This window comes from Sorangium sp. So ce367, from assembly GCF_051520455.1.
Taxonomy (GTDB): domain Bacteria; phylum Myxococcota_A; class Polyangia; order Polyangiales; family Polyangiaceae; genus Sorangium; species Sorangium cellulosum_B.
Map to the genome: position 1 here is coordinate 9,861,073 of NZ_CP150334.1, position 115,343 is coordinate 9,976,415.

The following is a 115,343-nucleotide window of genomic DNA, read 5'->3' on the forward strand; positions in this document are numbered from 1 at the left end:
CGCCGAGCAGCATCCGGTTCAGGGCGCGCAGCGCGTCGTGCGCGCTGCGACCGGGCCGAAACCCGTACGAGACGTCTCGGAAGACCGGCTCGTAGACGACCTCCAGTACCTCCCGCACCGCGGCCTGGACGATCTTGTCCTCGGTGCACGAGATGCCGATCGGTCGCGTCTTGCCCCGTTCCTTCGGGATGTGCACCCGTCGGATGGGCTGGTGCCGGTAACGCATCGACTTCATCCGCGCGTGCAGATCGCCAACGTTGCGCTCCAGGTCCTGCCCGTACTGCTCCTTCGTGATGCCATCCACGCCCACCGCTGCCTCGTTGCGGAGGCTGCGGTACGCTCGCTGCAGCGCTTCCTCGTCGATGAGGTGCGCCAGCGCGAGGAGGACCCCTTCCGGGTCTCGCTCCGCTCTCTCCCTTACCTTCAACAGTCCCGGTGACATGATGTTCGCCGTCGTGGCAGCGCTCATGGTTCCCTCCTGAAGTTCCTCTCGACACGGGTCCCCTTTGCTCGACAGGCTCCGATGCCCTCCGTTCGCCCGCGTCGTCGCTCGTATGGGACCCTCCGACTCCCTCGTCTCCTTCGGCTTCGGCTCCGGTTCCCCTTGCTGTGGGCCTACCGCGAGGCGGATGCGCATTTCCTTGCGGAGCCCGCTGGGCTCGGCTGCGAGACACGGGCATCCGCGGCGTGTCTCGCCCCGGGGACGGATCACCGGCTCCCCGTCGTACCGGCGTTTCTCGTGGAGAGACGAGGGCCTCCCAGGTGCCTGGACCGTCCTCTTGCTGCGCGCCGCAGCCAACTACCCCGCCGGGTGCGTCCCCCTCCCGCCCTTGCGAGGTAGGACGCTGTTGCCTTCAGGCGAGAGAACACCCTGGGCACCCGGAAAGTGGAGGATTTCGTGGCTGGCATGCTGCGGCTCGCTCACTCACCTGCCTACGCATCGCCGAGCCCCTCACGGGGTCCGTCGCAAGGCTGGCTTCCGGCTGGCCGGGCGTGACCTTGGCCGGGCGGGATTCGCACCCGCTGGACAGCGAAACCCGATTTCAGAAGCTACCGCTCACTCCTTTCCCTCGGGACCAGCCTTGCCTGGTCGCACCCTCCCCGCCTCCCTGTGAAAATTCCTGCTTTTTCTCGTGGTTTCAACCCGTTTGTCGCTCTAGGTAGTGCTCAAAATTGAACATGAAGGCGGGAAGGCGGGAAGAAAAGATCAATGTTCTTCCCGCCTTCATGTGAACTCTCTCCGGGCAAATTTGAGCACTGCCCGGAAGGTCGTCTCTCATGGCGTGAGCGGCGTCCACCTGACGTGGAGCAGAGCCCCCCACCCTGCGAGTCTTCGCCTCCAGCTGACCACAGGAGGCGCCGGCGCCAGCGCCCGGCACGGGACCGCTGCGATTCCGCCCCGATTCCCACGAGGCAGCGCTCCGGCTACGCTCCGCGCTCCGAGGTGCACCCGATGAAGGTTTGGCGAATCGAACGCATGCTCATGATTCCAACAGCGTTCTGCGCTGCGGCGTGCGCCGCTCCAGGCCCCGACGAAGGACGGCTCGCGGCCGCGCGCGCGGCGCTCACCGTCACCGAGGACCAGAAGCTGACCGAGGAGACTCCGGCCCTCCAGCGCGTGTTCGGGTTCGCGGTCGCGGGCAGCGGCGACACGGCGCTGATCGGAGCGCCGGACGAGAACAGCCTGACCCGCGGCGCTGCGCACATCTACACCGTGAGCGGCGGGGCCGCGACGCTCGACGCCACGCTCGTGCCCAGCGACGGCGAGAACGGCATGGTGTTCGGCCGTCAGGTGGCCCTCGACGGCGATACCGCTGCCGTCATGGCCAGCGCCAACTATGAGGTGCGGCCGTACGAAGAGCGCGTCTATGTGTTTGTCCGGAGCGACGGCGCCTGGTCGGAGCAAGCGAAGCTGACCGTCCCCGAGGATCCGGCGTTGAGCTTCTCGAGGATGGCGGTCGACGTCGGTGGGGACACGCTCGTCGCGAGCACGGTGGGAGAGGACATCGACATCGTGCTGGGCAAGGCGTTTGCGTTCACGAGGACGGGCGACGCGTGGTCGCCGCGGGTGGAGCTCGTGCCTCAGGACAGCCCTCGGGGATTCGGCTGGTCGGTCGCTGTTTCGGGCGACACGGCGATCGTGGGCGCGGCGGCGGATTCGCCGGAAGGCAGCGAGTTCGCCGGCTCGGCCTACGTGTTCGTGCGTGATGGGGGCAGCTGGACGCAACAGGCGAAGCTCCTGCCGCATGACATGAGCGCCCGCGCGTCCTTCGGCTTCTCGGTCGATCTCGCCGGGGACACCGCGGCCATCGGAGCCAAGAGCGCGGTGTACGTCTATACGCGGAGCGGCGGCGCCTGGACCGAGCAGGCGAAGCTCGTGCCCGCCTTGAGAGGGAGCGAGGCGACAGGGGTACAGCTCCTGGGCAACGCCGTGGTCGCCGGGTTCGTCGGCGTGGCTGACAACAAGGGGATCGTGTCCGTGTTTCACGGAGGAGAAGGAACATGGACGGAGGCGCGAACGCTCGCGCCGTCGGATGGGCAAACGCTGGACTTTTTCGGGTGGAGCACGGGATACGCCGGCGGGAGCGTGATCGTCGGAGCGCCGTACCACAGCGCCCCTCTGAACCGAAGCGGCGCGGCCTATGTGTACGCGCTGCCGTCCCTGGACGGCGCGGCGTGCGTGGCTGACGCGGATTGCCTGAGCGGCTCCTGCGAGGCCGGCCAGTGCGCGCCCGGGGGCAGCAGCGGCGCGGGCGGCGGCGGCGCTGGCGGTGAGGCCGGCGGCGGTGGCGCGAGCAGCACTGTTGCGGGCGGCGGCGGCTCTGGCGGTGAGGCCGGCGGCGGCGGCGCGAGCAGCACTGTTGCGGGCGGCGGAGGCTCTGGCGGTGAGGCGGGCAGCGGCGGCTCTGACGGTGAGGCCGGCGGCGGCGGCGCGAGCAGCACTGTTGCGGGCGGCGGAGGCTCTGGCGGTGAGGCGGGCAGCGGCGGCTCTGGCGGTGAGGCCGGCGGCGGCGGCGCGAGCAGCACGGTGGCGGGCGGCGGCGGCTCTGGCGGTGAGGCCGGCGGCGGCGGCTCTGGCGGTGATGCCGGCGGCGACGCGAGCAGCACGGTGGCGGGCGGCGGCGGCTCTGGCGGTGAGGCCGGCGGCGACGCGAGCAGCAGTGTTGCGGGCAGCGGCGGCTCTGGCGGTGATGCCGGCGGCGATGCGAGCAGCAGTGTTGCGGGCGGCGGCGGGAACGCGGGCAGTAGCACGGCGTCGGCCGGTACGGGCAGTCCTGGGACCGACGTCGGCGGGGGTGGCGGCTGCCGCATTGGCGGTCCAGGTCAGCCGACGCGCAGCGCTTCCACCCTCATGGCCTTCGCGCTCGCGCTGGCCGTCCTGCCGGCAAGGCGCCTCCGCGATGCGCGCCGCCGGCGGCTGGCGGTCCGGGATACGGCCCTCCCGACCTGACACCGCAGCTCGCCCGCTGCGGGCCCTTGCCGGTGGGGATCACCTCGCCCATGTTCCCGGCCACAGGGCCGCGTCGCGCCGCCGAGCCCGGGCGGTCGTGCCTGTCCCTCCGCGTCGCCACCTCGTCGAGAGACCATGGACGCATCCATCCCTGGAGTCCCAGCACCGGGCGAGATCCTCGCAGAGAGGTATCGGGTCGAGCGCGTGCTCGGGCGCGGCGGGATGGGGGTGGTCCTCGCCGCGGAGCACGTGGCGCTGAGACAGCCGGTCGCGCTGAAGCTGCTGCTCCCCGGCTGCATGCGCACGGCCGACGCCGTGGAGCGCTTCCTGCGCGAGGCCCGGGCCGCCGCGTCGCTCCAGGACAGGCACGTGGTGCGCGTGCTCGACGCCGGCCTGCTCGACGCGGGCACGCCGTACCTGGTCATGGAGCGCCTGACGGGGCTCGACCTTCGGGAGGTGCTCGGCGCGCGCGATCACCTCCCCATCACCGAAGCGGTCGACCTCGTCTTGCAGGCGTGCGAGGCGATCGCCGAGGCCCACGCGCACGGGATCGTCCACCGCGATCTGAAGCCGGCCAATCTGTTCCTGGCGAGAGATGAGCACGGGTCGGCGCTCATCAAGGTGCTCGATTTCGGCCTCTCGAAGTCCACCGTCGATGACGGGACCGGGAGCCTCACGACCTCGAACGTGATCGCGGGCTCCATGCCGTACATGGCGCCCGAGCAGGCGCTCAGCTTGAAGTGGGCAGACGAGCGCGCCGACATCTGGGCGCTCGGCGTGATCCTTTATGAGCTCATCACCGGGCACCGCCCCTTCGAGGTCGGGTGGACGCCGGAGAGCCTGCTCGCGGGCGTCGAGGCCCCGCCCGCGGCCATCCGCGCATGGGGAGTCGACGTGCCGGCGGCGCTCGAGAGCGCGATCCTGCGCTGCCTGGAGAAGGATCGACGCCTGCGCCCACAGACGATCGTCGAGCTGGCCCAGGCGATCGAGCCGTTCGGGACGCCGGCAGCCAGCGCCTCTGTCGAGCACATCCACAGCTACCGCGCGCCGGGTGACGCCTGCGAGCAGCCTGACCGCAGCGATCCATCCCTCGCGGCCACCGAGCAGCTCTCACCCGCGCGAGGAGACAGCGGCAGCGCCGGCGAGAGATCGCCGCGTGGCGCCAGCAGCTCGCAGCGGCCATCGGCCGACGCACAGCCGCGCTCGCACCGGTCCGTGAGCCCGCTCGTCACATCCACCCTCCCCGAGGGAGCGGCGGACCTACAGCACAACGCGGCTGCCAGCTCGGCCGCACCGGCGCGGCCCCGGCGGGGCTTCACCGTGATCCTGGGCGGCGCCGTCGCGGCCGCCGCGCTGCTCGCCTTCGGGCTCTCCCGCATGGCGCCGACGGCGCCCTCGGCGATCGCGCCGGAGCGGCTGGCGAGCTTCGCGCCCCTGCCCGCCGGCCCGGCGAAGCCGCCGGACCCGACCGCCGCGGCGCAGATCAGGCTGGGCCGGATGCTCTTCCACGATCCGCGCCTGTCCAGGAACCACGACCTCGCCTGCGCCTCGTGCCACCCGCTCGAGGCCTGGGGCGTGGATCACAGGAAGTTATCGCGCGGGAGCGAGGGTCTCGAGCCCCCGCGGAACACGCTGAGCGTCTACAACGTCGCCGGCTACTCCACGCTGCTGTGGGATGGCCGGCAGAACAACCTCGTGGATCAGGCCAAGGAAGAGCTCCAGTCCCGGAGCGCCATGGCGTCGGCGCCCGAGAGCATCGAGGCGGCGCTGCGCTCGTCCAGAGGGTACAGGCAGGCGTTCGCGCTGGCGTTTCCCGGGCAGCCGCAGGCCGTGACGTTCGACAACGTCGCGCGGGCGCTCGCGGCGTTCGAGGCCACGCTGTTCACGCGGAGCCGCTGGGACGTGTTCCTCGAGGGGGACAAGACCGCGCTGAGCGCCGAGGAGAGGGCGGGCTTCAACGTGTTCGTCGAGTTCGGCTGCGTCTCCTGCCACTTCGGGCCCGACCTCGGCGCGACGATGTACCAGAAGACCGGGCTGGTGAAGCCGTGGCCCGACACGAAGGACAGGGGCCGCTACGAGATCACGCGGCGGGACGTCGACTGGATGGTCTTCCGGGTGCCCAGCCTGCGCAACGTCGCCAAGACAGGCCCCTACTTCCATGACGGCTCGGTCTCCTCGCTGGAGGAGGCCGTGAGGATGATGGCGAGACACCAGCTCGGGAAGGAGCTGGCCGACAAGGAGGTGCACCTGATCACCCGCTGGCTCGACAGCCTGACGGGCGAGATCCCCCGCGCCGACATCGCGCTCGACGAAGCGTCGCGCGCGATCGTGCTAGAACCAGGATACCCAGGAAAATTGTGATCCACCTCAGCCCGGGGCTGGGATACCATCGCCCTGGAAGGGTGATGGACGCGCAGAAGACCGTGGCGCTCGAGGCGGAGCTGGACGCATTGCAGAAGGAAGTGCAGCGCCTGCGCTCCCGCGTCGCCGAGCTGGAGGCGGCCGGCCGCGGCCTCCCGGAGCGCTTGCTCGAGGCGCTGCCCAGCCTCGTTTACGTGCTCGATCTCGATGAGGGGCGGTACGTCTACTGGAACCGGGAGCTCGCCGATCTCCTCGGGGAGGGCGGCGGAGCCGCGGCGGGCTCGCCCCGCGGCGACGGCCTGTCCCCGAGTGTCCATCCGGACGATATCGGTCGCATCGAGGAGTACCGGGCTCGCGTGGCCGCCTCGGAGAGCGGGGAGCAGGCGACGGTGGAGTACCGCGTGCGCGGTCGCGACGGCGGCTGGCGATGGTTCGTCGAGCGAGGCGTCGCGCTCGGCCGCGATCCGGAGGGACCGGGGCGGCGGATGCTGGGGTCGGCGCACGACATCACCGCGCGCAAGCATACCGAGCAGATGCTCGAGCGGAGTGAGAGCCTGCTCCATGGGTTCCTCGAATACACGCCGTCCATGATGGTCGCGGTGGACGCCGTGGGCCGGCTCCTCCTCGTGAACCGCGAAATCGAGTCGTTCTACAAGATGAGCCGCGAGGAATTGCTGGGGCGGGTCGTCTACGACCTTCTCCCGCCGCCGGCCGCCGCCTCGATACGAAAGGCCAATGAAGAGGTGGCGGTCGCCGGACGCCCGGCCGCCTCCGAGCATGTGCTCGTCTTCCCGAACGGTCCGCGCACCTACCTGTCGACCAAGTTCCCCATCCGCGACGCCGAGGGGGAGATCTACGCGGTCGGGACGATCTCGGTGGACATCAGCCGAGCCAAGCAGGCCGAGGCCGAGCGCGCGGAGATGCAACGGCAGCTCATCGAGATGCAGCAGGCGACGATCCAGGAGCTCATCACGCCGCTCCTGCCGCTGGCGCCCGGCGTCGTCGCGATGCCGATCGTCGGGAGCGTCGACCCCGCGCGCGCCGAGCAGATCCTGACGACGTTGCTTGAAGGGATCGCCGCCCAGCAGGCCAGGATCGCCATCCTCGACATCACCGGGGTGAAGGTCGTCGACGAGCGGGTGGCGCAATCCTTCGTCGACGCGGCCCGGGCCGCGGGATTGCTCGGCACCCGGGTCGTGCTCACCGGGATCAAGCCGCAGATCGCGCAGACCCTCACGACGATGGGCGCCGATCTGAGCGGCATCGTCACCAAAGGGACCCTGGAGAGCGGCATCGCCTACGCGCTCGGGCGCCGGCTCCGCTGGTGACCGAGCGCGCTCCCACCGAGCGACCGGGTGTACGCGGATACGCACAAGGCCTTCACAGCATTGGCGAAGCCCGCGATAACCTCAGGAGAGCAGGTTCCTGGCGCCCCTGACGGTGTACTCTATGGGTGACATGCGCCCGCGCCCATGACGGAGCGCGGGGCGCTGTCGGTACAACGTGCGATGTGACCCAGGAGGTTGCCTATGAAGCCTGGAGTGATGCCGTTGCGTGGCGCGATCGTGGTGACCATGGCCGTCAGCCTGGTCGCGGGGGCAGCGCTGGCCCGCGGCGTGCCGATGCTGGAGAGTTACGATCCAATGCCCGGTCCCTCGCCGTGGGGCCCTGACGACGAGGCGGGCGCCTCCAACACGCAGACGCCGGACAAGGTCCTCGAGGGCAAGCGCCTGATCAAGGAGGGCAAGGTCTATCGTCTGGGTCACGTCTACGAGCCCGGTATGCCGACGTTCCCGGGCAACCAGGGGCTCTCCCTGGAGGCCGGGCCGACCGCGGTCATCCAGCAGCAGGTCACGAACTCCGAGGTGATGCACGGGGAGTTCGGCCAGATGGGGACGGAGTTCGACGCGCTGGGCCATTTCGGCTACATCCCGCCCGGGAGCACGGACCCCGCCGACGCGCTCTTCTACAATCAGTTCACTGGCGCCGAGATCCTCACGGAGGACGGGCTCGCGCACCTCGGCGTCGAGCACGTGAAGCCGCTCGTCACGCGCGGCGTGCTCCTCGACGTCAAGCGCTACGCGAACGGCGGGGAGACGCTCGCGTTCGGCCAGGAGATCACCCTGGCCATGGTGAAGAAGACGCTGCGCGCGCAGAAAATGGACGAGCGCGACATCGGCGTCGGCGACGTCGTGCTGATCTTCACGGGCTGGGAGGAGAACTGGGAGCTCGGCACCGAGGGGTATTACACGCAGCCAGGCGTGGGGCTGGCCCAGCCGGGGATCGGGCTCGAGGTCGCGAAGTGGCTCGCATCGAAGGGCATCGCCTGCGTCGGGTCGGACAACTTCGGCATCGAGGTCACCCCGCCGAAGCCTCCGGTGGCGCCGGGGGTGGTCTTCCCGGTGCACCATCACCTGCTGGTGAAGAGCGGAATCTTCATGCACGAGGTGATGGTGCTCTCGGAGCTGGCCGCGGATCTGGCCGCGGAGCTCCAGGAGCGGCCCCACGGCCACAAGAGCCCCTACGAGTTCTTCTACGTCTACAGCCCGCTGCCCCTCCGGGGCGCGTCCGGATCACCGGGCATCCCGCTCGCGATCCGGTGACCGGGCAGCCGTCAGCCCAGGCGCTTTCTCATGCTCAGGCTCGTGATCCGGTAGCCGAGCGACTCGTAGAGCCGCCGCGCCCGCGTGTTCTGCGCGAAGACGTGGAGCTCCATATACCGCGCGCCCAGGCCGCGGGCGGCCTCCTCGGCGAGCGCCATGACCCGGCGCCCGAGGCCCCGGCCGCGGGCGTCCTCACGCAGGTGAATATCGTAGATGAACGCGCTTCGAAACCCGTCCACGCTGGTCATCCCGATCCAGAGGTGCCCGACCACGGCATTCCCTTCCAGCACCGAATAGAGGTGGTGGTCGGGGGTGGCGAGCCCCTGCGGCAGCAGCGCCTCCACCTGGGAGCGCGCGTTGCGCAGCGCGTCCGCGGTCCGGGCGTCCACGGCGCTCGCGCGCTCGCCCGCGTACGAAGAGATCGCGAGCTCGACGAACGCATCGAGCTCGCTGACATCGAGCGGCCGCAGGGCGACGGGCAGGTCGGTCATCGGTAGATCCTACTCTCTCCTGCCCGGCCGTGTAACCCGGCTCGCTCGCTCGCTCGGCTGCTCTGGGTCTGATAGAATGGTCGTTGGCCATGCTCGAGCTCCTCCGCAACGCGCACCACACGGTGACGATCGACCCGGTTTCGCAGATCGCCCGGGTCACGAGGAGCTCGCTGCCGTCCGAGTCTGTCGCGCAGTTCGAGGAGCTGTGGATGGAGGTGAGCCGCGCGCTCGACCGGGTCGACCGCCATCGGCTGTGTCTGCTCATCGATCTGCGCGCCGCGGTGGGGCGGAACGACCCGCAGTTCGAGGCGGCGATGCAGCGGATTCGGCCGCCCGTGATGGGCCGCTTCCGGCGCGTCGCCATCCTCGTGCGGACGACCGCGGGGGCGCTGCAGATCCAGCGCCATTTCCGCGAGGACGGCATCGATCGGATGATCGGCAGCGACGAGGCCCGGCTGCTCGACTACCTCCGAGAAGCGCCGGCGCGCATCCGTTGATGCGGGTCGCGATCGGCGCAGCCCCCCCCAGACGCGCGCAGCTGCGCCGTCCGCGATCCGCATCGAGGTGTCCTCCGTCCGGCGATATCCATCGCGGTATCCCATGTTCCGTGAGGAGACGATGATCGGAAGTCACCCGCGGCGCCGCCGCAGGGCGAACGGCTGCCAACCACGCTCCATCCCAGACCGACCCCCGGCCCGCCCTCTACAGTGCTCGGACGAGCCAGACGCGGCTCACCTTTCGTGAGCGGCCGGCGACGATTCTTGTAACCTGGCGAAAATAAACGGATTTTCTGGCCATCGACCGCGCCGCCACGCGGGCTCTCGGTGAGCACCTGGGCCGGCGAGAGCCCGCGAGGGACGTGGCCAGTCGAGGACTGGGACGGATCACCACTCCTGGGCCGCTGCCCATGTCCTTATTGAGCTTTGCGGCCCCCTTACTCCGGTCTTCTCGTTTGTTGTGCGATGTGCTTGTCAGTTCGCGAATTCGCCGTATAGTGGATGCGAGTCGCGCCCCTGCCGTCCGCAATTTGTTCATGCGGCGTGTTGCAGCGCTCGTGTCGATCTGCCAGGTCGAGGCCCCATCCGTCCCGGTTTCGCTCTGGCGATGCCCTGGACGATGTGTTCCGTACCGGAGAAACACGGCGCGACGGGAGGACGGCGAGGCATGCCTGGCGCTCGATGAGCGGTCGAGTCGAGAGATCGACAGTCTACTCGATGGGGGGAGAGGGGTATGGTGGTACGGACCGATTGCGGTATCGAGGCTCGTGATCTCAAGGATTCACGGGCCTCCCGGCGGCTCGCCATCGCGCACGTGGTGAGCAGCTTCCAGACCGGCGGCGCCGAGCAGGTGGTCGTCGATCTCGCCGCGTCCCAGCGCGCCGCGGGTCATGACGTGCTGGCGGTCGCGATCGCCGAGGATCCGGACGGCCCGCGCGCCGAGCAGCTCCGGCGGCGCGGGGTCGAGGTGCACCTCGCGCCGAAATGCCCGGGGTTCGACGCGACGCTCACCGCCCGCCTCGCCGCGCTGTTCGCGACGAAGGGCGTCACGCTCGTCCACGCGCACAACCACCTTTCGCTCATCTACGCGGCGCCCGCCGGATGGCTGCACCGGGTCCCCGTCATCCACACGAAGCACGGCGTATCTCAGGACATGCAAGGACGGAGCTGGCTGCGCCGCGCCGCGTCCGCGTTCGTCGATGCCCATGTCGCGGTGTCGCAGCCGACCGCGGCGGTCGTCCTCGGCCGGCGCGAGGTCGACCCGCCGAAGCTGCATGTCGTCGTGAACGGCATCGATCTATCGCGGTTCGCGCCGGATCCGGCGGCGAGGGTGCGGGTGCGGGCCGAGCTCGCGATTCCACGAGACGCCTGGGTCGTCGGGAGCGTGGGGCGCCTCTCTCCCGTGAAGAACCACGCGTTGCTCGTGCGCGCCGCCGCGACGTCGCTGCCCCGGAACGGAAGGGTGCTCCTCGTCGGCGAGGGCGCCGAGCGAGGGCGGCTCGACGCCCTCGCGCGCGAGCTCGGGGTGTCCGAGCGCGTGCTGTTCGCCGGGGAGCGCCACGACGTGCCGGCGCTCCTCGCCGCGCTCGACGTGTTCGCGCTGCCGTCCCTCTCCGAGGGCCTGCCGCTCGCGCTCCTCGAGGCGATGGCCGCTGGGCTTCCGGTCGTTGCGACCGACGTGGGCGGCGTGTCCACCGTGCTCGTCCACGGGGAGACAGGCTTCCTCGTGCCGTCCGACGAGGCAGCGCCGCTCGCCGCGAGGCTCTCGGAGCTCCACGCCAATCCCGCCCGCGCCGCGCAGATGGGCCGGAGCGGCCGGATGCTCGCGCTCCGGCGCTACTCCGCCATCCGGATGGCCGAGCGCTACATGGAGCTGTACGCGCTGCTGCTCCTGCGGCATTCGCGGCGCGCCGCCGCTGTCCGCCCGAGCGCCCTGCTCGCCCGGATCTGGGGCGCGGACCCGGCGCCGCGCGCAACCACCGCCGCCCCGCACCGCGACGGCGGGCGAGCTCTCGGCGATCACCCGTCGTCGCGCTCGCCAGCGCCGCTCGCGAGCTGATCGGGCGGCGGAGCGCCGCCGTCGCCGAACGCTGCTGCTTTCAAACGCTCTCGAGGGGGGACGACTCATGTCGAACGCAATGCGATGGCTCTCCGATCTCCTGGCCTCGCCCTGGGCGACCCGGCCATTCACACCGATGATGCACGGCCATTCGACCATCATCGTGATGCATCGGCTCGCCGACCCAGATCGCGGGATCGAGGGCCTCGATCCGCGCGCCCTCCGGCGCGCGCTGCAGTTCCTGCGACGCGAGCGGTATCCGCTCGTGTCGCTCGAGCGGGTGTTCCGGGGCCTCGCGGGCGAGGAGCCGCCCATCGACCGGGCCGTCGCGTTCACGATGGATGACGGCACGATCGACCAGGCGACGGTCGCCGCGCCGATCTTCGCGGAGTTCGATTGCCCGGCCACCATCTTCGTGGTGAGCGGCTATCTGGACGGCCATCTGTGGTGCTGGTGGCACCGCGTGGAGCACGTGTTCGAGACGACGCGGCGCCGCGAGCTCAGCGTGATGGTGGGCGGCATCCACCACGTCATCCGCCTGCACGACGGCGTCCCGCGGGCGCAGCTCGCGCGGCGCTTCATGGAGCGCTGCAAGCGCGTGCCCGAGACCGAGAAGCTCCGCGCCATCCAGCGGCTCGCCGACGCGGCCGAGGTCGATCTCCCGGCGCGCCCTCCCGCGCGGTACGCGCCCATGTCATGGGATGACGTCCGCGCGTGCGAGGCGCGCGGCATCACGTTCGGTCCGCACACGGTCACCCATCCGGTGCTCTCCAGGACGAGCGACGCGCAATCAAAGCACGAGATCCACGTGTCCTGGGCGCGCCTGCGCGCGGAGGCCAGGCGCCCGGTCCCCATCTTCGGTTATCCGAACGGGCACGTGGGGACGGACTTCGGTCCTCGCGAGTGCGCGACGCTTCGCCGGCTCGGCTTCCTGGGAGCCGTGACCAACTGGCCTGGCGACCATGCGACGGTCAGCGGATTCCGTAGCTCCGCGGACGCGCCGTTCTCGGTGCCGCGGATCGACTTCGGCGCGGATCACCGGAGCCTCATCCGCTCGGTGTCGGGCGTCCTGCGGACCAAGCAGCTGCTGCAGCGGCAGCTCGCCCTGCGAAGCCCGGTGGCGCCGGTCGATCCGGGCCTGACGCCCGATGGATCCCAGGAAGAAGCCGAGGGCCCGCCGGCCCCGCTGGTCCAGTGATCGCGGAGCCCGCGCGCGGCCGCTCATGCAGATCGCCGACGGCGCGGCCCCCCGGCGCGCGCCGGAGCGCCAGGCCCTGCTCGGCGCGAAGGGATCGCCTGCGCCCAGGAAGCCTGACCGGGCGCTCACTTCTTCCGATAGGCGCCCGGCGTCGTCCCCGTGCGGCGCTTGAACGCCGTCGTGAGGTGCCCCTGATTGGAGAAGCCACACTCCAGCGCGATCTCCGCGATGGACAGCCGCTCGTCCTGGAGCATGGTCATCGCCTTCTCGATGCGGCGCGAAATGACGTACTGGTGGGGAGTCTGGTGAAAGGCGCTCTTGAACAGGCGCGAGAAATGGTCGGGCGAGTAGCCCACCAGCCCCGCCAGGTCGACGAGCCCGAAGTTCGAGGAGAGCTCGCTGTCCACGAATTTTTCGATCTGGGTTCGCTGGCTCCTCGAGAGGCTCGCGTTGCGCAGCGAGATCTCCGCCCCGGATCCCGCTCCGTACCGCGCCGATAGGTAGGAAGCCAGCGCCAGGCAGAGCGACTGCACGTAGACGGCCCCGAAGTACTCCTGCCCCTCGGCCTGCGCCTGCAGGCGACGGACCAGGTCGACGACATGGGCGTCGACCAGACCGAACCGCGGCTCCCGCTCCGGGACCAGCACGCCGGACGGAGACGCGCAGAGCGCCAACATGGATGCTTCGGGGAAGTTCACCGACGTGCATACGGAGGGCCGCCCCAGCCACTCGACGCTGTACAGCCTGGTCCTCCGCGGCAGGAGGTCCATCATTCCCGAGAGCCGCTCGAAGGAATGCTCCCGGACCTCGCCCGAGGTCGGCTCCGCGAAGCGAATGTCGACCTGCGAGGGGCCTCCCGTCCACACCAGGACCGCGTCGCTCTGCGCCTCGAGCCCCTCGAGCCGGCCGCTCTCGGGCACATACCCGATCCGGAGGGGCAGCCCCACCCAGTCCGATCCGGTGAGCGCCGCGCCGTACTTTGCTGAATACTCCGCGGTCATGCCTGGGGTCGCCCCGGAGCATCGTCGGCGTCGAGGAACAGGGGGGTCAAGCCCCTCGTGCGCTGGGCATGTGAGCGCACACACATCTCTGCTCGCTGGCGCCGGGTGGATCGGGTCCCGCGCGTCGGGATCCTGAAAACCTTCGCCGGGAATTTGAACGACCTCTCTGCGAGCGCCACGTACCCTTCCCTTCACTTCCTCGCAGAGGCTGTGCGGGTGGTGTGGCATTGCGCCGAGCGCCCGCCCCCCTCTGCTTACAACACAATTTTCTTCGGTCGCTGACCGAGAGCGGGGCTCACATGTCTACCTCGACCTCTTCGCTGCTCGTCCGCCGTGGCGCATTCGGCACCTTTGCCCGCGGGATTCCGCTCGTGGGCCTTCTCCTGGTCAGTTCCATGGCCTGCTCCAGCGCTTCCGATGGGTCGTCCGACGGCTCGGGCGGCTCCGGAGGAGGGGCTTCTTCCTCCGGCGACGCCCAGACGACGAGCGCGGGTGAGGGCTCGGGAGTCTCCTCGACCACGAGCGGAGCGAGCAGCACGACGGCCACCAGCGGCTCGGGCGGTGGCGCTTCTTCCAGCAGCTCGAGCAGCGCCGGAGGGGATGGGGGCGCGAGCAGCAGCAGCAGCTCAGCGGAAGCATCGAGCGGCAGTGGCGGCTCTCCCGACACAGGGTTCCAGCCTTGCCCTGCGACGGGCGCCTGCAAGATCCTGCCCCTCGGGGACTCGATCACCTTCGGTCTCGGCTTCGACGGCGGGTACCGGGTCGAGCTCTTCCACCTTGCCACGCAAGACGGCCACGAGGTCACCTTCACGGGCACGCAGCAGATGAACGGCCCCGCGATGGTCGATGGCAAGCCGTTCCCCCGCAATCACGAGGGCATCAGCGGAGAGACCATCCAGCAGATCGCCAATCGTATACCGACCCCGGGGCTCCGGGAGATGCCGCACATCGTGCTGCTCCACGCCGGCACCAACGACATGTATCGAGAGCCGAACGGCGCCGACACCCGCCTGGGCGCCCTCATCGACGAGCTGATCGCCGAGGCGCCCGACGCGCTGATCGTCGTGAGCAACATCATTCCTCTCCCGAACGGCGCGAACGCGGTGAGCACGTACAACGCGAAGATCCCCGCGCTGGTCGAGGCGCGCGCCAGCAAGGGCGCGCACGTCGTCTTCGTCGATCAGTTCAAGGACTTCCCCACGTCCGAGCTCGGCGACGGGGTCCATCCCAACAAGGCTGGTTACGCCCGGATGGCGGGCCGCTGGTACGACGCGATCTCCGACTACCTGAGGTGATCCGGGCGCCAGCCCGATCGAGAGACCGCCGACCCGCTCGGGGCGCGCGGGGCGCGATTGCCCGACACCACGAGCGTTCCGTCCCGCGCGCGGAGCACGGCGCGGCAGCGGCCGATTGACGACCACGCTTGCGTGCGCCGGCGCGCGATGTGTACGCTCGCCCGGTGCGCGCCTCGGTCGGTGAGATGCAGGAGCACGGCGGGGCCGGCCATCTCGGCGCGTCCGTGCGCGTGTTCTTTCGCGAATTCCTGACGGATACGGGCGCGCAGCGCGCCACGCGCCAGCGGATCCGGACCGCCGCTGGCGTGAAGTTCCTCGTCGCTGCACCCATCCTGGTGCCGGCGGGACTGGCGTTATCGACATTCGCGGAGCGCGCGCCTCACCCTGTGCACGCACGCTTCGTGGTGGCCGCCTGGCTCGCCATGCTGGCGGTCTCCATCGTCGCGAACGGGGCCTTGTTGGCGGTCACGCGGGGCGGAGGGCGGGACACCTCGATCATCGCTCGCGCGCTGACGTATGTCACGCTGACCGCCGAGCTCGCGTCGAACCAGCTGGCCATGCATGCCACCGGAACGCTGGTGTCACCGTCGGCCCTGTACATCGTCATGTTCGTCGCGCTGTACCGGATCTTCCTCGACTTTCGGTTCGGCCTCTTCGCTGCGGTCCTCGGCTCCTGTCTGTACTGTGGCGTGGGCACCCTCGAGCTCACCGGCGTGATCCGGCCGCATCCATTGTTCAGCCCATCTTCTCCACACCTCTTCTATGCCGAGCCCGCGGCCGCGGCGACCGTGATGGCCAACATGGCTGCCGGCATCTTCCTGGTCTTCTTTGCGTCGAACTACGCAGTGAACCAAACGGCCAAGCTCCACCGCTACCTCACGGAGTCCGTCCTCCGACGCTACCTGCCGCCGTCGCTCGTCGAGCGCGCCGCGCACGGAGAGCTGCGGATGGACGCCGAGCCCGAGCGGCGGGTGGTGACCGTGATGTTCACCGACCTCGTGGGGTTCACATCGCTGTCGGAGAGGCTCGGCGCCGAGGCCGTCGGGCGGCTGCTTAACCGGTACCTGTCGACGGCGGCCGACGTGGCGCACGCGCACGGAGCCACGGTCGACAAGTTCGTCGGGGACGCCGTCATGATCGTGTTCGGAGCCCCCGATGCCCTCGACCCGGCCGAGCAGGCGCGTCGCTGCGTCGCGCTCGCGCGCGACCTTCAGGCCACGCTGCCGAGCGTGGGTGACGGTGTTCGCCTCGTCGCCCGCGCCGGCATCAACACGGGTGAGGCTGTCGTGGGCAATTTCGGGTCGCTGGCGCGCTCGGACTACACCGTCATCGGACCTGCCGTGAACATCGCCGCGCGGCTCGAGACGGCGAGTGAGCCGGGCCGTATCCTCATCGGCGAGAGCACGGCGAAGCTGCTGGACGGCGCCGTACCGCTGGAAGCCGCTGGCGAGCTCCGGCTGAAGGGCGTAGCTGCGCCGGTGCGAGCCTTCTATGTGAAGTGAGCGGTCGGCCGTCTGCGTGCCCGGTCCTCCGGTTCAATCGATCGTGAGCATCCTCGTCGGTCGACCTGGCTGGCGATGACCACCTACGTGAGGGCGGCGGGCTCGCCAGTGCGGCGCGCGGCGGACGACACCCGCCCGAGGGCATCTGCCGATGCGAACAAGACGAGCGATGACCGCACGGCAGAAAAAACCGCACGCGACCGGCGCCTCCCTCATCTGGGACCGCCCGGAGCCGGCGCTCCGTCCCGCTCCAGGGCCGCTGAGCAGAGACCGGATCGTGCGCGCGGCCATCGCGCTCGCCGACGCGGAAGGCCTCGCCGCCGTGTCCCTGCGCAAGATCGGGGCATCGCTCGACGCCTGCCCGATGCGCCTCTACGGCTACCTGGACACCAAGGAGGAGCTGCTCGAGCTCATGGTGGACGCGGTGTACGGGGAGATGGCGTCCGCGGGGCCGATCGGCGCGCCTCTCCTGCGGCGCGCCGTCGGGAAAAGGCCCCCGCGAGCGGCGGTAGCCGCAGCCTTTCTAGAGCACCCGCAGGAACGCCGTGAGATCGGCCTTCTCCTGCGCTGTCAGCTTCGTGCCGAGCACGAGGTTGAAGAACTCCACGGTGTCCTCCAGCGTGAGCAGGCGCCCGTCGTGCAGGTACGGTGGGCTGTCCTTGATGCCGCGCAGCGGGAAGGTCTTGATGGGGCCGTCCGCGGTGGCCATCCGGCCGTTGATGAGCACGGGCTTGAAGAAGCGCTCCGCCCTCAGGTTGTGCATCAGGTTGTCCGTGTAGTACGGCGCTGCATGGCACGTCGCGCACTGGCCCTTGCCGTTGAAGATCTGCTCTCCGCGGAGCTCCTCCGGCGTGGCCTTCGCGGGGTCGAGGCGCCCGTTCAACGCGAGCTTCGGCGCCGGGGGGAAGTCGAGGATCTCCTGGAACTCGGACATCGCGTGGACCTGGTGCCCGCGGTCCAGGATGTTGATCCCCTTCTTCACGGCGATGACGATGTCGCCGTCGAAGTACGCCCCTCGCTGCTCGAACTCGGTGAAGTCCTCGACGGTCTTGAGCGCGCGCTGCGAGCCGAAGAGGCGCTGGATGTTCACGCCGCGCAGGGTCGGGGTGTCGACCCGGTGGCGGAACTCCTGCGGGCGGGTGTCGCCCACGAGGTGGGTCGCGTTGTTCGTGTGCCCGTTCGCGTGGCAGTCGAAGCAGGCGACCCCGAGGCTCGCCCTCTCCGAGCGCCGGTCCGAGGTCGCGTTGAACTGCATCTGCGGGAACGGGGTGACGAGGAGCCGGAGCCCCTCGAGCTGCTTCGGCGTCAAGATGCCGTTGAAGAGCTCGTGGAAGTTGGCGATGGTGACGAGCTGCCCCCTGGAGACGTCACCCAGGTCAGGCCGCGTGGTGAGGTAGATCGGCGCCGGGAACTCGGAGATGAGGTGGTCCGGCAGGTCGAAGTCGAGATCGAAGCGCGTGAGGTCGCGCCCTTCCTGCCGCTTCAGCTCCTCGATCTGGAGCTTCGGGAAGAGCATCCCGCCTTCCGGCTGGTTCGGGTGGGGCAGCGGCAGGAAGCCCTGCGGCCAGAGGCCCTGGTCCCGGATGGCGTCGGGCGTGAGCGCGGCCAGCGATTCCCACGTCGTCCCCTTCTCGAGCTTCACACGGACACCGCCCTGGACGGGCTTTCCGCGCGACATGGTGACCCCGGGCGCGGGGCGGTTCGCCAGGTCGTACCGCGCGTCGAGCAGCGTCTGGTGGCGCTTCATCACCGCGGGTTTGTCGGCCTTCATCCGGGCGACCAGCGCGGCGAACGGCTCCTTGTCGTCGACCGGCAGGTAGCTCGTGCGGGGCGTGGCGGGGCCGGGCGGCGGATACGCGTTCATGGGCGCCCTCGGGCCCGTGGGCGCGACCGCCTCGGGCGTCCCCGGCGGCGTGCCGCGCGTGCTGTCAGGTGCCAGATGTACCGCCCCCGGCGTCGAGGCGCAGTTCACGAGGCCGAGCGAGAGCGCGGCAGTGCACGCGACCACGCACGTGATATCCATTCTCTTCACAGGCATACGAGCGGCTCCTTCACGAGGGGTACGTCGTCAGAAATGGCTGGCCGAGCGCCCCGCCTCCCGGCGCGCGGAGCTCCCGCCCGGTGCACACGAATGGCGGCTCGCCGGGCACACAGCCGAGGTGCCGTGGGCAGTTCCGCCCGCAGGCGACTCCTGTGCCAGGGGCGCGCCCGCTGTGCGCTCCGTTCCTGATCAGGCGCGGAGCGGGGCAATTTGCGCGGGAGATCGTGCCTCCTCGCTCGGATCGGCGAACGAGCACGCCTCGCGCCATCGCGGGTCGCCGTGCCCGCGGAGCTCACGAGCGCGGCTCCGTCCAGCCGATGTGCGGGCGGCGCGAGGCAAACTGCCACGATCCGTGGCATCATGGCTTGCGCCGCGCCGCGCCGCGTGCGCGACCGGGGCGCGAGCGCGCGCGCCCGGCGGCGGTCCGTTCAGCGGCCCTGTTCGTCCCGCTCCGGCCTGGCGCGGAAGAACGGCGCCCTGACGTCCTTCGCGTCGAAGAAGAACACCCGATCCCAGACGGGGACCCGCTCCCGCTCCGCCAGATCGACCACGTCGCCTCGGGAAAGGCTGCCGACGAGCTTCGCGCTCGACTGGCCTCGCATCCTCCACCGGAACTCGTACGGGAGCAGGACGCTGGCGTCGCCGAACATGCCGCGGCGCTCGGCGAAGCTCCGCCGCGCGGCCTCGGAGAGCTCCCGGGCATGACGGAGGTTCGGGGCGACGATGTAGGTCGTCGCAAGGCCCTCCTCCAGCATCTGCCGGTTGATGAGCCGACCGCGCGACAGGACGTATCCGAGGACGCGACCGTAGGCGTCGAACGGCTGTTGGTCCGTCTGGATCTCGACCTCGGCGCCGTCGGGGAGCAGCTCGGAGAGCCGCTCGGCGGCCAGCTCGGCCCAGTAACCTTGCGAGGCGCCGAGGAAGTGCGTCTCCGGCGTATCGATGGAGAGCATACGGACAGGATGGATCACGCCGTTCTCGTCGCGCACGCGGAGCGTGTCGCCGTCGACCGTCCTCACCACCTCGGCGAGGAACCTGTCGCTCGGCAGCTCCCGGCGCGGCCCCCGCCTCCAGGCGACAAGAGACACGTAGTCGATGAACCTCCGGAACTCCGGAAGCAATCCTGCCATCGCCCCCTCCTATGATGGATAGCCCCACAGAGACCGCCGTTCGCGCATCGCGCGGACTTTCACCCTGCCCAGGCGGCCTGTTCCATGAAGATATAGAGAGGGCCCTGGCCCTAGGAAAGCGCTCGCCGCGCCTGACCCGGGGAGCGCGAGGTGGCCTGAAGCGCCGGTCGGATGGGGAGGGAGAATTGAACGCAAAGGCGCAAAGACGCAAAGACGCAAAAAGGCAAGAGGGAATATCTCCTCCTTCGCTCCCTTGGAGCACCGGCGCTGCAATCTTCTCCTGGCGCCGTCACGAGCTTTTCTCTCCTCTCTTGGCGTCTTTGCGCCTTTGCGCCTTTGCGTTCAATTCTTCTCTTCTTCATAGCACCGCTCATCCCGCAGCCCTCCGGGCGTCGCCGACGCCGATCTCCTCCAGCAAATCATCCTCGTCCTCCCCCGCGGACACCTTCTCCAGCGCCAGCCTCAGCTTCGGCTCGGCGCTCGCCTCGGCGGCGACGCGGATCCGCTTCTCCACCGCTTCGCCCCCGTGCGGGCGCGCCGCGAGCGCCGCAGCGACGCGCTGCTCCGGCGGCGCAGAACCGTCCTCGACGATGCGCAGCACCTCTTCGAGGTCGTTCCCCGCCGTCCGGTATCCTGTCCTGGCCACCAGCGACCCCAGCGCTTTCTTCCACTCGGTGAGCGGCCGGCCATTGCGCGCGATGACCTCCAGCAGCCGCGCCCGATCCTGCATCGCGACGGCGGCCTGTGCGGCCTGAATACGCTCGATCAGCGCCGTGGCCTCGGCGGGGCTGGCCGCCGGGACGGTGATCGACTCGCCGTGTCGCAGGCCGATCTTCACGAAATGATAGGCGCCGCCAACTCCCCCGTAGGTGAGAGCGACCTGGACGATGGCCCTGTGCGGGAGGAACCGCCGCCGGAACGCGCTCTTGACCATCACGCCGTCGGTGCCGATATGCACCCAGCTCGGCGTCACCTTGGACCAGAGCCAGGCCGCGACGCCCAGGAGCGGCGCGAGCCCGCCCATTGCCACCATCGGAGCGAGGGGCGCGATGGACCACTTTGCGATGGCCGTGAACAGCAGGATCAGCATCACCAGCGCACCCGGGGCGAGGATCAGGACGAAGAAGGCCAGGAGACAGCCGGCGATCTTGCGACCGCTGGAGTCCTCGCGGTACGTGCGCATCCGCACCGCGCGCGCCTGCGCCCCAGCCCCGGCCCGCGACAGGAGGTCGATCGCCTCCTCCTCCGAGGCTTGCTCGACGGCGGCGACGCGCCCATCCGAGAACGACAGCACCGCGGCGTGGCCGTTCGGCGTCCGCTCCGTCCAGCCGCCGGCGAGGCGCGCGAGCGGCAGACGGCTCTCCTTCGCTCCCTCCGCGATCAGCAGGCGCTCGCCCTCGATCTTCACGCGGCCGTCGCGGAGGCGGCGCTCGCCCGGTCCGCGGTCCGCGCCGGCGAACGACAGCGCGCTGGCGAAGTAGCTGCCAAGGCCGATCAGCGCGGCGAAGAGCGAGGCCCTCTCCATCCCGAGCACGGCCAGCCCCCACGGAGCGGCGAACGTGCCGACGAGCGATGCGACGACCACGGACCCGAGGAGGCGCTTGTCGCGGCGGGCGTCCTGCACCTCGACCTTGCAAAGTCGCTCGGGCGAAGCCGCCCCGGGAGCGTCCTCGCTCATTGCTGCGGCCGCATCGCCAGGATGTGCTCCCCGTGGTCCGCGGTGGTCATCGGTCGAGGTTAACCCGGGGTCAAAGAGATCAGAGAGCGAATCGCGGGCGCAGCATGCGCGGAGAGCGAGGGAGGCCTGCGCGCAAGGGCTGCGCTGTCACGAGCGACCGTGGCACACCCGCCCACCGCGCGAGCGTCGCCACCGCGGCTTCCCTGTCGGCCGGGGCGAGGCCGCCGATGTGCGCGCCGTGGTTGGCGCCCGGCGCGAAATAACGATACGAGTCCACCGCCGCGCCGAGCTCGAAGGCCCCGGCAGACCAGGGGTCGTTTTCGCCGTAGATGAACAGGAGCTCGCTGCCTTCGGTGGCGACCCAGCGCGCGACGTCCTCCATCGCGGCAGGCGAGAACTCCGGCTCGATGGGGATGCTCGGCAGGCGGTCGACCGACCCCCAGTCGAACGTGAGCAGGTCAGCGATATCAGCGGTGTCGGGCAAGGGGGCGCCGAGCTCTGTGTAGCATTGCCAGTAATACGGCTCGAAGGCGAGGTACGCAGCATCGGCGCCGGCGCTCACGGGAGAGATCAGGCCGAGGGCCAGCCACAGGTCGTCGTCGGACGCCGACACATCCGGGATCTGGTCGCAGGTGGCCTCGAGCGAGTAGAGCCAGAAGTAGAATGGGAGCCATATCACAGCGCTCTCGAGCTGCGCCTCCACGCCGAACAGGTCGTACGTCAAGCCCAGCGCGCCCGCTTCCGTCTCCGCGCGCTCGAGCATGGCCGGGCGCCGGAGCAGCACCTCGCGCCGGAACGCGGTAATGCGCTCGCGGCAATCGGCCTCGCCGACCTGGCTCAGGAAATCGATATAGCGTGGATCCTCCACGCCGTGGCTGAGCGGAGTCACGTAGGCCACCGTGCCGTCGACGTCATCCGGGTAGAAACGACGATGGTAGATGGAGGTCATTCCCCCCTTGCTCGCCCCCGTGGAGATCCATCTCCCGGTGTAGATCGTGCGGAACGCTTCGACGACGCGGTGGTGATCGGCGGCCGCCGCTTCGATCGTCATCTTCGTCCAATCCGCCGGCTCCGGGCGTGACGGCGTGAAGAACCGGTGCTCGATGTAGATCTGGTTTGCGTTCAAGAGCGCGGTGGGCTCTTCGATGTACTGCTCGGGGAGAAACAACGAGTAGCCGGTCGCGGCGAGCACGAGCGGCGCGCTCGAGTCGCGGTGGTGCAGCGCGAGCCGCTGCCGGAAGCGCTCGCCACCCGGGGCATCGTGATCGACAGGCTGTTCAATCTCGATGACGAAGAACCGATAGCCGGGGATCGTGGACGCCTCTTCCGTGACCTCGGCGACGTCGAGCGCGCGCAGCTGATCCAGGAGTTCCACCGCCGCGCCGCCGCCGCCGCCGGCCGACCCGCCCACGCCGCCAGCGCCGCCGCCACCTGTCACGCCGCTGCTGCCGTCCGTTGCGCCGCCGCTGCCGCCACCGCCGTCGGTCGCGCCGCCCTCGCCGGTCGAGCCGCCGCCGGTCCCGGCGCTCGCGCTTGTGCCCGAGCTCGCGGAAGATGTCGTCGAGGCGCTCGCCTCTCCGCTGCCGTCGTCTCCGCAGGCGGCGACGGCCGCCAGCGCGAGCGATATCAAGAAGGCCGCCCTGCTGTTCTGCATCGCCCGGTCGGCCATCGTGGCGGCAGCGTGCCCGCTCAGCGTCCGGAACGGCGTAGCGCAGCAAGATTTCCACGTTGCGGGTGAGCCATCCCGGATCATGCGTCCGGATCACCGTGGCGGCTCGGCTTGCTTAACCCCGCTCTTGGGCGTTGGCGGCCCTGGGTGGCGAGTCGAGGCGAGCGCCGGTCATTCACAAGTCCAGGCGCCCGCGCGCACGATCATGCCCGTGGCGCAAGCCCATCGCTCCGCCGTGACGGCCTCGATGACGCAGGACATTGCTCTCGCGTCGATGTCAGGATCCTGTATCCCTACCGCACAGCCCATCTCATCGAACTTGGCCGCTAACCCAGCGCCGCACGGAAAGTTCGTGGCGATGACGCAATCCTCGCCGATCTCCAGCAGGCGCTCCGTCGCAACGTCTTCAGAGGTGCCTCCAGCTTCGCAAAACACCGGACGCTCTGCGCAGGGCGTGAGGCCCTCGAGCGGGATGGGATCGAACTCTCCCTCCGAAGGGATGATCCCGGCGCCAAAGTCCGGGTCCCGGGCGTCATCCCAGCCTCCAGTGCCGCCCGAGACGTCCGGAACATCCGTGCCGCCGGCGCTGACGCCTTCCTCGGGGCCGCTCGTTTCACAGCCGAGACAGCTCACGACGGAAATCACAAGCAATCGATGTGTCCATTGCATGGACAGAGCATAGAGAGCTTCCATGCAGATCACAACGCGCCCCGCGCGCGGGGTCCCCCGCCCCAACCCAGGTTTGGGCGACCCGGACCCGCGGTTGGGCGAGGCGAGTCACGTCGCGGATTTTCACGCTGCCCAGGCGACCTGTTTCATGAAGATAGAGAGAGCCCTGGCCCTCTGAAAGCGCTCGCCGCACCTGCACCACAGGGCGCGAGGCAGTCTGAAGCGCCTGTCGGAGGGAGAGGAAGAGTTGAACGCAAAGACGCAAAGGCGCAAAGACGCCAAAAGACAAGAGAGAATATTTTCTCCATCGTTCCCTTGGAGCGCGGGCGCTGCAATCTCCTCCTGGCGCCTTCACGAGCTTTTCTCTCTTCTCTTTGCGCCTTTGCGCCTTTGCGTTTAATTCTTCTTCTCTTGGCGTCTGTGCGGCTCGCAGATCGTCCCCACAGCAGGCGGCAGCCGGATGCGCGCCCCTCGCCGTCCCGCTCCGGCTTGGGGCTACGCTTCCTCCGCGCTTTCCCGTTACGATGACCAGCGCGATCGCTTCGTAGATCGCCGGGGGGCATGAGACGTCTGCATGCGGCCCCGCGCAGGGCTCCCGGGGGCGAGGGCCACCGCGGCGAGGAGGTCTTGGATGTCGTCGCACGAACAGGTAGAGCCGGCCGAGACGCCGGCAGAAGAGGGCGCAGCAAGGGCGGGGGCCGAGCTTGCGCGGCGCAGGCGGGGCCTGCGCTTCCGGCTCGCGCTCGGGGCGCTCGCGCTCGCCGCCAGCGTGACCGCGCTCGTCTTGACCCACGAGACGAAGCCCGAGAAGACCAGCGCCATCGGCGCGCGGCTCGAGCTGTCCTCGGGGGAGGTCACGCTCGCGGCGAACGCTCAGGGCGAAAGGAAGTCGACCGTGGTGTCCGGGATCCCGGTCCCGGTCGGGGCGAAGCTCGCGACCGGAAAGGGCGCGCGGGCGCTCGTCCGGCTCGCCGACGGCTCGGCGGTGTTCCTCCGCGCAGACTCGGAGATCGCGCTCCGCGCAGAGGGGCTCTCGATCGCCCAGGGCGAGGTCTGGCTCGACGCGCCGCCCGAAGGGCGCAGCGGGCTCTCGCACACGCTCGGGGACGTCAACGTCTCGGCCGCCGACGCCGGCCTGTCGATGAGGCGCTCGGGCGACGCCGTGAGCGTGTACGTGGCGCGCGGGCTCGCCGTCGTCGCGGCCCCCGGCGGGCGCGTCGAGGTGCACGCAGGGGAGCAGGCGACGGTCGCCGGCGGCGCCGCGCCCAAGGTCGCGCCGCTCGCCTACTGGGAGGACTGGACCGGAGGCATGGGCGACCACCGGCCGCTCGCAGGCGAAGGCAGCGGATCCGGCCGGATCTACGGCGTCGACCTGCAGGGCGCCCCCGGGACGCAGGCGCGCACGCTCGAGATCAGCCGGCAAGCCGTGCGGGCCGTCCTGCGCGACGGCATCGCCGAGACCGAGGTGGACCAGACCTTCTCGAACCCGGGCGGACGCCAGGTCGAGGGCTGGTACTGGTTCACCGTGCCCGAGCGGGCGATCGTGAGCTCGTTCGCCGTGGAGACCAACGGCGTGCTCGTCGAGGGCGAGGTCATCGAGCGGAAGGAAGCGGCGCAGCGGTACCAGACCGCCGTGCAGACCGGCCACGAGCCGGCCCTGCTCGAGTGGGTCGACGGGCACAGCTACCGCGCCCGCATCTTCCCCGTGCCCGCCAGCGGCTCCCGGCGCGTCGTGCTGCGCTACGTGGAGATGCTCAGCGCACCGTCAGGTAAGCTTGCTTACGTTTACCCGATGCGCGCGAGCGATCCCGTGCAGATCGGCGAGTTCTCCCTCTCCGTGGATCTCGGCCAGGCCGGCCAGGGGCTGGAGATCGCGACGCTGGCCGACGCGGTGATCGAGGACGGCGGGCGGCGGGTGAGCATGCGGCGGAGCGGCTACGAGCCGCGCGCGGACTTCCAGCTCGAGGCCTCCGTCAAGACCAAGGCGACGCCGCTGCGGGTGTCGCGCTTCGCCGCGGGCGAGGACCGCGCGGACTACGTGATGGCCAGGTACGTGCCCGACGTGGACTGGGCCGAGCTGAAGGAGCTGCCCGCCGACCTGGTCGTCGTGGTGGACACGTCGGCGTCGGCCGACGAGTCGGCGCGCCAGCAGAAGGCGGCGGCCGCCGAGGCGATCCTGCGGGCGATGTCGCCGTCGGACCACTTCGCGCTGATCGCGCTCGACTCGGCGCCGGCGGTCCTTCACCCGAAGGACGGGCTGGCCGAGGCGTCGGACAAGGAGATCTCCGCCGCGCTCACGCGGCTGGCCGAGCACGCGACGGGGGGCGCGACCGACCTCGGCGCGCTGTTCGAGTCGGCGCTCGGGCGGGTGCACGGCAAGGAACAGCCGGCGGTCATCTACATCGGCGACGGGCTCGCGACGAGCGGCGAGGTGACGGGCGCGCGCCTCGCGGAGCGGCTCCGGCGCTCGCTCACGGGCTCGCGCGCGCGCTTCTTCACCGTCGGCGTCGGCGAGAACTCGAACCACGCGCTGCTCCGCGAGCTCGCGCGCGCCGGGGGAGGACAGGCGTTCCGGATCGACGAGGCCGAGGGCTCGACGTCCGAGGTGCTGCGCCTCGCCGGCGCGATCAAGACGCCGACCATCACCGATCTCGCGATCGACCTCGGCGCAGGGCTCGACGAGCCGATGCTCACCGCGAGCGGCAAGGTGTCGCGCGGCGAGGAGGTGGTGCTGCTCGCGCGCACGCACCACGCGCTGCCCACGAAGGCGATCGTGAAGGGGCGGCTCGCGGGGAAGGAGTACACCCGCGAGCACCCCATCGAGCTCGATCGGGGCGTCGGCGCGGCCCTGGTGCCGCGCTTCTGGGCGGCCGAGAAGATGCGGCGGCTGCTCGCGGACGGCGACGACATCGAGGCGCACCGGGGCAAGGTGGTCGAGCTCGGGCTCGACTACGGGCTGATCACGCCGTTCACGAGCACGCTGGCGCTCGAGAGCGAGCAGGCCTACGTGAACCAGGGGATCCGTCGGCGGCGCTCGCCGCTCCGGGGCGAGCGGCTGACGGCGCTCACGCCCCAGCGGGAGCGCGAGCTCGCGGCGCTGCTCGCGCCGCCCTCCGCGGCCGTCGCCGCCGGGTGCGGGAGGAGCGAGCCGAGCGCGGCCTACGAGGAGAGCCCGGCGAAGGAAGGCGGCCACGGCGCGAGGGCGCAGGCGGCAGCGCCGGCGATGGCGCCGGCGATCGCGGAGCAGGGCAACGAGCGGGACCAGGGCCTCAAGGGAGATGTCGCCGCGCCCAGCGCCACGCTGGCGGTCCCGCCCCCCGCGCCCGAGGCGGCGCGCCCGGCCGAGGAGGCGGAGCAAGAGCCCCTGCTGCAGAAGCAGGAGGCCGCGGCGAACCAGCCGGCCGCCCCCCGCCGGCTGGCTGCGCCCATGAGCGCACCGGCAGCCGGCGAGCCGTCCGAGCTCGTCACGATCGGCTCGACCGGCGTCAAGCGCGCGGCGGGCGGCGGCGGTGCGATCGCGCCGTTCGACGCCATCCCGCGCCTGGAGAAGGCCCGCAAGACAGCGCCCGCGGCAGTGCGCCCCGCTTCCCGGACCTCCCCGTCGCCGAGGCGCCCGCAGGTCGCGATGGCGCCGTGCAGCGACACCGCGCGGCGGCCGCTCGCCGAGCGCATCGTCGTCTGGTCGAAGCGCCTCGCCCGCGCCACGACGGCGGAGCAGCTCATCGCGCGCTACGAGGGCGCGCTCACGACCTGCGAGCTGCCGGACTGGCGATCGAGGGCCGCGCTCCTCTCGCTCCTCCAGGCGAGGGTGTCCACCGAGGGCGGCGCCGAGGCGCTGCTCGCCCGGTTCGCCGGCGAGCCCGAGGCGCAGCGGTTCATCGCGCACGCGCTCCTCAGGCGGAGCGTGGACCCCGCGATCTCGGCGGCGGTGCGGCGCACGCTCTTCGGGGGCGTCGATCCCAGGGCGAGCTGGGCGCTCCTCGACGAGCGGCTCGCGGCGATCCCGGCGGTGGACGATCGGCTCGCGCTGGTGCGGCAGGCGCTCACCGAGCGGCCCGACGATCCGGAGGGGGAGATCCGGCGGGTGCGCCTGCTCGCGGAGGCGGGCCGGAAGGACGAGGCGCTCGCCTACGGGCGGCGGCTGCGCGATCGCGGCTTCATGAGCCCGGCGCTCGCGCTCGATCTCGGCGACGTGCTCGCGTCGAGCGGCTTCGAGGCGGACGCGCTGCGCACGTACTCGGAGGTCGTCGAGTTCGATCCGACGAGCCCCGCGTCGCGCGCCATGCTCGGCGACGTCTACCTCCGGCACGGCTGGTACGCGGCGGCGTACCGCCAGTACACGACGCTCACGGACCTCGCGCCGGCCGAGCCCCAGGGCTGGCTGCGGCTCGCCGCGGCGGCCGCCGGCAGCGGGCGCGTCGACGAGGCGCTCCGCATCCAGCGCAAGGTCGCCGCCGCGGAGGGCACGCCGGGGCCCGACGATCCGCGCGCGTGGGCGCGGCTCCTGTCGGCGGCGCGCATCGGCCGGCTGCTCGCCGGGGGCGGCGGCGCGGCGCCCGCGGCCGGCGCCGAGGCCGAGAGCCTCGCCCGCAAGCTGAAGGAGCTCCAGCTCTTCAGCGGCCCCGGGGCGCTGCGCGTCGTGCTCTGGGAGGACTACGCCGCGGAGCTCGCCCTCGCGGCGCGGGACGGCCAGGTGGACGCGGCGCTCGGCGACGGCACCTTCGCGCCGGCGGTCGGGCTCGCGGCGGTGCAGCTGCCCGCCTCGGAGCTCGCGCGCCTCGAGTGGCGCGTCCGGTTCCGCAGCGATCCGCCGGGGAGGGACGTGCGCTTCGTGGTGACGACGATCGTGTGGGACGGGGCGTCCTTCCAGGTGACGAGCGCGCCGGGGTCGATCGGCGCGAAGGACCGGGAGGTCGCGCTGGCGAGCGGCGCGCTGCCATGATCGACGTCTCGCTGCTCGGCTGGCTCCTCGTCACGCTGACGTCGCCGCTGGCGCTCGTCCTGCTGCTCGTGGCGCTCGGCTCGGTGGCCTACCTCGGCGTGACGGCGCTCGAGGCCGCGCCGCGCCGGCGCGGCGCGCGCGCGGTCGGCACGGGCGCGGCGGCCTGCGCGCTCGCGGCCGGGATGGTCGGGCTGCGCGTGGGCGCGGGCGCGGGCGCGACCGTCCCGACGGCCGCCGTGGGGATCGCCGCCGCGGCCGCGATCGGGGCGACCGCGGCGTGCGCGTGGACCTTCGGCGCGCGCGCCGCGGCGGCGCTCGGGGCGGCGCGGGCCCGCCGGAGCGCCGCGGCGCTGCGGGCCGGCGACGAGCGGCGCCGGCTGCTCGCGGCGAGCCAGCGCGCGTACGCCGAGGGAGACGACCTCGCCGCCGAGACGGCGGCGGCCGACGACGCCGTCGCGCGGCTGCGCGCCGCGGTGGGCTCGCTGGCCGGCGCGCGCGCCGCGCTCGAGGCGAAGCGCGCCGGCGCGCAGGACGGGCCGCAGTCGGAGGAGCGACCGGAGGCGAGCGCGCTCGCCGAGGACCTCGCGCGCGCGTGCGACGAGGCCGCGCTGAAGCTGTCGATGGGCCAACGGGTGCTCGCCGCCGCGGAGGCCGCGGCGCTGCGGATCGCGTGCAACGCGCCGCTCCGACGGCTGCTGCGGCGGCGGCCGCGCGAGGCGACGCAGGCGCTCGCGACCCTGGGCGCGGGCGCGCTCGCGCCGGCGGCGGCGTCGATCGAGGCGTTCCTCGGCGAGGTGCGGGCTGCGCGCGCCGAGGTCGTGGAGATCGCGGAGCGGCGCGCGCCGGGCGCGCCCGGCGCGCCCGGTGAAGACGGCGCGACCGGCCCAGAGGGAGCGGAGGGCCCGGCGGCGCTCGCGTTGCGCGAGCTCGCCGCGATGGAGTCGGCCTACGGCGCGCTGCTCGAGCGGCTGCGCCTGGCAGAGCTCCACGCTTCGGCGCGCGCCTCTGTCGAGCAGGTCGAGAGCGCCGCGGGCGCGCTCTCCGCGACGGCGAGGGCGGCGGAGATCGACCCGGCGGCGATCGGCGCGCTCGTGACGGAGATAGCGCGCGCCGAGTCGGCCGTCGCCGCCGCCGCGCCAGAGGCCGGGGGCTCGCGCGCGCTCGCCGAGGCGCTCGCCGCGGGCTCGGGGGCGCTCGATCGGAGCGACGCGACGTCGCTGGCCGAGCTCATCGCAGCGCTGCGCGAGCTCCGTTGAGGCGATGAGCGACGGCCGCCCCTGAAAATCACACGCAAAACGATGCCTGGCCGTAAGGGGTGCCCTTGGCGCGCGGCGCCCTGGGAGCCTCCCCGAGCGAGGTCGGTTGAGCTAGGTTTTGCGTGTGGTTCAGGCCCTCCCTGCCGGTTATCTCTTCGACCCTGCCGACCCGCGCGCGCCGACGAGCGAGCAGTGGGCGCGGATGACCCCGGCCGAGCGCGCGCGCGTCGTCGACATGCTCCCTGCCGAGGTCCCGCTGGAGCTCATGCCTCCCGAGGGAGACGCGCACCGCAAGGCGAAGCGCGACGCGCTCGACGCCCTGGACGGCTTCTTCCGCCGCACCGCCCGCAAGATCTATCTCTCTTCCGAGCTCGCCGTCTTCTACCCCGGCGAGCCGCGGTTCGCGCCCGACCTGCTCGCCGTGGTCGACGTCGAGCCCCACGAGCGCATGCGGTGGATGGTCGACCACGAGGGCAAGGGGCTCGATCTCGTGATCGAGCTCCACGTCGCCGGCAGCCGCCCGAAGGATCACAAGCTCAACGTCGACCGCTACGCCCGGCTCGGCATCCGCGAGTACTTCCTCTTCGACCGCGCCCGCCTGCGCCTGCACGCCTACAGGCTGCCCGCGGCCCAGGAGAGCGACCCGTCACGCCCGCGCGCCTACCAGCGCATCGTGCCTCAGGCTGGCCGGTTCGCCTCCGAGGTGCTCGGCCTCGATCTGCTGCTCGACGGCCCTCGCCTCCGCTTCTTCGCGGGCAACGCCCCTCTCGAGGACGCGGACGAGATGATCGCCCGCCTTGGCGGGATGCTCGATCAGGTCATCTCCCACCAGGAGGACGCGCAGCGCATCGCCGAGGAGCTGGCCGCGGAGCTCGACAGGGAGCGGCGCCTGCGCGAGGAGACAGAGAAGGAGCTGGCGCAGGCGCGCGCGGAGATCGAGCGGCTCAAGTCGCGCTGAGCGCCTGGCCGGCGAGGGGGATGGCCGCCTGAGCCCTCCTCGCCAGCCACGCCGCTCATCACCCCTTCAGCTTCGCCGCCAGGAACCGCCGCGCCTTCTCCCACGCGTCCGCCGCGGCCTTCGTGTTGTACCGCTCTCCCGACGGGTTCGCGAAGGCGTGATCGGCGTCGTACCGGAGCACCTCGTGCTCGATGCCCGCGTCGTGGAGCGCCTTGTCGAAGTCGTTGACGACCTCGGGCGGGATGCCCTTGTCCTGGTTGCCGAAGATGCCGAGCACGGGCGCCTTGATCGCCTTGAGCTGCGCGGGGTCGGTGACGAGCCGGCCGTAGTAGATCACGGCCGCGTCGAGCTCGGGCTCGTTCAGCGCCAGCTTGAGCGACCACGCGCCGCCGAAGCACCACCCGATCGAGGCCGTGCGCGGCGCGAGGACGCGCGCGTCCGTCGTGAGGAAGCGGTGCGCCGCGCGCACGACCTCGATCCCCTTCGCCTCGTCGACCGCCTTCATCGCCGCCATGGCGTCGTCCGGCGTGGTCGCGACCTTGCCGCCGTAGAGGTCCACGGCGAGCGCCGCGTACCCGTCCTCCGCGAGGCGATCGGTCCAGTGCTTGATGTGCTCGTTCAGGCCCCACCACTCGTGGATGACGACGACGCCCGCGATCGGCGGCTTCGCGTCCCGCGGCAGGCTCAGGTACGCCTTCGTGCCAGCCACCTCGACCGTCTGTCCTCGCGCGGGCGGGGCCTTGTCCGCCCTGAGCTCGTGGAGGGCCTTGAAGTCCTCCTCCGAGAGCAGCCCGGTCGGGCCGACTTCACCGGGCGCGCCGGACGACGCCGGCGCGGCGGCTGCGGGCGGCGGCTCGACGCGGGGCGCGGGAGACGAGGCAGAGCAGGCGGTCGCGGCGAGCAGCGCCAGCGACGCAGCCACGCGGAAGCGGCGCAGGTGGGACAGGAGCGTCATGGCGCGCACCCTACCAGCTCGGAGCGGCGCGCCGGAAGCCTCGCCGCGAGGCGTCGCGCCCGCTTACGTCGCGACGCGCAGGCCCAGCTGGCTCGACGCGACCCCCCGCCGGACGGCGGCCACCAGCGTATCCGGGGCGAACGGCTTGGCGACGAACGCATGGGCGCCGAGCCGGAACGCCCGCTCCCGCTCGCGCGGCGAGGACATCGACGACACGATGACGACCGCGACGTCGCGATGGTGCCGGCTCTGCCGGATGAAACGGATGAGCTCCAGGCCGTCGATGTCCGGCAGGTGGATGTCGATGATCACCGCGTCGTAGGCGCCCCCGTGCATCCGCCGGAGCGCCTCGAACCCGCTCGCCGCCTCGGCGACCTCGACCGCCGGCCCGAGCTCTGCCGCCCCCTCCAGCGCGGCTCGCATGTACGTCCGCATCGCGGCGGAGTCGTCGATGAGGAGGATGCGGGTCATGCGGCGGGTCCGGCTCGAGCTCTCGAGGGGGCGCCTAGTACACCACAAACGGCAAAATCGGAAGCGTTTGTCGGCCTTCCGACAGGAGAGCGCGTCCCCGGCGGCGCCCCTGAGCCCTCCAGGCCCGGCTGCGCGCTGGTCAGGTGCCCCGCGGCGGCCTCCGTGGACCGGCCTGGCCCCTCCTCGAACCCGTGCCGTGATCACATCGGCGCGTTCCGGGAATTCGTCTGAGTCACACAGGAAACCTTGTGCGCACCGCGCGCACTGCACTTCTTCACCAGAGCTGCTTCGATGAGAGCCCTGGCTCTGCCACGATAGAGCTGGACGGGGCGAGAGCTTCTCATTCGCGGTACGTCGCTCCGCTACCGCGCACCTCGGCGCGTCGCCCGGTTCTTACTTAGGAGGGCCAAGCCCGTATGTCCTTGAAGCACTGTCTCACCGTGAACAGCGGGTGGGGCAGCCTGTCCTCGGGCAGCTTCGGTACCCGTGCTCCCCGACCCCTCCTCGGCGCGCTCATCCCGTCGCTCGTCATGGTGGCGTGCCAGTCCGAGACCGGGAACAGCGATGACGCCCCCGATGACGCGGCGTCGACGAGCGCCTCCTCGGCGACCAGCGGCGCTGGCGGCGTCGACAACGGCCCCACCGTCAGCCACGGCGCCGGCATGGGCAGCGCCGGGGCGGGACGCCGCTCCCTGTCCGGTCAAGCCAGGGTGGTTGCACGGGTCGGCTCAGCGACTCATCGAAGGAGACCGTTGTATGCGCAATAGCCAAGGAGCCGTGCCGCGAGAGCTGCTCGACTGGGTCTTCAACCGTCGGCAGCCCCTCGTCAAGCTCGGGGCGTTCGCCATCACCAGGCCCGTACTCGTGTCCTGCAGGGAGGACGACGAGAGGGGCGGCGACCTGAGCGGGAGCGGCACCGGCGGCGGGGGGGGCACGTGGAGCGGCCCTGGTAGCACGGGCAGCCGCACCGCCGGCCCCTTCGCCACCAGCTCGAGCAGCGCAGGCGGCGCCGACGCGCTGGATCCGTCGATCTTCGAGGGCGCCGGCAGCTGCCGACTGACCGCCAAGGACATCGGGGGTCCGTTCTTCATCGACGACAGCGAGATCCCGAACGACATCAGCCTGTTTCGCAGCGACATCCGGGACGACCACCCCGGCTGCGAGCTCCGGCTCCATGTCCGCCTGCTCGACGCCCGGAACAACAACGAGCCCATCCCCGACGCCGAGGTCTACCTCTGGCACTGTGACGCGGATGGGCAAACCAGCGGCTTCGAGCATCAGCGCCCCTCCACGCCGTCCACGGGCGCGGCCGAGCGCACGCCGGAGAGCCAGGATCGGTTCTGCCGCGGCGTGCAGCTCTCGGACCGCAACGGGATCGTGGGCTTCAAGTCGATCTATCCCGGGTCGGACGCGGGGCGGCCAGTCCACGTCCACATGGTCGCTCGCATCAACGGAGCCACGACCAGGCTGATCACGACGCAGCTCTATTTCGACGCGGACCTCAGCGCGGAGGTCTTCGCGAAGGAGGCGGCCTACGCGGCTCGCTCGGCGAACCTCCCGGCGTCCAGCCTCGATCCGCCGCCAGGCAACGTGATCATGCCGGCCACGTACACCTCGGGGCTGGTCACCAGCATTCTCAACATCATCGTCGATGCCTGAGCGCACGGGTGTCCTGTCCAGGGGGCCGTGCGTCACGCCCCGGCTCGACCCGGGCCACCCCTCGGCGAGCCGGGACGGCGCCTGCCCGCTGCCCGCCGAGCGTCACGAAAATTCGAGGAAACAGGGCACCTCTTCCGTTCGCCGCGCCGGCGCGGGGCGGACAATCGCCCTCCGGGGCGCCAGACTGCGGCAGGGAGGTTCCATGAGCGACACGGATCGGCTGGATCCCGGGAGCATGGCGCGCGCGTTCCGCGAGGCGCGGCGCCGCGGGATGGATGTGGAGCCGGCGGTCCTGTTCCACGATCTGGGGCGCATGCGGGCGCGCATCGGACGGATCGGCGCGGCGTTTCCGCCGGGCGCCCTCCACACCGTCGCGATCAAGGCGAACCCCCTCGTCGAGGTCCTGCGGGCGGCGGTCGACTGCGGCGCGGGGCTCGAGGCGGCCTCCCTCGAGGAGGTGAAGCTCGCGCTCGCCGCCGGCTGCCCACCCGACCGCATCGTCTACGACTCTCCCGCGAAGTCCCGCGCCGACATCGCGGAGGCGCTCCGCCTGGGCGTGCGGCTCAACGCCGACAACCTCGATGAGCTCGGACGCATCGACGAGCTCGTCCGTCACGGGGGGGTGGCCAGCCGCATCGGGCTGCGCATCAACCCGCAGGTCGGGGCCTCCAGCATCGCCCTGACCAGCGTCGCGGATCGGCGCTCCAAGTTCGGGGTCCCCCTCGAACAGGCGGACGCGGTGCGCGCCGCCTTTGCGCGGTACCCGTGGCTCACCGGGCTGCACGTGCATGTCGGCTCGCAGGGGTGCGCGCTCTCGCAGCTCATCGACGGGATCGGCCGCGTCGAGGCGCTGCGCCAGGAGCTCCGGCGCGCGATGGGCCCGCTCGCCGCCGGCACCATGGATATCGGCGGCGGTCTGCCGGTCGCCTACCGGAGCACGGACCGCCCCCCGGCGCTCGAGGACTACGCGGCCGCGCTGCGGCGCGAGGTGCCGACGCTCTTCGAGGAGGGGACCACGCTGATCACCGAGTTCGGGCGCTGGATCCAGGCGGGCTGCGGCTTCGCGGTCTCGCGGGTGGAGTATGTGAAGACGGACTCGGCCGGGCGCACCGCGATCCTTCACCTCGGCGCCGACTTCCTGCTGCGCCGCGCGTATCACCCGGACGACTGGCACCATGACTTCATGGCGCTCGATCCCGAGGCCGAACCCAAGGGGGGGCCGCTCTCGCCGTGCACCCTCGGCGGCCCGCTCTGTTTCGGCGGCGACGTGCTGGCCCGCGATCTCGCGTTTCCGGAGCTGTCGCCCGGCGATCTCGTGCTCATCCGCGACACGGGGGCTTACACGCTGAGCATGTGGTCCCGCCACTGCAGCCGCGGCATCCCTGCTGTGCTCGGCGTCGACGCCGACGACCTCCGGGTCCTGCGCGAGCGCGAGCTGCCAGAGGACGTCGTAGCGTTCTGGAGCCGCGGCCGCGGCCGGCCATGAGCCCGCCGCGCGGCGTTCACATGACCGTTTCCAGGGGAATCCAGCATGTGGCACCATGGAGCGGCGAGCGCTGTGGCGTGGAGGAGCAGAGATGAGATCGAGCGGAGCTTCGTGGGTCCCCGGGCGATGCGCACAAGCGTGGCGGGTCACGCTCCTCGGAGCCGCGCTGTGCGTGCCGCCGGTCGCCAGCGCGGGCTGCGGCGATGACGGGGCGACGACCACCGCCTCGGTGTCCAGCGGCAGCGGCGGCGGCGCGACGGGTACCGGCGCGGGCGGCGGCGCTGCCGGCTCCGGCGGCTCCGGCGGCGACGCAGCCGGCTCAGGTGGCTCCGGCGGCAGCGGCGCAGCCGGCTCCGGTGGCACCGGCGCTGTCGGCTCCGGTGGTTCCGGCGGCGCCGGCGGCTCAGGCGGCACCGGCGCTGCCGGCTCGGGCGGCGCTGCCGGCTCGGGCGGCTCCGGTGGCACCGGCGCTGCCGGCTCCGGTGGTTCCGGCGGCTCCGATGGCACCGGCGGCGCTGGCGGCTCCGGTGGCACCGGCGCTGCCGGCTCGGGCGGCGCTGCCGGCTCGGGCGGCACCGGTGGCACCGGCGGCTCGGATGGCACCGGCGGCGCTGGCGGCTCCGGCGGCGACACCGTGAGCGTTCAGATCATCGCCTTCAACGACTTCCACGGCAACCTGGAGCCCCCCACAGGCAGCAGCGGCAGGATCACCGTGCCTGCCACACCCACCAACACCACCGTGGACGCCGGCGGCGTCATTTACCTGGCGTCCCGTGTCGCCGCGCTCCGCGCCACGAACCCGAACACCGTGGTGGTCTCGGCCGGCGATCTCATCGGCGCGAGCCCGCTCGTGTCGGCGCTGTTCCACGATGAGCCGACGATCGAGGCCATGAACCTCCTCGGCCTCGACATCAACGGTGTCGGCAACCACGAGTTCGACAAGGGCACAGCGGAGCTCCTCCGGATGCAGTACGGCGGGTGCAGCCCGGCCGACGGCTGCACGGACGGCACGTTCTTCCCGGGCGCGAACTTCAAGTTCCTCGCCGCCAACGTCGTCGTGGACACGACGAGCGGCAGGACGCTCTTCCCGCGCTACGACGTCCGCGAGTTCGACGGCGTGAAGGTCGCCTTCATCGGCATGACGCTCGAGGACACGCCGTCCATCGTGACGCCTATCGGCGTCGCGGGGCTGTCGTTCATGGATGAGGTCGACACGGTGAACGACATCGTCCCGGAGCTCCAGGCGCAGGGCATCGAGGCGATCGTCGTGTTGCTCCACGAGGGAGGGCTCCCCACCGGCCTCTTCAACGAGTGCCCGGGCCTCTCTGGCCCCATCATCGACATCGCCACGAACATCGACCCCGCCGTGGACGTGATCGTCACAGGGCACACCCATCAGGCGTACAACTGCATCCTCGGCGACAAGATCGTGACGAGCGCGGCGTCGTTCGGCCGTCTGGTGACGGACATCGATCTGGAGATCAGCAAGAGCACGGGCGACGTGACGGCGAAGACGGCGAACAACGTCATCGTGACGCGCGAAGCGCCCGACGCGGGCGTGAGCACCCTGGTGACGCGCTACAAGGACCTCGCGGCGCCGCTGGCCAACGTGCAGATCGGCACCATCACCGCGACGCTCGACCGCGCGGTCCCGGCCATGGGCGCCGGGCTGTTCACGATGGGCACGGTGATCGCCGACGCCCAGCTCGCCGCCACGCGCGACCCGAGGACCGGCGGTGCCGAGATCGCGTTCATGAACCCTGGCGGCGTCCGCACGGACCTCACCTATGCCGCCTCGTCCACCGAGGTCAGCGACGGGGTGGTCACGTTCGGTGAGGTGTTCGCGGTGCAGCCCTTCGGCAACAGCCTTGTCGTGATGACCCTCAAGGGGGCGGAGATCGACACGCTGCTGGAGCAGCAGTTCCGGGTGGACGCGGGGGGCGTGCTGCGGAGCGTGATCCTGCAGGTCTCGAACGGCTTCACGTACACCTACAGCCAGAGCGCGCCCGTCGGCGCGAAGGTCGACAACGCCTCGATCCGGCTCAACGGCGTCCCGATCGAGGCGGAGCGGACCTACCGGGTGACGGTGAACAGCTTCCTGGCGACGGGCGGAGACGGCTTCACCGTGCTCAACGACGGCACCGACCGGCTCGGCGGCGCGCTGGATCTCGACGCGCTGCGGGACTACTTCGCGGCGAACTCGCCCGTCTCCCCGCCCGCGCTCGACCGGATCACGATCGTGCCCTGATCGGGCCTCCTGGAGCCGCGCAAGCTCGCCCCCTAGCTGCGCGGCCTTCGTGCGTAGAGGAAGCGTGCATAGCCGATCTCGGCGGCGTTCTTCGTGAGCTCGACGTTGGCCCACGCGACGACGTCACCGAACGGGCGGTCCTGGAAAGGCCACCGCGTCCGTCGCGTCGAGCGCAGGTCGTCGTCGGTAGCCTGCTCGAGCACCGCTCGCCACCGGCCCTGAAGCCCTCCGAGCCACGCGCGCACGTCGCCGGCGTCGCCAGGCCACGTCACGTCCTCGCGCGTGAGCGCGCCGTCGCCGAAGGCGTGGTCGAGCGCCATGGACCACCAGAAGCCGAGATGCCACGTCAGCCACGCGATGCTCGGCGGGCCGAGATCGTAGCCCTCGTGCTCCGGCCAGTCGGCGCGCCACTGGCCATCGGGGGTTTGACGAACGTGCAATCCCTGGTCAGCAGGGCGCCACAAGCACTCTTCGGTGGAGAGCCCGTCGAGGTGAAAGCTGGTGAGCTGCCAGGCTATCTCGAACTGCCGTAGCAAGTAGCCGCCGACCTCGCCGGGCATCGACGGGGGAGCGGCGTCAGGGCCATCACGTCTCATGGCCCCGACCCTAGCACGCCTGCTGTCCCTCATCCTGCCCGCGCCGCGCACCGAGATACGACCGCGCGGCCGAGCAGGCCCTTCCGTACTGTTCTTCGAGGGAGCGAGCCCGCCCTGCCTAGCCCGGATTCACCGCGATCTGCATCTGGGCGATCACGATGTCCCCTTCCATCACGGCCTTGGCACGAAGGCCGCTGTTGCCCGCCTCGTCGGCCTTGATGGCGCCCTGGTAGTAATTCGCCAGGCTGCCGGTGGTGCGCGCCTTGTACGGCTCGTACTTGGTATGGACGGAGTCGGTGAAGGCGGGATCGAAGTAGAACTGCGTCGTGAAGATGTGGTCTCCACCCTGGTACGTGGTGCGACCCTTCGACATCGACCCCTTCTTGAAGCAGACGAAGTGGATGTGAACGTCGCGGCCGTTGTACCAGCCGGGGAAGATGCTGCGGAACGAGACGACGCCGTTTGCGTCCGTGGTCTGCACGCCGCGGCAGAAACGGTCCGTGTTGTTGAGATCGTTCTGACCCGGCCTGCCCGCATAGGGCGAGTCGGGCTTCTGCTCGCTGGCAGCACCCCTCGTCCCGAAGCCGCTGTAGAACCCCTGCCCGTCCGTGTGCCAGATGTAGACGTCCACATCGGGCAGGCCGACGCCCTTGCCATCGCAGCCGGGCGCGCTCAGGTCGACAACGCGCAGGTGGAGGTGCATCTCCACACCCTCCGGCGCGCTCTCATTGTAGCGACCACGAATGTCCTGCCGGATCAGGGAGATGTCGTCGTTCTTCTCGAGCTCGTGAATGAAGAAGGGGCCCTGACCGGCGCCGTCCGTCTTGTTGATCGCCCTGCACGTCGGCACATCGTCGAACGGCGGTGCCTGGAGGCCGTCGCCGCTGCCGCTGCCGCCACTGCCTCCCGCGCCTCCCGTGCCCGGCTCGGAGCCTCCCTCGCCCGAGCCGCCCGTGCCTGCCGTGGTGGAGGTGGCCGGTCCCGCGCCGCTCGAGCTCGACGTGGCGGTGCCGGGGTCGGACCCGCCGCCTCCGGTACCCGAGGCCGTGGTCCCACCGCCCCCGGAGCTCGCAGAGCCTCCGCCTGCGCCGCTGGGATCCTCCGACTCGCTGCCATCTCCGCACGACACGGTGACGGCAATCACTCCCAGCCCCAGGAGCGCCTGCCGCCGGTCAACGACCTTGAACAACGGGCCCTGGGTCTCGGTATCTCGTTCCTTGCTCATAAAGCAGCTCTCCTCAGGTGGTCGATGACCTGTCCGTCCGGCGGACAAGGCGCCGAAAAGGCGGCAACATCTTCCCAAGAACGGCGACAGTAAAGCATGGCGGCGCGGGGCGTGGAAGGCGGGACCCGAGCTGATCCCATATTCCCGCCTTTATGTAGTTATCCTCTGCCGTTTCACGCGCATCGGCGCGTCAGGTATCAAGGGTGACAGGGGCCTGCACGCCCCCCTGGATCCACGTGCGAAGAACCTCGATCACCGCAGGGAATCCCGTGGCTCAGGCCGGCATCGGTTGCTTGTTGCACGTCGCCTCGTAGAAGGCCCCGCAGGCAGCGGCTGTGGAGTAAGACGAGGCATCCTTCGATGCATGAGTGCGCTGTGGATACAGCGCACTTTTCCAGGAGGGATGTGAATCGCGCAAGCGACCTTTCACCGCACGATCGCGGGCCGGGGCGGCCACGCCATCCGCTGCTCGGCCGTGGGCGCGGGCGAACGATGGATGGCGGGCGGCGCCGCGAACGACGCCTCCGGCGTGCCGCCGCCGGCCGCGGTCTTCTTCGGCCACCAGTCCATGCTGAGGTGGATGTGGTGGTGGTGATACGGCCACCCCTCGCCGTACGCCATCCGGTCCGAGAAGCTCGCGAGCTCGTCGTCGGTGATCTTCCGCCGATCCCGGGCCGGAAGCGCGTTCAGCCGAGCCGCGGTCCTCGACAGGAACGGCGCGATGACCTTGTCCACGCCGATGACGCGCGTGCGGGGCGAGCGGAACAGCCTGGCCATGAAGAACGCCTCCCGCTCGAGGTCGACGATGTGCTTCCGCTTCGCCGCCGAAGAGCAGTACCCGTCCTCGTGCTTCGACCCGTCTCCGCAGATGATCTCCCCATCGTTCGATCCGTCCGTCTGGAAATAAGCGATGTCGATGTTGCCACCCTGGTCGTGCGTCGACTCGGGGTGACGGGGGCTGTCGATGTCGTAGCCGGGCGTGACGCCGTTGATCTGGCAGACGTCGATCAGCGAGAGCGGCGTCGTGCCCGGGAACGCATGCAGCGTCTCCGCGAGGGCGTCCCGGACGAGCATGATGAGCTCGCGCCGGGCAAAGCGGTAATTGCTGAACGTCTCCCAGATGTAACCGCCGCCGACCACCGAGTCGTCGAGGTCGGGGAACGGGAACGGCAAGAGCCCGCCGCCGCGCTCGCCGAAGCCGGCGCACTCGTCGAACGAGAAGCCTGCGTCCACGCAGCTCGGGCCGTCGACATACGGAGTCGACGTCACGTCCAGGCCATAGACGTTCTGCGCGCCGTCGTGGCCGACGACCCGGACGAAGTACTCGGCGCCACCCCGCTCGGAGTAGAACCCGTAGAACTCGGTGTCCGTCTCCTGATCGCGGTACGAGTACGGGTACTGCGCGCCGTCGCGGGCGCCGAGCAGGCGGCCCACGCCGTCATAGACCACCAGATCGATGTCCCCGGCGGCCTGACGGAACCGGATGCCCACGCGGACGATGGTCCGCTCCGGCACCACGATCTTGAACCAGTCCTCGTCCCCCTCGCAGAGGGTGAGGTCCTTCGTGACGCCCATGGGCGCGGTCACCGCGGCTCCCAGGTCGTCGTTGGGCTCGAGGGCGTCGCCCTCGGCGCCGCAGGCGGAGGGGCCCTTGCGGCACGCGCCGCCATCGCAGGAGCTGCCCTCCGGACACCAGCCGGACGGGACGTCGAGTGAGCACGCGACATCGTCCGATACGCAGAGCTCCCCGAGGCAGGTCGTGCCCTCCGGGCAGGTCGACGCGCCGTCGCAGCCGGCGAAGCAGGCCGACCTGCCCTCGCCGTCGACGGTGTGACACACGTAGCCAGGCCGGCAGTCGAGATCGCTGCCGCAGGTGTTCATGCACACGGGCGAGCCGCCCTCCGCCGCGGGGAAGCAGCCCGCGCCTGGCCCGCACTCGTCGTCGCTCTCGCAGTCGAAGGCGAGGCAGTACCCCTCCACCCAGCCGTTCGGCGCCGAGGGATCCTCGTCACGATAGCAGGTCGCGCCGCGCAGCGAGCACGCCTCGTCGGCGTCGCAGGCCGCGCCGATCTCCCCCGCGCCGACCGTGTCCTCCGCGCACGCCGCGCCGCAGGCCGCGTTGCACCCGTCGCCGCGCCGGGGAGAGCACAGGCCATGACGGCTCTGCACGCCATCGCAGGTCTCTGGATCATAGAGGGGATAACACACCCCCGAGTCGGTCAGGATGTCCGTGTCGAAGCAGCGAGAGCCGGGCGCGCAGCCCTCCTCGCTGTTCGGCGCCGTACACAGCCCCTCCGCGCGCTGCATGCAGATGCCGAGCATGCAGACGGCCGCCTCGCCGTCGCAGTCCGCATCGCAGCTGCAGCTCGCGCCGGCGGGGAGGCGCTTCTGGCTCGCCCCGCCGCTCTGCACCTCGCTGTCGACCGTCAACTCCGATTCCCATGGGTCCACATCACACGCTTCCAGAGAACCCATGAGCGCCGGCACCACCACGAAGAGCCATCGCCAATGTAGATCCATGACACCCTGCCTAGTGAGGAGTGCGAGACCGCACCTGCCGAGCGTTCTAGTCACAGGCGAGGGGTAAGTGGTTATTGAAAAGAGCGCATGAGTCACGCGGGATACCCCGCGCGAAGATATTCCCATCTTCGCAGCGGCGTTGTTCTCCCCGCGCGTGGGGGCGCCCACGCGACGAGCGGCTGGCGCGCGTCCGCCGCGGTGGACTCGCGGTCATCCGACGCGCCGGCCGCGCCGCGCGTAGGTCCGATGACCGCGCGGCTCGGCGATCGTCGTCGGGTCGGCCCGGGGCGCCTACTCGTACTTCTGGCTGACGCGGAACGAGCCGAGCGAGCGTACGCCCGTCGCGTGCTGCTCGAGCAACGCGAGGGCTTCCTTGAACGCAGGCTCCTCCGTGCTGCCCTCGCACTCGACGAGGAAGAGGTACTCTTCAGGGCTGTCCGGCAGCGCGCGAGAGACGATGCGCGTGAGGTTGATGTGGTGTCTCCCGAGCGCGGAGAGCGCCGCGACCAGGGCGCCCGGGCGGTGGTCCAGCCCGAACAGGAGCAGCGTCCGCCCCCCCGAGGCCGGCGGCTCCGCGGCCCTCCCGACGATGAAGAAGCGCGTGATGTTCTCGCCCTTCGCGCCGAGCTTCGGCACGAGGATCTCCAGCTTGTAGATGGCCGCCGCGCCCTTGTTGCCGATCGCGCAGGCCTCGCCGTCCTGCGCCGCGCGCTCGACCGCCTCGGCGGTGCTCTCGGCCTCGAGGATCTGCGCGTCAGGGTAGGTCTCGCGCAGCCAGTCGCCGCAGTGCTTGAGCGGGACGAAGTGCGAATAGATGCGCTTCGGCGCCACGCCCGCCCTGCCGAGGAGCGACAGCGTGACGTGCAGCGAGAGCTCCTCGCACACGGCGAGCGCGGCGCCCGTGCCCTCGCGGCGGATCAGCTGATCGACCGTGTCGTAGATCGGGCCGCCCAACGCGTTCTCGATCGGCACGACGCCGTAGGTCGCCGCGCCGCCGGCCACGGCGTCGAACACCTCCGAGATGGTGCGCCGGGGCGTGAGGTCCGCGCTCGCGCCGAAGCGCCGGGACGCGACCTCGTGGCTGAACGTCCCGGGCCGCCCGAAGTAGGCGACCCGCCGGCGCGGCGCCGGAGCCCCTGCCGCGTCGCTCTCCGCGGCCGCCGCGTCGTCGCCGCGCGCCGTCCCTGGCTTCCCCTCGTCAGCCGACATGAGCGATGGGCGCCTCGCCGGCGCCCGCGCGGACGGTCGCGATGCGCCCCCCGCAGGGCGCGCCGCTCCGCCGTGGGGCCGGCATCCTTCGATGGAAGCTGTGCATCGAGCGCCGCCTGTCTACCGGCGCGATGCGGCGGCGTCCAGCGAGGAAAGCGGCGGCGTCCGCCCGCGCGAGGAGGCGCCCGCCGCCGCGGTGCACCAGGCAGCCGCCGAGCCCACCCGCGCGGCGATCGCGCCCCAGCAGCCGGGTGGGAGCACCATCGTTGCCGACGATGCCGGAAGGCCCCCTGACGCGGTTCAGGTGAGGAACGATCGTTACATCCCGAGAACCATCGTCAAGCGGCGCTTTCCCGAGCGATTCGGCCTGCATGCGCGCAATTGCGCAGGCGGAGGGTGACGCAGGAGATAACCACACGCACACACATTCGACCACTTTTTCGATCGAATTTCGCCTGTGATCGCCCCGACCAGTTTTTGCAAGTTCCGTTTCTTGTGATAACGATCGTTACGCGATGTCGGGAACGGGGCGTGGAGGCCACGGTTCAGGGCCGCCGAACGACAGAGAAGGCGCCTACTGGCGGATCTTCAACAAGAAAACGATCGTGCTCGTGCGCCGATGGCTTCGCCTCCTGGGGGTCCCGCGGCGGGATCGCTGGGACATCGCCCAGAACGTGATGCTCGCGGCGCATGAGAGCTTCGGGAACTACGATCCGGAGCTCGGACCGTCCGACCGCTGGCTGAACAAGATCGCTGTCCACGCCGCGTCCCACTACGGGCTGCGCGAGCGGCGCCGGAGGGAGGACCCGTTGCCTGACGACTTCGACGCAGAGCTCGACGAGCCCTCGGCCGAGGAGCAGATCATCTCGGCGTGCGACCGCCTGTTCGCGCGCGCGGTCCTGCGCGAGCTCGACGCCGAGTTCGGCGCGATCCTCACGGCCCACGACATCGAGGGCGTGCCCATGGCGGACTTCGCGAGCCGGGCGGGAATCCCCCTCTCGACGGCGTACAAGCGGCGGAGCCGAGCGCTCGCCGCGTTTCAGCAGCTGGCCATGCGGCGCCTCGCGTCGATGCCCGGAGCAGAGGCGCCGGGCGGCGGCCGGCCGGAGTCCGGCGCCGGGCCACCTCGCGTCGCGGGCTGGTCCGCGCGGACGTGACGGCTCAGGGGCTCATCGCCCGCGCCGGTTCGATGACGAGGGGGCGGAGCCGCGCGACCCGCGCTCCTCGGGTCGAGGGCGCGAGCGGGGCCGCGCGCGATCCGGATCCTCGTTGATGAGCGCGAGGATGGCCTGCTTCTTCGGCGAGTCGTCGGGCTCGATCAACAGGAAGAGGAGCGCCTCCTGGAGCGCCTCGGGCGCGCGATCGAAGCGATCGGCGACGACCGCGGAGACCGGGCTCCTCCCGTCGCCGGGCAGGAGGAGCCGAGCATCGCAGTTGAGCCCCTGTGCGATGAGCGCCAGCGCGCCGAGCCCGAGATCGCGCTCGCCGCGCTCGACCTGCCGCAGGTAGGTCGCCGAGAGGCGCGCTTTCTCGGCGAACTCGGCGTAAGTGAGCCCGTGCAGCTGCCGGAGCACGCGAATGGCTCGACCGACCTCCTTGGGAAGCGCATCGCTCATGGCCGGCGCAGCCTATCAACTCCCGCCGCGGCCGGAAAAGGACGATCGCACGCTTCACCCTGCATTCGCGGGGGCGCACGTCGATGTCCGTTACTTACTTTAACTGATTCAGCTCCTCCAAGAGCGCCCGGGAGTGCGAGTTCTCGCGCTTCTCGATCGCTATGCCGGTGAGGAGGGGCGCTTGGCCGCCGCTCGGGTCGACGCGGGGTCAGCGTCGGTTGCGTCGGTTGCGTCGGTTGCAGCCGCGGGGCGCTTCTGTCATTCCTGGCGCGTTCGCTGGCAGGATGTGCGCTGTATCGAGCGCGTGTCTCGACCCCTTCGGGGGACGGCAAGGGGTTCGATGATCCGTCTGGAGCTTTCAGGAGAGCACACCCGGCTGCACTCGACGCTGTGCGCCCAGTGCCCGCAGGGCCCCGCGGGGTGCTGCGTCAGCCCGCCCGAGCTCGACTGGACGGACATCGGGCGCATCGTCTCGCTCGACGGCCGCGGCTGGCTGCTCGAGCAGATCGCCGCAGGCAACCTGCTCCCCGTGAGCCGCGGACTCGAGCTCCGGCGCGTGCGGAAGCGGGAGGAGCGCACGGCCCCGCGGCAATCGAAGTGCGTCTATCACGGCGCGCGCGGCTGCTCCGTCCCCGCCGAGCGGCGGGCCGCGACATGCAATTACTTCCTCTGCGAGGACGCCTTCGCCGAGCGCACGGACGGCCAGGCGGATCCTGCGTCCGCCGAGAGCCGCCGGGCGCACGCGCTCCTCCGGGACGTCTACGGCCGCTGGGACCGTGAGCTCGCCGAGGCGGTCGCGTCCCGCCCGGAAGGGCCGACGTGGGACGCGGCGTTCCTCGACTGGCTGGGCGCGGAGTTCGAGCGGCTCTCGCGCGCGTCGCGCGACGCGCTCGGCGAGCTCACCGCGCGTGGCTCTGGATAGAGAGCGCCGCTGGCGCAGCGAGCGCGCCCGTCTCCGGGGATCGCCCGTCACAGCATGGCGACCGGATCCACGTCGATGATCACCCGGGCGTTCCGGTCAAGGCCATCCCTTATCAGCCCGGTCAGCGCCGCGAGCGCCCCCCGGAGCGGACCGCGATCGCGCGCCCGGAGGAGCACCCGGAACCGGTAGCGCCCGCGCAGCCGCGCGATCGGCGCCGCCGACGGGCCGAGCACCTCGACGCGCCGGGCGGCCCCCTCGGGGCAGGTGCGGGCGTGGGCCGCGAGCTTCGCCGCGGCGCCGCGCCCCACGCTCTCGTCGACAGCGTCGATCCGGAGCAGCGCGAGGCGCGTGGCGGGCGGATAACCCACCTCCTCGCGTTCGCGGATCTCCCGCTCGAGAAAGCCAGGCACGTCGTGCGCCGCGGCGAACGCGATGGCCGGGTGCTCGGGGTTGCGCGTCTGGATGAGCACACGGCCGGGGCGGTCGCGCCGCCCCGCGCGCCCGGCCACCTGCACGAGCAGCTGGAAGCCGCGCTCGGCCGCGCGGAAGTCGGGCAGCCCGAGCGCGGCGTCGGCGTTCACAACGCCGACCAGGGTCACGTTGGGCAGGTCATGGCCCTTCGTGACCATCTGCGTGCCGACAAGGATGTCGATCTTGCCCTCGCGCATCCTCGCGAGGATCGCCTGCGAGCGATCCTTGCCGGCGACGTCGCGATCGAGCCGCGCCACGCGCGCCTCCGGGAACGAGCCGGCGATCGTGGCCTCGAGCCGCTCGGTGCCGAGCCCCTCGAGCAGCAGGTTCCGCGCGCCGCACGCGCCGCAGCGGTCCGGCAGCGGCCCCGCATAGTCGCAGTAGTGGCAGCGCAGCCGCCCCCCCTCCGGCCGCTCGTCGAGCGGCGCCGGGGGCGCGGGCGCGCCGGCCGGCGAAGGCGGGCGCGGGTCGCGGCGCCGCCCGCGGTGGTACGTCAGCGCGACCGAGCAGGCGTCGCACGTGGTCAGCGTCCCGCACGAGCCGCAGACGACGCTCGGCGCGAAGCCGCGGCGGTTCAGGAAGAGGATCGCCTGCTCCTTCGCCGCGAGCGTCTTCTCGAGCGCGCGGTGCAGCGGCAAGGAGATCAGCGGATCGCCCGAGGGGCCGGCGCGGAAGCGGCGGAGATCGACGAGCGAGACCTCGGGGAGGCTGGCCTCGCGGTGCGCGCGGTCCGGCAGGCGCAGCTCGGCGAGCTTGCCGCGGCGCACCAGCGCGACGGACTCGATGGAAGGGGTCGCGGAGCCGAGCACGCACACCGCCCCCGCGCGGTGGGCGCGGAGCAGCGCCATGTCGCGCGCGTGGTAACGCACGCCCTCCTCCTGCTTGAACGAGCCGTCGTGCTCCTCGTCGACGAGGATGAGGCCGAGGTCGGGCACCGGCGCGAACAGCGCGGAGCGCGCCCCGATGGCGACGCGCACCTTGCCGACGTGGAGGCTCGCCCACATCGCGTGGCGATCGGCGTCGCTCAGCCCGCTGTGCAGCACGGCGAGCTCGTCGCCGAAGCGGGCGCGGAAGCGCGCGACGAGCTGCGGGGTGAGGGCGATCTCCGGCACCATGACGAGCGCGCCGCGGCCCCGGTCGAGGCAGCTCTTGATGGCGCGCAGGTACACCTCGGTCTTGCCGGAGCCGGTCACGCCGAAGAGGAGGAACGCGCTCGGCCGCGGCTCCTGCCCGGCGGGCCGCGGCTCCTGCCCGGCGGGCCGTGGCTCCTTTTGGGTGCTCGCGGGGTGCTCCCCTCCCCCGGACGGCGCGAGCGCCGCGAGCGCGGCGTCAATGCGCGCCGCGGCCTCGGCCTGCGCCGCGTTGAGCTCGGGGGGCACGTCGCGCTCCTCGGCGCGGCGGAAGAACGGGTCGCGCGGCGGCTCGCGCTCGTCCAGGGCGACGAGGTTGCGCTCGGCGAGCTTCTTCAGGGCGCTGCGCGCGTTGCCGAAGCGCTCCTCGATCCGCGCGACCGGCTGCTCGCCGTTCGCCCGGAGCAGCGCGAGCACCGCCGCGGCCTGCCCGCGGAGCGTGCCGGGCTCCTCGACGACGTCGGTCGCGCTCGCGTACGCGACCTTGCGGCCGCCGACCTGCTTGGCGCGGCCGAGGTCGAGGACGCCGCCGAGCTCCCCCTGGGCCTTGAGCGCGCGCACCTGCTCGCGCTCGATCGCCGGCAGCGCGAGGCGGAGCACCTCGCCGATCGGCGCGAAGTAGTAGGCGGCGAGCTCCTGCAGGAAGGCGAGCAGCTCCGCCGGCAGCGCCGGGCGCGCGTCGACGAGCGCCGCGAGCGGCTTGATCTTGGACGGGTCGATGGCCGCGCTGCGCTCGCTGACGGCGAGCACCACGCCGAGCAGCTTGCGCCGATGGAACTCGCAGAGGACGCGCGCCCCCGGTCGGACCTCGCCGGCGAGCGCGGCGGGGACCTCGTAGGTGAAGGCCTGCGAGAGCGGGACGGGCACCGCGACGTCGGCGAGGAGGGGCATCGCTCCGGGAAGGCCGCGCGCAGCGCGGCACGGGCGAGATACCAGAGAACGCCGCCCGGGACGAGGAACGCAGGGCGTGTGCGCGGGCGCCGCGCCGGGCCCGAAAGGAAAGACTCCAAAAAAAAAGCGCCGCCGGGGCCTCGGGGGGGGGAAGGCCGCGCCGGCAGCGCTGGCCGGACATAGAGCACCGTCCATGCCATCCGCGGGATTCGCGATTCGAACGTATTTCACTTCAGATGGGGCGCTCGCTGATTTCGAACCTGAAATTTCGGCAAGACACCATTGCAGAAGCGCACTGCGCGGCCTGCTCGAGCGTCGCAGCGGCACGCGCCGCGGGAGGGCATGGGAACGCCCGACCCGCTCCCGCGGGGTCCGCCGATTGCTCCGGATCCGGTCAGGGGTTCACCGCTGGACGGTCGGCGGGGCGGGCGCCATGCGCTGGAAATCCGTGCAGCCAGGCGCCTCGGAGGAGGGGAACATGATCGGAACCGCAGTCTTGGGGGGAATCGAGGAGCAGGACTGGATCGATCGGATCGCGGACCCGCTTCAGCGCGGCATCCAGTCCGTCCTGAGGCGAGCGCCGACGGTCGCCAAGGTGCTGCATGGCAAGTTCCTCGGGCACCCGTTGCACCCGGTGCTGGTGACCATCCCCATCGGCGCCTGGTCCTGCGCGCTGGTGCTCGATCTCGCCGGCGTCGGCCGCAGGCGGCGTCGTCTCCATCGGGGAGCGGACGCGACCGCGGCCATCGGCCTCGGCGGGGCGCTCGTGGCCACCTTCGCCGGGCTCGCCGACTGGAGCACCACCCTCGGCCCCGCGAAGCGGATCGGCTTCGTCCACGGCGCCGTGAACCTCGCGATCGCCGGCCTGTACGGCGCCTCGCTCGCCTCCCGGGCGATCGGGCTGCGGCCGCTCGGGATCGCGCTCTCGACCGCGGGGTTCGGCCTCGCGGGGGCGAGCGGCTGGCTCGGCGGAGAGCTCATCTACCGCTACGGCGTCGGCATCGGCACCGACGCGTGCGAACGGAGGCCGGAGATGCAGGTGCCCGTGCCCGAAGCGCCGATCGCCGACGCGGGCTGACCGCGACGGGCGCCGGTGCGCCGGACGGGAGCGAGGCGTGACGTCCTCCTCGCCCGAGCGGGCGCTGGAACGCCGATCTCGTTGAAACCCGGAGAATTTTCACAGGGAGGCGGGGAGGCGGGGAGGAAGAAAAAAATGAATTTCTCTCTCTTGCCGTCTCTCGCTCCCCGCCTCCCTGTGAAACTCTCGCTTTTTCTCGTGGTTTCAACCCGTTTGTCGCTTCTAGCGCGCCGCGAGATAGCAGCCCGCGATGACGAGCGCGGCGAGGGCGAACAGCAGCGCGTTGTGCACGAGCCATGGCACGAGCCAGCGCTGCCGCGGGCGAGCGAGCGGAGGCTGCGCCCTGGCCGAGGGCGGGGGCTCGGCCAGGGCCAGCGCGGCGGGCTCTGCGCCCTGCGCGCCGATGTCCGTCGCGCTCGGCGTGACGGCCTCCCTCGCGCTCGGCGCGATGGCCGCGGCCGCGATCGGCTCGATCACCGCAGGCGGACCGAGCTCCAGCGCGCGCACCGCGCGCTCGCGCGCCCGGCGGGGCGCGACCAGCTCCGCGCCGAAGTTGTCGCGCAGCCACGCCCCGAAGCGCAGCGGGCTCGCCGTCAGCTCGGCCGCCGCCGCGTAGGCGGCGATGTCCTGGAGCATCGCCGCCGCGCTCGGGTAGCGCTCATCGGGCGCGATCGCGAGCGCCCGCGCCACGATCGCGTGGAGCGCCGCCTCGTCGGGGAGCCCGCGCTCCACGAGCGGCGGGATCGACGCGCGCCGCGCGAGCTCGAGCAGATCGCCCCGCGCCGCTTCCTTGGAGAGCGCGGCGCCGGCGCTGTACATCCGCCGGCCGGCGAGCAGCTCCCAGAGCAGGATGCCCGCCGCGAAGACGTCGGATCGCGCGTCGAGCGCCTCGCCCCGGGCCTGCTCGGGGCTCATGTAGCCGGCCTTGCCCTGCAGCGCCTCGTCCATGGCTCCGCAGCGCTCGTGCGCGCGGGCGATGCCGAAGTCGCAGAGCTTGATCTCGCCCTCGAAGCTCAGGAGCACGTTCGACGGCGAGACGTCGCGGTGCACGACGCCCTTCCGGTGGGCGTACGCGAGCGCCTGGAGCGCCTCGGCGATGATCAGCAGCGAGAACGCGACCGGGAACTTCACCTTCTGGCGGGCGCAGCGGCGGAGCAGCTCGCGCAGGTCGAGGCCCTCGACGTACTCCATCGCGATGAAGAGCGAGCCGTCCTCGCGGCAGAGGTCCTCGACCTGCACGATGGACGCGTGGCGCAGCCCCGCCGCGAGCCTGGCCTCGCTCGCGAGCATCTCGATGAAGCGCGGGTCGTGCGCGAACCTCGGGGCGACCTCCTTGATGGCGACGAGGCGCGCGGCGCCGAGGTCCGTGCGCACCCGGGCCAGGTAGAGATCGGCCATCCCTCCCTGGCCGATGTGATCGAACAGCGTGTAGCGGCCGATCTGGCACGGCAGCAGCCGCCCCCCGCGGGGCGCAGCCCGGCGGCGGGGTGTCTCCTCGCGCGCGGCGCCGAGGGGGAGAGCGGGCAGGCCGGAAGGCGGGTACGGGAGCGTGCCTCCGCGACGCACATCGAGGCGATCGATCTGCACGAGCCGTCGTCGCAGACTTCGCCCGGGCGGGCCAACTAAGTGGACGCGGCGCTGTTCAGGCCCCGGGGCGCGCAGCTCAGGCGCGGCGCGGTCCACGTCAGTTCACGTCAGTCCACGTCAGTTCACGTGCAGCGCGCGCGGCGGCGGGCTACATCCGGCGCATGGCGTTCAGCGCAGGCTGGGGAGCGGCCTTTGCCGGGTCGTTCATCCGCATCGTCGACGACCGGGGGCGCAAGCACGAGTGGCGCTCCCCTCCGCGGCGCATCGTCTCGCTCGTGCCGAGCGACACCTACTCGCTCCTCCGGCTCGGCGCCCGGGATCGGCTCGTCGGCCGCACCCGCTACTGCGTCGCGCCCGCCGAGGACGTCGAGGGCATCGAGCTCGTCGGCGGCACGAAGGACGCCGACGTCGACCGCATCGCTGCCCTCGAGCCCGACGTCGTCGTCGCGAACCAGGAGGAGAACAGCAAGCGCGACATCGAGCGCCTCGACGCCGCGGGGCTCCGGGTGCTCGTCTCGTTCCCGAAGCGGGTCGCCGACGGCGTGGCGCACCTCGCCCGGCTGGCGCGCCTGCTCGGGCACGCCGCGGCGAAGCCCGGCGCGCCCGCACCCCCGGCCGAGGGCGCCCCGGGCCAGCCGCCGCCGGCCGCAGCGCGCGAGCTGGTCGCGGCCGCCTACCGCGCCCACGCCGCGGCCGAGGCGCGGCGCCGCGAGCGCCCGCCGATCCGCGCCTTCGTCCCGATCTGGATGGACCCGCTGATGACCGTCCACGGCGACACGTTCCTCTCCGACGTGCTCGATCTCGTGGGCGCGCAGAACGTCTTCGAGGATCGGCCCCGGCGCTACCCGCTCGCGGCCGACCTGGGCAAGGCGCCGCCGCTGCCCCCCGAGCGCGTCGAGGGCCGCGACCTCCGCTACCCCCGCGTGACCCTCGACGAGGTGATCGCCCGCGCCCCGGAGCTCGTCCTGCTGCCCGATGAGCCGCACGCCTTCAGCGACGCCGACGCGGCAATATTTCGCTCCCTCGACATCCCCGCTGCCCGCCGTGGCCACGTGATCAGGTGCGACGGCAAGGACCTCATGTGGTACGGCGCGCGGGCGCTCGAGGGGCTCAGTCGGCTGCGCGAGATCGTCGACGCCGCCCGTCCCTGATGCACGCGCCAGCGTCGGGGCAGGGGGCGCGACGCCGAATTCCCGCGTCCTTGCGGCCGAGCAAGCCCCTCCTCGCCACGCCGCAGTTGGGGTAGGAACGTAGGATGACGTGGACACGGGAGACGTTGCGGGCAGAGATCATCCAGCTCCTGGAAGGACACACGGCCGGCGAGGTAAAGATCGAGGAGTCGAGCCACCTCGTCGCCGACCTCAGCCTCGACTCGCTGGGAGTGATGGAGATCGTCGCGGATATGGAGGATAAGTTCGACCTCTCGATCCCCGACGACATGTTGCGCGAGGTCGACACGGTCGCCGACGTCGTGAAGGCCATCGAGCTCCGGCTCAAGAACGAAGGAAGGCTCTCGGGATGACGGCTGTTTGGAAACCGCGGACGGTCGCGCAGGCGATCGAGGACGCAGCGGCGAGCACGAAGACGGGCTATCGCTTCATCGAGGAGTCCAGCGAGAACGAGCCGTTCTTCACGCACGGGGGCATCGAGCGGGCCAGCGCGCGCTTCGGCGGCGCGCTCCAGGCGCTCGGGCTCCAGAAGGGCGATCGCGTCGCGTTGATCCTGCCGGACAACGCCGACTTCATCTTCGCCTTCCTGGGCGCGATCCGCGCGGGCGTCATCCCGGTGCCCATCTACCCGCCGACCGGCCTCGGCAAGCTGACCGGCTACCTCGAGAACACGCTGCACATCGTCGCGAAGAGCGGCGCCAAGGTCCTGCTCACGAGCGCCGAGATCAAGCGGATGCTCGGCACGATCCAGGCGCAGGCGCCGGGGCTCGAGCAGATCGTGGCGGTGGAGGGCCTCCGGGGCGCCCGCGAGGAGCTCAAGCCCGTCAAGGTCGAGCTCGACGACGTGTGCTTCCTCCAGTTCACGAGCGGCTCGACGTCGCGCCCGAAGGGCGTGGTGCTCACGCACGCGAACCTGGCGGCGAACGTGCGGGCGATCGTGGATCTCGGCCTGGCGGTGCGCGGGTCGGTCGACACGGGCGTGTCGTGGCTGCCGCTCTACCACGACATGGGGCTCATCGGCTTCGTGATCGCCCCGCTCTACTACGTCAACACGATCACGTTCCTGCCGCCGCTCCTGTTCCTGAAGCGCCCGGTGCGCTGGCTGGAGACGATCACGCGCCACCGGGGCAACGTGTCGTTCGGCCCGAACTTCGCCTATGCGCTCTGCGTGAAGCGGATCCGAGAGCAGGAGATGGCGGGGCTCGATCTCTCGACGTGGCGGGTCGCCGGGTGCGGCGCCGAGCCGATCCGGGCCGACAACCTGCGCGCGTTCGCCGAGAAATTCGCGCCGGTCGGCTTCGACGAGAAGGCGTTCGTCTGCTCGTACGGGATGGCCGAGAGCACGCTGGCGGTGTCGTTCAGCGCGCTCGGGGCCGGGCTGCAGATCGACGCGGTGGACGGCGAGACGCTCTGGAAGGAGGGCAAGGCGACGCCCGTCCCGGCCGACAGCGAGGGCGCCTCGTCGCTCGTGCAGTGCGGGTCGGCGTTCGAGGGGCACGAGATCGCGGCCTTCGCGTCGGACGACGCGGAGAGCGCCCGCCCGCTCGGCGATCGCGAGGTCGGCGAGCTCCGGCTGCGGGGCCCGAGCGTGATGCCCGGCTATTTCAACGATCCGGATCTCACGAAGGAGGCGTTCGCGGGCGGCTGGCTGCGGACCGGCGATCTCGGGTACCTCGCGGAGGGCAAGGTCTATATCTGCGGGCGCTCGAAGGAGGTCATCATCGTCAACGGGCGCAACTACTACCCGCAGGATCTCGAGTGGGAGGCGAGCCGCGTCTCCGGGGTCCGCAAGGGCAACGTGATCGCGTTCGGGACGATGAAGCCGCACAACGACCGCGAGCGCGTGGTCATCGTCTTCGAGACCCCGGCGTCGGACGAGCAGGAGAAGCAGGCGCTGAAGGGCGAGGTGCGCCGCGTCGTCCAGCAGGCCATGGGGCTCACCGTCGATGACGTGGTGGCGGTCGGATCGGGCATCCTGCCGAAGACCTCGAGCGGGAAGCTCCAGCGGAGCAAGACGCGGGAGCTCTACGAGAACGGGGAGCTCTTGATCCGCAGCTCGTCACGCGAAGGGGACCGGCTGGACGCGGCGAAGGAGTTCGCCAAGAGCCAGATCAACTTCTTCCGCCACGCGATCTTCCGCGGGCGCGGGGGATGATCCTGGAGGGGGCTCGGAAGGGCCCCCTGGAGATCTCCGGGTCTGCCTTACGGCAGCTGACCGCGGCTCTCGCTGGTAGCTCTCAGGACAGCAACACGTCACTGCACGCGCTTCGACCTCACGGACGGAGTTCGAGCGAGCGGGCGCGCGGGGGAAGCGCGAAGGCATGGCCGCTCGCGCGGGGGGCCATTATCGTCGAAGGGCGTCCATGCCCGTGTGGCTCAATCAGCTGCTGCCGATCGTGCTCCTGCTCGCGGCCATCGCGGTCGTCATGCGGCGGCTGCCGAAGATCGATCTCGGGCACTCGGAGGAGTTCCGGCGCCGACGGTTCTTCAACTGGTTTCCGCTCGGGCTCACGTACGCCTTCCTCTACATGGGGCGGTACAACCTCTCCGCCAACGCGCCGGAGCTCGACGCGCTGCACCTCGTCAGCAAGCACGAGTTCGGGAACATCGACGGCTGGGGCTCGGCCGTTTATGGGGTCGCCTTCCTGCTGAACGGGCCGCTCACCGACCGCTGGGGCGGGCGCGCCACCATCCTGATCGCCGCGGGCGGATCCGCGCTCATGAACGTCCTGCTGGGCGTGGCCGTCCGCCTCGCCCAGGAAGGGCGGCTCGACCACGGCGCCGCCATCACCGCGATGACGGTGCTCTTCTCCGCCAACATGTACTTCCAGAGCTTCGGCGCCGTATCCATCGTCAAGGTCAACGCGCCCTGGTTCCACGTCCGCGAGCGCGGGATGCTCGGCGGCGTCTTTGGTATCCTGATCTCGCTCGGGCTCTACTTCGCCTACGACTGGAGTCGATTCATCGCCAAGCACCTGCCGATGCCGTGGGTGTTCCACGTCCCCGCCCTGCTGCTGCTCGGTTTTCTGGCGCTCGATGTCTTTCTCATCCGCGATACGCCGGGCCAGGCGGGGTTCCGGGACTTCGACACAGCCGACGCGTCCTCGGGCGACACCAGCGAGCGCCTGGGGGCGATCGCGGTCGCACGGCGCATGTTCTCGCAGCGGGTCATCTGGATCATCGTCGCCATCGAGTTCTGCAGCGGCTTCCTCCGCAACGCCGTCATGAAGTGGTACCTCATCTTCGCCGACAAGACCGGGCTCGCGGGCTTCGTGTCGGCGCACTGGGGCGTGCTCCTCTGCATCGCCGGCATCCTGGGCGGCGTGTTCGCCGGCTTCATCTCCGATCATGTCTTCGATTCGCGCCGGGGCCCGGTGGCCTCGGTGCTGTATGCGGGCCTCGTGCTCGGCGCGGTCGTCGTCCTCTTCACGCTGAGCTTCCCCATCGCCGGGTGGACCGTCGTGTTCATGTCCCTCTGCGTGATCGGCGTCCACGGCATGCTGTCCGGGACCGCGAGCATGGATTTCGGCGGGAGGAAGAACGCCGGCGTCGCGACTGGCATCATCGACGGCTTCGTCTACCTGGGCACCGCGGCGCAATCGTTCCTTTACGCGAGCATCCTGCCCTCGGGCGACGCGGCGAAGCACCCGGGGAACTGGATGCCATGGCCCGCGGCCATGCTCCCGGTCGCGCTCGTCGGCTTCGCGCTGGCGACGCGGGTGTGGAACGCGCGGCCCGAGCGGCGCGCGGCGGCGCACTGACGCGCGGCCTCCACGCGAGCCAGGCGAGGTATCCCCCCCCGCCGGCCCTCTCCGCCCCGCTCACCCACGCTCGGCCGCGAGCGCCCGGGGATCGACGAAGACCCACGGCATGCCCGCCGCCTGCGCGGACTGGATCCCCAGCACGGCATCCTCGAAGACCAGGCACCGCGCGGGCTCGACGCCCAGGCGCCTCGCCGCCTCGAGGAACGGGTCGGGCGCCGGCTTGGGCCGCGCGTAATCCTCCGCCGCGACGACCTCGTCGATGTACCCGCGGAGGCCCAGGAACTCGAGCGTCTGTTCCACCGACGCCCGTGGGCTCCCCGAGACGACGGCGCGCTTCACGCCCGGAGGAGCGTCGCGCAGCGCGGCGACGACCTCAGGCACGCCTCGCACCGTCGGTATCAGGCGGTGGTACGCCGCTTCCTTCGCCGCGAAGACCTCGGCCACCGGCATCCGCAGCCCGTACTTCGCGTTCAGGCGCTCGACGATCCGGTCGGTCGGCATACCCGCCCAGCCGTAGAAATCTTCGCCGGAGAACTCGCACCCATGCGGGGCGAGCGCCTCGAGCCAGGCCTGATAATGGAGCGGCATGGAGTCCGCGATCGTCCCGTCGCAATCAAAGAGATAAGCTGCAAACGAGCCTGAGGGGAACACAAGTCCTGGCATAGGCCGCACCTCATAGCACATCGGCAGGCCTCCCGCCCGTGCACCGGCCATCCCGAAGAGCTCGCGGCTCAAAACCTCATGCTTCGCTTTGCCCGCGGGCGAAGACCGCCTCGGGCTTTGCGTGATCAAGAGCGGCAATCATCTCTATCGTATTCGCATTGCCGTGAGCTCGGCGCCGAGCCAGCCGGAAACGAGCCTCGCCGGGCACCACGAAGCGCTCCGGCGGTCGGACCGGGTAGGCGCCAGTGACGCGCCCTCCGTCCGCAGCCCGATCCACGCACCGCCGTACTTCCGGTCCGCACAGCACGGTCGAGCCGAGCCGCCGGGCCTCCGCTCACCCCGCCTCTCCCGCTGATTCCTCGAAGACGCCCCGGTACACCTCGTCGAGCGGAAGACGGCACCCGATCGACGACAGCTCCGCGACGCCGCTCTCCCGCACGTCGTGGAGCGTCCAGGTGCCATCGTCATTGCGGCGCAACACCTCGACGCGCCGCCTCTGGTACGAGACGAGCACGTACTCGCGCAGCGAGGAGACGGCCTGGTAATGGGCGAACTTATCGCCACGGTCGTAGGCCTCGGTGTTCGGCGATAACACTTCCACCAACACGACTGGGTTCAGAATGCTGTTCTCGTCCTGAGGATCGCGCTCCAGCCCCCCGCACACCACGCTGACGTCCGGGTACGTCGCGAGCCCTGTCGCCGGTATACGCACCCGTACATCGGAGTTGTACACACGGCAGCGTCGCTCGAGCAGCTGGCTGCGGAGCACGCTGGCCACGTTGACCGCCATGAGCCCATGCTCCGGCGTGCCCCCGGCCATCGCGAAGATCTCGCCGTTCACATGTTCGTGCTTCGCCTCGCTCGCCTGCTCGCGGGCGAGGTACTCGGCGAACGTGAACGTCAGCTTTCGCGCGGGCTCGGCCATGGTCGACCTCGTTCCTCGTAGTCTAACGCGCTGTCACGCGGCGAGCGAGCCGCCCTTCCCGCCGGCTCGGACGACGACGCGCCAGCGACAGCGGAGGGAGCGGCCGCCTTCACCACCTGTCCTCGACCGCCTCCACCCGCACCTCGCACGCGCCATCCCCCCTGAGCGGTGACTTCGTCTCTTGCACGCGGAACCGCGTCCCCATCTTGAACAGCCCACCGTAGGTCTCGGCGTCGATCGGCCGCACCGTCCCGAAATCGACGCGGTGCAGGAGCTGCATGATGGCCAGCGCCGTCCCCTGCTGGAACAGGAGCCGCGCCCGCGCCGTGGACCCGTGCTTCATGGCGTAATACGCGCTCTCGTGCGTGATCGGCGCCCGCAGCACGAGCGCCCGGCCCGGCTGGAACTCCGGCGCGGAGAACGCCCCCCAGCCGAGCGCGCGGGCGAGCCCGAGCAGCTGCTCCAGGCGCTCGTGCTGGTCCCTGCCCACCGGACCACACGCCGCCTCGAACGACGAGGACGAGAGCATCCCCCCGAGCAGGTGGAACGCGCCCGTCTGCGCCGCCTCCCGCACGAGCGCCTCGAACACAGGGACCAGCTCGGGAGACCGCCGCTCGATGAGGTGCACCGTGTCGAACGTCTTCTGATCGATGTACCCCACCGGCAAGAGCGCCACGTTCACCCCGTACGCCGAGATGAGCCCGCGCTCGTCGGACCGCAGCGCCCCGATCTCCTCGAGCATCGCACCCTCGACGCGCTGCGCCCGCGAGAGAGGCCCGCCCTCGGGCTCCCAGCGCACCCGCGCCGCCTCGATCTGCTTGCGCGTCAGCGCCTCGCCGAAGCGCGGCCGCTCCGACCGCCGCGTCAGCAGGAAGGTGCAGGCCGCGTCGCCCCGCGCGACGCACGTCACCTCGTCGGCGTCGAGCCGCCCCCAGTCGGACGGGAACGCGAGGCTCGCCGCGGCCGCGCAGTAGCCCGAGGCGAACGCGTCCACCGCCAGCCGGTTCTGGATCCGACCGCCGTACTTCGCGAGGAAGCTCGTCCCGTGGAAGAGCGAGTCCGCGTGCACCGCGCCGCCCTCTGCGCTCACCTCGAACCGCAGACGCCCCTGCCCCATCGCGGCGAACAGCTCGCCCGCGAGCTCGAGCTTCTCCCGCGGCGACGCCCCGTGGCGGTCCTCGTACAGCGGCCCGAGCAGCGCGTGCGCCGCCTCGAACGCCGCCTGCCGGCGCACGCCGCGGCTCTCCCCGCCGAGCGCGTCGAAGATCGTCTGCTCCAGGAAGAGCGCGAAGTGGTGGGAGTGCGCGATCACCAGCTGATCGGCCACGTGGAGCAGCCCGTGGGGGACGATCGGTCCGACCAGATCGCCGAGCGGGCCGTCGATGCGGCCCCGCAGGCCGTGCCGGAGCGCCGTCACAGGAGCCTCCGCAGCGCGGCGCGCTCCAGGCCGAGGATGTCCGCGACCGCCGTCTCGACGAGCACCATCGCCTCCGCGCCGAGCCCGTCAGGGTGCTCGAGCGCGAGCGGCGTCAGCCCGGCGCGCAGGGCGAGCCGGAGCCGCGCCACGTGAGGCTCGGGCGCGCGCGCCTCGAGCAGCGCGAGCAGCCGCTGGATCCGCGTGACCTCGGCCGACGGCGGATCGACGGGCGGCGGCGTCCCGCTGGTCCGGCGCGACGGGATGCTGGACGAGCCCCTCGGCGGCGCCGAGCGCGCGACGCCCCGCACGAGATCGTCCACCGTGTCCGCGCTGAGCGGCTCCTCGAAGAGCCCCGACGGGTCGCTCAGCATCTCCTCGGGCGGCTCCTCGAGCGGCAGCTCGGGCGCGAGCGTCGCGGCGAGCCGCTGCGCCACGAGCCGCGCCATGCCGAGCGGCATCGTGCCGTCGAACAGGCTCGCGACGACGCACGCGCGGACGCGGCGCAGCAGGACGGTCCGGCCGCTCAGCTCCAGCGTGACCACGGGGTCCGGGAGCTCGTCCGCGCGGCCCTGCGAGCGCGGCGGCTTGCTCGACGACCGCGCGCCGCGGCTGCGGGCGGGGCGGATCGAGCCCTCCCGCTCCGGGACGAGCCGCTGCGCGGCGAGCTGGCTCCCGAGGTACGCGTCGCGCAGCCCCGCGGCCACGTCGCTCGGAGACAGGGCCGCGCCCTCGCGGACGAACACGGCGTGGACGCGCGCGTCGCCGAGGTGGAACACGACGATGGCGTCGAGGCCGCCGACGCCGTAGCCGATGCCGTCGAGCGCGATCGGCGCGAGCGGGTCGTCGTCGTCCAGCGCGCCCGCGCCGGCCGCGAGGCCACGACCGAACGAGGGCTCGCCGTGCTCCGCGCTCAACCGACGACCCCGACCGCGGCGTCGATCGCGTGACGGCACGCGATCCGGACGGCGTGCGCCTCGCGCGGCGTGAGCGGGCCCGGGCGCATCAGGCCGACGATGTACGCGGCGGAGCGCACCTGGAACCCGATGAGCTGGAAGAACGGCCCGTCGCCGACGCAGAGCTCGAAGCGCTGCGACGGGGCGCCGGGCAGCGCAGCGACGAGCGAGCCGATCGCCGACGCGATGAGGCCCGAGGCGGCGAGCCTCGCCTCCGTGTCGCGGATCGCGCCGGCGAACGGGAGCCCGGCCGCGTCCGCGAGGAACACGTCCGTGGCGCCCGTCGCCTCGGCGATCCACTCGATCACCCGCTCGCAGCGCGCGACCGGCCCGCCCGCCGCGGCGAGGTCCGGGAAGCGCGGCGCGCGGCCCGCCGAGAGCGCCTCGATGGCGCCGTCGAGCCGCTCCTCGAGGGGCTCGCGCGCCGCCGCGAACGAGGGCGGCGAGCCCAGGGGCCGCAGGTCGAGCGGCGAGCCGCGCCGCGAGTCGACGTCGTCGGCCGACGAGGGCAGCGCGCCCCGGAGCCCGAGCTCGCCGCCCACGCCCGCGCTCGACAGGGGCAGGAGATCGCTCGAGGGCGCGAGCTCCTCGAACGACGGCGAGAGCGGCGACGAGGACATCGGCTCCGGCTCCGCCCGCGAGGACGGCGGCCGGGACTCGAACGACACGAGCGGCTCGGCCGCGGGCGCGACCGACGCCGCCCGAGGCCTCCGCGACTTCGACCGCTTGACCAGCGCCGCCGCGGTGACGACGGCGCCGTCGACATCAAAGGAGGAGCGAGATCGGGCCATCGTCATCGTCCGGCGAGGTGGGGTCCAGGCGAACCAGCACGTCGTTCGCGAGCTGATCGAAGACGCGCGCGAGCGGCGGAGGGCGCTTCTGCATGAGCAGGAGCGGCGCCCCGCGGAGAGACGCTTCGAGGAACGCCTCGTCGCGCGGGATGACCGTGTCGAGGATGATCCCGTCGGGGAACTTCGTCCAGAGCGTCTCGGCGACGTCGAGCGACGCGGACGCCTGCCGGTCGAACATCGACAGCACCATGCCGAGCAGCGACAGCTGCGGGTTCTTCTCGGCGCGGACGCGATCGATCACCGCGAGCAGCTGGCCGATCGAGCGGAGCGCGAGCGGCTCGGCCTGGAGCGGCAGGAGCGCGTGGGTCGCCACCTCGAGCGCCCGCGTCGTGACCTTGCCGAGCCCGGCGGGGCAATCGACGACCACGATGTCGAAGTCCGGCGAGAGCCGCGCGAGCACGCTCGGGAGCACGGGCCCGCGGGCGAGCGCGTCCTCGAAGCCCGCGACGGTCGTTGGATCGACCCGGCCGACGGTGAGCACCTGGAGCTCTGGCTCGCGCGTCCGGAGCAGCACCGACTCGAGCCGCTCGGCGCCCGTGAGCAGCTCCGCGACGCCCGGCCGCGCGCGATCGGCGAGGCCCAGCGACAGCCCGAGGCTCCCCTGCGCGTCGAGCTCCAGGATCAACGCGCGGTTGCCCGCGCGCCCGAGGGCAAGCCCGAGGTTGAGGGAAATCGTGGTCTTTCCGACGCCGCCCTTCTGGCTCGCGACCGCGATGACGTGCATGGACTCCCTGACGGCGCGCTGTCATGGCGCCCGGGGGCCATCCTACCAGGACGGGTGCGGCTGAGAACTAGTCCCGTCCCCGACGAGCGCGAACTAGAGCAGCGAGATCCGCTTCATCAGCGTGCCGCACAGATCGCTCTGGGGGTTGCGCTCGCGCTCGATCTTGAGGCCCGCGCGGAAGATCTTGTCGGCGCTCTCGACGTTGCCGAGCACGACGTGGCAGAGCCCGAGGAGCTCGTGGTCGCCGGGATCGCCGTGGATCGACACGAGCTCGGTCAGCGCGGGGACCGCGGCGCGATGGGCGTCGATCATCGCCTCGGTCGGCGTCGACGGGACGCCCTTGGCGAGGATCATGAGCCGCAGCACCTGGCGCTGATCCTCGGGGCGCTGCTTGAGGAACTCCGGCTTCTGGAAGAGGTCGCGGTATCCCTTGTAGGCCGCGTCGAGGTCGCCACCGCGCGCGAGGGCGACGATGGTCTTGACCGCCTGGACGAGCGTCTCATTCGGCATGACGAGACGATACACGGCCCCGCGCCCCGCGGCGAGACCGCCGCTGCACCGGCGCGACGTGTCGCCGAGGAGCCGAGGAGCCGAGGAGGCGCGCGGACGTCGCGCGCTTCCGTCACCGTCGTCTGCGCGCGCCGCGCGGCGGTGCGGCGCTTGCGGCGCCGCTGTGCGGCGTGGTAGTCGCGTTGAGCTCGGTTGCTCATGCGCTGGCCGTCCTTCCTCTGCTGCCTCTCCGCGGCCGCCCTCGCCGCGCCGCTGGCGCTCGGGCAGCCTGAGGCGCGGCCCGAAGCGCCCGTGGCGCCGCAGATCCTCGAGCACGTGGATCCGGAGTACCCGCCCGAGCGGCTCGCGGAGGGCATCGACACGACGGTCACGCTGTTCGTCACGGTCGAGAAGGACGGCACGGTCAGCGACGCGGTCGTGGCCGAGTCCGGAGGCGCGGCGTTCGATGACGCGGCCATGAAGGCCGTGCGGCGGTGGCGTTTCTCGCCGGCCATGCGCGGCGGCGCGCCGCTGCGGGCGCGGATCCGCGTGCCGTTCCACTTCGCGCCCGGCCCCCACGAGCAGGAGCCCGCGCCGGCGCCGGCCGAGCCCGCGCCGCCCGCGTCCGCGCCGGCGCCGCCGCCGAAGGCCCCGCCGGCGCCGGTGGAGGAGTTCGCCGGCGGCGTCGCCGGCCCACACGCCGTCGCCGAGCCCGGCAAGCCGATCGAGATCCACGTGCAGGGCCGGCCGAACCCGCCGCGGCGCGCGTCGAGCGACTTCCGGATCGGCCGCGCGGCGCTGTCCGCCGCGCCCCACGCGACCGCCGCCGACCTGCTCCGCACCGCGCCCGGCGTCCACATCGCGCACCCCGAGGGAGACGCGGTCGCGCAGCGCATCTTCCTGCGCGGCTTCGAGGCCGAGCACGGCCAGGACATCGAGCTCCGGGTCGGGCCGATCCCGCTGAACCAGCGCTCGCACGTGCACGGCCAGGGCTACGCCGACCTCGGCGTGATCATCCCGGAGGTGGTGCGGTCGCTGCGCGTCGTCGAGGGCGTCTACGATCCGCAGCAGGGCGACTTCGCGATCGCGGGCAGCGCGTACTTCGACCTCGGCGTCGAGGAGCGCGGGCTCCTGCTGAAGGGCACGCTCGGCTCGTTCGGCACCCGGCGGCTGCTCGCGATCTGGGCCCCGGAGGCGCAGTCCGAGGACACGTTCGGGGCCGCGGCGGTGCGCGCCACCGACGGCTTCGGCGACGGCACGCGCGGGGCGGTCTCGGGCGGCGCGATCGGCCAGTACCGCGTGCCGCTGCCGGACGAGTACTCGGCGCTGCTCCACGTGGCGGCGCACGGCGCCCGCGCGAACCTCGCGGGCGTGCTCCGGCGGGACGACATCGAGGCGGGGCGCGTCGACTTCCACGACGCCTACCCCGACGTCTCGGCGCGCTCGCAGTCGGCCGCGGCGACCCGGCTCCAGCTCGCGCTCCTCGTCGAGCGGGCGGACGACGACGGCTCCCGGAAGAGCGCGTGGCTCTGGACGATGGCGTCCGGGTACCGGAGCCGGATGAACTTCACCGGCTTCATGCAGCGCTCGCGCGAGCGCCCCGCGTGGACCGGCCGCGGCGACCTCTTCGAGCAGTCGAACCACGACGCCGCGCTCGGCGGGGGCTTCACCTACAGCACGCCCGAGGCCCCGGTCACCTCCTGGCTCACAGGCCAGGCCGCGCTCGGCGCCGAGGTGCAGACCGACTGGATCGATCAGGCGCAGAACCTCGTCCAGCAACCCCAGAACGAGACGTGGGATCGGCGCATCGACGCCTCGATCCAGCTGACCGGGATCGGCGTGCACGGCGACGTGCTGCTCGAGCCGGTGCGCTGGGCGCGCCTGCGCGGCGGCCTCCGCGCCGATCTGCTCGTGTTCGACGTGGACGACCGCCTCGGCAACTTCATCCCGGCGGCCCAGAAGGAGACGCACATCGTGGGGTTCCGGCGCACGGCGGCGGGCGTGGCCTTCGGCCCGCGGGCGACGCTGGAGGTCGATCCGCTGCCCCGGCTGCGCCTCTCCGCGTCCTACGGCCACGGCTACCGCTCGCCGCAGGCGCTGTGGCTCGAGGACGGGGAGAACGCGCCGTTCACGGCCGTGAGGAGCTACGAGGTCGGCGCGACGTTCCGCCCCGGCGGGGGCCTCAGCGCGACCGCGGCCGCTTACGAGACGCGCCTCTCCGAGGACGTCGAGGCCGACCCGACCGAGGGCGGGAGGATGCGCCTCATCGGGCCGACGACCCGCCGCGGGGTCGTCCTCTATTTTCAGGCCGCGCCGAGCCCCCTGCTGGTCTCGACCGTCAGCGCGACGTTCACCCACGCCACGAAGGACGCGCCGCCCGCGCCGACGCCCGAGGACCCGAGCCCGTCGTACGTCCCGGGGGAGCCGCTGCCGTTCGTGCCGCCCGTGGTGGTGCGCGCGGACCTCTCGCTCCGGCGGGAGCTCGTCGCGATCGGCGGCGCGCCCGTCGAGGGGCGGCTCGGCTACGGCGCGACGTTCCTCTCGCCGCAGCCGCTGCCGAGGGCGCAGCGCGCCGCGCCGGTCTTCGTGATGGACGCGTCCCTCGCCTTCCGGCGGCGCCTTGGCGCGGGGGGCGGCGACGCGCCGTCTCGGCCCTGGATCGAGGTCGGGGTCGAGGCGCAGAACCTGCTCGACGCCGAGTACGCCGACGCCGAGTACTCGTTCGTCTCCAGCTGGCCGACCACGCCGGTCCCGTCGCGGCTGCCGGCGCGGCACATCAGCGCCGGGCCGCCGCTGACGATCCTCGGCAACGTGACGCTCTCCCTATGAACGACCGCCTGGCAGCGCCGAGCGCCCTCCTCCTGCTCCTCGCGGCGCCCGCGATCGGCTGCGCCGACACGAGCCAGCCCGAGGTCTCCTACGACGCGATCGCCGAGGCCGCGCCTCCCGGCGCGATCGCCGCGCGCGCGTGGACGGTCGAGCTAGAGGAGGCGACGATCGCCTTCGGGCCTGTGTACTTTTGCTCCGCGTCCGGCGGTGCGGCGACGCTCTGCGACGCCGCCGTCGCCGAGATGATCTCGATCGCGCGCGTCGACCTGCTCGATCCCGCCCCCCAGCCGCTCGGCCGGGTCCACGGGTTCGAGGGGCGGATCCAGAGCGCGTCGTTCGATTACGGCGTCCACTGGTTCCTGACCGAGGCGAAGCCCACGCCGGCGCCCGAGGCCCCCGGCGGCCACTCCGCTCGCCTGCGCGGGCGCGCGACGCGGGGCGCGCAGGTGCTCGACTTCGTGGCCGAGGTCGACGCCCTCCCACAGAACCCGGGGCAGAACGCCGTGCCGAGCATCGGGCTCGACGCGCGCGTCGGCGCCGAGCCGGTCCGCCTGGTGGTCCGCTTCGACGTGGCCGCGTGGATCGCGCGCGTCGACTTCGACGAGCTGGCCACGGGCGGCGCGGCCGAGGTCGCGATCGCGCCGGGCTCGCAGGCGCACAACGTGCTGGTCAAGGCCATGACCGCGCAGCGCCTGCCGGAGCTCCGCTGGATCGACGCGGCGGTCGCGCCATGAGGCGCCGTCGCGGCGGCGCCGCCGCCGGCCCGGCGCGGGCGCTCCCCCGCGCCGGCTGGGGCGCCCGCTGGCTCGTGGTGCTCGCGTTGCTCGCGCAGCTGTGCGGCCTCTCGCACGCGCTGCTCGTCCGCCACGCGCGCTGCGAGCACGGCGAGCTCGTGCACGTCGCCGCCGCCGCCGCGCTGTACGAGGCCGCGCGCCGCCCGCCCGGAGCGGAGGTCGCCGAGCGCCGCTCGCCCGGAGCGGAGGTCGCCGAGCGTGCCGCGGAGGGCCACCTCGACGACGACCACTGCGATGTGTTCGCCCTGCGCGGCCAGCTCGGCGCGCCCGTGCACCCCGTGGCCGAGGCCACGCTGCTCGAGGTGCTCTGTCCGGCCTCGCTCCGGTCCTCGTCCGAGGTCCGGCCCATCCCGCTGCTGATCCTGGCGCCGAAGAGCTCCCCGCCCGCGGCCTGATCCCCCTCGGCCTCATCACAAGAGACGACGCGGGCGCGGGGCGCGCGACGCAGCGCGGGCCTGTGCTCGCCGGGCGCGCCCGTGCGCGCTCGCTCGGATCACGGCGGATTCCGGACGATTCAGGAGCTCGATCATGCAGAGAATGAGAGAAACAGGGTTCGTGGTGGCGGCCTGCGCGCTCGCGCTCGTCGCCGGGTGCGGCGACGACGGCGCGACGTCGGAGACCGGCACGGTGCAGGTGTTCGTGGAGCCGGAGGACACGATCCCGGAGGGCCTCGAGCCGGGCACGGGAGAGGAGAACATCGCCGACGGCTGGAAGGTCACGTACACGCAGTTCCTCGTGACGGTGGGCAACGTGCGCGCGGGGCGCACGGACGCGGGCGAGACGCTCGTCGACCCCTCGGTGTTCGTCCTCGACCTCAAGAACGCCCCGGCCACGCGGTACGTGATCGCGGAGTTCCAGGACGTGAGCGCGGTGCGCTGGAACCACTTCGGGTTCGACCTCCCGAACGCGCGTGAGGGGGTGAAGACGTTGCCTCCGACCAAGGAGGACGACGTGGCCCTGATGGTGGAGAACGGCTATTCGGTGTTCTTCGAGGGCGTCATCGAGAAGGCGGGCGGCGAGTCGTGCCCGCCGCCCGGGGACACGTGTGTCCCCGCGGAGGAGGTGCGCTTCCGCTGGGGTTTCTCGGCCGGGACGTCGTTCGACGACTGCGCGACCGAGGACGGGATAACGGGCTTCGGCGTGCCGACCAGCGGCACGGTCGCCGTGAAGCCGACCATCCACGGCGATCACTGGTTCTTCGACAACATCACCACCGGCGTGGAGCTGACGAAGCGCTACGCGCAGTACATCGCCGACTGCGACCTCGACGGGGACGGCGAGACGACGATCGAGGAGCTCAAGCAGGTGAGCGCCACCGACGTGTTCGGCGACGAGTACAACATCACCGTGCCCGGGGACCCGATCGAGACGGCGTACGACTACGTCGTCGCGCAGGCGCGCACGCTCGGCGATTTCCAGGGAGACGGCGAGTGCCCGACGCGCAAGGTGCTGCCGTGATCGGCTGAAGGCGGCGGGCCGCGCCGCCCCACGAGGCTCACGGCGCTATGCCGGGCCGATCTGACAATCGCTCGTACACCCGTCGCCGTCAGCCGTGTTGCCGTCGTCGCATTGCTCCCGCGGCGGCTCCACCACGCCGTCGCCGCACACCGCGCCCGCGCTCCCCGCTGCGCGGAGCTGGCAGTCGCTCGAGCAGGCGTCTCCGTCGGCCGTGTTGCCGTCGTCGCATTGCTCCCACTCCGGGTCCACAACGCCGTCTCCGCACACCGCGCCGGCGCTCGCCCCGCCCGCGCCCCCCGCTGCGAGGAGCTGGCAGTCGCTCGAGCAGGCGTCTCCGTCAGCCGTGTTGCCGTCGTCGCATTGCTCCCACTCCGGGTCCACAACGCCGTCTCCGCACACCGCGCCGGCGCTCGCCCCGCCCACGGCGCTCGACCCGCCCACGCCCGCTGCGCGGAGCTGACAGTCGCTCGAGCACGCGTCTCCGTCCGCCGTGTTGCCGTCGTCGCATTGCTCCCACTCCGGGTCCACAACGCCGTCTCCGCACACCGCGCCGGCGCTCGCTCCGCCCACGGCGCTCGCTCCGCCCACGGCGCTCGACCCGCCCACGGCGCTGCCTCCGGACGCGCAGTCCGTCGAGGAGGAGCAACATTCGACACACGCCCCCGTGCTCGAGCTCTCCTCTGGCGAGTCGACCCCTTCGATGAAGCGCACCTCGCACGCGGCCTGCATCAAGAACAGCCCTGCGACGGCGAGCAGCGGACGGCGCGAAAGAAGATGATGACGCATGACTCTCCCTCTCGAAGCGAAGCCGGGATGTGCCTCGCTCTGGTAAGTGGGCGCGAGCTCCTCTCCGTGGCTCACCAAAATCAACGATTCAGAACCATCCGGCGACTCAGAAGCTCACCCGCAGGCCGAGGCTCGGGAGCAGCGCCGGGCGCCCCGTGCGGCCCACCTCCGCACCAGCGATGGTGAAGACAGGCTCTCTTGCGAGCACGAAGACGTCGAGCGCCGCGTGGACGGCGAGGTACGGTAAGACGCGGACGCCGACGCCGCCCCCTGCGGAGACGCCGGCGGTGAGCCAGCTCTGACGCCGGTCGCGATAAGGAGGGTTCGCCCGGCCGGCGACCGTCACATGGTAGACGCCCGCGCCGAGCGAGATCACCGGATGGATCCGCCACGCCTCGGGGCCCGCGGCGTATGCCAGGCCGAGCATGGCCGCGGTCTGCCGCACCGCCACGCGCCCGCCGGGAGCGTCGAGGTTCCTGGCCACGACGGCCGGCACGAGGGTCCCGCGCAGCGAGACGCTCGCCGTCAGATCGTGCCCCACACGGAAGTAGGGCCCGGGGACGATCCCGACGTCGCCGGCGAGCGCCGCGAGCCCCGCCTCGACGTTCAGCCGGCGCTCGTCGGACGTGGGCGCCGTGGGGGCCCGGGGCGCGGCGCTCCCGGGGTCGGGCCGCCCGGGCGCGGCCGACCCGCGCGCCGCCCGGGATCCGCCCGCGGGCGCGGCCGGCCCGCGCGCCGCCGTGGCTCGATCCGCGGGCGCGACCGCCGCTCGCGGCTGCAGGAGCGCCGCGTCGAGCGCGATGGCCTCGCGCCCCGCCGGCGCGGCCGCATCGGCGATCCATTGCGCCACCCGCTCGGGCAGCTCGCGCCGCTGCTCGCCGCTCAGCTCGAGCAGGCTGGCCCGGAGCAGCTCCGCCGACCGCACGGCGAGATCGCTCGCCGCGTTGCTTGTGCCGGGAATGCCGAGCTCCACGCGGCGGACCAGCGTCTCCTTCGTGGCGTGATCCGCGATCCAAGCGTCGGCGACGGCGCCGCCGTCGGTCTCGAGGATGGCGATGGCCGCGAACACGCCGCCCGCGCCCTCGATCTGCGCGCGCCCGTCGACGCCCGGCGCGCCCTCCAGGGAGCGGACCGAGAAGCCCACGGCGCGCAGCTCGCCCTCGAGGCGCACCGTGGCCTCCTCGACGACCTTCCCGGCGTGCGGCGCGCGCACCACGATCACGCCGATCTCCTCCGCGGCGCTCGCCTCCCGGGACACGAAGAGCGCGGCGCACAGCGCAAGGGCAAGCCCGAACCCGCTGCGCCTCATGGGCGGCGGAGGATCTCCGCCGCGGCGGCCGCGAACGCCCCGTGCGGGTGGCGCGCGAGGTACTGCTCGGCGATCGGCCGGGCCGCGCCGTCGCCCTGGGAGGTGCGCAGCACGATCATCTTCCGCCCGAGCGCCTCGGCGGCCAGCGAGCCGGCCGGCGACTCGGCGAGGTACCGTTCGTACCAGTCGATGGCCGTCGCAGGCGAGCCCGCCTCCGCCATGCGACCGAGGAGGAACGCCGCCGAGCGCGCCTCCGGCGAGCCTGGGAAGCGCGAGCGCTCGGCGAGCAGCGCGCGCCGCGCGAGGTCGTTCCGCCCCGTGTAGCGCGCGGCGTCGGCCAGCGCGGCGATCTCCGGCAGCGGGCTCGCGGCGATCGTCGCGTCGATGCCCCGCGCCTCCGCCACCGCGATCGCCCCGGCGAAGTCGCCGCGGGCGACATGCTCGCTGCAGCTCCCCGAGGCGGGCGCAGGCGCCGCGGGCGCACGGACCGCAGCCGAAGCTGGCGCGAGCGCCGCCATCGGATCGGTCGTGACCGTCGCTCCCGCCGCAGCCAGCGCTCCCGCAGTGACCGGCGCTCCCTCCGCGGCCGTCGCTCCCGCCGCAGCCGGCGCTCCCGCCACGGCCGGCGCTCCCGCCGCGGCTGTTGCTCCCGCCCCGGCGGCCTCGCCCGTCGCTGCCGACGCCCCGGCGTCCTCCAGCATGCCCATCTCGGCCGGCGCCCCGGCGTCCTCCAGCACGCCGGACCTCGCCGGCGCGCCGGCTTCGCGCAGCGCGCCTCCTCCTGGCGCGCGCGCGCCGGCGGCGCTCAGGTCCGCGATCGTGAGCTCGCCGCGGACCACGTCCGCGACCAGGCGCTGGCCGCCCTGGAGCGCGACGCCGCCCGCGACGAGCGGGCCGCGGACCACGACCGAGCCGCTCTGCATGGTCAGCTCGAGCCGCTCGCGCTCCCAGCTCAGGTCGAACTCCGTGCCCGTCACCCTGACGGCGAACGGCCCTGCCGCCGCGACCCACTCGGCCTCGGGCAGGTGCGCGACCCGGAAGTGCGCGGCGCCGCCCTCGATGTGGATCTGCGCGCCGCGCGCCGTCACGGCGGCGATGCGCCCGCGCGCCCCCGGGGCGAAGCGGACGGTCGTCCCCTCGCTGAAGCGCGCCGTCGCCCCGCTGGTCCCCCCGCGCACGTAGGTGTCCGCGAGCGCCGCGCCGTCGGCGCGGTCTCCCGGCGCGACCCCGTCGACCTGATACGACAGGCGCGCCGCCGGGCGCAGCGCCCAGAGGCCCAGGATCACGAGCAGCGGCGCCAGCGCCGCCGGCAGGAGCCAGCGCCGCCGCGGCGCGAGCGGCAGCACGGGGCGCTCGACCTCGTCGATCAGCCGCGCGCGGCCGCGGGCGAGCGCGCGGTCCGCCGGCGAGGCCGCCCCCGCCTCGCGCGCCAGCGCCGCGAGCCGCCGCAGGGCGACCTCCGGGGGAACCCCGGGCCTCGGATCAGCCATCGCTCGCCTCCTCCACGGGCTCGACGTACGCCGCGAGGAGCGGATCCCGCTCGGCCATCGCGTGGACGCGCGCGGTCACCTTGGCCAGGTGGCGCTTGGCCGTGGCCAGGGACATCCCACTCGCCTGCGCCGTCTCCGCGAGCTCCAGCCCCTCGATGTGGCGCAGCACGAAGAGGAGCCGCGCCCTGTCGTCCAGCCTGTCGAGCAGCGCGTAGAGCCGCGCGACCGCCTCGCGCGCGCCCTCGTCGACGCCCTCGGCCGGCTCGTCCGGCAGCGCGCCGCTGTCGGTGAGCGAGAACCAGCGCCGGAGCCGCCGGCGCCGCAGCGCCGACCGCGCGACGCGCACGGCGATGCCGAGGAGGAACGGCCGCAGCGCCGCGGGATCCCGCAGGTTCTTCACCTCGCGGAAGAACTGCAGGAACGTCTCCTGGGCGTGGTCCTCGACGTCGCCGCCCGGCCCGAGCACGCGGCGAAGCAGGCCGTGCACCAGGGCGCCGTAGCGGTCCCAGACGACGCCGGCGGCGCCTGGCTGGCCCTCGGCGGCCGCGCGGGCGAGGCCGGCGTCGTCCAGGCCGGCCAGGTGGCTCGGGCGGACGAGGGTGAGCCGAGGGGCGAGGGCTGCGCTGGGCAAGACCACGGGAACTGGACTAGGTGGTCGCGAGGGGGTCCCGGTGGCTCACAAAAGCGACGGGGGCGAAGCGATCGCCGCGCGCACCTCGCGAAGGGCGATCTGGAGCTGTCGACGAGAACGGGACAGGCGGCATCGAGGAGGGAGGCTGACGCCGGAGCGCCGGCGAGAAGGACCGGCCAGGGATCGCGGGGTCGGAGGGCGGCGTCTCCGGCGCGGAGACGGATGCCACCCGTCTTTTCTTGGAGCCACGTCCACCAGGAGACGGGTGCCTCTCGTCTTTTTGTGAAGCAGTTGGGCCGGCTCAAATGTGCTGGTTACCGTGGGCAAGCCACCGACCGCCTTCCCCGGCTTCGAGTTGTTCCAGCGCCTCGCCAGGCACCAACGCCCGGACGGACACGTGTGCTCACGGCACGCCGATGCGCCCCCGTAGCCGCGCCGCGCGCTGACGATCCCGACGGCGGAGAGCATGCCGCCGTCGCGGATGCATCATCTATGCAGAGAATTCCAGGCTACTTGTCGCGAGGTACGATCCGCTCCAGAAGAACGCGCCGCTCTCCGATTTTCAGCTCGACGACTGCGTCCGAGGAGATGCCCAGCTGGTCCATGCTCGCGTGAAGCTCGTTCAAGCAGTCGCCCCTGACGTCGTCGGAGTTGATGAAGGTGTCGAAGTGGATCGGCATCATCCACCTGGCGCCAAGGATTCGGTAGGCGCGAAGCGCTTCGCCCGGATCCATGTGCGTCTTGCGCATGAAGTCGCGAGGAGCGATGGGGCAGATGGGGAGGATCGCGAGGTCGATTCGAGGGAACCTCCGGTGTGTCTCCTCGAAGTGGGTCGGGGAGTAAGCAGTATCGCCGCCGAAGTAGATCGTCCATCCGTTGTGTTCGAGCACGAATCCCGTCGCGCAGTCGTCGCACGAGGATTCGTCAAGACCGTATCGCCCGCCCGGATGCAGCAAGGGTACCGCCGTAATCTTCACTGCATCGAGGACGATGGATGACCAGGTGCCGAGGCCACGCTCCTGAAAAGGAAACCTCGGCAGGTAGTCCAGGATCCCAGGAGGCACAAGAAGGGTGCCCGTCCGCTCGCCGAGCGCGTCGAGCGACGAAAACGAGAGGTGGTCGAAGTGCGGGTGCGAAACAAGGGTCGCCGTTAGCTTCGGGACTTCATTCACTGGCATGCCCGGCTCGACGAGGCGCGGAGAGAGCATCCCGACGGTGTGTGAGAATACCGAATCGGTGAGAACATAGCGTTCGCCCATTCGTATGAGGACGGTCGCATGGCCCACCCAGAGCACCGAAACGCCCGCCGCCGATGTTTCGGGCAACGAGCGCACGGGCGCTGGCGATGAGGTGGCCGTCAACGCCGAGAGGTTTCGGGCTGTCGACGTAAAAGGGAAGCCGCAACCAAGCAGGAGGACGGCCGGCAGGGCGTGCAGCGACTTCAAAAGAACCTCAGCGCGAGGGTCACGATCACCTGGCGTCCCGCCAGTTCCGGCGAGAATGTGGCGCGCACTCCGCACGTTCCGAACAACGTCAACAAGGCCACGTCGAACGACGGGCGCACGTGGCCATCGTTCAGAAATGCCGCGGTGCCCACGGACAAGGCCAGCGCCTCGCCTCGATCGACGAGCGGCACGTTGATGCGCACGCCCAGTCGGCCGACCCATGCGCTGGTTTCAGGCGGCCCGGGTGCGTATTCGGTCGATCCCACGAGCTCGAATGAGCCCGTGAACCGAGCCGAAGGCGGGACGAAGAATGCGCGAACGCGCGTCCTCGGCTCGCGAAGTCCGAAGGAGTAGAGAAATGGACTGAGCTCCCACCGAAGGCCTCCGGACACTCTCCCGTCGCCGAAAGTGATTTCAGGACTGGGCACCAATTGCAGCAGCGGCCACAGAATCTCGGAAGCTGGAAGGACGCGCGGGGAAGACTGCTGCGCCGATGGCGTCTCGACCGCGCCGGCCGCTTGAGGATTCAAGATCGAGGCGATCACAAATGCCGCTGCGATCGCGATCGTGGGCTGGCGGACTCGAACCCGAGCGGTGAACATTAGCCCTTTTCCGTCCCGTCGACGATGTCCCCGTACGGCTTGCCGAGCCGTCTGAGCGCCGCGGCGTGCGTCGAGCCGTGTCGGACGAGCTTGTTCGACGCCGTTGCTCGCAATCGCGAAACGCCGACCTCGCGCGAAACCTCGGGCACGTAGCCCAGCTCGCGCTTCGCGAGCGCGTTCGAGAGCTCGAGGCGCTTGCCGATCAGCCGAACGGTCTCGAGGCTGAGAGGCGGTTGCTTGCCGGGTCTGAACAGCGCGAAGACGAGGCCCATCATCCGCGCCAGCAGGGCTCCGAACCAGTACGGGACGGCCCGCGCTTTGGCCGGTTGGCCCGTCGCCTCGATCACGTCCGTGAAGAACTGACGCATGCTCGTCACGTCGTCGTCGGTCACGAAGTAGGCCTTTCCGCCCAGGCCATGGTCCACGGCGCGGGCGACCGCGCTTGCGAGGTTGTCGACGTGGCAAACGCTGTAGGCATACTCGCCGCCACCGATCCACATGAAGCGTCCTTCGTGGAACGCGTGGGCGATGTGCCCGATCGACGGTGCGCCCTCGCCCCAGAGGAACGGAGGGCGGACGGCGAGGGTCGACATTTCGCTGCCGTTCGCCTCCAGCACGATTCTCTCCGCGAGGCCCTTGGTCGCGCTGTACGGCATCGACCGGTGATGCACGACGGGGAGCGTCTCGTCGCCGTGGGTAGGGCGGCCCGGCTCGACGACGATGGACGCCGCGCTGACGTAGATGAACCGCCGAGCCTTGGCCTGGCTCGCGCAGATCAGTACCCTTCGCGTGCCTTCCACGTTCGTCCGTTCGTGGTCGCGATAGCGTACGCCGCTGGTCAGCGATGCGGCGGCGTGCACGACGACGGTCGAACCGCGCATCCCCGCCGCGAGCGACCGCTCGTCGTCGAGATCGCCTCGGACCGGCTCGGCGCCGAGAGATGAAACGGTTCGGGCGCTCTCCTCGCTGCGCGCGAGCGCACGCACGCGGTGCCCCGCGGAGACCATTGCCCGAATGATGGCGGCGCCTACGAAGCCGCTACCTCCAGTGACGAAAATGAGTTCGGCCATCTCTGCACTCTTCCTGCCGGTGTCGGCCGGCGAGAGTTAATATATCACAGCTATACGCCGTGTATATAGCGACGCTATACTATTTGCTGAGAGCGCCGCGAAGAGGCTGTCGAGTGCACGTTTCCCACGCGGACGGAATAAAGGGACGCGCCCATCGTGCAGCGCCCTTGCCCGACGATGCGATCGAAGACCGGGCATTCGATCCACGATCGCCTGCTCGGACGCGACGGCGCTATGTCGGAGCTGAAAGCCGATGGGGCGCCAGGGTAGCTGTGCTACCCTCCATCGATGGCCGATGTGAAGAATACGCTGCTGGACGTCGCGTACCGGGTGCTCGAAGAGGAGGGAGCGTCCGCGCTCACGACACGGCGGGTCTGCGAGGAAGCGGGCGTCACGATGCCGACCCTCTACCATCACTTCGGCAACCGTGACGGGCTCCTGTCGGCGGTCCATGCCGTCGCGCTCGAGAAGTTCATGGCGAAGAAGCGTGCGCTCGCGCAGACGTCCGATCCCGTCGCGGACCTCCGCGCGAGCTGCGAGCAGGTGCTCGAATTTGTCGTCGCGCATCCAGCAGTTACGGCGGCCGTCATGGCGCGTGCGGTCGAGCTCCCTTCGATGTTCTCGCAGGCGTACGCGCTGATGCGGCACCGCATCGAGCGCTGCGCGAAGAGCGATGCGCTGCGTGTGCCGGTCGAACAGGCCGCGGAGCACGTCTGGGCCGTCATCCAAGGGCTCACGCTCTCGATCGTCGCGAGCCCGACGGGCACGTCGCCAAGTCGGCAGACAACCCTGGCGGCGCTCGACGCGCTCTTCCGCGAGCTCTTCGGAAAGGCCTAGAGAACCGATCCGTTTGATTTTGTGGTAATCCCGAGCGCTTCGATGGAAGCGCTCGACGGTCTCGCCGGGCCCTGATCTCGTCCGCATCCGGAGGTGCACGGATGGAACGATGGTTGCCGCCGGTGGAGCTGTCGCGGCAGGAACAGGCGCTCATGAAGCGGTTGACCCGGGTGCGAGCCCTGTTCGGCTTTCTCCCGGGCCATTCCTCGCCATCCGGCCGTTTGGACGAGCTCAGTAGGGTACAGCTATACCCGCGCGTCTTGCACGAGCTGGTCTATCTTGTCGTCACACAGGACACGTCTTCCGTCGGAGAAGTCAAGTCCTCCACCTTTGACTCTAGCTCTTGAGCCGGATAGTACATCACAAAATTATAACACATCTCATCCTGCGTCCGGTCCCCGAATTCCACGACACGGTTGCCCGGGTTGTCCCACGCGCAACGCGTCCTCACGGTGTCGCCGCCTCGAAGGATGGTATCGTTATCGTACCAGATCTGGTTGTCGAAGTTCCACGGATCGGCGAGCCCCAGGTTGCTCGGCTCGCTGCCGTCCGTGGGCACCGTGTTGCTCGACAGGTGCTTGCCGAGGGTGTGCATGTGCGGCATGACACCGATCACCGAAATCGCCCCCATATCCTGCGGGAACTGGTAATCGCAGCTCACGTCGAGCGAGCCGTGAGGCGGGATGTTGATGTCTTCTGTGCCGAACATGAAGATGCCGGCGTCGTTGGGGCGGAGCTCCGTCGTCGTGCAGACGTCGAAGCCGGTGCTGTCTTGCTGCCCGTCGAGGCCCTTGATGTTGCTGTAGTGCACCTGGATTGTGAAGTGTGCCGTGCCTTCCAGCGGGAAGCCCGCCTCCAGCGGCAGCTCCGTGGCCTTGCCGCCGGGCGCCCAGACGGCCAAAAGAGGCCCCATGATGTCGCCCCCATCGCACGGCGTGGGCGTCGAGGGAGACGCCTCATCCGCCTTGAAGAGCAGGATATGGTGTACAATGGTGCTGTTGTCGATGCGGGGCGCGACCCCGACGAGGTGTCGTTTCTGGCCGATCTCTACATCGACCCCATAACACATATACTGGTCCTGGACGTCCTTCGGCATGACGTAAGGCGCGGACGGCGCTAGCAGGACATCCGGTGTGCAGCTCAGGGTCGGAGGGTTGATGGTTCCGCCGCCGCCCGGGTCGACGCACGTGTCTTTACCGGCCGGCATGCCGGCGGCGATCCATTGATCGAAGATCGCGAGCTCCGCGGCGGTCAGGGGCTCGGTTGGGGGCGGAGGCATGGGGCGCGCGGTGTCGCGGGCGCGTGCGGCGACGAGCTCGTAGACCTTCTTGTTGGGATCGCTCACCGCGGGCGCGACCAGATCGCTCCGGTCGACCAGCGGGAACGGCGCGCCGAACTTCGGGGACGCCCCGTGACAGGTCTGGCACTTCGTGGAGAGGATCTTGTCGACGTCGCACGGCAGCGCTTCCGCGTTGCCGTTCTCCGGACCGGAGCCGCTGCTGCCCTTCTCGGCGTCGCTGCACGCGACGACCACGAGAGCGGATAGGAAGGACAGCGCCGAGAACAAATAACGACTACGATTCATGCGAGCTCCTCGGGCAAAAGTGCGACCTGAATCGGCGTTCGAGGGGATCGAGCGCTGATCTGCAGCTTTTCGGAAGGGCGGTCGAAGACCGAGATCTTGAAAAACGCCGTCGAATCGGGTGGAAGAAGCACGCGCGCCGCGAGCTCCCGAGAACAGCGGGAGACTTGGCGCGAGAGAGCACCGGCGACCCAGGTCTACGGACGGGCCGGTGACCCGGCGTCGGTGCTACTTCGGTGAGTGCCCGCCCGCTCTGAGAATGTTCAACGGTGCGCTCACGCGGAAGGTATCGAGGCGCTCGCGCGCCAGGAGGCGCGGTGCCGTCTGGTCAAAGCTCGGCTGCGGACCAGGGTCGCGCGCGGGGATCCATCTACGGGGCGCGCCCGAGCCCGCTACTGAGGCTCAGCGGCGTGCTCGGGCCGAACGCGCCGTGGCGCGCCGCCGTCGTGGTGTACGGCCGCGGAGGGCAGGCTTATCGAAGCGGTCGTCGTCATAGGGCAGCGCCATGGATGGGGGTAGCGCTCATGGGAGTCTCGGGGAGTCAATGAGGGGCAGGGGCATCCCGGTCGGCGGCCAGCAGTGCCGTGATCCGGTCGATCCCCGCACGGACGCCGGCGCCATGGTCGGAGGCCAGGTAGCCGAGGCCGGCGACGTTCAGCGCCAGCGTCAGCCAGAACACGACGCGGAAGGAGCGCTTGCTGGATTTGTGGCGCAGCAACTGCTGCGCATACAGCGCGCCTGGCCAACCGCCGGCCAGCGCCAGCAGGTGCAGGGTCTGCTCCGGCGTGCGCCAGGCGCCGCGCTCGGCGGCGCGCTTGTCCTTGTAATAGACCAGCAGCGTCACCAGGCTGGCGCCGAGATAGAGCCAGGGCAGCACACGCGGCACCCGCCCCAGGGCGGCCAGCGCTGTCACCAGCGCGAGGAAGGGCAGCGCCACCAGCAGGGCGCGGCTCGCCGGGCCCAGGCTGGCGCCGGCGCCGGCCAGTTCGACGTCCTCGGCGCGGACGCGGCCCTGCGCGTCGCGAGCCGCACGGTAGCGGACCGTGGCGCCCACCGCGGGGCGCTGGCCGCGCGGCAGCGACTTGATGTGCACAAAGGCCTCGGGGCCGCCGTCGGCCGGCGCGATAAAGCCAAAGCCCTTGTCGTCCAGCCAGCGGACGATTTTTCCGGTGTTGCGCATGGGGTCTCCTCGAAGTACGGGCGCCGGGTCGGCTCGGTGCGACGGGGCCGTCAGCGGCCCCACCGGGGTCACCGGATGGGGCCGTGATCCGTGCACCATCATAACGCGGCCAGCGGGGGCGGCGGCACATCAAGCGGAAGCACGTCGCGGTGTTCCCAGGCGTTTCAGGCGTGGAAGACCTGCCTCATCGCATAAGGCCTGTTCTGTCAATGAGCTCGTAGAGTCGGACTGCACGAGTCAGGAACGGCTCCGAGAATCTTGGCTTTGCGGAACGCGTTTGCGTGTCCTATCCGCCCCGAGCTTCATCTGCTTGGCGCATCCGCGCCAACCCACGACGTCGATACCCTTCGACAGGGGCCGACGGTCTTGGAACGCGCGTTCCACGTCAAGGCCGGTCGCGCCGCGCCAGACGTGCGAGCCCCAACGGCCAGCCCGCGGGGGGCCCAGCGCAGAAGAATTCAGCGCCGCAATTCATCGAGGAAACGGGCGGCCACCGCGGCCGGCGAGCCCTTCTTCTCGTCCACGGCCGCGTTCATCTGGCGCATCTTCTCCGCGTCGATCGTCCCCGACAGCCCGCGCAGCGCCTCCAGCACCTCCGGGCGGGTGCGCGCGAGCCGATCGCTCACCAGCACGAGCGCGTCGTACGGCGGGATGGCCCGGCGATCGTCCTCCAGCAGCACCAGATCGTCGGCGAGGATCCGCCCGTCGGTCGAGAAGGCGGTGATCACGTCCACCTGCTCCGCCCGCAGCGCCTCGTAGAGCAGCGATGGATCCATGCTCCGCGCCTCGCGGAACGCGAGGCCGTACACGCGCTCGATGGCGCGCCACTCCGGCCGCTGGAAGATCTCGTAGTCGCCCCCCACCCGCAGCGATCGCGCGCGCGCCCCGAGATCGCTGATGCGCCGGATCCCCAGCCGCTCGGCCTCGGGCCGCCGCATGGCGAGCGCGTAGGTGTTCTCGAACCCGAGCGCGGCGGCCACGTGGACGTTGTACCGATCGGGCAGCTCCCTCTCCACCGTGGCCAGTACCGACGCGCGGTCCGCGCTCTCCGTGCTCCGTCTCAGGACGTTCGCCCAGAGGGTGCCCGAGTAGTCGACGTAGACGTCGATCTCGCCGCTCTTCAGCGCGTCGAACACCACCGTCGATCCGAGCGATCCCAGCGTCCGCGCCGGTACACCGGCGACGCGCTCGATCCTCCCGGCGACGATGCCGGCGAGGATGTACTGCTCGGTGAAGGTCTTGGCGCCGACGGTGATGGACTCCTGATCGCGCGCGAGGAGGGCGCGCACGACCGGGGTGGCCGCGAAGACCGCGAGCCCGGCGAAGCCGCCGAGACACAGCAGCACGAGGCGCCGGCTGTGGCGCGTGACGCCGGCGAGCAGGCCACGCACCAGGCCGTCCAGCACCAGCGCGAGCCCGGCCGAGGCCACACAGCCGATCAGCACGGCCGTGGTGTTGCGCGTCTGCAGCCCGCTGAAGATGTAGTCACCAAGGCTCGGCGCCCCGACCGGCGTGGAGAGCGTGGCGGTGCCCACCGTCAGCACCGCCGCCGTGCGCACGCCGGCCACGATCACCGGGAGCGCCAGCGGCAGCTCGACGCGGCGGAGCTGCTCGCGGGGCGTCATCCCCACGCCGCGCGCGGCCTCGATCACCGCCGGATCGAGGCCCGAGAGGCCGGCCGCCGTGTTCCTGAGGACCGGCAAGAGGCTGTAGAGGAAGAGGCCGATCAGCGCCGGCAGGTAACCGATGCTGCGCGCGCCCAGGGCCGCGAGCACGGGCACCATGAAGGCCAGGAGCGCCAGGCTCGGGATGGTCTGGACGACGCTCGCCACGCCCAGCACCGGCCCCTCCAGGCGGCGCGATCGCGTGACCAGCACGCCCAGCGGGACGCTCACGGCCACGCCCAGCGCCAGGGCGACCAGCGTGAGCCCGAGGTGGGCGGCGAGGTAGCGCGGCAGGAGGGCGAGCTGCTCCTTCACGAAGCGTCGCCTCCCGCGATCGTTCGCGCGGGCGCGCCCGCGATCAGCGACTCGACGGCGCGCGCCTGCTCGAGCGGGCCGCGCACCAGATCGGCCACGTAGTCGTCGGCCGGCGCGCGCACCAGCTCGCGGCCGGGCGCGAGCTGCAGGAGGCGCCCGCCGCGCATGACGCCCACGCGATCGCCGAGGAGCAGCGCCTCGACGACGTCGTGCGTGACGAAGATCGCCGAGAACCCCAGGCTCCGGCGCACCCGCGCGAACGATCGCTGGAGGCGCTCGCGCGTGATCGGATCGAGCGCGCCGAACGGCTCGTCGAGCAGCAGCACGCCCGGCTCGGCCGCCAGCGCCCGCGCCACGGCCACGCGCTGCGCCTGGCCGCCGGAGAGCGCGTCGGGCCGCCGATCGCGGACCTCGGCTGGATCCAGCTCGACAAGCTCCAGCAGCGTGTCCACCCGACCACGGATGCGCCTCGCGTCCCAGCCGAGGAGCGCCGGCGTGATGCCCACGTTCTCGGCGACCGTCAGGTGCGGGAAGAGCCCGAGCCGCTGGAACACGTAGCCGATGCGGCGCCGGAGCGCGTGCGGCGGCACGGTGGTCACGTCCTCGCCCTCGACGCGGATGCGACCCGAGCTCGGCTCGATGAGCCGGTTCGTCATCTTCAGCGTCGTCGTCTTCCCCGATCCCGACCCGCCCAGCAGGACCACCAGCTCGCCCGGCTCGACGCGCAGGGAGACGCTGTCGACAGCGGTGATTCCATCGTAGCGCTTGGTCACCTGATCGAGCTCGATCATCGCCGCCGAGAGCGTGGCTCCTCGCGTACGACCCGGAAGCTCGAAAAGACATAGGGATAGTCCCGGCGATACCAGTTGCGGAAGCTCGGCCGGAGGAACCCCTCGTCGGTCGCCCACGAGGCGCCGAAGACGACGTCATGCTCCCCGTCGAAGAAATCCGCCGAGTACCCGGGGTACGTGCGGGCGTACGCGACGAAGCCGGGCAAGGGCGCGAAGGGCGTGGACGTCCACTCCCAGCCATTGCCCACCAGCTCCTCGACGCCGAACGCGCTGGCGCCGTCCGGGTGGCTGCCCGTCGGCACCGGCGACCATCCGCGAAAGCCGAAGTGGCCATGACGCGGCTCGCCCGGCGCGTGCCCCCACGGACGCGCGCGCACACCGCCGCTCGGCTCGCCGAACGCGGCGCGGCGCAGCTCGGCCTCGGTCGCCAGGCGCCCACCGCGCCAGGCTGCATAGGCGCGCGCCTGCTCGCCCGAGACCTGCGCCGGCCAGCCCGACGCGACCTCGAAGGAGACCGGCCCGAAGATCGTCTTCACCGCCAGCCCGCCTCCGAGGCGCACGAACGTACGGGGCGTGAGCGCGGCCCGCGCGCCGTCTTCCATCACCTTGAGGAAGGCCAGGTAATCGACGTTCCGCACCGGCAACGAGTCGATGGTGAAGCCCGGGACATCGATCTCCGCGCGCCCGAACTCGTTGTCCCAGCCGAACGGGATCGCCTCGAAGTCCGCGCCGATCACCACGCGGCCCGCCGGGACGCGCCGGGGCTCGGCCGCGCGCCCCCCGCCGCCCACGAACGCGGGCGCGCCGTCGGGGCGCCGCGCGGCGCCGTGCTCCTGGAGCATGTACATCAGGGTCTCGTGGTGCATCCGCTCGTGCTCGATCACGAGCTGGAGGATCCGCCCGCGCGCGCCGAGCACGTCCTCGGCGCGCGCCAGCACGTCGGGGATGCGCGCCAGCACGGCGCGGCGGACCTCGTCGCGGTACGCGATCACCTCGGCGATCGCCGGCCACGCGTCCCTCGACGCGGCGCGGGCGCCGTCCTCGTCGGCCGGATCGATCCCGCGCTCGAACAGCACCTCGAAATCGCTCCGCATGGGCCCGAGCCCGAGGACGCCTCGGCCGATCTGGTTCCACGCGAAGGCCGGGAGGTGCCCCAGGTAGAACGAGAAGGGGTGTCGCAGCGCGATGGGCCGACGCCCCATCGACGCCTCCGGGACGAGCGCGAACAGATCGTCGCTGCGGCGCCACGCGGCGGCGAGGAGCGCCTCGAACGAGGCCTCCGTCACGCGTCGTTCCGCCGGAGCAGGGCCAGCGCGAAGAGCTGGTCGGGATCGGTGTGCCACGAAGACATCACGAGCCCTCCGGCCCGGGCCGAGGCCTGGAGCGAGTCGCGCGTGAACTTGCAGCTCACCTCGGTGCGGATCTCGGCGCCGCGCTCGAGATCGAGCCGCAGATCGAGCGCCGGGATCTGCACGCGCATCCGCCGCGTGGCCACGAGGCGCATCTCGATCCACGCCCGCGCCGCGTCGTAGAAGGCGCGGTGCGCGAACGCGTCGGGCGCGAAATTCGCCCCGAAGCGCCGGTTGATCACGCGGAGCGCGTTGCGGTTGAAGGCCGCCGTCACGCCCTCCGGATCGTCGTACGCGGCCTCCAGCCGGGCCGTGTCCTTGACCAGATCGGCGCCGACGAGGAGCGCGTCCGACGGCTCCATGAGGCGCGCGATCTCGCGGAAGAAGGCGCGCCGCTCGTCGGGGTAGAGGTTGCCGATGGTGCCCGCAAGGAAGACCACGAGGCGCCCCCCGCCCCGGCCGAGCCGCGGCAGGTCGGTGGTGAAATCACCGATCACGCCGCGGAACGTGTACTCCGGGTAGTCGGTGCGGAGGCGGCTGATCGACGTCTCCAGGAAGAGCCCGTTCACGTCCAGCATCGTGCACGTCTCGCCGCCGCCCACCCACCGCCAGGCGTCGAGCAGGATGCGGATCTTGCGGCCCGCGCCGCTGCCTAGCTCGACGAGGCGCCGCGGCCGGACGGCGCGCAGGATGTCCCCGGCGCGCTGCTCGAGGATGCCGACTTCCGTGCGCGTCGGGTAGTAGACCCCGAGGTGGGTGATCTGCTCGAACAGCTCGCTCCCGAGATCGTCGTAGAAGTAGACGGGCGGGATCTCGGGCAGCGATCGTGTGAGGCTCTCGCGCAACCGAGCGCGCTCATCGGGTGAAGGGTACGCGTCCTCCGCGAATGTAGAGCTCAACAGGACCTCCTTGAGAAAGCGCTGGGCAGCGCGTCCATTGGGAAGAGAGCGACGGACGTCAAGCATGGATCCCCGGCGTGCCGCCGTGGGCGATGCTCGGTGAAACCCGGGCAGCGCGGGCGTACTCAAGGGGTGTGCAGAAAACGGGGGCCGGGCAGGTAGAGCCAGCAGGGTACAGCCAAACGGTAGGATGCCTTCCGCTTGGTGCTACGTCGCGGTAATCCCAGGCGTTTCAGGCGTGGAAAACCTGCCTGATCGCGTAAGGCCCGTTCTGTCAATGATCTCGAACAGTCGGACTGCGGAACTCACCGTCCGCAGTGAGCCGCTTGAAGCGCTCGTCAAAGAGCACGGCGTCGGCCCAACTGGGCGCAACAGCGAGGGCTTGCCTAAGATCGGCAATAGCCTCAGCGCGCTGGCCCAGCAGAGCGCACACTGCGGCGCGGTTATACCATGGGCTCGCGAAATGGCGTGCCAATATCGAGTGCTCTGGAGGCGCCTGCACGCTGCATCCGATGGCCGCGCCATAAGCGTTGATCGCGTCATCGTGACGACTGAGGTCGATCAGCACGGTGCCCAGGATTTCGCATGATCGCGGTTCATCCGGGGCGGCGGCAACGAGGCGGTTAGCCGACGCCAGTGCTTCGTCGAGTCGACCCACATCGCGGAGCGCTACGGTGCGCTTGCGGAGAAGATCCACCAGCGTCCAGTCTGCTCTCAGATAGCGGTGATCGAGGGCGCGGACGCAGTGATCCACCGTCAGCGTGTCCCTGACATCAAGGAGCGTGAGCGCGCGGTCGAAAGCCTCGACTATTTCACCCGCTGGATCGAGAAGGACGGTGGGAGTCTCCTCGAGCGTCGAGGCTTCGAGCAGGGCTGTCCCGAGGAGGAACCACAAGATGGGCGAGCGTGGCTCGATCGCGACCGAGCGTCGCAGCGCCTCGACGGTGCCCGCATAATCACCCGCGTCCCTGGCAAGCGCGGCGCGCTGGAAGAGGAGCGCTGCTTCGAAGCGCAGAAATCGAATACCCGTAGGGTACAGCGATACGGCAGGATGCCTTCCGCTTGGTGCTACGTCGCGGCCATCCCAGGCGTTTCAGACATGGAAGACTCCGCGAGGGGGGCGAGGCGGGGCGCGGGGAGTCGGGGGAGCCTCACGCATGAACGGGTGACACCTGGGTGATCGGGAAGCGGGCAAGCCGTGCTGCTCGCGAAATCCGCCGCGGTTGAGGCACCGTGAAGCCGCGTCAGCGCGGAGTCCGCCGCGCGCGCCGGCAGCGGGTCGCGGCGGCCAGCGCAAGGAGCGCGGCGCCCGCGATCGACGCGCTGGCGCGCCCGCTCTGCCCGGGCGTCGCGCAACCGCAGCCGCCGTCCGAGCCCGCGTCCCCGGAGTCGCCCGGGGGCGCCGCGCCCGCGCCCCCCTCGCCCGCGCTGCCCGCCTCGCCGCCCGTGCCCGAGGACACACCCTCGCCGCCGCCCTCGCCGGAGGACACGCCCCCGCCGCCCCCGCCGCCCTCGCCGGTCTCTCCCTCGAAGCGGACGGTCGCGAAGTTGCCGTAGCTCTCGCCGAGCGGCGGCTCGCCCTGGCAGGAGACGAACTCGTAGCCCCATGTTGGGTGGAGCGAGAACGCGCTCCCCAGCGGCGGGCCCACCACCTCGAGCTCGAGGACGACCGTGCGCTGCTCGCCCGGCGCGAGGTCCCCCGCGTCGACGCCCGCCATCAGATCGCCCGCCGCGACCGGCGCGCCCTGCGCGTCGCCCGCGACCCCGTCGGTCGTGAAGCTCTGGAGCGCGAGCCCACCCTGGAGCGGAACCTTGAAACGCACGTTCGTCGCCGCGGCCTGCCCCTGGTTGTCGAGCGTCACGGTCACGGTGAGCGCGTCACCGACCTCGACGACATCCGCGCTCGTGCGGAGCGACGAGGCCCCGCCGGTGAAGTTCGGCGCGTTGACGTCGATCTGGAACGCGGCGAGCGCCGGCATGAACGAGTCGCCCGTCGTGATCGTCCGTATCACCGCCGACCGCTGCCCCGCGAGGAGCTGCCCGCCCGCCGAGCTCACGGGCACCGTGGTGACGTCCCACCCCTGGCGCCCGCCGGAGACGTTGACCCCGGCGATCGCGTCCTGGTTCGCGCTGCCGAACGTGCCCCGCGTGTCGAGCTTGCCGTCCGCGTCGTTGAGCTGCGAGCAGAAGAAGTTGTCGGCGGGGTTGTTGCCGCCCGACAGGCTCACGAACACGTCGGCCGCCGTCGGCGCGAGCAGGAGCTGATCGCCGGTGTGGGTCGCGTCCCCCGCGATCGCGCCGATCGCGACCTTCCCCTCGATCGGCCCCGAGGGCGGCGCGCAGAAGCCGCTCACCACGTAGTCCTGCTGGGTGTCCTCATCGACGAACGATCCGCCGACGAGCACCGACAGCTTGCGCACGGGCTGCGTACCGTCGCGGTACGCCACGACGAGCGTCCACCCGGCGGCGTTCAGCGCGTTGTTCGTCTCGTTTTGCGTGCCCGGCACGCCGCGCACCTCGTACGCCCCGGCGCCGTGGGCCTGCACGAACGCGGTCACGTTCGCCGACCGCAGGTAGTAGTTCACGAAGAACCCGCTCGCGCTCACCCCGGCGAGCGTCACCGAAGTCGCCTCGTCCGGCGACGCGGCCATCGACGCGCCGCCCGTGCTCAGCGTCACGGGGGTGCCCAGGAACGCGGTCACATCGTCGCCGTAGTTGTAGCTGCCGCCCCAGATGAGCTCCGCGTAGAGAACGTCGAGCTCGTCCGGCAGGACCAGCTCCGCCGCCGACCCGTTCTGCCTCCAGTCCGCCGTGGTCCCCGCGGGCCACGGGTTCGCGGCGTTCGGCGGCGTGTCGTCGACGCTGCCGTCGAGCGAGAGGAACGTCCCGATCGAGCTCTCCGCGCCAGGTCCGTTCGCACCGAGTTGCTTGCTGAGCCCCAGCGTGTTCCCGGTGGCGACGATGCCGCCCGGCGCCGTCGTCGTGAAGCGGAGCTGGGTCGCCGAGGCGGGCTGGGCGTGCCCGAGGCCCAGGGCGGCGAGCGCGGCGAGGGCCGGCGTGCGGGGGCGCAGGCGACGCATCGTTGCCTTCGTCTCCAGCAGCCGCGCGGCCCACCGATCCCATCGCGCTCGATTCGTCATGGCTCCTGCCGCCCTGGATCGGGCCCACCGCGCAGAGGCCACGCCCTCCGCGCTCCGGGTGTGCTGCCGGCCCCGCGTCCGCGCGCAGGATACCCGCGCGACGCCGGGCGCTCCAGGGCGTCCACGCGAAGGGACGGCCGTCCTTCCTGGTGCGAGAGCTCAGCGGGCGGCGACCTCCCGCTCGTGGATAGCGCGCACCTTCTCCAGCACCCTCGGACCCTGCTCCCGGAACGGGTCGTCACCGAGGGAGAGGGGGCCATGCGCGTTATCCATCCGCGGGGGTGAGCCCGTCCGCGCGTCCTCGCGGCGTCGCGCTACTTCCTCTTCGCGTCGTCGACGTAGGGAGCGGGCACCCAGCGGTAGGACGCTCCGTCTCTCCGGACGTGGCCCAGCCCGGGAAAGGGGGCGTGGGCGTGCGCGACGAGGTAGCCCTTGTCGGCCGCCTCGGCGAGCGCCTTCTTGCGCGTCTCTACAGCCATCGGCGCGTTCACGTCGAAGGCCACCGCCACCGAGGGATCGTCGAACTGAACGGCCATGATGTGAACGAGGTCGCCCCACAGGAGGAGCCTCTGGCCGCCGCTCTCGAGAGCGTACAGCGTGTGGCCGGGCGTGTGGCCGTACGCCGGCTCCGCGCGGAACCCCGGAAAGAACTCGGCCGCTCCGGTGAACGGCTTCACTTGACCGGCGTCGAGGTACGGCTGCAACGTGGCTTGCGCCGCGGCGAAGAACTGGGCTTGCATCCCCGTGGACTTCGCGGCGAGCGCCTTGTCCATCCAGTAGTCGAGATCCTTCTGGTTCAGGTGGACGGTGGCGTTCGGGAAGGCCCTCTTCCCGCCGATCACGAGCCCGCCGGAGTGATCCGGGTGAACGTGCGTGAGGAAGACGTCGGTAACGCTCTCGGCGCTCACGCCCATCGCAGCGAGCGACGCAGGGAGCTTCCCGGTCGTGGGGCCCATGAGCTCTGCGCACCCGGTGTCGACGAGGATCGTCCTGCCGTTCCTGTGGATCAGGAAGGTGTTGAAGGACACGTCGATCGGCGACCTCTGGAAGGATTGCGCGAGGAGCTTGTCGACCTCACCCGGCTTGGCGTTGAGGACGAGGCCATTCGAGATATCCAGGCCGAACGTGCCGTCGGAGAGCACGGTCACGTCGATGTCGCCCACGCGCGTGTGATAGAAGCCCGCCTGACGCCTCTCGCCGCCGGCCGGAATCGGCGCGCTGGCGGCCGGAGACGGCGCCGGTGCCGCCGGCGTCGCGGCGGGCTGCTCCGGAGCCGCCGGGCTCGTCGGAGCGCTGCTGCTCGGCGGGGCCGGGGCGGCGCACGCGGCGGGGAGGGTGAGAGCGCCTCCGAGCAGCAGGAGTGAGGCCGCGATGGATGCGATTCGCCGCGTGGAAATCATCCGCATGATCGTTCTTCTCTCCGGGCTCTCTTCGGTCGTCGGCGGCGCGCGAGCGCCGCTTGCCGCCCTTCGGCGGGACGGCGGCCCGTGTTCGCCGCCCGTTCACCGTTGCACTGTACGTCCAGGCATGTAGACTTTCTATGCCTTAAACATCAGAAAAATAAACCGGTCGTCCAGATGGGGCGCCTGATGGGCGCCGGAGGAGCGAGGCGATGGACGCCCTCAGCCGACTCTTTCATTCACTGCACGTCGAGAGCGCCCTGTGCACGCGCTTCGAGGCGTCGGCGCCGTGGGGACACCGCGTCGCGCACCGCGGCCCCATCAAGTTCGTGCTCATCGTCGCGGGATCGTGCTGGCTGCGAACGCGCGCGCTCCCGGAGCCGAGGCTGCTCGGCGCGCACGATCTCTTCCTCGTTCTGGATGGCGAACCCTACGTGCTGTCCGATTCGCTGGACTCCGCGACCGTGGACTGCACCGATCTCGAGGATCGCCGAGACGGCTATCTGATCCGCTACGGAGGCGGAGGCGCGCGCTCCACGCTGGTGAGCGTGGCCTTCGACGTCGATCCGACGGAGGGCGAGCCTCTGCTCGTCGCGCTCCCGCGCTTCATTCACCTGCGCATCGATCAGAACCGGAGCCACGGCCTCCAGTCGCTCATCGAGCTGTTGCGCCTCGAGGTCTGCTCGTCGGAGATCGGATCGATCCCGATCATCCGCCGCCTCGCCGAGGCGCTCTTCATCTCGGCGGTCCGGGCCTACCTCCAGACCGGCGAGGGGCCGAGGAGGGGCGTCCTCGCGGCGATCGCGGACACGCAGCTCGCGCGCCCGCTCGGCGACATGCACGAGGACCTCGCGCGCGGCTGGACGATCGACGACCTCGCGCGCAGCGCGCGGATGTCTCGCTCCGCTTTCGCGGAGAGGTTCAGGAGCACGGTGGGCCAGACGCCGCTCGAGTATCTGACGCGGATCCGGATGGACCGCGCGCGCGGGCTCCTGCGGGAGGGAGTCCCCATCACCGAGGTTGCCCACCGCGTCGGCTACGACTCGGCCATCTCGTTCACGCGCGCCTTCCGGCGCGTGACCGGCGGCACCCCGGGGGCGTACCAGCGCGGGCCCGAAAGCAGAGTAGAGCGACAAACGGGTTGAAACCACGAGAAAGAGCGGGAATTTCACAGGGAGGTGGGGAGGCGGGGAGCGAGAGACGGCAAGAGACAAAACTCATTTTCTCTTCCTCCCCGCCTCCCCGCCTCCCTGTGAAAATCTTCCGGGTTTCAACGTGATCGGTGTTCGATCTCCGGCGCACCTCCGCAATCCAGAATCTTGAGGCGCTCCACCGGTTGGAGAGCGGAGGCCGCATGAGTGCCGAGGATCAATGACGGTTCAACCTATTCCGCGCTCTAGCGGCAGAGCGCCCCGAGTCCTTCGCGGTCGCCCGCGCGCGCTGTAACGCCGGCACGCCGGCACGCCCGTCGAACTTGACACAGTGTAAACTATGCCCCATGTTGACACCATGTCAAGCAAGGACGGGGAAACCCGTGCTGTGATCCTCGAGGCCGCGCGCCGGCTGGTGACCGAGCCGGGGCGTCGCGGCGTCTCGATGGCGGAGATCGCGTCGGCGGCCGGGGTGTCGCGCCAGGCGGTCTATCTGCACTTCGAGACCAGGACCCAGCTCCTGGTCGCGCTGGTGCGTCACGTCGACGAGGTGCACGGGTTCGCCGACCTGGTCAGAAAGTGCGAGCGCGCCCCCGACGCGCGCGCGATCCTCTCCGAGTTCATCGGCGCGTGGGCGGGCTACGTCGCCCACATCACCGACGTGGCGCGGGCCATGCGGGCGGCACGGGCCACGGACGAGGACGCGGAGCTCGCGTGGCGCGACCGCATGCGCGGTTTCACGGGCGTCTGCGCGGGCTTCGTGGCGCGGCTTCAGGCCGAAGGCGCGCTGGCCGAGGAATGGTCGGCGTCGGATGCGGCGGACTTCCTGGCCACCCTCCTGTCGATCGGGAACTGGCAGGAGCTCATCGAGGAGCGGAGCTGGTCCCGGCCGCGCTACGTCCGCGCGATGCGTCGGATCGTGGAGCAGAGCCTGCTCAGGCCGATGGAGACCAAGACGGCACCGAGGAGGCGCTCGTGAGCGGCGCGCAGCCGGAGCTCTTGGCGCAGGGCTCGGTGGAGATCGGCCGGCCCCTGCACGAAACGTTCGCGTACGTGTCCAACATGGAGAACTTCCCGGCTTGGTTCCCGGGCGTCGCAGCCATGCGCGAGCTCGACACGCTGGAGCACGGGCAGGTCGGCAAGCGCTACCAGGAGACCGTGCGCATGCCCTTCGGGCGCACCGGCACGATCGACATCGAGGTGAAGGAGGCTCGGGTCGGGGAGCGTCTGGTGACCGAAGGTAAGGGCTTCCTCCTGCCCCGCATGAGCGTGGACTTCGCGGCGCTCTCCGACGACGGGACGCGCGTCGCGTGGCGCATGGTCAGCCGCAATCAGCGGTGGTGGTTTCGCTGGCTCGTGCTCCCGCTCCTGCGCCGCGTGATGCGCGGCCGAGCGCGCGACGGACTGCGCAAGCTCCGCGAGAACCTGGAGCGCGACCGGTCGTGAAGGGTGCCGGCGTTCGAGCGCACCTCGGCGCAGCCCTGCGCGCCGAGGCCTTTGCCGCGCCGGTCTCTACTCCGCCAGCACCGGCGCCATCCACGGCACATCGGCCGGCGGATCCTGATACAGCTTCCGAGCCCATTCCTGGTCGGTGAGTCGGGTCAAGCCCTCTGCCAGGTGCTCGTGGTAGGCGAACACCGCGCCCGCGTACGCGCGAGGCCCCTGACAGGTATCGACCGTCATGACCATCATGCGTGGATTGCCCGTGCCCACGTGCAACACCGACGGAGATCGCGAGACCGGCAGGTCGCCTCCGATGTCCGTGTGCACATCGGCGATGGTCGGGTCGCTCTTCAAGCCGTGGACGGGATCGAAGAACAGATCCTTGTACCAGCCCGTTTGCCAGGGGTCACCGCTGCCACCGCCCTCGATGTGAATTGCCTGCTTGATGAAGGTCAGATGCTCCTCCGAGTGCGGCATGCCCGTCCGCTGCGCTTCCGCCATTTCACTCAAGGTGGTCGCGATGCGCGACAGGGTGCCGAAGTAGGCGCTCACATGCTCCCCCAACGCGTTGTTCCCGTTCAAGCTGAAGTCGAGGGTATCGACCAAGGCCTGGCCCTGGCCGGCGAATTTGGCGATCCTCTGAAACAGCTCGGGGTAGGGCTCGACGTACGCATCCGGAAAGTCGCAGCCCTGGCTGCCGGTATACGACTGCTTGGCATACAAGATCGTGTCGTGCCTGAGCTGCGCCCACGATCCGAGCTGAGTGTTCAGCAAACGGCGCCCCCACGCCTCGCTGCGCGCCACGCTGGGTAGCCCCTCCGCGGCTGGCCCCAGGGTCGTGGCGTTCGCCGAGAGCGTCTGCAGCGCCCCGAGCCAGGACGTGTACAGGCTGCCTTCCCAGTACGATGGAGGGTGGGCGTCGGCGATGACGCGAACGGCCGCCAGATCGCCGGCGTAGTTCCATTCTTCGAGCTCACGCGCGAGCAGGCTCACCGCGTGATCGTTCTTCAGGGCGGCGAACGCGGCGTCGAGCGGGTTCGGGACCACGCGCATCGCGGTCCGGTCGTACACCACGTTGGAGAACACGTGGCTGTCGATCACGTAGCGCTGCCCGAAGAACGCGAAGCTCGCGTTGAGCGGGAACGTGGAATCGCCGCCGTTCTTTCGCATGATGTGACTCGCGATGCGCTGCTCGCCGTAGCGCCCGTCGATGATCGCCTGAGCGATCGTCGAGTCATCGATGGCAGCAAGCCCCCTCGTATCGGACACCCCCAGGCCTTTCAACAGCTCGTCCAGCTCGGGCACGATCATGTAGTCGTGCTCACCCACGAACGCGGTGACGGTTCGATCGATGCCCGACCAGTCTTCCAGCGCCGCGGCATCCATCAAGTCACGCAACGCCAGCGCCGCCTCGAGCTGACGGCGCCAGAAGACGCGCGAGCCATCGGGCATGGTTTCGATGAGCCGAAAGTCGATGCGTCCCATCCACATCATGGCGCGGAAATAGCGCTCGAGCGCCACCGTGTCCGTGTAGTGGCCCCGGGGCTTGAACTGCGAGAAGTCGAAGCGGCGCGAAACGCCGAAGATGGACTTTATCTGTTCTCCGTCGGCCGCTTCGGCGTGAGTCAGGAAGGACGCGACGTCGGCTTTGCTGGCGCCCGCCACGGGTTCGCTCGGCGCTCCCATCAGCAGGCTGCGCGCGACGGTCAGGTAGAAGTCCGCGTCGGCTGCCGCCTGCTGCGAGAGCCCGGAATCTCCGGACGCCAGGCGAGCACGCATCGTGTCGAGCAAGCGGGTGACACGCGGGATCAAGACGGCTTGTTCCAGGGCCTGCAAGATGTCGTCGTACGAACGGTGCATGGCCTCGAGCACCATGTCGCCGCTCACGAAGACCGGCAAATCGTGCACGTAGATGGCAGCGTAGGCGTAGGGAAAGCTGGGATAGGCAAGTCGACTGGAAACCACGAAGCCGTTCGCGGCCAGGACCTTGAGCTCCGCGTCATTCAGGCCCAGCTCCGATCGCTGGATCAGATCGAGGTTCTGAACGTCCGTGAGACCGTAGCCCAGATCGTTCGAAAACGAGACCGCGTAGGCCTCCTGGAGGGATGCCGCGTCGTGTTGTTTGGCGGTGGCCACCTGGGCTTCGACTTCGGTCGCGGCGACCGAGTCGAGCTCGAGCTGCACCTGGGTTCCGACCTCTTCGGGACGCTCGTCGCCGGGACCTGCGGGGCCCGACCCGCCCGGTGCGGTGGAACCAGAACACGCCGCCAGCAAGCCGACGCTGACCAGGGTGGAGAGAATTCGTTGGGTGTGCACGGGTTTCCTACTCCTTTGGCGGCACGGGGGCTGGTGTGCCGGTGTGCCGGTGTGCCGGTGTGCCGGTGTGCCAAACCCGGATCGTCGTGCCGCGGCCCCAGGCCGAAAGGCGCTCGAATTGCGGGTTTCATCCACTCCATGTGTGCCAATGCCACAGACATAGCAACCGGCGTGCCAGCCATCCCAGCCGACAAGCGGCTTCCGGGCGTCTTGCTGGCCACTGCAGTGCCGCGGGTGTGGGTGTTGTACGGCGCCAACGGTTACACGGGAACGCTCGCCGCGGAGCTCGCCCAGGCGCGGAGCCTCGCTCCGGTCCTTGCTGGGCGTGGAGAGCTCGGCGGCGTGGTCCTTCCGTCGTTGGCGCGAGGGGGGAGGCGCGCTCGGCGGGGTCGGGCTTGCAGGCTCGGCCTTGCTCGCCTTATCGTCCTTGACACAGGTTGACGAAGCCGTCGTAATTGCGTCGTGCTGACCATCCGGCGCGAGCAAATGAAGCTCCTGGCCCGGCGCTCGGACGCCGAGCTCATGCCGCGCCTGCTCGAACGCGTGCGGGTGATGTATCCGGAACAGGTCTGGAGCACGAACGACGAGACGCTGATTGAGCGCCTGAAGGCGCAGCTCCAGCGGGCGGCGGGCCACGGGCTTCACCTCGAGGCCCACGTGACCAGCTATGTGGATCTGTGCTTCGAGCTCGGCGACACGTTCGAGGAACAGCCGGAGTACGCGGCGCTCGTCGCCACGCTCCGCGCCCCGAATGTGACCTGCGAGGCCAAGGCGCGGGCCATCGCGGACGAGCTGGTGATCGGGTAAGCGATGCGACGACGCCCGATCGCGGCTGCGTGGGCAAGTGTCGCTGCGGTTCGGGTGCGCGCGTGCCGTTGAGCGTGGCGGTGTTGTTGCGGGCAGCCGCGCGCTGCCAGCGGCGCATCGACCGGATCGACCAGGAGCTCGTCCGTCTCGACCACACGACGGCCCCGCCCGGCAACACCGACTGGCCCACCGAGCGCCAGCACATCCGCCGTGTGCTCAACAAGGTGCGAAAGAGCCAGAACGAGCGGCGCACCCTGCTCCTGCGCCTGATCAAGGTCGAGCAAGCTCAAATCGCGCCCCAGTACGCGGACCGGGCCTGGCTGTATCGCCGCAAGTTGCTCGTGGGCTTGGCCAGAAATCACGCCCGCTCGAAGCCCATGCAAGGCCGGGCACGCGACCTTGTCGACATCGTCCGCACCTGCGTGGTCGAGCACCGAGAGGCTCTGTTCGGCCAATGGATGATCGCCAACCTCCGCGAGCTCAACACCGCGCGACGTCTGGGCCAGGATCGACGCTTCATCTACGCCAACGAATGGGATCGCGGTGTCTATCGCTTCCCGGAGCGGTCGTGGATGGCGGACGCGCCTGTCAACGACGGCCACCCCGCCCACTCCACCACCATGAACTTCGCCAACACCGAGGACTTCAGCGCGTCCGCCGCCCTCGAGGATCTGTTCACCTGGGACGCCCATCCCATCGCCATCGAGTGCATGAGCGCGCTGCACATCTGCTTCTTGCGCGCCTTCATGAAGACGGTCGGCACGGCGGCGCTCGACGGGGTCACCGAGGACATCGTGCAGGTCGCGCCGGGAGACGAGGGCAGCGTGAGCAAGCTGCGGGTGGCGCTGGCCGTGGACTCCGTCGACCAGCTGCGCCCCGGCGATTGGGTGTATTTCTACAATCATCCGGACTACGTCAAGCGCCACCACGACAGCTCGTTCGCCACCTGGCAGGGTGCCAATGCCGTCTATCTCGGCAACGTCAACGGCGAGCCGCGCTTCACCACGTTCGATTCGCAAGACCCGGCGTGGACCGAAGCCGAGTTCGTGACGTTCCTTCTGAAGGAATACAACCGCAAACCGGACGGCCCGAACAGGGGCCAGCTGGCGAACAGGTTCCCCCAGCTGGGTTCGTCCGACGACATCCCCGGTCTGCGTTGCCCGAATCCCGCGCAGCAGGGCCGGATCAGCCCGGTCTATCGCATCGACGTCAAAGAGCTGGCGCGCTGGCGCTGAGGCGACGTCGAGCTACCCAGGGAGCTTGGCAGCATTCGTAGCCGTTCGGTAACATCTGGCGCAGGAGGGGGAGCCCTGAGCTCGGCCACATGCGGCGACAATCCACGAGCAAGACCCGTCAGGTTCATCGCCTTGCTGGGTTGTTGGGCCGCATCCGTCAACCGTCAGGAGAGCACGTCGGCCGCGGTCTTCGCCCCGAGGACGTTATCGAGCCAGCGGTCGAGGGTAGCGATGTCCGTGCATGCCTGGATGCGCGCACTTTCGCGCTCGGTGAGCATGATCCCGGCCCGCGCAAGCAGCCGCGGAAGCGTGTCCCTCTTGCCCTTGAGCTCGCCCTCACGTAGGCCCCTGAGCTCGCTGCGAGCCATGAGCTCCCGCACGAACGGAAACCTCGCCTCGTCTTCGATCTGCCGTTCCATGACCAGCGCCTCCAGAGCCCGCCGCATGGGCTCACGCAACCCGCTCCAGATGACCTGAAAATAGACCATCGCGTGCTCCTGGTCGAGCCGGCCAAGCGCAACGAGCGCGGCCTTGAGCACGGTGAGCCCGTTCGGCCCATTGCCGTGCGCCACCGCCGACAGCACGGCCAGCTCGGCGTCCTTCTCCGCCTCGGCTGGGTCGGTGATCTCGGGGACGACCGCCGGACCGAGCACCAGCGGCTCGACGTGGCCGAGGCCCAGGCCGAGGTCGATATTCTCCGCCGACCAGGCGGCCACGCCGGCGTCCGGTGCGATCACGAGGACGACCGTGCCACAACGCTTCTTGGCGCGCACGACCGTGACATACGTCGGCCACGAGAGCTTCTGGTGGCGGCGCCATGGCGGAAAGTAGCAGTCGCCCCCATCAGAGCTCACGGCACCTCCGCGCCAAGGCCGCCAGCTCAAAGCGGCGCCGCGGTGGGGTTCTCCGCTGCGGCGCCGCGCCCTCGACCGCGCTGCACCCCTGCCCCATCCTCTCGCCATGCTGCCGCCAGCCAGCGCACAGCCGGGCGACCTCCTCGCCCAGCGCTTCGTGATCGAACGCCAGGCTGGCCGGGGCGGCATGGGCTTCGTCTACCGCGCCCTCGATCGCGCCCGCGGCGAGCCGGTCGCGCTCAAGCTCCTGGCGGGCGAGGGCGACCGCCAGGAAGAGCGCTTTGCCGGGGAGTGCCGCATCCTCGCCGGCCTGAGCCACGCTGGCATCGTGCGCTTCGTCGCCCAGGGGGTGACCGACGCGGGGCAGCGCTGGCTGGCCATGGAGTGGCTCGATGGCGAGGACCTCGCCGCGCGGCTCGCGCGCGCGGGCCTCGGCATGGACGACAGCGTGGCCCTCGCCCTCGCCGCGGCCGAGGCGCTCGCCGCGGCGCACGCGCGCGGCGTGATCCACCGCGACATCAAGCCCTCGAACATCTTCCTCGTCGGCGGCGACCCGCGCCGCATCAAGCTCATCGACTTCGGCATCGCGCGCCTCAGCGGCACGACGAGCCTGCACACCCGGACCGGCGTGGTGATGGGCACCCCGGGCTACCTGGCCCCGGAGCAGGCCCGCGGCGAGCGCGCCGACGCGCGCGCCGACGTCTTCGCGCTGGGGGCCGTGCTCTTCGAGTGCCTCACCGGCCAGCCGGCCTTCACGGGGGCGAACATCCTCGCGGTGCTGGCGCGGCTGCTGCTCGAGCCCGCGCCGCGGGTGCGCGAGCTCCGGCCCGACGCGCCGCCGGCGCTCGATGCGCTGGTCGCGCGCATGCTCGCCAAGGATTCGGCGGCCCGGCCAGCGAGCGCCGCCGAGGTCGCCGCGGCCCTGCGCGCGCTCGGGGCGCAGGGCGGCGAGCCGGCGCCGGTCCCCGGCGCGGCGCTCACCGCCGGGGAGCAGCGCGTGCTCTCGCTGGTCATGGCGGCGCCAGCGGGCGCCGCCGGCGCGGCCGGCGGCGAGACGCTGCCCTCCAAGGTGCCGGCGGGCGCCGCCGGCGCGGCCGGCGAGACGCTGCCCTCCGAGGTGCCGGCGGCGCGGCAGCGGCGCCTCGAGGCCGCGATCTCCCGCCTCGGCGGCCGGGTGGACCATCTCGCCGGCGGCGGGGTGCTGGTGAGCCTTCAGAGCAAGGGGAGCGCGACCGATCAGGCCGCGCGCGCGGCCCGGTGCGCGATGGTGCTGGGGCCGCTGCTCGACGACAGCGGGGGCGCGGCGCGGATCGCGGTCGTCACCGGGCGCGCGGAGCTCACCGGGCAGACGCCGGTCGGGGATCTCATCGATCGCGCCGCCACCATGGTGGCCAGCGCGCCGCCCGCGGCAGGCGTCGCGATGCTCGACGAGGTGACCCGGGCGCTGCTCGACCCCCGCTTCGAGGTGCGGCGCGGCCCGGCCGGCTTCGAGCTCCACGGCGAGCGGGAGGCGGGCGGGGGCGCGCGCACGCTGCTCGGGCGAAAGCGCCCGTGCGTCGGCCGCGACCGCGAGATCCGCGCGCTCGTGGACCTCTTCGAGGAGTGCGCCGGCGAGGGGCTCGCCCGGGCGGCGCTGGTGACCGGGCCGCCGGGCATCGGCAAGTCGCGCCTCTGCGACGAGGCGCTCCAGCGCATCCGCGCGCTCCGACCCGAGGTGGAGATCTGGACGGGCCGCGCCGATGTGGTGGGCGAGGGCACGCCATTCGGCGTGCTGGGCGAGGCCATCCGCTGCGCCACCGGCGCGCTGGCCGGCGCGCCGCTCGGCGAGCGGCAAGCGCGGATCCGCGCGCGGGTCGCGCGACGCGTACCCGAGGCCGAGCAGCGCCACGTCGCGGAGATGCTCGGCGAGATCGCGGGCGCGCCCTTCCCCGACGAGGAGAGCCCCGCCCTCCGCGCGGCGCGCCAGCACCCGGCGGCGATGGCGGAGCAGATCGCCCGCGCCTTCGAGCGCTTCGTGGCCGCCGAGGTCGAGGCTCGGCCGATCCTGCTGGCGCTCGACGACCTGCACTGGGGCGACTTGCCCTCGGTGCGGCTCCTGGGTGAGGCGCTGCGCCGGCTCGAGGATCGACCGCTCTTCGTGCTGGCGCTCGGGCGCCCCGAGGTGCACGAGCGCTTCCCCGGGCTGTGGGCCGAGCGCAGCGTCCAGGAGATCCGGCTCGCCCCGCTGCCGCGCCGCGCGGCCGAGCGGCTCGCCCTGCACGCGCTCGGCGACGCCGTGGGCCCGACCAGGATCGCCGAGCTGGTCGAGCGCGCGGCCGGCAACCCGTTCTATCTGGAGGAGCTCATCCGCGCGGTCAGCGAGGGGCGCGGGGAGGCGCTGCCCGAGACCGTGCTGGCCATGGTGCACGCACGGATCAGCGCGCTCGATCCGGCGGAGCGGCGGGTGCTGCGCGCGGCCAGCGTCTTCGGCGAGGTGTTCTGGGCCGGCGGGGCGCGGTGCCTGCTCGGCGGCGATCTCGCTCCTCAGGCCCAGGGCGGTCCCCCGCCCGGGGGCGATGACGTGACCCTGCCCGCGACTGGCGCGGCGACCTGGGTTGGCGAGGCGCCGCACCTGCCCTGCGGCGAGCACGCCTCGCCGGTGAGCGGAGCGCTCACGTCGCTGGTCGCGCGGGAGGTGGTCGAGCGCCGCGCCGAGAGCCGCTTTCCGGGCGAGGAGGAGCTCGCGTTCCGCCACGCTCTGCTGCGCGAGGGCGCGTACGCGACCCTGACCGACGCCGATCGCGCGCTCGGGCACAAGCTGGCCGCGGTGTGGCTCACGGCAGCGGGCGAGAGCGATCCCGGGGTGCTCGCCGAGCACATGGAGCGCGGCGGCGAGCGCGCCCAGGCGGCGGCTCGCTACCTGGAGGCGGCGGAGCTGCTCCTGCGCGGGGGCGACACAGCGGGGGCGATCGAGCGCGCGGAGCGCGGCGTGCAGTGCGGCGCCGAGGGCGAGCTCCACGGGGCGCTGCGGCTCGTGCAGTGCGAGGCGCTCTCCTGGGTAGGGGAGAAGGATCGGTCCGCCGCTCTGGCGAAGCAGGTGCAGCGCCTCGCCCGACCAGGGAGCCGGAACTGGTGCCTGGCGACGGCCAAGCAGATCTGGAGCATGCAGCAGGAGTGCGGCTCAGCGGAGCACATCGAGCTGGTCGCTGGAGATCTCCTCGCGATGGCCCCCGACCCCGAGGCGGCCGCATCCTTCGCGCAAGCGCTGTATTTTGTCTGGGCGCGGCTGAGCTTCATGGAGCGATGTGAGCTGGCCGAGGCCTACCGCGCGCGGCTCGATCGCCTCGACGAATCGCTCGGCCGCCGAGATCTGCTTGTGTCCGGCCACTGGCGCCTGATGCAGGCGGCGGAGGTGCGCCTCGTTCGCGGTGACAGCTGGGCGGCGCTCCAGCTCCTGCGCCAGGCCGAGGCCGCGTTCGACGCGGCGGGGATGCGGCTGCCGGCGGAGTACGCGCGCGCGGGCATCGCCCAGACCTACGTCGAGCTCGGGGTCCACGACCGCGCCGAGGAGATCCTGCGCACCCTCCTGCCCGAGGGGATCTCCCGATCCGACGTGAGCGGCGGGATAGCTCGGTTCTGGCGCGCGGTCCTGCGCTCCACGCGCGGCCTGCTCGACGAGGCGATCACGGATATCGCCGACCTCGCCGGCGCCCTCGCGGCGCAGCAGGATCGGGACTTCGAGAGACTGGCGCGCCTGCTGCACTCGAGCCTGCTCTACCGGCGCGGCGACCTCGCTGCGGCCGAGCGCGAGGCGCTCGCGGGGATCGAGGGGCTCACGATGCCCTCGCTGGCCCATGACTGGGGCAGATCGGTGCTCGCGCGGGTGAGGCTCGCCCAAGGCCGCGCCACCGAGGCCGCGGCGATCGCACAGGACCTCGTGGCGCGCCTGCAAGCGATTGGGCTCAGGCCTCCAGAGGCGACCGAGCTCACGCTGGTGCACGCCGAGGCGCTCTACGCAGCGGGGTCGACCGACGCGGCGCGCGCGGCCCTGGCGGCGGCGCGCGCGGACCTGCTCGCGCGCGCGGACCGGATCCCGGATGCAGAGATCCGGCGGTGCTTCCTCGAGAACGTCCCCGGGAATGCTCGGCTGCTGGCGCTCGCAGAGGCGTGGCTCGGCTGAGGCCTCAAGCACCGTGCGACCTCCGCGCCTCGCCGACACCGAGCGCGAGACGAGCAAGCCTCTCCTCATCGCCTGACGTCGATCCCTTTTTCTCCCAGGCGCCGGAGGATGTCCTGACCGTTCATCTCCCAGAGATCACCGGGGTCGATCTCTCGCGTCTGGCCGTCCCTCCCCTTCACAATCCACACCTCGATCTCGCGATTCTTTCTATCCCTGGCGGTGCCAATCGCGACGGACTCGACCTCGGCGAGACGAAATCCCTTCACGGTCGGCGCGAACCAGAACCCCGTGGTCTGCTCCAGCTTCTCGTCGTCGAGGACGACCCGATCCATCGCCAGCATCGGCGCGAAGAGGCCACCCGCTACCGCAGAAACCCCGAATGCGATCAAGGCAACCACCAGCGGCTGACGCCTCCACAGGAGGAGCACGCCGATCGACGCGGCGAGCACCGCGATGGCAATGGCAATGCCGGGCACATAGCTTGGGAAGCTGTAGATCATGCTGTCTTACCTGACGGGCCTCGCGTTCTACCGCGAGACCCGAGCGAATGGTAGAACGCCGAGCGCGCCATCCACGGAAGCCCCCGTGGAGGCTACCTCCGTGAGCGAGCCCGCGGCGTCTCCTGCTCGCCGGTGCAAAGGAGATGCGTCTTTCAGGTGCACAGAGCGGCGTGGCGCGCCGCACCCGCCGGGGGAGCGCCGCGAGGGTGCGGCGCGCCGCATCGCTCCTCACGCTGTTCGCCCGCGCTCGTGACCGTGGAGGATCGCTCCACCGCACGGGTCGTGATAGATCCGAGGGGCAACGGGAACTCCGGGGGCCGGTCTGTCTGGCGTGCGTGGCGCTGAGCGCATGCTCTCTACCTCGCGCTGCTCCCCTCGGCTTTCCCGCTCCGGGAGTCACCGGTCACGATCCTTCAGCTTGCGGGTGGTTGGCATGAACAAGAACCGTTCTTCTCGATGGCTGTGCGGCACGACCTCGATCGCACTCGGGATCGCGGCCCTCTCCGGCTGCTCTGGCAAGGTGGACAAGGCTGACGATGGCCCGAGCGGCTCGTCGAGCGCGGGCGGCACGACGGGAGCCGGGGGCCATGGCGCCAGCGCCGGCGCAACGGGCGCCGGCGGAGCCGGCACGGGCAGCACGGGCGCTCTGGGCTCTGGTACGGGCGGCTCCGGCGACGGCGGCAACGGAGGCGCCGGAGCGAGCAGCTCCGGGGCCGGCGGTTCCAGCGACGGGTCGGGTGGCTCGAGCGGCAGCGCCGGCAAGTTCGTCGGTAACATCACGACGAACGGCCAGGTGCGCGACGACTTCATCCAGCACTGGAACCAGATCGCGCCCGAGAACGAGGGCAAGTGGCCCTCTGTCGAGAGGACCCGCGGCGTTCGAGACTGGAGCAGGCTCGACGCGATCTACGAGTACGCGCAGGACAACGACATCCCCTTCATGCAGCACAACTTCGTGTGGGGTGCCGCGCACGCGGCCTGGCTCGTGAGTCTCCCGGCGGACGAGCAGCGGCAGGCCGTGAGGGACTGGATGCAGGCATTCTGCGAGCGGTACCCCGACACGAAGTACATCGTCGTCGTCAACGAGCCGCCGCCCCACACCGTGCCTCCCTTCATGAACGCCATCGGAGGCGCCGGCGAGAGCGGCTATGACTGGATCGTCAACTCCTTCAAGTGGGCTCGCGAGTTCTGCCCGGACGCGACCTTGATCCTCAACGACTACAACAACATCGAGTACGAGAGCGATCACAACCACTTCGTCGAGATCGTGAAGGCGGCGCTGGAGGCGGGCGCCCCGATCGACGGCCTCGGCGCGGAGGCCCACGACGCGTACAGGATCGACACCAGCACCGTGAAGGGCTACATCGACAGGCTCGCCGCCACGGGCCTGCCCGTGTACATCACCGAGTACGATATCGACCTCGCGGACGACGACGAGCAACGCAGGGTGATGGAGGAGCAGTTCACGATGTTCTACAACCACAGCGCCGTGAAGGGCATCACCCTCTGGGGCTACGTCGTCGGCTCCACCTGGAGGGACAGCACGGGCCTCCTGTACCCGGACGGCACGATGCGGCCGGCAATGACCTGGCTGATGGACTTCCTCGATCGCCGCGAGTGATCTCCCTCGCACGACCGTGCCGCGGCGCTCCTCGGCGCGCACGACCGTGACCTACGTCTCGGGGTCAGAGACGGCATCGCCGGAGCACCTCTATGGCGGGCTGCCGTGGGGCGAGGACACGCTCGGGATCTAGTTCTGACCCGCGGGATCAGCGCGCCTCGTGCTCGCGCCAGAAGGCGAACGCCTCGTCCAGGTACACCTCCTTCGCGCCGTGGCCGAACGGGTGCTCGGCGACGCGCACGGGCCAGCCCGCGCCGCGGAGGACGCCCGCGAGGGCGCGGGCCGAGCCGGCCACCGTGTCGTGGGCGCCGAAGCCGATGTAGAACGGCCTCGGCGCGAGCGTCGCGAGCTCGGGCGTCGCGCGGCCTCCCCCGCCGGACATCGCGCCGAACCCGTCGGCGTCGATCCCGCCGCGCAGCGCGAGCGCCGCGGCGAAGTACGCGCCCGACGACGAGCCGGCGACGTACACCCGCGAGAACGAGGCGCCGGCGATCTCCTCGAGCTTCCTCCGCTTCTCCGCGAACACCGCGACGAACGAAGCTGCGTGCTCGTCGTACGCCCGCCCGCCCGTCGGCCAGCCCCACCAGCTCGCGTAGCCCTTCGGCGCGAGGCCGACCTTGCCGCGCGGCATCAGCGCGGCGACGCCCGCGCGCCGCGCGGCGCGGGACACGACCGTCTCGAAGTTGGTCTTCTGCTGGCTCTCCTTCCCCGGCGGGACGATGCCATGAAAGTAGAGCAGCAGCGTCCGGGTCGGCGCGTCGGGCAGGACGTAGCAGGTCTCCTCGTCGAGCGCGTCGACGCCGTCGATGCACCAGTCCGTCTCGACGCGCGGCGGGCGCGCTCGGGGCCACGGCGCCGGCTCGGACGGCGCGGTCGCGGCCGCGGAGACGGCCGGGGCCGGCGCCGCGGGCACGAGGCCGGGCTCCGCTGGCTCGAGCGCGGCCGCGTCGGGCGCAGGCGCGCGCGCGCTCCTTGGAGCGTCTGCCGTGTTGCTGCACGCGCAGAGCGCGACCGCGAGCGCGCCGAGCAACGCCGCGATCCACCGCGCCGCGCCGCGCGACGACGAGCCGCTGGCGCTGCGACCAGCGCCGGCCAGCGCGCCCCTCGCCGACCGCCGCCCCATCACCCCGCGCGCGCGTCGCTCACCGCGATCAGCGCCCCGAGCGCCGCCGCGCACACCGTCTCCGTGCGCAGCGTCAGCGCGCCGAGGCGCACCCGCTCGAACCCGAGCGCCGCGCACATGCCGAGCTCCTCCGGCGTGAACCCGCCCTCCGGCCCGACCGCGAACGCCGCCTCCATGCCCGGCGACAGCGCGGCCAGCCGCGCGCCGAGCGGCGTCTCCGCGTAGGGATCCAGGCACATCCCCAGCGCGCCGTCCTCGGTCGACGGCGCCGCCTGCGCCTCGGCGAGCGCCGCCGCGAGGCTCATCGGCGCCTCCACCCGGGGCGCGTCCCCGCGGCCGCACTGGCGCGCCGCCTCGACCGCGATCCGGCGCCAGCGCTGGCTCTTTTCCTCCGCGGGCCGCGCCACGCTCCGCGCCGAGATCGCCGGGATGATCCGCGTCGCCCCGAGCTCGGTCGCGTCGCGCACCACCGCGTCCATCTTGTCGCCCTTGCCCACGGCCTGGATCCACGTCACGCGCCGGCCTGGCCGCAGCGCGGCCGGGCGGGGCGCGTCGATGCGCGCCTCCGCCCCGCGGCGGCCGATCGACTCGAGCGTGGCCTCCGCCTCGACCCCGAGCTCCGGATCGAACACGACGAACCGATCCCCCTCGCGGAGGCGGTGCACCCGCACGACGTAGCTCGCCGCCTCGGGCGGCAGCGCGATCACGCCGGCCGCGATCGCGCCGAGCGGCACCCGCAAGAGCCCCGGGCCGCTCATCCGGGCGAGGACGCCGCGCCGCCCGGCGCGCGGAACAGGAGCGCCACCCAGCCCTCGCCGCCCGCGTCGCCCCGCCCCGCCCTGCGATCGCCGCCCGGCGACGCGGGATCCGGCCGGGTCGCGACGTGCTCGAGCGGGCGCGGCAGCGACGTGTACCGCGCGATCAGATCGTCGCGCTCGCTCTCGAGGATGCCCGACAGGATCAGCCAGCCGCCCGGCTCGAGCACGCGCGCGAGCTCCGGCGCCAAGGGCCGCAGCACCCGCGCCTCGATGTTCGCGACGACCCACGGGAACCGCCGCGTCACCCCCTCGACAACGCCGGCGCTCGCCTCGATGCGGCCCTCGAGGCCGTTGCGCGCCGCGTTCTCGAGCACCACCTCGATCACGTCCTCGTCGTTGTCGATCGCGATCGCCCGCTCCGCGCCGAGCAGCAGCGCGACGAGCGCGAGGATGCCGCTGCCCGTGCCCACGTCGAGGATCTCGCGGCCGCGGAGCTCCGCCGCGTGCTCGTCGAGGAGCTCCGCCACGAGCGCCGTCGTCGCGTGGAGCCCCGTGCCGAACGCCCTGCCCGGCTCGAGCAGGAGCACCCGCTCGCCCTCGCGCTCGGGCGCGCGCTCCTCCCACGGCGGCACGATCGTGATCGTGGGCGTCAGCGCGAACGGCGCGAAGTGCTCCTTCCACGCGTCGCGCCAGGCGTCGCCCACCACCTCCTCGAGCCGCGCGGCGAGCGGCGGCGAGAGCTCCCCGAGCGCCGTGATGGCCTCCATCGCCTCGCCGTGCGCCTCGAAGCTGGCGACGAGCGTCACCTGGCCCGAGCGCGCGCCGCGGACGAGGGTCTGCTCGTCGCGCTGCTCGACGCCGCTGGCGCCCAGCTCGAAGAGCAGGGCGCCGATCTCGTCGGCCTCCGGCTCGGGGACATCGACTGCAACGAACGGGTATCGAGGCTCCACCTGGCTTGCTCCGTGACGGGCCGCCGGCCTGGAGAGCGGCCGCGGCGCGGACGGGAGCCTAACGAAATTCCCGCAGAGAGGCGCGGCCGATCGCGCGGAACCGCTGGAAGACGCGGAGCATTTTTAACGTCCCACGTAACGGCGCCGCGCCGGGACCGAGACCAGAACCTCGGAGCGCGCCGCCGGCGGCGGGACGCGCTCGCCGTCGTGGAGCACCATCGCGGTCAAGCGCCCACCGTAGACCGCGCCCGTGTCGATCCCGGTCGCCCACGCGTGCATCTGCGGCTCGCTCCGCGCGTTGTGGCCGAACACAACGTGCGGCGGGCCCTGGTACGTCTGGCCCCACAGCGTCTTGCCCCCGCGGCGCTCGACCGGCTCGCCGTAGCGGCCGAGGCAGCGCACGTACATCAACGTGTGCGGATCCTGTCGCTCGATCGGCAGACCGGGGATCAACCCTGCATGGACCACACGGAGCCCGTGCTCCGGCAGATCCAGCCAGTACGGCAGCGTCTCCAGCCACGCCCAGTCCCGCTTGCGCAGCTGCTGCGCGGTCTCCTTCGAGAGCTCCCCCAGCGGCTCGCCGCGAGGATCGCTCCGCCCGGCACGCCAGCGGAGCAGCCGATCCTCGTGGTTGCCCCGCACCGAGATCGCGCCGACCTCCCGGAGCAGATCGAGCGTTCCGCACGGATCAGGTCCGCGCACGATCAGATCGCCGACCATGACGACCCGATCGCCCGATACGAGGCCCACGTGCTCGATCAGCCGCGCCAGCTCGTCCCGGCAGCCGTGAACGTCACCGATGATGATCGTGCGCGGCATCGCACACCCAACGTAGCAGGGACGCCCGTTCCATGGGGGGCGCCCAGGCCCGTCCCCGCGGACGCGGCAGGACCGCGCGGCCCCGCCGGCGAGCGCGCGGCGATCGCCGCGCGCCGCGATCGGAATTTTACAAGCAATTCAGGAGAGTTACGCGCCGGCCACCCGGACGGCACCGCGCTTGGCCCTGGTCAGGCGCATTACGGGGAGTCGATCTTGGCGCGCTTCGGGATCACGACGATCCCGCCCTCGCTGACGAACCACTTCTTGCGGTCCTCCTCGAGGTTGAAGCCGATCTCGGCGCCGGCGGGGATCTCGACGTCCTTGTCGATGATGCAGCGGCGGAGCTTGACGTGGCGCCCGATCTTGACGTCCTCGAACAGCACGCACTCCTCGATGTGGCTGAAGGAGTTCACGCGGACCCGGTTCGAGAGCACGCTCCGGTGGATCCTGCCGCCGGAGATGATGCACCCGAGCGAGACAAGGCTGTCCGTGGCGATGCCGACGCGCGCGTTCGCCTCGTCGCGGAAGACGAACTTGGCGGGCGGGTCGTGGCTGATCCCGGTCCGGATCGGCCAGCGCGGGTTGTAGAAATTGAACGCCGGCTGGATGCTCACGAGATCCATCTGGGCCGCCCAGTACGCGTCGATCGTCCCGATGTCGCGCCAGTAGCCCGCGCCCTCGTCCTCGCCGGGGACGAGGTTCTCGTGGAAATCGTAGACGTAGACGCGGCTGCCGCTCTGGACCATGCGCGGGATGATGTCGCGCCCGAAATCGTGCGCGCTGTCCTCGGTCGCCGCGTCGTGCTCGAGGACGTCGAGCAGCGCCTTCGTCTTGAAGATGTAGTTGCCCATCGACGCGAGGCACATGCCCGGCCTGCCGGGCATGCTCGGCGGATCCTGCACCTTCTCGTGGAAGGCGAGGATGCGCCCCGACTCGTCGCACTCGATGACGCCGAAGGACCGAGCCTCCTCCTTCGTCACCGGGATGGCGGCGACGGTCACCTCCGCGTCGCGCGACAGGTGATCGTGCAGCATCTGGCGCACGTCCATCTTGTAGACGTGGTCGCCGCCGAAGATGCAGAGGTGCTCGGGCGACTCGTCCGTGATGACGTGCTGGGTCTGGTAGACGGCGTCCGCCGACCCCTTGAACCAGCTCTTGCCCGTGCGCTGCTGCGCAGGGACGGTCTCGATGAAGCTGTCGAGCATCGGCGAGAGGCGCCAAGCTCGGGCGATGTGCTCGTCTAGCGACGCGCTCTTGTACTGCGTGAGGATCTTGATGCGGTGCAGCCCGGAGTTGACGAAGTTCGAGAGGACGATGTCGATGATCCGGTACCGGCCGCCGAACGGCACGGCGGGCTTCGCCCGGTCGTGCGTCAACGGGCCGAGCCGGCGGCCCTCGCCGCCAGCAAGGATCATCACCAAAACCTTCGAGGCTTCGAAAGCGGTGCGCAGGGTCGTCTCGCGCATGGGACGGAGAGGGTACTCGATCGATGTTGCCATCGCGAAGAGCGGAAACACGTCCTTCGCGTATTCGAGGCAACCCCGGGACCGGGAGAACGCCGCGGAGGCCCGCGCAACCCGGCCTGGCGGCGCCGGGCTGAGCCTGGGCGGGTCGCGCGGCGCGCCTCGCCGAGCCCGCCTCTCGCGCCCTCCCGCCCCGCGATCGGGCGGCGCCGGCGGCGGCCCGTCGCGCTCTACCGTCCTCCGCCCGCCCTCCGCCGCGGCGCGCTGCCGCGCGACGAGGATCGATGAAGAGAGGGGGACGTCTCCGTTTCTCTTTACGATCGACTCACGGCCGTGTTAGCCGTTTCCGCCGTCGCGCGCGCATGCGAGAGGCGCCTGACCCGCACGCGGCGCACCGCTGTCCGAGGGCTATTCCAGCGCTGGATCTTTCCTGCTGGAGGTGCCCGTCACGCTGACCTTGGAGATGCCATGAACGCCCGATTCGGTCGACCCCTCCTCGCCGCCATCCTCCTCGTCGCGGGCACTTCAGGGTGCGGAACGGACGAGCAGCCCTACACGGCAAAGCCCGCCTTCAGCGGCCGCAAAGCGACCCTGCCCGCGGTGCCGACGCTGCCCGCGAAGAACAAGAAGCAGGGTGACGCTTACACGGTCTGGGGCGTCACGCACGACCTCCGGAGCCGCGTCCACTTCGAGGACGTGAACGGCAAGAAGCTCTCGATCGTCGGCTACATCGTCAAGACGAACCTCGCGGAGGCCCCCGCCTGCGCCGTGCACAAGACGGGCAAGGGTGACCCGCCGGACTGCAAGGCGCCGGTCCCCAGCTTCGCGATCGCCGACGAGAAGGGCGAGACGAAGGACATGGTCGAGGTCATGGGCTGGGCCTCGAACTTCGCGCAGATCTACAGCATGATCGAGGCGATCGACAAAGCGCCGCGGGGCAAGGAGGGCGAGGCGAAGCTCACGGACGAGTTCTGGGGCCAGGAGCTGCCGAACCCGATCCCGGCCGTCGGCGCGAAGGTCAAGGTCACCGGCACCTACGGCGTGACGTTCACGAAGTCGACCGGCGGCGCGGCGGCCAACCCGAAGTACGGCATCCTGTCCGCGGAGCAGATCGAGTACCTCGAGCCGCCGCCCGAGAAGGCCACCCTCCCCGGCATGAAGCGCAGGCCCTGACGCGGCCGCTGGCGGCGGCGGTGCGCCGTCGCGCCGCGCCGCTTCACGTCAGGATGGACCGGATCCCGCTGCTCGGCTCGGTCGCCGCCGACTCGAAGACGGCATCGACGAGCAGCCGCCGCGCCGACGCGTCGTCCGCTTCCCGGCGATCGACGCGCACCAGCGACGCCGGCGCCTGACGGATGATCGCGTCGAACACCTCCCGATCGAACCGGTACAGCTCCTCCCCCACGATGACGGCGTACAGGTGCGACGCCGCGCTCGTCGCCCGGAGCGAGCGCAGATCGCACTCGCGCACCGTCACCCCGAGCCGGGCCCCCGCCTCCCTGCACACAGCGACGAGCTCGGCAGGGCAACCGGCCACGATCACGAGCGGCGCGGGCGGAGCGCTCGGGACCACAGCCTTGCGCGGCTTCGTACCGTCCTCCATAGGCGCCTCAGCGTAGGCCACGAGTCGAGTACGCCGGCAAGGGAATTGTTTCGTCAGGCACCACCGGCGAGCCCGCCTTTCTGCGCGAGACAGCGGCCATCAACGCACCCCCGCTCCCTGCTGGATGTGCCACCCCCGGCCCTCTGCCACGCCGATGAAACGGATCCGCCCCGACCGCTCCATGTCGTCGACCAGCTCCTCGGCCTCGAGCTGCGAGATGTCGATCCGGTCGCAGAGCACGTCCCGGAACCGGGTCTTGCCCTGCACGTAATCCTCGTCGATCAGCGGGCCGAGCGAGCCCGCCAGGATCTCGGCGGCCAGCTCGAGCGCCACGACGGGCGTCACCACGGTCTCGGCGGTCGTGCGGACGCTCTCGTCCGTCGTCTGGACGGCCGCGTCGCCCATCGTGACGCTCGCGTCTCCGGTGATGAGGGTGCCGTACTCGACGGTGCTCCGATCGGTCGTCATGACTCCACCTCGTCCGGGCTCGGGCGGGTCCGGATGCCGCGCCCGCGCCAGGCTTCCTTCCTCGCTCATGGAGCGCGGGAGGCCCGAGCGGAAGCCGCGCGGAAGCCGAACGGAAGCCGAACGTAGACCGAGCGGAGGCCGACGCCGCGAGGGCGCCTCCGGGGACGGCGATCCTGGCGGCGATTTCAGGCGGCAACCCGCCGAAGATCAGGGAAGCTACCGCTCCTGCCAGGCCCATCGCTCGAGGGGGGAGGCCCTGGGCCACGAGATCATGATGTCGTCCCGCGACCACTCCCCATCACGCCCCAGCCGCACGGGGGCGGCGCGCACGCCGATCCCCCGCGCGCAGGGGCTGATCCCGTTCCAGCTCGTCGGTCGGGTGCTGCTCCACGCGATCCTCGTCGGCGTCACGGCCGGCATCGCCGGCTCGCTGTTCTTCGCCGCCCTCGAGCTCGCCGAGCACGAGCTCTTCATCGCGGTCACCGGCTACGAGCCGCTCCGCGCCAAGGGCGAGGCGGTGCTCTCGAGCGCGCACATCGGGGCGTTCCGGCCGTGGCTCGTCCTCGTCCTGCCGGCGTTCGGCGCCCTCGTCGGCGGGGTGCTCACGGCGAAGCTCGCGCCCGAGACCCGCGGCGGCGGCGGCGACGCCTTCATCCGGGCGTTCCACCACATGGGCGGCATCGTCCGCCGCCGCGTCCCGGTGGTGAAGGCGCTCGCCTCCATCTTCACGCTCGGCTGTGGCGGGTCCGGCGGGCGCGAGGGGCCGACGATGCAGATCGGCGGCGCGCTCGGCTCGATCATCGGGCGCGCCCTCCGGGTGGACACGCGCGAGCGGCGGATCCTGCTCATCGCCGGCGCGGCCGCGGGCATGGCGGCCGTGTTCCGGACGCCGCTCGGGGCCGCGCTCCTCGCCGTCGAGGTGCTGCACCGCGACGACTTCGAGGCCGACGCGCTCATCCCCTCCATCCTCGCGAGCGTCGTCTCGTACTCCGTCTTCATTTACTTCTTCGGCGAGTCGACCCTCTTCGCGCACGCTCCCCGCTACCCGTTCATCCCGAGCCACCTCCCCCTCTACGCCGCGCTCGCGCTCGTCGTGTCGCTCGTGGCCACGGTCTTCCTCCGGACGCTGCACGCCGTGGAGTACACGGCGCACCGCATCCCGCTGCCGCCCTGGGCGAAGCCCGCGCTCGGCGGCCTCGCGCTCGGCGCGCTCGTGACCCCTCTGCTCATGCTCCTCGGGCCGCGCTTCGCCAGGCCGGGGGAGGGGTTCGGGATGCTGGGCGCGGGGTATGGCGCGGCCCAGATCGCGATCACGGGGGCCTCGTGGCTGCCCGGCGGGTGGACCGCGGTGCAGCTCCTGCTCGTGCTGCTCGCCACGAAGATCGTCGCGACCTCGCTCACCGTCGGCTCGGGCGGCAGCGCGGGGGACTTCGGCCCCTCGCTCGTGCTCGGCGCGCTCACGGGCGGGGCCTTCGGGCGCGCGGCGGAGCTCCTGCTCGGCGACCCGCGCATCGACCCCGGCGCGTTCGCGCTCGTCGGGATGGGCACGTTCTACGGCGGGATCGCGCACGTGCCGATCGCCTCGCTCGTCATGGTCTGCGAGCTCGCCGGCAGCTACGACCTGCTCGTGCCGCTCATGCTCTGCGAGGGCATCGCCTTCGTGGCGCTCCGGCACAGCACCCTGTACCGCGCGCAGGTCGCGACCAAGCGCGAGTCCCCGGCGCACCGGGGTGAGCTCATCGTCGACGTGCTCCGCAGCATCCGCGTCGCCGACATCGTCATCCGCAGCCGCCCGTTCGTGTCGTTCGAGGCGCGGACCCCCGCCTCGATCGTCGTCGAGCGCATCGCGGCGTGCGAGTGGCAGGACACCTTCCCCGTGCTCTCCGAGGACGGCAAGGTCGTCGGCACCATCGACGCCGAGATCCTGCGCGCCACCGCGACGAGCCCCGAGCTCTCGGGGCTCGCGATCGCGCACGACATGATGGCGAGCCCCGCCTCGGTCAGCGAAGCGGAGGACCTGCACCACGCGCTCCAGGTGCTGCTGGAGCTGCGCGTGCGAGAGCTCCTGGTCACCGACGCCGAGGGCAAGATCGTCGGCATCCTGGACGAATCCGACGTCACGCGCGCCTACCACGACGCGACGGCGGAGCTGGAGAGCGCGGGACAGTAGGAATCTCGGGACAGGCGAGCGACGACGACGCACGACGCACGGCGCGCTCGTCCTGGAAATTCGGGAATGGCCAGCTTTCGCGCGTTCGCGCGGCCCCGCGGCGAACGCGCGCGTGTCATGGGCGTGCGCGCGCGGATGTCCCGGTCGCGCCGCGCGCCCGATCGTGGTTCGGGCGTAATGACGCAAGCGTGCGGCCCCCACCGCTTTCGGGAGTCTCCTGAGCTTTCAATCTTGGATTCCACGCAGCGACGGAACGGAGCGCGTGGGGAATACTCTCGTTCATCCGGAGAATTCGGGGTCCGGAGAGCGCAGGGGAGAACGGCATGCTTGTCGATACGCTCGGAGGTCGGACGGTGCGGCGCAACGCGGAAGTACGAACACGATCGAGCGCGCCGAACAGCCGCGCCAAGCTCGTGGTCGTCGTGGACGACGAGCCGAACATCCAGGAGGTCGTGAGCATGATCTTGGAGAGCGAGGGCGGCTACGAGGTGCGCTGCGCCTCGAACGGCGAGGAGGCGCTGGCGTTGCTCGACCAGATCGCGCCGCCGGATCTGCTCGTCGTCGACATCATGATGCCGGTGATGGACGGCTGGGGCCTGCTCACGGCGCTCCGGCACAACGAGAAGACGGCCCGTATACCAGTCATTGTTTCATCCGCGTCTTCAAAACATGACGCGACGAGCCTCGGTGTCGCTCGGGTGCTGCCCAAGCCGATCGACTACGACGCCTTCCTCGCCGCGGTCGACGAGCTCACGCGCTCCAGAGAGCGGCAAATCCTCGACGCCGAGTAGGCCGAGTCGATCAGCCGACCGCGCCACTGCCTCCATCGCGGCAAAAACCGCAAATGGCCCATGGACCTCCAGGGCCGTCCGGCGGTAGCTTCACTCCAGTGTTGTTAGAGAACCCGGGTGCCGGCCTCTTCGCCGGCTACACTCCCCTCCCCGGCGCCTACGACGAGCTGTTTGGTCGAGACGGCGCTCCTCGCCCCGAGTTCCTGCGCACTGCCACGCTCCTCGGCGCGCTCGCGCCGAACGAGTTCGCGCGCGCGCAGCACCTCGCGGAGCTCGCCCTGCTCAACCAGGGCGTCACGTTCTCCGTCTACGCGGATCAGCGCGGCGCGGAGAAGATCTTCCCGCTCTGCCTCGTCCCCCGGATGCTCTCCGCGGCGGACTGGGCCCACATGGAGCGGGGCCTCGAGCAGCGCGTCCGCGCGCTCGGCCTCTTCCTCGACGACGTCTACGGGGACCAGCGCATCCTCAAGGAGGAGCGCGTCCCCCGGGACCTCGTGCTCGGCTCCGGGCAGTACCTGAAGCAGGTCCACGGCCTGCGGCCCCCGGGCGGCGTGCGCATCCACATCGCGGGCGTCGACATCATCCGCGATCCGGCCGGGACCTTCCGGGTCCTCGAGGACAACCTCCGCACGCCGTCCGGCGTCTCCTACGTCCTGGAGAACCGGCTCATCAGCAAGCGCGTCCTGCCGCACCTGCTGGACAAGGCGCGCGTGCAGCGGGTCGACCATTACCCGGCCCGGCTCGCCGAGACGCTGCGCTCGGTGTCGCCCGCGAGCCCGAGCGGCACGAGCGCCGTCGTGCTCACGCCGGGGCCCTACAACTCGGCCTATTTCGAGCACAGCTTCCTCGCGCGCACGATGGGGCTCGAGCTCGTGCAGGCCCCCGATCTGTTCGTCGATCAGGACGAGGTCTTCGTCCGGACGACGCGCGGCCCGCGCCGGGTCCACGTCATCTACCGCCGCATCGACGAGGCGTTCCTCGACCCCGAGGCCTTCCGCCCTGACAGCATGCTCGGCGTGCGCGGCCTGATGCGCGCCTACGCCGCCGGCAACGTCGCGCTCGCGAACGCGCCCGGCAACGGCGTGGCCGACGACAAGGCCGTGTACCCCTTCGTGCCGGAGATGATCCGCTACTACCTCGGCGAGGAGCCGGTCCTCGAGCAGGTCCCCACCTACCTCTGCATGCGCGACGACGACCGGCGCTACGTGCTCGACCACCTCGACCAGCTGGTCGTCAAGGCGGTCGACGAGGCCGGCGGCTACGGCATGCTGATGGGGCCGCAGTCGACCGCCGCGCAGCGGGACGAGTTCCGGGCGCGCATCCAGGCGACGCCGCGCCGCTACATCGCCCAGCACCGGATCGAGCTCTCGACGAGCCCCACCTGGGACCCGACCACGAAGACCGCGGTCCCGAGGAGGCTCGACCTGCGCCCCTACGTGCTGACGGGCCGCGACGGCTCGTGGGTGCTGCCCGGCGGGCTCACGCGCGTCGCGCTGGTGGCCGGCTCCTACGTCGTCAACTCGAGCCAGGGCGGGGGCTCGAAGGACACCTGGGTCCTCAAGGGCCCAGGGGAGAACGGGCAGCGCACGCCCTCGGTCGGCGGTTCCGACGCGAGCCCCGCCGCCGCGAACAACGACCCTCCCGGCGCCGCGCCGGGACCTGCCCCCCCGGAGGCCCCGTGATCTCCCGCGTCGCCGATCACTGCTTCTGGTTCGGCCGCTACCTCGAGCGGACCGAGAACATGGCCCGCATCCTCGCCGTCACGCAGAACCTCGCGCTCGACGCCGAGATCCCGACGCAGCAGTGCTGGCTTCCGGTCATCATCGTGGCCGGGCAGAAGGCGCACTTCGGGGCCGAGCACGGCGAGGAGGCCGCGGCCGACGGCGAGCTCGTGCAGCGCTACATGAGCTTCGACGAGGACAACCCGACGAGCCTCCGCAGCTCGATCTCGGCCGCGCGCTGGAACGCGCGGTCGATCCGGGAGGTCGTCAGCCTCGAGGTGTGGGAGACCGTCAACGAGCTCCACCTCTGGGTGAACAGCGACGAGGCGCGGGAGGAGTTCAGGTCGAGCCGCTACGCCTTCTACCGGCGCGTACGCCAGCTCACACAGCTCTGCCTCGGGCTCACGCAGAGCACGATGCTCAACGACACGCCGCTCGATTTCATCTGGCTCGGCGTGCTGCTCGAGCGCGTCGGGCAGACGGCGCGCACGCTCGACGTGCACCACCACGCCCTGACCAACCTGCCGCCGCCGCCGCCGTCGGAGATGAGCGCGCAGGCGCAGGGCGCGCTGCGCAGGCAGCACCGGGTCGTGGAGACGGCGCTCTGGCTCTCGCTCCTCCGCGCCTGCTCCGGGTTCGAGCCGTTCATGAAGCTCAACCAGGGTCAGGTGAGCGAGCAGGCTGTCGCCCAGTTCCTCCTGTACGAGCCGCGCTTCCCGCGCTCGATCCGGCACTGCGTCCACGCGGCGTTCGCGCGCCTCTGCGAGATCCGGCCGCCGGACAGCGTGGCGCTCCCCGGCGGCGAGAGCCTCGAGCGGCTCCAGCTCCTGCACCAGTGGGTGGCCGACAGGGCCACCGAGCCGTTCGACCCGATGGCGGTCCACGCGGCGCTCACCCATGTGGTCGACGAGACGGCGATGATCTGCGACGGTATCGGTCGTGAGCTGCTCGGTTACGGGCCGCCCGACAGCAACCCCACGGTCACGAGCCAGTAGCCGCCAGAGTCGCCGACGTACCCATGCCGAATCTCCTCGCGATGTCGTTCGAGGGCGAGCTCGCCCCATGTTTCGATCTCACCTGCCTGCAGCCCGGACGCAAACTGCCTGACGGCTGGGGCATCGGTTACTACCCCGGCGGCGAGCCGAGCGCCTCGGTGCTCAAGGAGCCGGCGCCGCCGCAGGGGAGCATCCGCAGCGAGCTCGTGAAGGCGTGGGAGCACCTCGAGTCGTCGCTGCTCGTGCTGCACATCCGCACGGCGACGTGGGGCAGCGTCAACGACGCCAACACGCAGCCGTTCAGCCGGAGCTGGGGCGGGCGCGACTGGCTGTTCGCGCACAGCGGCAGCCTCGTCGACCGGATCGAGGTCGATCCGAAGTCGCTCTTCCAGCCGGTCGGCTCGACGGACACGGAGCTCATCCTGTGCGAGCTCATGCGCTGGATGGCGTCGGAGAACCTCCGGAGCATCGGCGACATCGATCCGGCGGTGCTGCGCGACTGGTTCGACGAGATGAACGAGCACGGCCCCCTCACGTCGGTCCTGGCCGACGGCCGCGATCTGGTCGTCTACGCGGATCGCGATCGCGAGGGGGACGCCTTCCTGTGGGAGGTGCTGCCGCCGTACGAGCGCCTCGCGTTCGGGGACGACGATCTGGAGGTCGACCTGACGCGCCGGGGGGTCAAGAGCCGCAAGGGCGTCATCGTCTCGTCGGAGGAGCTCAAGGTCCACGCGGGCGGGCGGGCGGCGTCCTGGAAGCGCGTGCCGCCGGGGCACCTCGTGGTGCTGCGGCAGGGGGCGCTCCGGGCCACGGCGTCCCCGCGCACCGACCGGCGCAAGCCGTCGTCGTCCACGCCGCCGCTCTCGTCGCGGCCGGTCCGGCGCCCCGTGCACGCGGCGATCCGCCGCTTCCAGGTGGTGCACCGCACGTCGTACCACTACGCGACCGCGGTGGAGCGCAGCACGCACCTCCTGCGGCTGACGCCTGCGCACGACCGGCTGCAGA

Annotated in this window: 90 protein-coding genes and 1 pseudogene (2 of these 91 only partly in view); 41 read left to right on the top strand and 50 right to left on the bottom strand. The window is 71.3% G+C overall.

From position 1 onward, the window contains the following. Positions 1-469, bottom strand: the beginning of a protein-coding gene (ltrA, locus tag WME97_RS37375) for a group II intron reverse transcriptase/maturase (protein WP_437544871.1). The gene continues 851 nt to the left of window position 1, outside the view; 469 of the gene's 1,320 nt are visible here — the first part of the coding sequence; its start codon is at positions 467-469; the stop codon falls past the left edge of the window. Between the two features lie 1,014 nt (positions 470-1,483). Here ltrA and WME97_RS37380 point away from each other — a divergent pair. From WME97_RS37380 to WME97_RS37395, 4 genes are all read left to right on the top strand, one after another. Further along, positions 1,484-3,451: a hypothetical protein gene (locus WME97_RS37380; protein WP_437544872.1), complete on the top strand. Its 1,968-nt coding sequence runs from the start codon at positions 1,484-1,486 to the stop codon at positions 3,449-3,451. Between the two features lie 135 nt (positions 3,452-3,586). After that, a complete protein-coding gene (locus WME97_RS37385) occupies positions 3,587-5,812 on the top strand; it encodes a cytochrome c peroxidase (protein ID WP_437544873.1) in 2,226 nt (741 codons plus the stop codon). Between the two features lie 44 nt (positions 5,813-5,856). Next, complete coding sequence (locus WME97_RS37390; protein WP_437544874.1) at positions 5,857-7,140, top strand: PAS domain-containing protein; 1,284 nt, start codon at positions 5,857-5,859, stop codon at positions 7,138-7,140. A gap of 201 nt (positions 7,141-7,341) precedes the next feature. Continuing rightward, positions 7,342-8,415, top strand: coding sequence for a cyclase family protein (locus WME97_RS37395; protein WP_437544875.1), 1,074 nt, complete (start codon positions 7,342-7,344; stop codon positions 8,413-8,415). Positions 8,416-8,426: 11 nt separating this feature from the next. Here WME97_RS37395 and WME97_RS37400 read toward each other — a convergent pair whose 3' ends face one another. Beyond that, positions 8,427-8,906 carry a GNAT family N-acetyltransferase gene (locus WME97_RS37400; RefSeq protein WP_437544876.1) on the bottom strand — a complete coding sequence of 160 codons (480 nt, stop codon included), beginning with the start codon at positions 8,904-8,906 and terminating at the stop codon, positions 8,427-8,429. A gap of 89 nt (positions 8,907-8,995) precedes the next feature. Here WME97_RS37400 and WME97_RS37405 point away from each other — a divergent pair, with 89 nt between their 5' ends. The 3 genes from WME97_RS37405 to WME97_RS37415 all read left to right on the top strand — a co-directional run bounded on the left by WME97_RS37405 (position 8,996) and on the right by WME97_RS37415 (position 12,660). After that, positions 8,996-9,403 carry a hypothetical protein gene (locus tag WME97_RS37405; RefSeq protein ID WP_437544877.1) on the top strand — a complete coding sequence of 136 codons (408 nt, stop codon included), beginning with the start codon at positions 8,996-8,998 and terminating at the stop codon, positions 9,401-9,403. A gap of 733 nt (positions 9,404-10,136) precedes the next feature. After that, entirely contained in the window at positions 10,137-11,462 is a 1,326-nt protein-coding gene (locus WME97_RS37410; protein ID WP_437544878.1) for a glycosyltransferase, read from the top strand. A 67-nt stretch (positions 11,463-11,529) separates the two neighbouring features. After that, on the top strand, positions 11,530-12,660 hold the full coding sequence (locus WME97_RS37415) for a polysaccharide deacetylase family protein (protein WP_437544879.1): 1,131 nt from the start codon (positions 11,530-11,532) through the stop codon (positions 12,658-12,660). A gap of 125 nt (positions 12,661-12,785) precedes the next feature. Here the strand turns inward: WME97_RS37415 and WME97_RS37420 are convergent, their stop codons facing one another. Further along, complete coding sequence (locus WME97_RS37420) at positions 12,786-13,661, bottom strand: helix-turn-helix domain-containing protein (protein ID WP_437544880.1); 876 nt, start codon at positions 13,659-13,661, stop codon at positions 12,786-12,788. Positions 13,662-14,056: 395 nt separating this feature from the next. Between WME97_RS37420 and WME97_RS37425 the strand changes: the two genes are divergently transcribed. The 3 genes and pseudogenes from WME97_RS37425 to WME97_RS37435 all read left to right on the top strand — a co-directional run. Next, positions 14,057-14,956, top strand: coding sequence for an SGNH/GDSL hydrolase family protein (locus WME97_RS37425; protein ID WP_437544881.1), 900 nt, complete (start codon positions 14,057-14,059; stop codon positions 14,954-14,956). Positions 14,957-15,120: 164 nt separating this feature from the next. Then, positions 15,121-16,458 (top strand): adenylate/guanylate cyclase domain-containing protein, encoded by a 1,338-nt coding sequence (locus WME97_RS37430; RefSeq protein WP_437544882.1) that lies wholly within the window; start codon positions 15,121-15,123, stop codon positions 16,456-16,458. Between the two features lie 151 nt (positions 16,459-16,609). Next, positions 16,610-16,933 (top strand): annotated as a pseudogene (locus tag WME97_RS37435) (TetR/AcrR family transcriptional regulator); the annotation flags it as partial. Positions 16,934-16,981: 48 nt separating this feature from the next. On the opposite strand, the gene WME97_RS37440 reads toward WME97_RS37435, so the two are convergent. The 5 genes from WME97_RS37440 to WME97_RS37460 form a co-directional block, all read right to left on the bottom strand. Beyond that, positions 16,982-18,322, bottom strand: a complete 1,341-nt coding sequence (locus WME97_RS37440) for a cytochrome B6 (RefSeq protein WP_437555567.1) — start codon at positions 18,320-18,322, stop codon at positions 16,982-16,984. Positions 18,323-18,927: 605 nt separating this feature from the next. Continuing rightward, on the bottom strand, positions 18,928-19,629 hold the full coding sequence (locus WME97_RS37445; RefSeq protein ID WP_437544883.1) for a thermonuclease family protein: 702 nt from the start codon (positions 19,627-19,629) through the stop codon (positions 18,928-18,930). A gap of 370 nt (positions 19,630-19,999) precedes the next feature. Beyond that, positions 20,000-21,307 (bottom strand): hypothetical protein, encoded by a 1,308-nt coding sequence (locus tag WME97_RS37450; protein WP_437544884.1) that lies wholly within the window; start codon positions 21,305-21,307, stop codon positions 20,000-20,002. 79 nt (positions 21,308-21,386) lie between these two features. Then, positions 21,387-22,976: a S28 family serine protease gene (locus WME97_RS37455; protein WP_437544885.1), complete on the bottom strand. Its 1,590-nt coding sequence runs from the start codon at positions 22,974-22,976 to the stop codon at positions 21,387-21,389. A gap of 171 nt (positions 22,977-23,147) precedes the next feature. Then, positions 23,148-23,645 carry a hypothetical protein gene (locus tag WME97_RS37460; protein ID WP_437544886.1) on the bottom strand — a complete coding sequence of 166 codons (498 nt, stop codon included), beginning with the start codon at positions 23,643-23,645 and terminating at the stop codon, positions 23,148-23,150. Between the two features lie 631 nt (positions 23,646-24,276). Between WME97_RS37460 and WME97_RS37465 the strand changes: the two genes are divergently transcribed. From WME97_RS37465 to WME97_RS37475, 3 genes are all read left to right on the top strand, one after another. Then, complete coding sequence (locus WME97_RS37465; protein WP_437544887.1) at positions 24,277-28,587, top strand: VIT domain-containing protein; 4,311 nt, start codon at positions 24,277-24,279, stop codon at positions 28,585-28,587. Beyond that, positions 28,584-29,843, top strand: a complete 1,260-nt coding sequence (locus WME97_RS37470) for a hypothetical protein (RefSeq protein ID WP_437544888.1) — start codon at positions 28,584-28,586, stop codon at positions 29,841-29,843. The genes WME97_RS37465 and WME97_RS37470 overlap by 4 nt, the downstream gene beginning before the upstream one ends. A 124-nt stretch (positions 29,844-29,967) precedes the next feature. Beyond that, positions 29,968-30,801, top strand: a complete 834-nt coding sequence (locus WME97_RS37475; RefSeq protein WP_437544889.1) for a Uma2 family endonuclease — start codon at positions 29,968-29,970, stop codon at positions 30,799-30,801. Between the two features lie 58 nt (positions 30,802-30,859). On the opposite strand, the gene WME97_RS37480 is transcribed toward WME97_RS37475, so the two are convergent. Then, the gene (locus WME97_RS37480) at positions 30,860-31,756 is read right to left on the bottom strand and encodes a dienelactone hydrolase family protein (protein WP_437544890.1); all 897 of its coding nucleotides are present in this window, start codon (positions 31,754-31,756) and stop codon (positions 30,860-30,862) included. A gap of 63 nt (positions 31,757-31,819) precedes the next feature. After that, complete coding sequence (locus WME97_RS37485) at positions 31,820-32,227, bottom strand: response regulator (RefSeq protein ID WP_437544891.1); 408 nt, start codon at positions 32,225-32,227, stop codon at positions 31,820-31,822. A gap of 756 nt (positions 32,228-32,983) precedes the next feature. On the opposite strand from WME97_RS37485, the gene WME97_RS37490 reads away from it, so the two are divergent. From WME97_RS37490 to WME97_RS37500, 3 genes are all read left to right on the top strand, one after another. Further along, entirely contained in the window at positions 32,984-33,886 is a 903-nt protein-coding gene (locus WME97_RS37490; RefSeq protein WP_437544892.1) for a protocatechuate 3,4-dioxygenase, read from the top strand. A 202-nt stretch (positions 33,887-34,088) separates the two neighbouring features. Continuing rightward, on the top strand, positions 34,089-35,372 hold the full coding sequence (locus tag WME97_RS37495; RefSeq protein WP_437544893.1) for a diaminopimelate decarboxylase: 1,284 nt from the start codon (positions 34,089-34,091) through the stop codon (positions 35,370-35,372). A gap of 91 nt (positions 35,373-35,463) precedes the next feature. Beyond that, positions 35,464-37,620, top strand: coding sequence for a bifunctional metallophosphatase/5'-nucleotidase (locus tag WME97_RS37500; protein ID WP_437544894.1), 2,157 nt, complete (start codon positions 35,464-35,466; stop codon positions 37,618-37,620). A gap of 32 nt (positions 37,621-37,652) precedes the next feature. Here the strand turns inward: WME97_RS37500 and WME97_RS37505 are convergent, their stop codons facing one another. The 4 genes from WME97_RS37505 to WME97_RS37520 form a co-directional block, all read right to left on the bottom strand. Then, a complete protein-coding gene (locus tag WME97_RS37505; RefSeq protein ID WP_437544895.1) occupies positions 37,653-38,216 on the bottom strand; it encodes a DinB family protein in 564 nt (187 codons plus the stop codon). A 118-nt stretch (positions 38,217-38,334) separates the two neighbouring features. Continuing rightward, positions 38,335-39,441 carry a hypothetical protein gene (locus WME97_RS37510; RefSeq protein ID WP_437544896.1) on the bottom strand — a complete coding sequence of 369 codons (1,107 nt, stop codon included), beginning with the start codon at positions 39,439-39,441 and terminating at the stop codon, positions 38,335-38,337. Between the two features lie 426 nt (positions 39,442-39,867). After that, on the bottom strand, positions 39,868-41,961 hold the full coding sequence (locus WME97_RS37515; RefSeq protein ID WP_437544897.1) for a PPC domain-containing protein: 2,094 nt from the start codon (positions 41,959-41,961) through the stop codon (positions 39,868-39,870). A 291-nt stretch (positions 41,962-42,252) separates the two neighbouring features. Then, complete coding sequence (locus WME97_RS37520) at positions 42,253-43,170, bottom strand: prephenate dehydratase (protein ID WP_437544898.1); 918 nt, start codon at positions 43,168-43,170, stop codon at positions 42,253-42,255. Positions 43,171-43,685: 515 nt separating this feature from the next. Here WME97_RS37520 and WME97_RS37525 point away from each other — a divergent pair. Continuing rightward, positions 43,686-44,327, top strand: coding sequence for an RNA polymerase sigma factor (locus tag WME97_RS37525; RefSeq protein WP_437544899.1), 642 nt, complete (start codon positions 43,686-43,688; stop codon positions 44,325-44,327). A 12-nt stretch (positions 44,328-44,339) separates the two neighbouring features. Here WME97_RS37525 and WME97_RS37530 read toward each other — a convergent pair whose 3' ends face one another. Beyond that, complete coding sequence (locus tag WME97_RS37530) at positions 44,340-44,786, bottom strand: helix-turn-helix domain-containing protein (protein ID WP_437544900.1); 447 nt, start codon at positions 44,784-44,786, stop codon at positions 44,340-44,342. Positions 44,787-45,126: 340 nt separating this feature from the next. Between WME97_RS37530 and WME97_RS37535 the strand changes: the two genes are divergently transcribed. Then, positions 45,127-45,708 (top strand): hypothetical protein, encoded by a 582-nt coding sequence (locus WME97_RS37535; protein ID WP_437544901.1) that lies wholly within the window; start codon positions 45,127-45,129, stop codon positions 45,706-45,708. Between the two features lie 47 nt (positions 45,709-45,755). Here the strand turns inward: WME97_RS37535 and priA are convergent, their stop codons facing one another. Continuing rightward, complete coding sequence (gene priA / locus WME97_RS37540; RefSeq protein ID WP_437544902.1) at positions 45,756-48,200, bottom strand: replication restart helicase PriA; 2,445 nt, start codon at positions 48,198-48,200, stop codon at positions 45,756-45,758. Between the two features lie 478 nt (positions 48,201-48,678). On the opposite strand from priA, the gene WME97_RS37545 reads away from it, so the two are divergent. Continuing rightward, entirely contained in the window at positions 48,679-49,278 is a 600-nt protein-coding gene (locus tag WME97_RS37545; RefSeq protein ID WP_437544903.1) for a DUF2231 domain-containing protein, read from the top strand. A 222-nt stretch (positions 49,279-49,500) separates the two neighbouring features. Here the strand turns inward: WME97_RS37545 and WME97_RS37550 are convergent, their stop codons facing one another. Next, on the bottom strand, positions 49,501-50,865 hold the full coding sequence (locus WME97_RS37550; RefSeq protein ID WP_437544904.1) for a serine/threonine-protein kinase: 1,365 nt from the start codon (positions 50,863-50,865) through the stop codon (positions 49,501-49,503). A 161-nt stretch (positions 50,866-51,026) separates the two neighbouring features. Between WME97_RS37550 and WME97_RS37555 the strand changes: the two genes are divergently transcribed. The 4 genes from WME97_RS37555 (at position 51,027) to WME97_RS37570 (ending at position 55,795) form a co-directional block, all read left to right on the top strand. After that, entirely contained in the window at positions 51,027-52,016 is a 990-nt protein-coding gene (locus WME97_RS37555) for a helical backbone metal receptor (RefSeq protein WP_437544905.1), read from the top strand. A 104-nt stretch (positions 52,017-52,120) separates the two neighbouring features. Further along, a complete protein-coding gene (locus WME97_RS37560) occupies positions 52,121-52,387 on the top strand; it encodes an acyl carrier protein (protein ID WP_012239660.1) in 267 nt (88 codons plus the stop codon). Beyond that, entirely contained in the window at positions 52,384-54,189 is a 1,806-nt protein-coding gene (locus tag WME97_RS37565; RefSeq protein WP_437544906.1) for a fatty acyl-AMP ligase, read from the top strand. Before WME97_RS37560 ends, WME97_RS37565 begins: the two co-directional genes overlap by 4 nt. Before the next feature lie 208 nt (positions 54,190-54,397). Next, complete coding sequence (locus WME97_RS37570) at positions 54,398-55,795, top strand: MFS transporter (protein WP_437544907.1); 1,398 nt, start codon at positions 54,398-54,400, stop codon at positions 55,793-55,795. 60 nt (positions 55,796-55,855) lie between these two features. On the opposite strand, the gene WME97_RS37575 is transcribed toward WME97_RS37570, so the two are convergent. The 7 genes from WME97_RS37575 to WME97_RS37605 form a co-directional block, all read right to left on the bottom strand. Next, entirely contained in the window at positions 55,856-56,461 is a 606-nt protein-coding gene (locus WME97_RS37575; protein WP_437544908.1) for an HAD family hydrolase, read from the bottom strand. Positions 56,462-56,795: 334 nt separating this feature from the next. Continuing rightward, a complete protein-coding gene (locus tag WME97_RS37580; protein ID WP_437544909.1) occupies positions 56,796-57,386 on the bottom strand; it encodes a Uma2 family endonuclease in 591 nt (196 codons plus the stop codon). A 109-nt stretch (positions 57,387-57,495) separates the two neighbouring features. Further along, positions 57,496-58,803, bottom strand: coding sequence for a hypothetical protein (locus WME97_RS37585; RefSeq protein ID WP_437544910.1), 1,308 nt, complete (start codon positions 58,801-58,803; stop codon positions 57,496-57,498). After that, a complete protein-coding gene (locus WME97_RS37590; RefSeq protein ID WP_437544911.1) occupies positions 58,800-59,717 on the bottom strand; it encodes a hypothetical protein in 918 nt (305 codons plus the stop codon). The genes WME97_RS37585 and WME97_RS37590 overlap by 4 nt, the downstream gene beginning before the upstream one ends. Then, positions 59,714-60,547 (bottom strand): hypothetical protein, encoded by an 834-nt coding sequence (locus tag WME97_RS37595; protein WP_437544912.1) that lies wholly within the window; start codon positions 60,545-60,547, stop codon positions 59,714-59,716. The genes WME97_RS37590 and WME97_RS37595 overlap by 4 nt, the downstream gene beginning before the upstream one ends. Continuing rightward, positions 60,522-61,331, bottom strand: a complete 810-nt coding sequence (locus WME97_RS37600; RefSeq protein ID WP_012239668.1) for a ParA family protein — start codon at positions 61,329-61,331, stop codon at positions 60,522-60,524. The genes WME97_RS37595 and WME97_RS37600 overlap by 26 nt, the downstream gene beginning before the upstream one ends. 93 nt (positions 61,332-61,424) lie before the next feature. Continuing rightward, positions 61,425-61,841: a hypothetical protein gene (locus WME97_RS37605; protein WP_044966617.1), complete on the bottom strand. Its 417-nt coding sequence runs from the start codon at positions 61,839-61,841 to the stop codon at positions 61,425-61,427. 198 nt (positions 61,842-62,039) lie between these two features. Here WME97_RS37605 and WME97_RS37610 point away from each other — a divergent pair, with 198 nt between their 5' ends. From WME97_RS37610 to WME97_RS37625, 4 genes are all read left to right on the top strand, one after another. After that, entirely contained in the window at positions 62,040-64,649 is a 2,610-nt protein-coding gene (locus tag WME97_RS37610) for a TonB family protein (protein ID WP_437544913.1), read from the top strand. Beyond that, positions 64,646-65,383, top strand: a complete 738-nt coding sequence (locus tag WME97_RS37615) for a hypothetical protein (protein WP_437544914.1) — start codon at positions 64,646-64,648, stop codon at positions 65,381-65,383. Before WME97_RS37610 ends, WME97_RS37615 begins: the two co-directional genes overlap by 4 nt. Next, positions 65,380-65,838, top strand: a complete 459-nt coding sequence (locus WME97_RS37620; RefSeq protein WP_437544915.1) for a hypothetical protein — start codon at positions 65,380-65,382, stop codon at positions 65,836-65,838. Before WME97_RS37615 ends, WME97_RS37620 begins: the two co-directional genes overlap by 4 nt. A gap of 133 nt (positions 65,839-65,971) precedes the next feature. Further along, positions 65,972-66,901, top strand: coding sequence for a hypothetical protein (locus WME97_RS37625; protein WP_437544916.1), 930 nt, complete (start codon positions 65,972-65,974; stop codon positions 66,899-66,901). A 45-nt stretch (positions 66,902-66,946) separates the two neighbouring features. Here the strand turns inward: WME97_RS37625 and WME97_RS37630 are convergent, their stop codons facing one another. The 7 genes from WME97_RS37630 to WME97_RS37660 form a co-directional block, all read right to left on the bottom strand. Then, complete coding sequence (locus WME97_RS37630) at positions 66,947-67,687, bottom strand: DUF4215 domain-containing protein (RefSeq protein ID WP_437544917.1); 741 nt, start codon at positions 67,685-67,687, stop codon at positions 66,947-66,949. A gap of 106 nt (positions 67,688-67,793) precedes the next feature. Further along, a complete protein-coding gene (locus tag WME97_RS37635) occupies positions 67,794-68,996 on the bottom strand; it encodes a hypothetical protein (RefSeq protein ID WP_437544918.1) in 1,203 nt (400 codons plus the stop codon). Then, positions 68,993-70,486, bottom strand: coding sequence for a FecR domain-containing protein (locus WME97_RS37640; protein WP_437544919.1), 1,494 nt, complete (start codon positions 70,484-70,486; stop codon positions 68,993-68,995). Before WME97_RS37640 ends, WME97_RS37635 begins: the two co-directional genes overlap by 4 nt. Further along, positions 70,479-71,123, bottom strand: coding sequence for an RNA polymerase sigma factor (locus tag WME97_RS37645; protein WP_437544920.1), 645 nt, complete (start codon positions 71,121-71,123; stop codon positions 70,479-70,481). Before WME97_RS37645 ends, WME97_RS37640 begins: the two co-directional genes overlap by 8 nt. Before the next feature lie 503 nt (positions 71,124-71,626). Next, entirely contained in the window at positions 71,627-72,562 is a 936-nt protein-coding gene (locus tag WME97_RS37650) for an MBL fold metallo-hydrolase (RefSeq protein WP_437544921.1), read from the bottom strand. Continuing rightward, entirely contained in the window at positions 72,559-73,164 is a 606-nt protein-coding gene (locus WME97_RS37655) for a hypothetical protein (protein ID WP_437544922.1), read from the bottom strand. Before WME97_RS37655 ends, WME97_RS37650 begins: the two co-directional genes overlap by 4 nt. Beyond that, positions 73,164-74,234 carry an NAD-dependent epimerase/dehydratase family protein gene (locus tag WME97_RS37660; protein ID WP_437544923.1) on the bottom strand — a complete coding sequence of 357 codons (1,071 nt, stop codon included), beginning with the start codon at positions 74,232-74,234 and terminating at the stop codon, positions 73,164-73,166. Before WME97_RS37660 ends, WME97_RS37655 begins: the two co-directional genes overlap by 1 nt. A 288-nt stretch (positions 74,235-74,522) precedes the next feature. Here WME97_RS37660 and WME97_RS37665 point away from each other — a divergent pair, with 288 nt between their 5' ends. Then, positions 74,523-75,071, top strand: a complete 549-nt coding sequence (locus WME97_RS37665; protein WP_437544924.1) for a TetR/AcrR family transcriptional regulator — start codon at positions 74,523-74,525, stop codon at positions 75,069-75,071. 274 nt (positions 75,072-75,345) lie between these two features. On the opposite strand, the gene WME97_RS37670 is transcribed toward WME97_RS37665, so the two are convergent. The 9 genes from WME97_RS37670 to WME97_RS37710 form a co-directional block, all read right to left on the bottom strand. After that, the gene (locus WME97_RS37670) at positions 75,346-76,656 is read right to left on the bottom strand and encodes a peptidylglycine alpha-amidating monooxygenase (protein ID WP_437544925.1); all 1,311 of its coding nucleotides are present in this window, start codon (positions 76,654-76,656) and stop codon (positions 75,346-75,348) included. A gap of 538 nt (positions 76,657-77,194) precedes the next feature. Beyond that, entirely contained in the window at positions 77,195-77,833 is a 639-nt protein-coding gene (locus tag WME97_RS37675) for a DUF1294 domain-containing protein (protein ID WP_437544926.1), read from the bottom strand. 458 nt (positions 77,834-78,291) lie between these two features. Next, on the bottom strand, positions 78,292-79,812 hold the full coding sequence (locus WME97_RS37680; protein ID WP_437544927.1) for a glycine betaine ABC transporter substrate-binding protein: 1,521 nt from the start codon (positions 79,810-79,812) through the stop codon (positions 78,292-78,294). Then, complete coding sequence (locus WME97_RS37685) at positions 79,809-80,603, bottom strand: ATP-binding cassette domain-containing protein (protein WP_437544928.1); 795 nt, start codon at positions 80,601-80,603, stop codon at positions 79,809-79,811. The genes WME97_RS37680 and WME97_RS37685 overlap by 4 nt, the downstream gene beginning before the upstream one ends. After that, on the bottom strand, positions 80,600-81,889 hold the full coding sequence (locus WME97_RS37690) for an SUMF1/EgtB/PvdO family nonheme iron enzyme (RefSeq protein WP_437544929.1): 1,290 nt from the start codon (positions 81,887-81,889) through the stop codon (positions 80,600-80,602). Before WME97_RS37690 ends, WME97_RS37685 begins: the two co-directional genes overlap by 4 nt. Beyond that, complete coding sequence (gene egtD / locus WME97_RS37695) at positions 81,886-82,851, bottom strand: L-histidine N(alpha)-methyltransferase (RefSeq protein WP_437544930.1); 966 nt, start codon at positions 82,849-82,851, stop codon at positions 81,886-81,888. Before egtD ends, WME97_RS37690 begins: the two co-directional genes overlap by 4 nt. A 274-nt stretch (positions 82,852-83,125) precedes the next feature. Then, the gene (locus tag WME97_RS37700) at positions 83,126-83,746 is read right to left on the bottom strand and encodes a tetratricopeptide repeat protein (RefSeq protein ID WP_437544931.1); all 621 of its coding nucleotides are present in this window, start codon (positions 83,744-83,746) and stop codon (positions 83,126-83,128) included. Between the two features lie 349 nt (positions 83,747-84,095). Beyond that, the gene (locus tag WME97_RS37705; RefSeq protein WP_437544932.1) at positions 84,096-85,991 is read right to left on the bottom strand and encodes a hypothetical protein; all 1,896 of its coding nucleotides are present in this window, start codon (positions 85,989-85,991) and stop codon (positions 84,096-84,098) included. A gap of 314 nt (positions 85,992-86,305) precedes the next feature. Further along, positions 86,306-87,397 (bottom strand): MBL fold metallo-hydrolase, encoded by a 1,092-nt coding sequence (locus tag WME97_RS37710; RefSeq protein WP_437544933.1) that lies wholly within the window; start codon positions 87,395-87,397, stop codon positions 86,306-86,308. 206 nt (positions 87,398-87,603) lie between these two features. On the opposite strand from WME97_RS37710, the gene WME97_RS37715 reads away from it, so the two are divergent. The 3 genes from WME97_RS37715 (at position 87,604) to WME97_RS37725 (ending at position 89,988) form a co-directional block, all read left to right on the top strand. Further along, positions 87,604-88,536: an AraC family transcriptional regulator gene (locus WME97_RS37715; RefSeq protein WP_437544934.1), complete on the top strand. Its 933-nt coding sequence runs from the start codon at positions 87,604-87,606 to the stop codon at positions 88,534-88,536. A gap of 364 nt (positions 88,537-88,900) precedes the next feature. Next, complete coding sequence (locus WME97_RS37720; protein WP_437544935.1) at positions 88,901-89,521, top strand: TetR/AcrR family transcriptional regulator; 621 nt, start codon at positions 88,901-88,903, stop codon at positions 89,519-89,521. Beyond that, positions 89,518-89,988 (top strand): SRPBCC family protein, encoded by a 471-nt coding sequence (locus WME97_RS37725; RefSeq protein WP_437544937.1) that lies wholly within the window; start codon positions 89,518-89,520, stop codon positions 89,986-89,988. Before WME97_RS37720 ends, WME97_RS37725 begins: the two co-directional genes overlap by 4 nt. Positions 89,989-90,054: 66 nt before the next feature. Here WME97_RS37725 and WME97_RS37730 read toward each other — a convergent pair whose 3' ends face one another. Continuing rightward, positions 90,055-92,301 (bottom strand): DUF3160 domain-containing protein, encoded by a 2,247-nt coding sequence (locus WME97_RS37730; protein WP_437544938.1) that lies wholly within the window; start codon positions 92,299-92,301, stop codon positions 90,055-90,057. Between the two features lie 486 nt (positions 92,302-92,787). Between WME97_RS37730 and WME97_RS37735 the strand changes: the two genes are divergently transcribed. Further along, positions 92,788-93,108 carry a hypothetical protein gene (locus tag WME97_RS37735; protein WP_437544939.1) on the top strand — a complete coding sequence of 107 codons (321 nt, stop codon included), beginning with the start codon at positions 92,788-92,790 and terminating at the stop codon, positions 93,106-93,108. Positions 93,109-93,170: 62 nt separating this feature from the next. Beyond that, complete coding sequence (locus WME97_RS37740) at positions 93,171-94,343, top strand: hypothetical protein (protein WP_437544940.1); 1,173 nt, start codon at positions 93,171-93,173, stop codon at positions 94,341-94,343. A 164-nt stretch (positions 94,344-94,507) separates the two neighbouring features. Here WME97_RS37740 and WME97_RS37745 read toward each other — a convergent pair whose 3' ends face one another. Next, positions 94,508-95,116, bottom strand: a complete 609-nt coding sequence (locus WME97_RS37745; RefSeq protein WP_437544941.1) for a hypothetical protein — start codon at positions 95,114-95,116, stop codon at positions 94,508-94,510. 187 nt (positions 95,117-95,303) lie between these two features. Here WME97_RS37745 and WME97_RS37750 point away from each other — a divergent pair, with 187 nt between their 5' ends. Further along, a complete protein-coding gene (locus WME97_RS37750) occupies positions 95,304-99,356 on the top strand; it encodes a serine/threonine-protein kinase (RefSeq protein ID WP_437544943.1) in 4,053 nt (1,350 codons plus the stop codon). A gap of 65 nt (positions 99,357-99,421) precedes the next feature. Here WME97_RS37750 and WME97_RS37755 read toward each other — a convergent pair whose 3' ends face one another. Further along, complete coding sequence (locus tag WME97_RS37755) at positions 99,422-99,856, bottom strand: hypothetical protein (protein WP_437544944.1); 435 nt, start codon at positions 99,854-99,856, stop codon at positions 99,422-99,424. A 433-nt stretch (positions 99,857-100,289) separates the two neighbouring features. Between WME97_RS37755 and WME97_RS37760 the strand changes: the two genes are divergently transcribed. Then, a complete protein-coding gene (locus WME97_RS37760; protein WP_437544946.1) occupies positions 100,290-101,477 on the top strand; it encodes an endo-1,4-beta-xylanase in 1,188 nt (395 codons plus the stop codon). A 148-nt stretch (positions 101,478-101,625) separates the two neighbouring features. Here the strand turns inward: WME97_RS37760 and WME97_RS37765 are convergent, their stop codons facing one another. The 5 genes from WME97_RS37765 to glgC form a co-directional block, all read right to left on the bottom strand. Then, positions 101,626-102,600 (bottom strand): alpha/beta hydrolase, encoded by a 975-nt coding sequence (locus WME97_RS37765; protein ID WP_437544947.1) that lies wholly within the window; start codon positions 102,598-102,600, stop codon positions 101,626-101,628. Next, a complete protein-coding gene (locus WME97_RS37770; protein ID WP_437544948.1) occupies positions 102,600-103,358 on the bottom strand; it encodes an RsmE family RNA methyltransferase in 759 nt (252 codons plus the stop codon). The genes WME97_RS37765 and WME97_RS37770 overlap by 1 nt, the downstream gene beginning before the upstream one ends. Continuing rightward, a complete protein-coding gene (locus WME97_RS37775) occupies positions 103,355-104,308 on the bottom strand; it encodes a 50S ribosomal protein L11 methyltransferase (protein ID WP_437544949.1) in 954 nt (317 codons plus the stop codon). Before WME97_RS37775 ends, WME97_RS37770 begins: the two co-directional genes overlap by 4 nt. A 123-nt stretch (positions 104,309-104,431) precedes the next feature. Beyond that, a complete protein-coding gene (locus WME97_RS37780) occupies positions 104,432-105,127 on the bottom strand; it encodes a metallophosphoesterase (protein ID WP_012239701.1) in 696 nt (231 codons plus the stop codon). Between the two features lie 197 nt (positions 105,128-105,324). Further along, positions 105,325-106,593 (bottom strand): glucose-1-phosphate adenylyltransferase, encoded by a 1,269-nt coding sequence (glgC, locus tag WME97_RS37785; protein ID WP_437544951.1) that lies wholly within the window; start codon positions 106,591-106,593, stop codon positions 105,325-105,327. Between the two features lie 465 nt (positions 106,594-107,058). Between glgC and WME97_RS37790 the strand changes: the two genes are divergently transcribed. Continuing rightward, positions 107,059-107,763, top strand: coding sequence for a hypothetical protein (locus tag WME97_RS37790; RefSeq protein ID WP_437544952.1), 705 nt, complete (start codon positions 107,059-107,061; stop codon positions 107,761-107,763). A gap of 43 nt (positions 107,764-107,806) precedes the next feature. On the opposite strand, the gene WME97_RS37795 is transcribed toward WME97_RS37790, so the two are convergent. Further along, a complete protein-coding gene (locus WME97_RS37795) occupies positions 107,807-108,193 on the bottom strand; it encodes a hypothetical protein (protein WP_437544953.1) in 387 nt (128 codons plus the stop codon). A gap of 99 nt (positions 108,194-108,292) precedes the next feature. Next, entirely contained in the window at positions 108,293-108,661 is a 369-nt protein-coding gene (locus WME97_RS37800) for a hypothetical protein (protein WP_437544954.1), read from the bottom strand. Positions 108,662-108,932: 271 nt separating this feature from the next. Here WME97_RS37800 and WME97_RS37805 point away from each other — a divergent pair, with 271 nt between their 5' ends. The 5 genes from WME97_RS37805 to WME97_RS37825 form a co-directional block, all read left to right on the top strand. Continuing rightward, on the top strand, positions 108,933-110,831 hold the full coding sequence (locus tag WME97_RS37805) for a chloride channel protein (protein ID WP_437544955.1): 1,899 nt from the start codon (positions 108,933-108,935) through the stop codon (positions 110,829-110,831). Between the two features lie 323 nt (positions 110,832-111,154). Further along, positions 111,155-111,622: a response regulator gene (locus WME97_RS37810; protein WP_012239707.1), complete on the top strand. Its 468-nt coding sequence runs from the start codon at positions 111,155-111,157 to the stop codon at positions 111,620-111,622. Positions 111,623-111,675: 53 nt separating this feature from the next. Then, a complete protein-coding gene (locus tag WME97_RS37815) occupies positions 111,676-113,304 on the top strand; it encodes a circularly permuted type 2 ATP-grasp protein (RefSeq protein ID WP_437544956.1) in 1,629 nt (542 codons plus the stop codon). Further along, positions 113,301-114,338: an alpha-E domain-containing protein gene (locus tag WME97_RS37820; protein WP_437544958.1), complete on the top strand. Its 1,038-nt coding sequence runs from the start codon at positions 113,301-113,303 to the stop codon at positions 114,336-114,338. Before WME97_RS37815 ends, WME97_RS37820 begins: the two co-directional genes overlap by 4 nt. Before the next feature lie 23 nt (positions 114,339-114,361). Further along, on the top strand, positions 114,362-115,343 hold the 5' portion of the coding sequence (locus WME97_RS37825; protein WP_437544959.1) for a class II glutamine amidotransferase. 764 nt of this gene lie beyond the right edge of the window; only the first 982 of its 1,746 coding nucleotides appear in the window; the start codon lies at positions 114,362-114,364; its stop codon lies beyond the right edge, outside the window.

What these genes read in the sequence shown, in the direction of transcription:
- WME97_RS37380 (WP_437544872.1), top strand. Translation starts at nt 1,484, where the DNA reads ATGATTCCAACAGCGTTCTGCGCTGCGGCGTGCGCCGCTCCAGGCCCC.
- WME97_RS37385 (WP_437544873.1), top strand. Translation starts at nt 3,587, where the DNA reads ATGGACGCATCCATCCCTGGAGTCCCAGCACCGGGCGAGATCCTCGCA.
- WME97_RS37390 (WP_437544874.1), top strand. Translation starts at nt 5,857, where the DNA reads ATGGACGCGCAGAAGACCGTGGCGCTCGAGGCGGAGCTGGACGCATTG.
- WME97_RS37395 (WP_437544875.1), top strand. Translation starts at nt 7,342, where the DNA reads ATGAAGCCTGGAGTGATGCCGTTGCGTGGCGCGATCGTGGTGACCATG.
- WME97_RS37400 (WP_437544876.1), bottom strand. Translation starts at nt 8,906, where the DNA reads ATGACCGACCTGCCCGTCGCCCTGCGGCCGCTCGATGTCAGCGAGCTC.
- WME97_RS37405 (WP_437544877.1), top strand. Translation starts at nt 8,996, where the DNA reads ATGCTCGAGCTCCTCCGCAACGCGCACCACACGGTGACGATCGACCCG.
- WME97_RS37410 (WP_437544878.1), top strand. Translation starts at nt 10,137, where the DNA reads ATGGTGGTACGGACCGATTGCGGTATCGAGGCTCGTGATCTCAAGGAT.
- WME97_RS37415 (WP_437544879.1), top strand. Translation starts at nt 11,530, where the DNA reads ATGTCGAACGCAATGCGATGGCTCTCCGATCTCCTGGCCTCGCCCTGG.
- WME97_RS37420 (WP_437544880.1), bottom strand. Translation starts at nt 13,661, where the DNA reads ATGACCGCGGAGTATTCAGCAAAGTACGGCGCGGCGCTCACCGGATCG.
- WME97_RS37425 (WP_437544881.1), top strand. Translation starts at nt 14,057, where the DNA reads ATGGCCTGCTCCAGCGCTTCCGATGGGTCGTCCGACGGCTCGGGCGGC.
- WME97_RS37440 (WP_437555567.1), bottom strand. Translation starts at nt 18,322, where the DNA reads ATGAACGCGTATCCGCCGCCCGGCCCCGCCACGCCCCGCACGAGCTAC.
- WME97_RS37445 (WP_437544883.1), bottom strand. Translation starts at nt 19,629, where the DNA reads ATGGCAGGATTGCTTCCGGAGTTCCGGAGGTTCATCGACTACGTGTCT.
- WME97_RS37450 (WP_437544884.1), bottom strand. Translation starts at nt 21,307, where the DNA reads ATGAGCGAGGACGCTCCCGGGGCGGCTTCGCCCGAGCGACTTTGCAAG.
- WME97_RS37455 (WP_437544885.1), bottom strand. Translation starts at nt 22,976, where the DNA reads ATGGCCGACCGGGCGATGCAGAACAGCAGGGCGGCCTTCTTGATATCG.
- WME97_RS37460 (WP_437544886.1), bottom strand. Translation starts at nt 23,645, where the DNA reads ATGCAATGGACACATCGATTGCTTGTGATTTCCGTCGTGAGCTGTCTC.
- WME97_RS37465 (WP_437544887.1), top strand. Translation starts at nt 24,277, where the DNA reads ATGTCGTCGCACGAACAGGTAGAGCCGGCCGAGACGCCGGCAGAAGAG.
- WME97_RS37470 (WP_437544888.1), top strand. Translation starts at nt 28,584, where the DNA reads ATGATCGACGTCTCGCTGCTCGGCTGGCTCCTCGTCACGCTGACGTCG.
- WME97_RS37480 (WP_437544890.1), bottom strand. Translation starts at nt 31,756, where the DNA reads ATGACGCTCCTGTCCCACCTGCGCCGCTTCCGCGTGGCTGCGTCGCTG.
- WME97_RS37485 (WP_437544891.1), bottom strand. Translation starts at nt 32,227, where the DNA reads ATGACCCGCATCCTCCTCATCGACGACTCCGCCGCGATGCGGACGTAC.
- WME97_RS37490 (WP_437544892.1), top strand. Translation starts at nt 32,984, where the DNA reads ATGCGCAATAGCCAAGGAGCCGTGCCGCGAGAGCTGCTCGACTGGGTC.
- WME97_RS37495 (WP_437544893.1), top strand. Translation starts at nt 34,089, where the DNA reads ATGAGCGACACGGATCGGCTGGATCCCGGGAGCATGGCGCGCGCGTTC.
- WME97_RS37500 (WP_437544894.1), top strand. Translation starts at nt 35,464, where the DNA reads ATGAGATCGAGCGGAGCTTCGTGGGTCCCCGGGCGATGCGCACAAGCG.
- WME97_RS37505 (WP_437544895.1), bottom strand. Translation starts at nt 38,216, where the DNA reads ATGAGACGTGATGGCCCTGACGCCGCTCCCCCGTCGATGCCCGGCGAG.
- WME97_RS37510 (WP_437544896.1), bottom strand. Translation starts at nt 39,441, where the DNA reads ATGAGCAAGGAACGAGATACCGAGACCCAGGGCCCGTTGTTCAAGGTC.
- WME97_RS37515 (WP_437544897.1), bottom strand. Translation starts at nt 41,961, where the DNA reads ATGGATCTACATTGGCGATGGCTCTTCGTGGTGGTGCCGGCGCTCATG.
- WME97_RS37520 (WP_437544898.1), bottom strand. Translation starts at nt 43,170, where the DNA reads ATGTCGGCTGACGAGGGGAAGCCAGGGACGGCGCGCGGCGACGACGCG.
- WME97_RS37525 (WP_437544899.1), top strand. Translation starts at nt 43,686, where the DNA reads ATGTCGGGAACGGGGCGTGGAGGCCACGGTTCAGGGCCGCCGAACGAC.
- WME97_RS37530 (WP_437544900.1), bottom strand. Translation starts at nt 44,786, where the DNA reads ATGAGCGATGCGCTTCCCAAGGAGGTCGGTCGAGCCATTCGCGTGCTC.
- WME97_RS37535 (WP_437544901.1), top strand. Translation starts at nt 45,127, where the DNA reads ATGATCCGTCTGGAGCTTTCAGGAGAGCACACCCGGCTGCACTCGACG.
- priA (WP_437544902.1), bottom strand. Translation starts at nt 48,200, where the DNA reads ATGCCCCTCCTCGCCGACGTCGCGGTGCCCGTCCCGCTCTCGCAGGCC.
- WME97_RS37545 (WP_437544903.1), top strand. Translation starts at nt 48,679, where the DNA reads ATGATCGGAACCGCAGTCTTGGGGGGAATCGAGGAGCAGGACTGGATC.
- WME97_RS37555 (WP_437544905.1), top strand. Translation starts at nt 51,027, where the DNA reads ATGGCGTTCAGCGCAGGCTGGGGAGCGGCCTTTGCCGGGTCGTTCATC.
- WME97_RS37560 (WP_012239660.1), top strand. Translation starts at nt 52,121, where the DNA reads ATGACGTGGACACGGGAGACGTTGCGGGCAGAGATCATCCAGCTCCTG.
- WME97_RS37565 (WP_437544906.1), top strand. Translation starts at nt 52,384, where the DNA reads ATGACGGCTGTTTGGAAACCGCGGACGGTCGCGCAGGCGATCGAGGAC.
- WME97_RS37570 (WP_437544907.1), top strand. Translation starts at nt 54,398, where the DNA reads ATGCCCGTGTGGCTCAATCAGCTGCTGCCGATCGTGCTCCTGCTCGCG.
- WME97_RS37575 (WP_437544908.1), bottom strand. Translation starts at nt 56,461, where the DNA reads ATGCCAGGACTTGTGTTCCCCTCAGGCTCGTTTGCAGCTTATCTCTTT.
- WME97_RS37580 (WP_437544909.1), bottom strand. Translation starts at nt 57,386, where the DNA reads ATGGCCGAGCCCGCGCGAAAGCTGACGTTCACGTTCGCCGAGTACCTC.
- WME97_RS37595 (WP_437544912.1), bottom strand. Translation starts at nt 60,547, where the DNA reads ATGGCCCGATCTCGCTCCTCCTTTGATGTCGACGGCGCCGTCGTCACC.
- WME97_RS37600 (WP_012239668.1), bottom strand. Translation starts at nt 61,331, where the DNA reads ATGCACGTCATCGCGGTCGCGAGCCAGAAGGGCGGCGTCGGAAAGACC.
- WME97_RS37605 (WP_044966617.1), bottom strand. Translation starts at nt 61,841, where the DNA reads ATGCCGAATGAGACGCTCGTCCAGGCGGTCAAGACCATCGTCGCCCTC.
- WME97_RS37610 (WP_437544913.1), top strand. Translation starts at nt 62,040, where the DNA reads ATGCGCTGGCCGTCCTTCCTCTGCTGCCTCTCCGCGGCCGCCCTCGCC.
- WME97_RS37615 (WP_437544914.1), top strand. Translation starts at nt 64,646, where the DNA reads ATGAACGACCGCCTGGCAGCGCCGAGCGCCCTCCTCCTGCTCCTCGCG.
- WME97_RS37620 (WP_437544915.1), top strand. Translation starts at nt 65,380, where the DNA reads ATGAGGCGCCGTCGCGGCGGCGCCGCCGCCGGCCCGGCGCGGGCGCTC.
- WME97_RS37625 (WP_437544916.1), top strand. Translation starts at nt 65,972, where the DNA reads ATGCAGAGAATGAGAGAAACAGGGTTCGTGGTGGCGGCCTGCGCGCTC.
- WME97_RS37630 (WP_437544917.1), bottom strand. Translation starts at nt 67,687, where the DNA reads ATGCGTCATCATCTTCTTTCGCGCCGTCCGCTGCTCGCCGTCGCAGGG.
- WME97_RS37635 (WP_437544918.1), bottom strand. Translation starts at nt 68,996, where the DNA reads ATGAGGCGCAGCGGGTTCGGGCTTGCCCTTGCGCTGTGCGCCGCGCTC.
- WME97_RS37640 (WP_437544919.1), bottom strand. Translation starts at nt 70,486, where the DNA reads ATGGCTGATCCGAGGCCCGGGGTTCCCCCGGAGGTCGCCCTGCGGCGG.
- WME97_RS37655 (WP_437544922.1), bottom strand. Translation starts at nt 73,164, where the DNA reads ATGTTCACCGCTCGGGTTCGAGTCCGCCAGCCCACGATCGCGATCGCA.
- WME97_RS37660 (WP_437544923.1), bottom strand. Translation starts at nt 74,234, where the DNA reads ATGGCCGAACTCATTTTCGTCACTGGAGGTAGCGGCTTCGTAGGCGCC.
- WME97_RS37665 (WP_437544924.1), top strand. Translation starts at nt 74,523, where the DNA reads ATGGCCGATGTGAAGAATACGCTGCTGGACGTCGCGTACCGGGTGCTC.
- WME97_RS37670 (WP_437544925.1), bottom strand. Translation starts at nt 76,656, where the DNA reads ATGAATCGTAGTCGTTATTTGTTCTCGGCGCTGTCCTTCCTATCCGCT.
- WME97_RS37675 (WP_437544926.1), bottom strand. Translation starts at nt 77,833, where the DNA reads ATGCGCAACACCGGAAAAATCGTCCGCTGGCTGGACGACAAGGGCTTT.
- WME97_RS37685 (WP_437544928.1), bottom strand. Translation starts at nt 80,603, where the DNA reads ATGATCGAGCTCGATCAGGTGACCAAGCGCTACGATGGAATCACCGCT.
- WME97_RS37705 (WP_437544932.1), bottom strand. Translation starts at nt 85,991, where the DNA reads ATGACGAATCGAGCGCGATGGGATCGGTGGGCCGCGCGGCTGCTGGAG.
- WME97_RS37710 (WP_437544933.1), bottom strand. Translation starts at nt 87,397, where the DNA reads ATGCGGATGATTTCCACGCGGCGAATCGCATCCATCGCGGCCTCACTC.
- WME97_RS37715 (WP_437544934.1), top strand. Translation starts at nt 87,604, where the DNA reads ATGGACGCCCTCAGCCGACTCTTTCATTCACTGCACGTCGAGAGCGCC.
- WME97_RS37720 (WP_437544935.1), top strand. Translation starts at nt 88,901, where the DNA reads ATGTCAAGCAAGGACGGGGAAACCCGTGCTGTGATCCTCGAGGCCGCG.
- WME97_RS37735 (WP_437544939.1), top strand. Translation starts at nt 92,788, where the DNA reads ATGAAGCTCCTGGCCCGGCGCTCGGACGCCGAGCTCATGCCGCGCCTG.
- WME97_RS37750 (WP_437544943.1), top strand. Translation starts at nt 95,304, where the DNA reads ATGCTGCCGCCAGCCAGCGCACAGCCGGGCGACCTCCTCGCCCAGCGC.
- WME97_RS37755 (WP_437544944.1), bottom strand. Translation starts at nt 99,856, where the DNA reads ATGATCTACAGCTTCCCAAGCTATGTGCCCGGCATTGCCATTGCCATC.
- WME97_RS37760 (WP_437544946.1), top strand. Translation starts at nt 100,290, where the DNA reads ATGAACAAGAACCGTTCTTCTCGATGGCTGTGCGGCACGACCTCGATC.
- WME97_RS37765 (WP_437544947.1), bottom strand. Translation starts at nt 102,600, where the DNA reads ATGGGGCGGCGGTCGGCGAGGGGCGCGCTGGCCGGCGCTGGTCGCAGC.
- WME97_RS37770 (WP_437544948.1), bottom strand. Translation starts at nt 103,358, where the DNA reads ATGAGCGGCCCGGGGCTCTTGCGGGTGCCGCTCGGCGCGATCGCGGCC.
- WME97_RS37780 (WP_012239701.1), bottom strand. Translation starts at nt 105,127, where the DNA reads ATGCCGCGCACGATCATCATCGGTGACGTTCACGGCTGCCGGGACGAG.
- glgC (WP_437544951.1), bottom strand. Translation starts at nt 106,593, where the DNA reads ATGCGCGAGACGACCCTGCGCACCGCTTTCGAAGCCTCGAAGGTTTTG.
- WME97_RS37790 (WP_437544952.1), top strand. Translation starts at nt 107,059, where the DNA reads ATGAACGCCCGATTCGGTCGACCCCTCCTCGCCGCCATCCTCCTCGTC.
- WME97_RS37795 (WP_437544953.1), bottom strand. Translation starts at nt 108,193, where the DNA reads ATGGAGGACGGTACGAAGCCGCGCAAGGCTGTGGTCCCGAGCGCTCCG.
- WME97_RS37800 (WP_437544954.1), bottom strand. Translation starts at nt 108,661, where the DNA reads ATGACGACCGATCGGAGCACCGTCGAGTACGGCACCCTCATCACCGGA.
- WME97_RS37805 (WP_437544955.1), top strand. Translation starts at nt 108,933, where the DNA reads ATGATGTCGTCCCGCGACCACTCCCCATCACGCCCCAGCCGCACGGGG.
- WME97_RS37810 (WP_012239707.1), top strand. Translation starts at nt 111,155, where the DNA reads ATGCTTGTCGATACGCTCGGAGGTCGGACGGTGCGGCGCAACGCGGAA.
- WME97_RS37815 (WP_437544956.1), top strand. Translation starts at nt 111,676, where the DNA reads ATGGCCCATGGACCTCCAGGGCCGTCCGGCGGTAGCTTCACTCCAGTG.